This window comes from Enterococcus sp. AZ078 (genome assembly GCF_051714985.1).
Taxonomy (GTDB): domain Bacteria; phylum Bacillota; class Bacilli; order Lactobacillales; family Enterococcaceae; genus Enterococcus_B; species Enterococcus_B hirae.
Window position 1 is genome coordinate 1,940,247 of the sequence record NZ_JBIOSW010000001.1, and the last position, 114,389, is coordinate 2,054,635.

At 36.0% G+C, this 114,389-nt stretch carries 128 protein-coding genes and 3 pseudogenes (2 of these 131 cut by a window edge); 16 read left to right on the top strand and 115 right to left on the bottom strand.

The window, feature by feature from the left end; genetic code table 11:
• From IGJ18_RS08970 to IGJ18_RS09210, 49 genes and pseudogenes are all read right to left on the bottom strand, one after another.
• On the bottom strand, positions 1–428 hold the 5' portion of the coding sequence (locus IGJ18_RS08970) for a GNAT family N-acetyltransferase (RefSeq protein WP_438843220.1). Its footprint begins 52 nt before the window's first position; only the first 428 of its 480 coding nucleotides appear in the window; the start codon lies at positions 426–428; the stop codon falls past the left edge of the window.
• A gap of 123 nt (positions 429–551) precedes the next feature.
• Positions 552–1,814, bottom strand: coding sequence for a LysM peptidoglycan-binding domain-containing protein (locus tag IGJ18_RS08975; RefSeq protein WP_438843221.1), 1,263 nt, complete (start codon positions 1,812–1,814; stop codon positions 552–554).
• A 4-nt stretch (positions 1,815–1,818) separates the two neighbouring features.
• Positions 1,819–2,022, bottom strand: a complete 204-nt coding sequence (locus tag IGJ18_RS08980) for a phage holin (protein ID WP_010737854.1) — start codon at positions 2,020–2,022, stop codon at positions 1,819–1,821.
• On the bottom strand, positions 2,022–2,243 hold the full coding sequence (locus tag IGJ18_RS08985) for a hypothetical protein (protein ID WP_010718827.1): 222 nt from the start codon (positions 2,241–2,243) through the stop codon (positions 2,022–2,024). Before IGJ18_RS08985 ends, IGJ18_RS08980 begins: the two co-directional genes overlap by 1 nt.
• A 53-nt stretch (positions 2,244–2,296) precedes the next feature.
• The gene (locus IGJ18_RS08990) at positions 2,297–3,088 is read right to left on the bottom strand and encodes a glycerophosphodiester phosphodiesterase (RefSeq protein WP_438843457.1); all 792 of its coding nucleotides are present in this window, start codon (positions 3,086–3,088) and stop codon (positions 2,297–2,299) included.
• A gap of 80 nt (positions 3,089–3,168) precedes the next feature.
• On the bottom strand, positions 3,169–3,891 hold the full coding sequence (locus IGJ18_RS08995; RefSeq protein ID WP_086317045.1) for a glycerophosphodiester phosphodiesterase: 723 nt from the start codon (positions 3,889–3,891) through the stop codon (positions 3,169–3,171).
• A complete protein-coding gene (locus tag IGJ18_RS09000; RefSeq protein WP_438843222.1) occupies positions 3,891–5,870 on the bottom strand; it encodes a hypothetical protein in 1,980 nt (659 codons plus the stop codon). Before IGJ18_RS09000 ends, IGJ18_RS08995 begins: the two co-directional genes overlap by 1 nt.
• Position 5,871: 1 nt before the next feature.
• A complete protein-coding gene (locus tag IGJ18_RS09005; protein WP_251849170.1) occupies positions 5,872–6,048 on the bottom strand; it encodes a phosphoribosyl-ATP diphosphatase in 177 nt (58 codons plus the stop codon).
• Positions 6,048–8,117, bottom strand: a complete 2,070-nt coding sequence (locus IGJ18_RS09010) for a phage tail protein (RefSeq protein WP_438843223.1) — start codon at positions 8,115–8,117, stop codon at positions 6,048–6,050. The genes IGJ18_RS09005 and IGJ18_RS09010 overlap by 1 nt, the downstream gene beginning before the upstream one ends.
• Positions 8,118–8,129: 12 nt before the next feature.
• Complete coding sequence (locus IGJ18_RS09015; protein ID WP_438843225.1) at positions 8,130–9,032, bottom strand: distal tail protein Dit; 903 nt, start codon at positions 9,030–9,032, stop codon at positions 8,130–8,132.
• Positions 9,029–12,073 (bottom strand): hypothetical protein, encoded by a 3,045-nt coding sequence (locus IGJ18_RS09020; protein WP_438843226.1) that lies wholly within the window; start codon positions 12,071–12,073, stop codon positions 9,029–9,031. Before IGJ18_RS09020 ends, IGJ18_RS09015 begins: the two co-directional genes overlap by 4 nt.
• Positions 12,058–12,462 carry a DUF5361 domain-containing protein gene (locus IGJ18_RS09025; protein WP_438843227.1) on the bottom strand — a complete coding sequence of 135 codons (405 nt, stop codon included), beginning with the start codon at positions 12,460–12,462 and terminating at the stop codon, positions 12,058–12,060. Before IGJ18_RS09025 ends, IGJ18_RS09020 begins: the two co-directional genes overlap by 16 nt.
• A 14-nt stretch (positions 12,463–12,476) precedes the next feature.
• Positions 12,477–12,737: a hypothetical protein gene (locus tag IGJ18_RS09030; RefSeq protein WP_438843228.1), complete on the bottom strand. Its 261-nt coding sequence runs from the start codon at positions 12,735–12,737 to the stop codon at positions 12,477–12,479.
• Positions 12,738–12,739: 2 nt separating this feature from the next.
• The gene (locus IGJ18_RS09035) at positions 12,740–13,222 is read right to left on the bottom strand and encodes an immunoglobulin-like domain-containing protein (protein WP_438843229.1); all 483 of its coding nucleotides are present in this window, start codon (positions 13,220–13,222) and stop codon (positions 12,740–12,742) included.
• A gap of 52 nt (positions 13,223–13,274) precedes the next feature.
• Complete coding sequence (locus IGJ18_RS09040; protein ID WP_438843230.1) at positions 13,275–13,550, bottom strand: fibronectin type III domain-containing protein; 276 nt, start codon at positions 13,548–13,550, stop codon at positions 13,275–13,277.
• Positions 13,551–13,614: 64 nt separating this feature from the next.
• Positions 13,615–14,184, bottom strand: coding sequence for a hypothetical protein (locus IGJ18_RS09045; protein ID WP_016628294.1), 570 nt, complete (start codon positions 14,182–14,184; stop codon positions 13,615–13,617).
• A gap of 11 nt (positions 14,185–14,195) precedes the next feature.
• Positions 14,196–14,531 (bottom strand): hypothetical protein, encoded by a 336-nt coding sequence (locus tag IGJ18_RS09050; protein ID WP_251849179.1) that lies wholly within the window; start codon positions 14,529–14,531, stop codon positions 14,196–14,198.
• Positions 14,532–14,768: a hypothetical protein gene (locus IGJ18_RS09055; RefSeq protein WP_251849183.1), complete on the bottom strand. Its 237-nt coding sequence runs from the start codon at positions 14,766–14,768 to the stop codon at positions 14,532–14,534.
• Positions 14,761–15,099 (bottom strand): hypothetical protein, encoded by a 339-nt coding sequence (locus IGJ18_RS09060; protein WP_251849185.1) that lies wholly within the window; start codon positions 15,097–15,099, stop codon positions 14,761–14,763. The genes IGJ18_RS09055 and IGJ18_RS09060 overlap by 8 nt, the downstream gene beginning before the upstream one ends.
• Entirely contained in the window at positions 15,086–15,484 is a 399-nt protein-coding gene (locus IGJ18_RS09065; RefSeq protein WP_251849187.1) for a phage Gp19/Gp15/Gp42 family protein, read from the bottom strand. Before IGJ18_RS09065 ends, IGJ18_RS09060 begins: the two co-directional genes overlap by 14 nt.
• Before the next feature lie 4 nt (positions 15,485–15,488).
• Positions 15,489–15,824 (bottom strand): hypothetical protein, encoded by a 336-nt coding sequence (locus IGJ18_RS09070; protein ID WP_251849189.1) that lies wholly within the window; start codon positions 15,822–15,824, stop codon positions 15,489–15,491.
• Position 15,825: 1 nt separating this feature from the next.
• Positions 15,826–16,737: a phage major capsid protein gene (locus tag IGJ18_RS09075; RefSeq protein WP_240273426.1), complete on the bottom strand. Its 912-nt coding sequence runs from the start codon at positions 16,735–16,737 to the stop codon at positions 15,826–15,828.
• Positions 16,738–16,742: 5 nt separating this feature from the next.
• Positions 16,743–17,207 carry a capsid assembly scaffolding protein Gp46 family protein gene (locus IGJ18_RS09080; protein WP_438843231.1) on the bottom strand — a complete coding sequence of 155 codons (465 nt, stop codon included), beginning with the start codon at positions 17,205–17,207 and terminating at the stop codon, positions 16,743–16,745.
• Positions 17,208–17,288: 81 nt separating this feature from the next.
• A complete protein-coding gene (locus tag IGJ18_RS09085) occupies positions 17,289–18,698 on the bottom strand; it encodes a terminase (RefSeq protein ID WP_438843232.1) in 1,410 nt (469 codons plus the stop codon).
• A 185-nt stretch (positions 18,699–18,883) separates the two neighbouring features.
• Complete coding sequence (locus IGJ18_RS09090) at positions 18,884–19,069, bottom strand: hypothetical protein (RefSeq protein ID WP_104834888.1); 186 nt, start codon at positions 19,067–19,069, stop codon at positions 18,884–18,886.
• A gap of 2 nt (positions 19,070–19,071) precedes the next feature.
• A complete protein-coding gene (locus IGJ18_RS09095; RefSeq protein WP_438843233.1) occupies positions 19,072–19,833 on the bottom strand; it encodes a hypothetical protein in 762 nt (253 codons plus the stop codon).
• Positions 19,826–21,073: a hypothetical protein gene (locus tag IGJ18_RS09100; RefSeq protein ID WP_438843234.1), complete on the bottom strand. Its 1,248-nt coding sequence runs from the start codon at positions 21,071–21,073 to the stop codon at positions 19,826–19,828. The genes IGJ18_RS09095 and IGJ18_RS09100 overlap by 8 nt, the downstream gene beginning before the upstream one ends.
• A 150-nt stretch (positions 21,074–21,223) precedes the next feature.
• Positions 21,224–21,559, bottom strand: coding sequence for an HNH endonuclease signature motif containing protein (locus tag IGJ18_RS09105; RefSeq protein ID WP_438843458.1), 336 nt, complete (start codon positions 21,557–21,559; stop codon positions 21,224–21,226).
• 39 nt (positions 21,560–21,598) lie between these two features.
• Complete coding sequence (locus IGJ18_RS09110) at positions 21,599–21,859, bottom strand: DUF6275 family protein (protein ID WP_438843235.1); 261 nt, start codon at positions 21,857–21,859, stop codon at positions 21,599–21,601.
• 322 nt (positions 21,860–22,181) lie between these two features.
• Complete coding sequence (locus tag IGJ18_RS09115; protein ID WP_438843236.1) at positions 22,182–22,649, bottom strand: ArpU family phage packaging/lysis transcriptional regulator; 468 nt, start codon at positions 22,647–22,649, stop codon at positions 22,182–22,184.
• 317 nt (positions 22,650–22,966) lie between these two features.
• Positions 22,967–23,113 (bottom strand): annotated as a pseudogene (locus IGJ18_RS09120) (toxin PIN); the annotation flags it as partial.
• Complete coding sequence (locus tag IGJ18_RS09125) at positions 23,110–23,304, bottom strand: hypothetical protein (protein WP_308629436.1); 195 nt, start codon at positions 23,302–23,304, stop codon at positions 23,110–23,112. The pseudogene IGJ18_RS09120 and the gene IGJ18_RS09125, both read right to left, overlap by 4 nt.
• Positions 23,301–23,495, bottom strand: a complete 195-nt coding sequence (locus IGJ18_RS09130; protein WP_010718798.1) for a hypothetical protein — start codon at positions 23,493–23,495, stop codon at positions 23,301–23,303. Before IGJ18_RS09130 ends, IGJ18_RS09125 begins: the two co-directional genes overlap by 4 nt.
• A pseudogene (locus IGJ18_RS09135) lies at positions 23,492–23,809 on the bottom strand (DUF1140 family protein). The gene IGJ18_RS09130 and the pseudogene IGJ18_RS09135 overlap by 4 nt, the downstream one beginning before the upstream one ends.
• Positions 23,809–24,006 carry a hypothetical protein gene (locus IGJ18_RS09140; RefSeq protein ID WP_053766693.1) on the bottom strand — a complete coding sequence of 66 codons (198 nt, stop codon included), beginning with the start codon at positions 24,004–24,006 and terminating at the stop codon, positions 23,809–23,811. Before IGJ18_RS09140 ends, IGJ18_RS09135 begins: the two are co-directional and overlap by 1 nt.
• Positions 24,007–24,013: 7 nt before the next feature.
• A complete protein-coding gene (locus IGJ18_RS09145; RefSeq protein ID WP_002317594.1) occupies positions 24,014–24,202 on the bottom strand; it encodes a hypothetical protein in 189 nt (62 codons plus the stop codon).
• Positions 24,199–24,774 carry a hypothetical protein gene (locus tag IGJ18_RS09150; RefSeq protein ID WP_248255213.1) on the bottom strand — a complete coding sequence of 192 codons (576 nt, stop codon included), beginning with the start codon at positions 24,772–24,774 and terminating at the stop codon, positions 24,199–24,201. The genes IGJ18_RS09145 and IGJ18_RS09150 overlap by 4 nt, the downstream gene beginning before the upstream one ends.
• 129 nt (positions 24,775–24,903) lie before the next feature.
• Positions 24,904–25,359 (bottom strand): DUF1064 domain-containing protein, encoded by a 456-nt coding sequence (locus IGJ18_RS09155; protein ID WP_438843237.1) that lies wholly within the window; start codon positions 25,357–25,359, stop codon positions 24,904–24,906.
• Positions 25,360–25,500: 141 nt separating this feature from the next.
• Positions 25,501–25,743, bottom strand: coding sequence for a hypothetical protein (locus tag IGJ18_RS09160; protein ID WP_010718791.1), 243 nt, complete (start codon positions 25,741–25,743; stop codon positions 25,501–25,503).
• The gene (locus IGJ18_RS09165) at positions 25,740–26,588 is read right to left on the bottom strand and encodes an ATP-binding protein (RefSeq protein ID WP_207430744.1); all 849 of its coding nucleotides are present in this window, start codon (positions 26,586–26,588) and stop codon (positions 25,740–25,742) included. Before IGJ18_RS09165 ends, IGJ18_RS09160 begins: the two co-directional genes overlap by 4 nt.
• Positions 26,588–27,373 (bottom strand): hypothetical protein, encoded by a 786-nt coding sequence (locus IGJ18_RS09170; protein ID WP_438843238.1) that lies wholly within the window; start codon positions 27,371–27,373, stop codon positions 26,588–26,590. The genes IGJ18_RS09165 and IGJ18_RS09170 overlap by 1 nt, the downstream gene beginning before the upstream one ends.
• Positions 27,374–27,389: 16 nt before the next feature.
• Positions 27,390–28,205, bottom strand: coding sequence for a PD-(D/E)XK nuclease-like domain-containing protein (locus IGJ18_RS09175; RefSeq protein WP_181918594.1), 816 nt, complete (start codon positions 28,203–28,205; stop codon positions 27,390–27,392).
• A complete protein-coding gene (locus IGJ18_RS09180) occupies positions 28,168–29,199 on the bottom strand; it encodes a recombinase RecT (RefSeq protein WP_438843239.1) in 1,032 nt (343 codons plus the stop codon). Before IGJ18_RS09180 ends, IGJ18_RS09175 begins: the two co-directional genes overlap by 38 nt.
• 1 nt (position 29,200) lies before the next feature.
• The gene (locus tag IGJ18_RS09185) at positions 29,201–29,395 is read right to left on the bottom strand and encodes a hypothetical protein (RefSeq protein WP_086316994.1); all 195 of its coding nucleotides are present in this window, start codon (positions 29,393–29,395) and stop codon (positions 29,201–29,203) included.
• A gap of 9 nt (positions 29,396–29,404) precedes the next feature.
• Positions 29,405–29,629, bottom strand: coding sequence for a hypothetical protein (locus tag IGJ18_RS09190; protein ID WP_053766684.1), 225 nt, complete (start codon positions 29,627–29,629; stop codon positions 29,405–29,407).
• A gap of 51 nt (positions 29,630–29,680) precedes the next feature.
• Positions 29,681–29,857 (bottom strand): hypothetical protein, encoded by a 177-nt coding sequence (locus tag IGJ18_RS09195; RefSeq protein WP_251849221.1) that lies wholly within the window; start codon positions 29,855–29,857, stop codon positions 29,681–29,683.
• A 12-nt stretch (positions 29,858–29,869) separates the two neighbouring features.
• On the bottom strand, positions 29,870–30,196 hold the full coding sequence (locus IGJ18_RS09200; protein WP_438843240.1) for a DUF771 domain-containing protein: 327 nt from the start codon (positions 30,194–30,196) through the stop codon (positions 29,870–29,872).
• A gap of 22 nt (positions 30,197–30,218) precedes the next feature.
• Positions 30,219–30,974 (bottom strand): antA/AntB antirepressor family protein, encoded by a 756-nt coding sequence (locus IGJ18_RS09205; RefSeq protein ID WP_438843241.1) that lies wholly within the window; start codon positions 30,972–30,974, stop codon positions 30,219–30,221.
• 42 nt (positions 30,975–31,016) lie between these two features.
• Positions 31,017–31,265 carry a helix-turn-helix domain-containing protein gene (locus IGJ18_RS09210; protein WP_438843242.1) on the bottom strand — a complete coding sequence of 83 codons (249 nt, stop codon included), beginning with the start codon at positions 31,263–31,265 and terminating at the stop codon, positions 31,017–31,019.
• A 165-nt stretch (positions 31,266–31,430) separates the two neighbouring features.
• Here IGJ18_RS09210 and IGJ18_RS09215 point away from each other — a divergent pair, with 165 nt between their 5' ends.
• The 3 genes from IGJ18_RS09215 (at position 31,431) to IGJ18_RS09225 (ending at position 33,394) form a co-directional block, all read left to right on the top strand.
• Complete coding sequence (locus tag IGJ18_RS09215) at positions 31,431–32,270, top strand: LexA family transcriptional regulator (RefSeq protein ID WP_438843243.1); 840 nt, start codon at positions 31,431–31,433, stop codon at positions 32,268–32,270.
• Positions 32,271–32,290: 20 nt separating this feature from the next.
• On the top strand, positions 32,291–32,491 hold the full coding sequence (locus IGJ18_RS09220; RefSeq protein WP_438843244.1) for a hypothetical protein: 201 nt from the start codon (positions 32,291–32,293) through the stop codon (positions 32,489–32,491).
• Between the two features lie 99 nt (positions 32,492–32,590).
• Entirely contained in the window at positions 32,591–33,394 is an 804-nt protein-coding gene (locus IGJ18_RS09225; RefSeq protein ID WP_438843245.1) for a hypothetical protein, read from the top strand.
• On the opposite strand, the gene IGJ18_RS09230 is transcribed toward IGJ18_RS09225, so the two are convergent.
• Positions 33,378–33,542, bottom strand: a complete 165-nt coding sequence (locus IGJ18_RS09230) for a hypothetical protein (protein WP_438843246.1) — start codon at positions 33,540–33,542, stop codon at positions 33,378–33,380. The two genes, IGJ18_RS09225 and IGJ18_RS09230, sit on opposite strands and share 17 nt — an antisense overlap.
• A gap of 173 nt (positions 33,543–33,715) precedes the next feature.
• Between IGJ18_RS09230 and IGJ18_RS09235 the strand changes: the two genes are divergently transcribed.
• Positions 33,716–34,846, top strand: coding sequence for a tyrosine-type recombinase/integrase (locus IGJ18_RS09235; RefSeq protein ID WP_438843247.1), 1,131 nt, complete (start codon positions 33,716–33,718; stop codon positions 34,844–34,846).
• Positions 34,847–35,196: 350 nt separating this feature from the next.
• Here IGJ18_RS09235 and IGJ18_RS09240 read toward each other — a convergent pair whose 3' ends face one another.
• Together IGJ18_RS09240 and IGJ18_RS09245 are read right to left on the bottom strand one after the other, a co-directional pair.
• A complete protein-coding gene (locus tag IGJ18_RS09240; RefSeq protein WP_034700773.1) occupies positions 35,197–36,546 on the bottom strand; it encodes a DUF3329 domain-containing protein in 1,350 nt (449 codons plus the stop codon).
• An 847-nt stretch (positions 36,547–37,393) separates the two neighbouring features.
• Positions 37,394–37,615: a hypothetical protein gene (locus IGJ18_RS09245; protein WP_053766632.1), complete on the bottom strand. Its 222-nt coding sequence runs from the start codon at positions 37,613–37,615 to the stop codon at positions 37,394–37,396.
• Between the two features lie 615 nt (positions 37,616–38,230).
• Between IGJ18_RS09245 and IGJ18_RS09250 the strand changes: the two genes are divergently transcribed.
• Complete coding sequence (locus IGJ18_RS09250; RefSeq protein ID WP_010718422.1) at positions 38,231–38,710, top strand: hypothetical protein; 480 nt, start codon at positions 38,231–38,233, stop codon at positions 38,708–38,710.
• Positions 38,711–39,067: 357 nt separating this feature from the next.
• Here the strand turns inward: IGJ18_RS09250 and IGJ18_RS09255 are convergent, their stop codons facing one another.
• The 10 genes from IGJ18_RS09255 to IGJ18_RS09300 form a co-directional block, all read right to left on the bottom strand.
• The gene (locus tag IGJ18_RS09255; protein WP_438843248.1) at positions 39,068–40,984 is read right to left on the bottom strand and encodes a MucBP domain-containing protein; all 1,917 of its coding nucleotides are present in this window, start codon (positions 40,982–40,984) and stop codon (positions 39,068–39,070) included.
• A gap of 455 nt (positions 40,985–41,439) precedes the next feature.
• Complete coding sequence (locus IGJ18_RS09260; RefSeq protein WP_010718425.1) at positions 41,440–41,727, bottom strand: putative quinol monooxygenase; 288 nt, start codon at positions 41,725–41,727, stop codon at positions 41,440–41,442.
• A 15-nt stretch (positions 41,728–41,742) separates the two neighbouring features.
• Positions 41,743–42,381 (bottom strand): nitroreductase family protein, encoded by a 639-nt coding sequence (locus IGJ18_RS09265; RefSeq protein WP_010718426.1) that lies wholly within the window; start codon positions 42,379–42,381, stop codon positions 41,743–41,745.
• Between the two features lie 27 nt (positions 42,382–42,408).
• A complete protein-coding gene (locus IGJ18_RS09270; RefSeq protein WP_010737892.1) occupies positions 42,409–42,813 on the bottom strand; it encodes a MarR family winged helix-turn-helix transcriptional regulator in 405 nt (134 codons plus the stop codon).
• A 140-nt stretch (positions 42,814–42,953) separates the two neighbouring features.
• Positions 42,954–43,217: a hypothetical protein gene (locus tag IGJ18_RS09275; protein WP_010718428.1), complete on the bottom strand. Its 264-nt coding sequence runs from the start codon at positions 43,215–43,217 to the stop codon at positions 42,954–42,956.
• 158 nt (positions 43,218–43,375) lie between these two features.
• Entirely contained in the window at positions 43,376–43,861 is a 486-nt protein-coding gene (locus IGJ18_RS09280) for a GAF domain-containing protein (protein WP_438843459.1), read from the bottom strand.
• 162 nt (positions 43,862–44,023) lie between these two features.
• On the bottom strand, positions 44,024–44,734 hold the full coding sequence (gene budA, locus IGJ18_RS09285; protein ID WP_034700785.1) for an acetolactate decarboxylase: 711 nt from the start codon (positions 44,732–44,734) through the stop codon (positions 44,024–44,026).
• A 12-nt stretch (positions 44,735–44,746) separates the two neighbouring features.
• Positions 44,747–46,411 (bottom strand): acetolactate synthase AlsS, encoded by a 1,665-nt coding sequence (gene alsS, locus IGJ18_RS09290; protein ID WP_034700787.1) that lies wholly within the window; start codon positions 46,409–46,411, stop codon positions 44,747–44,749.
• Positions 46,412–46,582: 171 nt separating this feature from the next.
• Positions 46,583–47,077: a GNAT family N-acetyltransferase gene (locus IGJ18_RS09295; RefSeq protein ID WP_010718432.1), complete on the bottom strand. Its 495-nt coding sequence runs from the start codon at positions 47,075–47,077 to the stop codon at positions 46,583–46,585.
• A 116-nt stretch (positions 47,078–47,193) separates the two neighbouring features.
• Positions 47,194–47,307 (bottom strand): putative metal homeostasis protein, encoded by a 114-nt coding sequence (locus IGJ18_RS09300; protein ID WP_010718433.1) that lies wholly within the window; start codon positions 47,305–47,307, stop codon positions 47,194–47,196.
• Positions 47,308–47,511: 204 nt separating this feature from the next.
• On the opposite strand from IGJ18_RS09300, the gene IGJ18_RS09305 reads away from it, so the two are divergent.
• The gene (locus tag IGJ18_RS09305; RefSeq protein WP_010737898.1) at positions 47,512–48,177 is read left to right on the top strand and encodes a helix-turn-helix transcriptional regulator; all 666 of its coding nucleotides are present in this window, start codon (positions 47,512–47,514) and stop codon (positions 48,175–48,177) included.
• A gap of 255 nt (positions 48,178–48,432) precedes the next feature.
• Here the strand turns inward: IGJ18_RS09305 and IGJ18_RS09310 are convergent, their stop codons facing one another.
• Genes IGJ18_RS09310 through IGJ18_RS09320 form a run of 3 tightly spaced genes read right to left on the bottom strand, consistent with a single transcriptional unit; the run spans position 48,433 to position 51,565 of the window.
• Entirely contained in the window at positions 48,433–49,851 is a 1,419-nt protein-coding gene (locus IGJ18_RS09310; RefSeq protein ID WP_034700793.1) for a cation:dicarboxylate symporter family transporter, read from the bottom strand.
• Between the two features lie 14 nt (positions 49,852–49,865).
• Positions 49,866–51,194, bottom strand: a complete 1,329-nt coding sequence (locus IGJ18_RS09315; protein WP_438843249.1) for a CoA-disulfide reductase — start codon at positions 51,192–51,194, stop codon at positions 49,866–49,868.
• 17 nt (positions 51,195–51,211) lie between these two features.
• The gene (locus IGJ18_RS09320; protein ID WP_438843250.1) at positions 51,212–51,565 is read right to left on the bottom strand and encodes a Rid family detoxifying hydrolase; all 354 of its coding nucleotides are present in this window, start codon (positions 51,563–51,565) and stop codon (positions 51,212–51,214) included.
• A gap of 266 nt (positions 51,566–51,831) precedes the next feature.
• Between IGJ18_RS09320 and IGJ18_RS09325 the strand changes: the two genes are divergently transcribed.
• Complete coding sequence (locus IGJ18_RS09325; protein ID WP_034700797.1) at positions 51,832–52,971, top strand: trans-sulfuration enzyme family protein; 1,140 nt, start codon at positions 51,832–51,834, stop codon at positions 52,969–52,971.
• A gap of 237 nt (positions 52,972–53,208) precedes the next feature.
• Here the strand turns inward: IGJ18_RS09325 and IGJ18_RS09330 are convergent, their stop codons facing one another.
• From IGJ18_RS09330 to IGJ18_RS09340, 3 genes are all read right to left on the bottom strand, one after another.
• Positions 53,209–53,568, bottom strand: a complete 360-nt coding sequence (locus IGJ18_RS09330) for a MerR family transcriptional regulator (RefSeq protein WP_010718439.1) — start codon at positions 53,566–53,568, stop codon at positions 53,209–53,211.
• Positions 53,569–53,834: 266 nt separating this feature from the next.
• Complete coding sequence (locus IGJ18_RS09335; protein ID WP_438843251.1) at positions 53,835–55,241, bottom strand: M24 family metallopeptidase; 1,407 nt, start codon at positions 55,239–55,241, stop codon at positions 53,835–53,837.
• A 10-nt stretch (positions 55,242–55,251) separates the two neighbouring features.
• Positions 55,252–56,013, bottom strand: a complete 762-nt coding sequence (locus IGJ18_RS09340) for a DeoR/GlpR family DNA-binding transcription regulator (protein ID WP_438843252.1) — start codon at positions 56,011–56,013, stop codon at positions 55,252–55,254.
• Positions 56,014–56,273: 260 nt separating this feature from the next.
• Between IGJ18_RS09340 and IGJ18_RS09345 the strand changes: the two genes are divergently transcribed.
• Entirely contained in the window at positions 56,274–56,831 is a 558-nt protein-coding gene (locus tag IGJ18_RS09345; RefSeq protein WP_349699847.1) for a pentapeptide repeat-containing protein, read from the top strand.
• A gap of 176 nt (positions 56,832–57,007) precedes the next feature.
• Here the strand turns inward: IGJ18_RS09345 and IGJ18_RS09350 are convergent, their stop codons facing one another.
• The 11 genes from IGJ18_RS09350 to IGJ18_RS09400 all read right to left on the bottom strand — a co-directional run bounded on the left by IGJ18_RS09350 (position 57,008) and on the right by IGJ18_RS09400 (position 70,329).
• Complete coding sequence (locus IGJ18_RS09350) at positions 57,008–57,694, bottom strand: response regulator transcription factor (protein ID WP_010718443.1); 687 nt, start codon at positions 57,692–57,694, stop codon at positions 57,008–57,010.
• Between the two features lie 10 nt (positions 57,695–57,704).
• Positions 57,705–60,287 (bottom strand): sensor histidine kinase, encoded by a 2,583-nt coding sequence (locus IGJ18_RS09355; protein ID WP_274456562.1) that lies wholly within the window; start codon positions 60,285–60,287, stop codon positions 57,705–57,707.
• Positions 60,288–60,372: 85 nt separating this feature from the next.
• Positions 60,373–60,906, bottom strand: a complete 534-nt coding sequence (locus tag IGJ18_RS09360; protein ID WP_207427099.1) for a potassium-transporting ATPase subunit C — start codon at positions 60,904–60,906, stop codon at positions 60,373–60,375.
• A 12-nt stretch (positions 60,907–60,918) separates the two neighbouring features.
• Positions 60,919–62,949, bottom strand: a complete 2,031-nt coding sequence (kdpB, locus tag IGJ18_RS09365) for a potassium-transporting ATPase subunit KdpB (protein ID WP_438843253.1) — start codon at positions 62,947–62,949, stop codon at positions 60,919–60,921.
• 9 nt (positions 62,950–62,958) lie between these two features.
• Entirely contained in the window at positions 62,959–64,635 is a 1,677-nt protein-coding gene (gene kdpA, locus IGJ18_RS09370; RefSeq protein WP_438843254.1) for a potassium-transporting ATPase subunit KdpA, read from the bottom strand.
• Positions 64,636–64,932: 297 nt separating this feature from the next.
• The gene (gene lacD / locus IGJ18_RS09375) at positions 64,933–65,880 is read right to left on the bottom strand and encodes a tagatose-bisphosphate aldolase (protein ID WP_438843255.1); all 948 of its coding nucleotides are present in this window, start codon (positions 65,878–65,880) and stop codon (positions 64,933–64,935) included.
• Positions 65,881–65,914: 34 nt separating this feature from the next.
• Entirely contained in the window at positions 65,915–66,430 is a 516-nt protein-coding gene (gene lacB / locus IGJ18_RS09380; RefSeq protein WP_010718449.1) for a galactose-6-phosphate isomerase subunit LacB, read from the bottom strand.
• Positions 66,431–66,444: 14 nt separating this feature from the next.
• Positions 66,445–66,873 carry a galactose-6-phosphate isomerase subunit LacA gene (gene lacA / locus IGJ18_RS09385; protein ID WP_161637951.1) on the bottom strand — a complete coding sequence of 143 codons (429 nt, stop codon included), beginning with the start codon at positions 66,871–66,873 and terminating at the stop codon, positions 66,445–66,447.
• Positions 66,874–66,899: 26 nt separating this feature from the next.
• Positions 66,900–68,333, bottom strand: coding sequence for a 6-phospho-beta-galactosidase (gene lacG, locus IGJ18_RS09390; RefSeq protein ID WP_438843256.1), 1,434 nt, complete (start codon positions 68,331–68,333; stop codon positions 66,900–66,902).
• A 13-nt stretch (positions 68,334–68,346) separates the two neighbouring features.
• Positions 68,347–70,005: a PTS transporter subunit EIIC gene (locus IGJ18_RS09395; RefSeq protein WP_438843258.1), complete on the bottom strand. Its 1,659-nt coding sequence runs from the start codon at positions 70,003–70,005 to the stop codon at positions 68,347–68,349.
• A gap of 12 nt (positions 70,006–70,017) precedes the next feature.
• Positions 70,018–70,329 carry a PTS lactose/cellobiose transporter subunit IIA gene (locus IGJ18_RS09400; protein WP_034700819.1) on the bottom strand — a complete coding sequence of 104 codons (312 nt, stop codon included), beginning with the start codon at positions 70,327–70,329 and terminating at the stop codon, positions 70,018–70,020.
• A 220-nt stretch (positions 70,330–70,549) separates the two neighbouring features.
• Between IGJ18_RS09400 and IGJ18_RS09405 the strand changes: the two genes are divergently transcribed.
• Positions 70,550–71,308 carry a DeoR/GlpR family DNA-binding transcription regulator gene (locus tag IGJ18_RS09405; RefSeq protein WP_438843259.1) on the top strand — a complete coding sequence of 253 codons (759 nt, stop codon included), beginning with the start codon at positions 70,550–70,552 and terminating at the stop codon, positions 71,306–71,308.
• Between the two features lie 227 nt (positions 71,309–71,535).
• Here the strand turns inward: IGJ18_RS09405 and IGJ18_RS09410 are convergent, their stop codons facing one another.
• From IGJ18_RS09410 to IGJ18_RS09420, 3 genes are all read right to left on the bottom strand, one after another.
• On the bottom strand, positions 71,536–72,495 hold the full coding sequence (locus IGJ18_RS09410) for a transketolase family protein (protein ID WP_438843260.1): 960 nt from the start codon (positions 72,493–72,495) through the stop codon (positions 71,536–71,538).
• Positions 72,496–73,353 carry a hypothetical protein gene (locus tag IGJ18_RS09415; protein WP_034700825.1) on the bottom strand — a complete coding sequence of 286 codons (858 nt, stop codon included), beginning with the start codon at positions 73,351–73,353 and terminating at the stop codon, positions 72,496–72,498.
• A 1,694-nt stretch (positions 73,354–75,047) separates the two neighbouring features.
• Positions 75,048–76,466, bottom strand: a complete 1,419-nt coding sequence (locus tag IGJ18_RS09420; RefSeq protein WP_034700827.1) for a glycoside hydrolase family 1 protein — start codon at positions 76,464–76,466, stop codon at positions 75,048–75,050.
• 194 nt (positions 76,467–76,660) lie between these two features.
• On the opposite strand from IGJ18_RS09420, the gene IGJ18_RS09425 reads away from it, so the two are divergent.
• Positions 76,661–77,374 (top strand): GntR family transcriptional regulator, encoded by a 714-nt coding sequence (locus IGJ18_RS09425; protein ID WP_010718458.1) that lies wholly within the window; start codon positions 76,661–76,663, stop codon positions 77,372–77,374.
• Between the two features lie 148 nt (positions 77,375–77,522).
• Positions 77,523–78,869, top strand: a complete 1,347-nt coding sequence (locus tag IGJ18_RS09430) for a PTS sugar transporter subunit IIC (RefSeq protein ID WP_010737911.1) — start codon at positions 77,523–77,525, stop codon at positions 78,867–78,869.
• Between the two features lie 561 nt (positions 78,870–79,430).
• Here IGJ18_RS09430 and rplS read toward each other — a convergent pair.
• The 9 genes from rplS to IGJ18_RS09475 all read right to left on the bottom strand — a co-directional run bounded on the left by rplS (position 79,431) and on the right by IGJ18_RS09475 (position 84,782).
• Positions 79,431–79,778: a 50S ribosomal protein L19 gene (rplS, locus tag IGJ18_RS09435; protein ID WP_002286913.1), complete on the bottom strand. Its 348-nt coding sequence runs from the start codon at positions 79,776–79,778 to the stop codon at positions 79,431–79,433.
• A 137-nt stretch (positions 79,779–79,915) separates the two neighbouring features.
• Entirely contained in the window at positions 79,916–80,665 is a 750-nt protein-coding gene (trmD, locus tag IGJ18_RS09440; protein WP_025480115.1) for a tRNA (guanosine(37)-N1)-methyltransferase TrmD, read from the bottom strand.
• Entirely contained in the window at positions 80,655–81,179 is a 525-nt protein-coding gene (gene rimM / locus IGJ18_RS09445; protein WP_010718461.1) for a ribosome maturation factor RimM, read from the bottom strand. The genes trmD and rimM overlap by 11 nt, the downstream gene beginning before the upstream one ends.
• Before the next feature lie 150 nt (positions 81,180–81,329).
• Complete coding sequence (locus IGJ18_RS09450) at positions 81,330–82,172, bottom strand: hypothetical protein (protein ID WP_053766613.1); 843 nt, start codon at positions 82,170–82,172, stop codon at positions 81,330–81,332.
• A 107-nt stretch (positions 82,173–82,279) separates the two neighbouring features.
• Positions 82,280–82,528, bottom strand: coding sequence for a KH domain-containing protein (locus tag IGJ18_RS09455; protein ID WP_010718463.1), 249 nt, complete (start codon positions 82,526–82,528; stop codon positions 82,280–82,282).
• An 11-nt stretch (positions 82,529–82,539) separates the two neighbouring features.
• Positions 82,540–82,815: a 30S ribosomal protein S16 gene (rpsP, locus tag IGJ18_RS09460; RefSeq protein ID WP_010718464.1), complete on the bottom strand. Its 276-nt coding sequence runs from the start codon at positions 82,813–82,815 to the stop codon at positions 82,540–82,542.
• A 100-nt stretch (positions 82,816–82,915) separates the two neighbouring features.
• Complete coding sequence (locus IGJ18_RS09465; RefSeq protein ID WP_178285871.1) at positions 82,916–83,686, bottom strand: ABC transporter permease subunit; 771 nt, start codon at positions 83,684–83,686, stop codon at positions 82,916–82,918.
• Complete coding sequence (locus IGJ18_RS09470) at positions 83,683–84,582, bottom strand: ATP-binding cassette domain-containing protein (RefSeq protein WP_438843261.1); 900 nt, start codon at positions 84,580–84,582, stop codon at positions 83,683–83,685. Before IGJ18_RS09470 ends, IGJ18_RS09465 begins: the two co-directional genes overlap by 4 nt.
• The gene (locus IGJ18_RS09475) at positions 84,582–84,782 is read right to left on the bottom strand and encodes a PLDc N-terminal domain-containing protein (protein ID WP_010737914.1); all 201 of its coding nucleotides are present in this window, start codon (positions 84,780–84,782) and stop codon (positions 84,582–84,584) included. Before IGJ18_RS09475 ends, IGJ18_RS09470 begins: the two co-directional genes overlap by 1 nt.
• A gap of 338 nt (positions 84,783–85,120) precedes the next feature.
• Here IGJ18_RS09475 and IGJ18_RS09480 point away from each other — a divergent pair, with 338 nt between their 5' ends.
• Positions 85,121–85,675, top strand: coding sequence for an NADPH-dependent FMN reductase (locus IGJ18_RS09480; RefSeq protein WP_010718468.1), 555 nt, complete (start codon positions 85,121–85,123; stop codon positions 85,673–85,675).
• Between the two features lie 216 nt (positions 85,676–85,891).
• Here IGJ18_RS09480 and IGJ18_RS09485 read toward each other — a convergent pair whose 3' ends face one another.
• From IGJ18_RS09485 to IGJ18_RS09505, 5 genes are all read right to left on the bottom strand, one after another.
• Entirely contained in the window at positions 85,892–86,275 is a 384-nt protein-coding gene (locus tag IGJ18_RS09485; RefSeq protein ID WP_438843262.1) for a thioredoxin family protein, read from the bottom strand.
• Between the two features lie 333 nt (positions 86,276–86,608).
• Positions 86,609–88,048, bottom strand: coding sequence for a hypothetical protein (locus IGJ18_RS09490; RefSeq protein WP_438843263.1), 1,440 nt, complete (start codon positions 88,046–88,048; stop codon positions 86,609–86,611).
• Positions 88,023–88,796, bottom strand: coding sequence for an ABC transporter ATP-binding protein (locus tag IGJ18_RS09495; protein ID WP_010718471.1), 774 nt, complete (start codon positions 88,794–88,796; stop codon positions 88,023–88,025). The genes IGJ18_RS09490 and IGJ18_RS09495 overlap by 26 nt, the downstream gene beginning before the upstream one ends.
• Positions 88,797–88,937: 141 nt before the next feature.
• The gene (locus IGJ18_RS09500) at positions 88,938–89,150 is read right to left on the bottom strand and encodes a hypothetical protein (RefSeq protein ID WP_010718472.1); all 213 of its coding nucleotides are present in this window, start codon (positions 89,148–89,150) and stop codon (positions 88,938–88,940) included.
• A 42-nt stretch (positions 89,151–89,192) separates the two neighbouring features.
• A complete protein-coding gene (locus IGJ18_RS09505) occupies positions 89,193–90,092 on the bottom strand; it encodes a hypothetical protein (RefSeq protein WP_368020267.1) in 900 nt (299 codons plus the stop codon).
• Positions 90,093–90,265: 173 nt separating this feature from the next.
• On the opposite strand from IGJ18_RS09505, the gene IGJ18_RS09510 reads away from it, so the two are divergent.
• Positions 90,266–90,487 carry a helix-turn-helix domain-containing protein gene (locus IGJ18_RS09510; RefSeq protein ID WP_228196763.1) on the top strand — a complete coding sequence of 74 codons (222 nt, stop codon included), beginning with the start codon at positions 90,266–90,268 and terminating at the stop codon, positions 90,485–90,487.
• Positions 90,488–90,604: 117 nt separating this feature from the next.
• On the opposite strand, the gene IGJ18_RS09515 is transcribed toward IGJ18_RS09510, so the two are convergent.
• The 5 genes and pseudogenes from IGJ18_RS09515 to IGJ18_RS09535 all read right to left on the bottom strand — a co-directional run bounded on the left by IGJ18_RS09515 (position 90,605) and on the right by IGJ18_RS09535 (position 94,153).
• The gene (locus tag IGJ18_RS09515; RefSeq protein WP_438843460.1) at positions 90,605–91,135 is read right to left on the bottom strand and encodes a dihydrofolate reductase family protein; all 531 of its coding nucleotides are present in this window, start codon (positions 91,133–91,135) and stop codon (positions 90,605–90,607) included.
• Positions 91,127–91,699: pseudogene (locus tag IGJ18_RS09520) on the bottom strand (DNA-3-methyladenine glycosylase I); the annotation flags it as partial. The pseudogene IGJ18_RS09520 and the gene IGJ18_RS09515, both read right to left, overlap by 9 nt.
• Positions 91,700–91,915: 216 nt before the next feature.
• Positions 91,916–93,334, bottom strand: coding sequence for a signal recognition particle protein (gene ffh / locus IGJ18_RS09525; protein ID WP_010718476.1), 1,419 nt, complete (start codon positions 93,332–93,334; stop codon positions 91,916–91,918).
• 17 nt (positions 93,335–93,351) lie between these two features.
• Positions 93,352–93,690 carry a putative DNA-binding protein gene (locus IGJ18_RS09530; protein WP_010718477.1) on the bottom strand — a complete coding sequence of 113 codons (339 nt, stop codon included), beginning with the start codon at positions 93,688–93,690 and terminating at the stop codon, positions 93,352–93,354.
• Positions 93,650–94,153, bottom strand: coding sequence for a DUF523 domain-containing protein (locus IGJ18_RS09535; protein ID WP_438843264.1), 504 nt, complete (start codon positions 94,151–94,153; stop codon positions 93,650–93,652). Before IGJ18_RS09535 ends, IGJ18_RS09530 begins: the two co-directional genes overlap by 41 nt.
• 195 nt (positions 94,154–94,348) lie before the next feature.
• Here IGJ18_RS09535 and IGJ18_RS09540 point away from each other — a divergent pair, with 195 nt between their 5' ends.
• Together IGJ18_RS09540 and IGJ18_RS09545 are read left to right on the top strand one after the other, a co-directional pair.
• Positions 94,349–95,053 carry a response regulator transcription factor gene (locus IGJ18_RS09540; protein ID WP_010718479.1) on the top strand — a complete coding sequence of 235 codons (705 nt, stop codon included), beginning with the start codon at positions 94,349–94,351 and terminating at the stop codon, positions 95,051–95,053.
• Positions 95,050–96,783: an ATP-binding protein gene (locus IGJ18_RS09545; protein ID WP_438843265.1), complete on the top strand. Its 1,734-nt coding sequence runs from the start codon at positions 95,050–95,052 to the stop codon at positions 96,781–96,783. The genes IGJ18_RS09540 and IGJ18_RS09545 overlap by 4 nt, the downstream gene beginning before the upstream one ends.
• Positions 96,784–96,882: 99 nt before the next feature.
• Here IGJ18_RS09545 and IGJ18_RS09550 read toward each other — a convergent pair whose 3' ends face one another.
• The 5 genes from IGJ18_RS09550 to IGJ18_RS09570 all read right to left on the bottom strand — a co-directional run bounded on the left by IGJ18_RS09550 (position 96,883) and on the right by IGJ18_RS09570 (position 102,424).
• A complete protein-coding gene (locus IGJ18_RS09550) occupies positions 96,883–99,348 on the bottom strand; it encodes a cation-translocating P-type ATPase (protein WP_438843266.1) in 2,466 nt (821 codons plus the stop codon).
• A 183-nt stretch (positions 99,349–99,531) separates the two neighbouring features.
• The gene (locus IGJ18_RS09555) at positions 99,532–100,422 is read right to left on the bottom strand and encodes a phosphate ABC transporter substrate-binding protein PstS family protein (protein WP_034700844.1); all 891 of its coding nucleotides are present in this window, start codon (positions 100,420–100,422) and stop codon (positions 99,532–99,534) included.
• A gap of 515 nt (positions 100,423–100,937) precedes the next feature.
• Positions 100,938–101,150 (bottom strand): hypothetical protein, encoded by a 213-nt coding sequence (locus IGJ18_RS09560; protein WP_126343546.1) that lies wholly within the window; start codon positions 101,148–101,150, stop codon positions 100,938–100,940.
• A gap of 280 nt (positions 101,151–101,430) precedes the next feature.
• Positions 101,431–101,643 (bottom strand): hypothetical protein, encoded by a 213-nt coding sequence (locus tag IGJ18_RS09565; RefSeq protein WP_438843267.1) that lies wholly within the window; start codon positions 101,641–101,643, stop codon positions 101,431–101,433.
• A 304-nt stretch (positions 101,644–101,947) separates the two neighbouring features.
• A complete protein-coding gene (locus IGJ18_RS09570; RefSeq protein ID WP_010718484.1) occupies positions 101,948–102,424 on the bottom strand; it encodes a hypothetical protein in 477 nt (158 codons plus the stop codon).
• A 206-nt stretch (positions 102,425–102,630) separates the two neighbouring features.
• On the opposite strand from IGJ18_RS09570, the gene IGJ18_RS09575 reads away from it, so the two are divergent.
• Positions 102,631–102,975: a hypothetical protein gene (locus tag IGJ18_RS09575; protein ID WP_014834534.1), complete on the top strand. Its 345-nt coding sequence runs from the start codon at positions 102,631–102,633 to the stop codon at positions 102,973–102,975.
• A 150-nt stretch (positions 102,976–103,125) separates the two neighbouring features.
• Here the strand turns inward: IGJ18_RS09575 and IGJ18_RS09580 are convergent, their stop codons facing one another.
• The 9 genes from IGJ18_RS09580 to IGJ18_RS09620 form a co-directional block, all read right to left on the bottom strand.
• On the bottom strand, positions 103,126–103,704 hold the full coding sequence (locus IGJ18_RS09580; protein ID WP_063627365.1) for a hypothetical protein: 579 nt from the start codon (positions 103,702–103,704) through the stop codon (positions 103,126–103,128).
• Between the two features lie 59 nt (positions 103,705–103,763).
• A complete protein-coding gene (locus IGJ18_RS09585) occupies positions 103,764–105,056 on the bottom strand; it encodes a helix-turn-helix domain-containing protein (protein ID WP_010737923.1) in 1,293 nt (430 codons plus the stop codon).
• 457 nt (positions 105,057–105,513) lie between these two features.
• Positions 105,514–107,751, bottom strand: coding sequence for a copper/silver-translocating P-type ATPase CopB (gene copB / locus IGJ18_RS09590; RefSeq protein ID WP_081128003.1), 2,238 nt, complete (start codon positions 107,749–107,751; stop codon positions 105,514–105,516).
• Positions 107,752–107,779: 28 nt separating this feature from the next.
• Entirely contained in the window at positions 107,780–109,963 is a 2,184-nt protein-coding gene (gene copA, locus IGJ18_RS09595; RefSeq protein ID WP_438843268.1) for a copper-translocating P-type ATPase CopA, read from the bottom strand.
• Positions 109,963–110,172 (bottom strand): copper chaperone CopZ, encoded by a 210-nt coding sequence (copZ, locus tag IGJ18_RS09600; protein WP_438843269.1) that lies wholly within the window; start codon positions 110,170–110,172, stop codon positions 109,963–109,965. Before copZ ends, copA begins: the two co-directional genes overlap by 1 nt.
• Positions 110,173–110,188: 16 nt before the next feature.
• Positions 110,189–110,626, bottom strand: coding sequence for a CopY/TcrY family copper transport repressor (locus tag IGJ18_RS09605; RefSeq protein WP_010718491.1), 438 nt, complete (start codon positions 110,624–110,626; stop codon positions 110,189–110,191).
• A gap of 73 nt (positions 110,627–110,699) precedes the next feature.
• A complete protein-coding gene (locus IGJ18_RS09610; protein WP_438843270.1) occupies positions 110,700–111,239 on the bottom strand; it encodes a topology modulation protein in 540 nt (179 codons plus the stop codon).
• Between the two features lie 94 nt (positions 111,240–111,333).
• Positions 111,334–112,794 (bottom strand): APC family permease, encoded by a 1,461-nt coding sequence (locus tag IGJ18_RS09615; protein WP_010718493.1) that lies wholly within the window; start codon positions 112,792–112,794, stop codon positions 111,334–111,336.
• Positions 112,795–113,324: 530 nt separating this feature from the next.
• On the bottom strand, positions 113,325–114,389 hold the 3' portion of the coding sequence (locus IGJ18_RS09620) for a heavy metal translocating P-type ATPase (protein WP_438843271.1). 996 nt of this gene lie beyond the right edge of the window; 1,065 of the gene's 2,061 nt are visible here — the last part of the coding sequence; the start codon falls outside the window, past its right edge; it ends in the stop codon at positions 113,325–113,327.

A 114,389-nucleotide genomic window follows, 5' to 3' on the forward strand; every position in this document is an offset into this window, starting at 1 on the left:
TGTAGTTCATTTTTGTCCCCTATTACATTTTTAGTATCGCTTGTACTTGGCGCAACATCTAAAGCAACAATACCCATACCATAATTTTTAGTAAATTCTACTACTTTATTGATATAGTACGAAGCAATGCCCATTTTTCTATAATTTGCATTAGTTTTAATATAAAAAATATATACATGTTGTTCATTGATAATCGGTCCGCCACATGGATTTCTATCTCGACCCTGTTTTATTCCAAAGTCCATAGTAAAAACAGTATCGTGATTTTGAGGATTGTATAGGAAGAATTTTGCACTTGTCTTTTCGCAATGACATTTCCTTCCTATAACTGCTTCATCACCTAATTCATCGTCAAAAGAATAAACTAAATCCATTCCTTTCAAAGATTCTGGAAATCCAAAATTTTCGATTATTTCTTTTGTTAACATCAATCATTATCACCCATCTTATTTTGAATAAAGTACTAATTATCTTTATACATTATATATTATAATATCAAAACAAAAAAAGACCTACTTCTCACAAAGAAAAGTAGGTCTTTTACTTATTTCTTAATAGTTTAACGTTTGTCCTGGATAAATCAAGTTAGGATTAGCTAACCCGTTGTGTTGTGCTAACTCTTGATAAGTCGTGCCAAGCTTAGCTGAAATACTTGATAAATTATCACCATATTGAACAGTGTAAATATTACCTGTTACCGATCCATTGACTTTCAGAACTTGACCAGGATAAATCATGTTTGGATTACTTAATCCATTTAGTGATGCTAAAGCTTGATATGTGGTGCTATATCTTGTAGCGATTGAAGATAAAGTTTCGCCGTATTGAACGACATGAGTTTGAGCAACTGATGGTTGTTCTACAACTGTCGTAGAATCTGGCAAAAGTTCTACATTAGATTTGTCGATCCAAGAAAGAATATCAGCAAGCAAGATTTTATTCCCATTAACTTGTTGAACCTTGTAGCTTTCACCTTTTACCCATTGTGGGATTGTTTCACCAGTCGTCCATTGATTAGCTGAGAAGTTCACCTTAACCGTATCGCCAACCTTGATTTCTGATTTTGGTGTTTCGCTTGTTTCTTCTCCTGCATTGATTGCTGGCGTTTCTGTTTGTGGCTTATCTGAGTTAGTATAACCATTATCAGTGATTCCTGTTAAATCGACATTTCCATCCAATCCTCCTGCAATATAGTTCGAAGTAAATTGCCAAATTGCCACTCCATCCATTGTTGGGAAGTAGTTATAATTTGGAGTATTCGTCACAAAATTAGACGCATATGCCGCAATCCATAGAGAATTAGGGAATTCTTTTAGAATTCGTTGATAATCGACATATTGAAGCGTGAAAGGCTTATAAGAATAGTACATTGGTGTGTACCCAACTTCTTTTATTCTACGCATCCCATAAAGAATTGTATCAGTATTGACTTTCTTGTCATTGATCGCTCCATGTTCAAAATCTAAAGCTACAATCGAGCCTTTAGGTGTTTGAATCTTAGGCAAGAAATAATCCATTATCTGTTTAGCGATATCCATGTTTCCATAGGTGTCATACCAGATATAGGTATGTGCTCGTTTTCCTTGCGCAATAGCACTTGCTACTTGTGTTTTGTATGTGCGCTGCTCGTAAATGCCATTAGAGTTATACCCGCCAATTTGAGCAATAGCAAATTTATCATGAGCATAACCAAAACGCCCTTGATCTCCTTGATAAATCGCCCAATCCACACCCTGATCGCCTTTGGCGGCAAAAACATTTATAGGAAACAAAAAAAGAGCTACGAGAGCTCCTACTAAAATTTTCTTTTTCATTCGTTTACTCCTTATCTTTTAAGTTGTAAGCTGATACCCCTGTAATTACTCCTAAAAATGTTGCTATAGCATTGATAGTTAATACTGTCATATCAGTTTCATTCCATCCATATGCTTTGCCTAATGTGGCTACTAATACAGATAAAGCAGGCAATACCGTAAGTACTGTCCATTTAATAATTTGATAATATTTATCGGGTAAAATCATTACTTCTCGCCTCCTTTCATTTCCTGAATATCGTGTTCTGCTTCATTCATCCGTCCTTCTAATAGAAAAGTACGTTCAACAATATGGTTATGCTTCTCAACTTTTTTCTCCAATTGCTCAATTCGATAAATGGTCAGTTTATTTGAAAAAACAATGCCTGCAAACGTACCAACTAACGTTCCTGCAATACTTAAAGCAGAAATAATCGCATCAATACTCATAGTTCACCAACTTTCCAACAAAAAAAGCGCACTCTTTGGAGTGCACTTCTATACTAATTATTCTGTATTTTATTCGGATTGATTGTATCTGTCTCTACTATAGGTACCTCTAATGATTTTAACTTTTTAAACCTTTCAGCATCATTAACACCATAAATCTGATACATAATTCCAGATTTATTTAATTTTTCAATTACTTGGTTTGTTGCTAAGTTATTTGATACTGATAGCAAAGCTTTATTGTATTGCTTAACTTGTTGTATATCATCATCAATGTTATTTTTTGAATCATATAACCATGAAACCGTACAATCAGGATGATTCTTTACTACCTTATCTCTAATTTTTTTATTTGTAAGGACAAAAAAAGAACGATCATATACATTGTATTTTTTTAATGTATTTACAATTGATCTAACAAATTTATCGTCATTCCAATCTCCCTTTGATCCATCCACATTAACAATTAATTTGTCTTTACTTATTTCTTTAATTGCTTCGTCAAAAGTTGGTATATTAACTTTTTTATCTTTATATTTTGGATAATTTGAAGTATCTATCGACAATTCTTTAAGCTGTTTGATTGTAAACCTTTCTGGTTGTCCTTCTCCGTTTGTTGTCCTATCAAGAGTGTCATCGTGCATCAAGAAATTCACTCCATCTTTACTAGTTCTTACATCAACTTCTACTGCATTATAGCCAAGTGACTTTGCTTCTCTCATAGCTTCAACTGTATTCTCAGGAGCAACTATATGTGCACCTCTATGGGCTACTAGGTAAGTTTCTTTATGGTTCAATAAGCTACTGGATGAGTAAACACATCCAGTTAAAACAATGGAAAACATAATTAATATCTTTGATATTTTTCTCACTTTCGGAATCACCTCAAAAATAAGTATATCAAATTAAAAAGACACAAAAAAGACTAGGGTAATAATATATCGGTTTCTATCATAGGTGTTTTCTTTATAAGAAGGTGATCTAAATCTGTTTTAGTGTTCACATTATATATTTGATAATAAATATTTGTATTTCTCAGTTTTTCTAAAATATCATCTGTAACTATATTTAAAGGAATAGAGAGTAGTGCTTTATGGTAACTTTTTACTTCTGTTATAGCATTATCAATTCTGCTAGAATCCGTTAATAACCAAGATAAAGCAGCGTCTGGATAACTCTGATTAAACGCATATCTTTGGGATGTATTCGAAATAACAAAAAATGTATTTTGATACATTTCATATTTTTTTAGAATATTAATCATTTTCTTAGTAATTACTGTATTTGAAAAGTCTATCTTTGATCCATCCACATTCAGTATTACATTTCCTGTGGAAATTATTTTTACAGACTCTTCAAATGTAGGCACCCTTAATATCTTGTTTTTATATTCTGGATAATTTGAAGTGTCAATTTCCAATTGACGAATTTGTTCCGAATTCATATTAGCAATATATCCATTTCCATTTGTCGTTCTATCGACAGTATCATCATGCATAATAAATAATTCGCCGTCAGAACTCGCTCGTGGATCTAACTCAATTGCTCCATATTTTAAATCAATTGCTATTTTATATGCCTCTATAGTATTTTCAGGAGCAAAATTATGTGCACCTCTATGGGCTGACAGTCGTAAATTTTCAACCATCAGCCAGTCGGGAAAGGGTCATCAGTATACCACCGCCCCGACACATAATGGTTCCCCGATGAATTTCCACCCACTCTTAGTAAATTTGTTCCTTGCCGTTCAACAAACGCACCTGCTACATACGATGTTGGATTAGCTGCTTTTTGTATACTTAAAGGTACATTCCAAGAAGTATCATCAAAATCAGTACTTAATCTAAATCCTATAGGAAGTTCGTGAACATTAACAATGTCTGTAGCTCTTTTTAATTTAAATCTACCATAAAATTCTACAATATCTCCGATGCGCCTATATCTCCAACTTGCTTCACTAAGCTCCTCTTTGGCTGTCAAAGTAACGTCTTCAGTACCATAGCTAGCCACCGCAACTTTCGTTCTGTCTTGGTAATAAACATCCAATGATTTTGGTGTAACTAACTTGTTTAAATCTGTTCCAGCTATTACTTCTGCATCTGTAGCAATCCGTTTTGTAATCATTTGAGATGTTCTTTGCGGCGTCATAAATTTATTTGATACTTCACCCGTTTCTGCTTCTGTTTGAGTCGCAGTGCTAAAATTATCAACATTTCCAAGACCTATTATTTCTTTGGTCATTTCTGTTTTTTTAGCATAAGTTTCTTCTGCAGTTGTTTTATTTACAAAAGTTCCGTCTGCTACTTCAACAGAGTATGCACCAACTTGTTCAGCAGTGACATTATGAGGATTCGCTTTATTATTCGTATGAGCTGCTAAATCAGTCTCATTAGCTTTCAATGCTAAATCATCCTCATTAGCAAACCCTGATTTGTTTAAAACAGTTAATGGATTCAATGATACCATTAACTGCACTCCAATATAATCTGTATTGATATTAGAGGCGGTCACTCCATTCGAACTATCTGAGTAAGAAAGTACATGAATAAAACCATTAGAATCAATAAAATTACTATCATTGACCTCAGTAGTAAAGTCTGTAAAATTTGCAGCATCCCCCTGAATTTTTGTAGTGTATGAGTCAGTTGATTCAATAAATACCCCAACTTTCAAATTTTTATTGTTTGGGGAACTAGCTTTTGCTCGTGTCGTAACTGAAAAAGAAATAAAATTATCTTTAATAAATTTTACTTTTTCAGAGACACTCATCCCTTCAAAAATCCGGGGAGCTAGTTGTTCAATAGCTTTTACCGTATCGAACTTACTCAATTGTTGAGGAATTACACTCCCTTGGCTCGAACCGACTGAAACACCTTGGTCATCACGTCCTACTAACTTGTTATAGTTTTCTTGAGTGATTTCAGCCCAATTTGCCGTCGGTTTTTTTAAACTTGTAGCTGTATAATCCGTATAAACAGAATGTGGATTTACTTCAATATTACCTGCTACTTTTCCAGCTAAATCCATCATTTTTGGGACATTTACTGGTCCGCTAAATAATTGAATTGCATCTGCATTTGTTAACCGTGTATTAAAATCTGCGGTCAAACGATTTTGTAAAGTACTTTGTCTAATGCCTTGCGTATCAGTACGTGCTTGAACAATTTCCGGATTACTATCTCCAGCTTGTGCAACTAAATCATCAAACTCATTTCTGAGAGAATCAAATTCTTGTTTATTTTGGTTTGCTCTCCCAATTGCTTGATTAGAATTTTCTACTGCTGTTTTTGAGTCAGCAATCGCTTGATCTGCTTTTTTATTTGCTTCTGTTCCTGCCGATTCAGCAATTGATTTTGCTTCATTACCAGCATCTGTCGCTATTTTCTTAGCATCATTTGCAGCCGTAGAAGCAGTTTGCTTAGCTTCTGCTCCAGCTGTCCCCGCAATTGATTTTGCTTCATTACCAGCATCTGTTGCTATTTTTTTAGCATCTTTAATTCCTTGCGTTAGATCAATTTCAAATTGATCTACTTTGGAGGATGAGTTATTTGCTAAATCAATGGCTTCGTTAATCTTAATACGACCTTTATTAAGGGTATCTGTTTCTTGGATATGTTCAACAGCCATTTTAATCACCTGCTTCTTCGAAAATTGATTCAATTGCCACCTTTTGTTCAATTCTTTCACCTAATAGAATAAAAGAACTATCTAGATTATTAGTTAGTTCTTTATAAATATCAGAAATATTTTGATTCACTTCTGCGGTAAATTCTTCACCGTTAATTTTCTTTACTTTAATTACCATTAAAATTGACCTCCTAATTGTGATTGAATAAAGACACGACATGTAACTTGTGCTTCAATACGTGCTAATTTATTAGGTTTAATTTGTATCTTGTGACTTCCTCGTTGAATTTTTCCACTACTTGTTTTTTTCAAATAATCGACTAAGTTAAGTCTATTCTGACTTGTTTCATGGTGCGGAATCGTCTTACCGTCCACAATGATATCTACACTTGATGCCGAGTCATTTGCTTGGAAAATCCCCCATTCAAGCGGATGAGTATGCTCTGGAAGCACCACATTGTGTTTATGCGATGGAATTTTTACTGTATGTGTATGATTTGGAATATTAACACTATGTGTGTGATTGGGGATATTAACGTTATGAGCATGACTTGGTATAGAAACATTATGCGTGTGTGCCGGTACATTGATTGTAAAATTATGCGAATGATTTGGAATACTTACAGTATGAGTATGGTTGGTAGAAGCTTCTGCTGTATATATTTTTCCTGCTGATCCTTCCATTTGTAAAAGGCTACTACCATAAGCTTTATATCTTGTCGTTTGAATAGGTCCCGAGCCATTTACAGATTCAAACATCATGTGCCTGTGTGTACCATTAGCACTAGATGTTTGAGTCGACCCGCCACCTACACTTGTTGAAGAACCTTGATAAGAACCACCACCAGAACCAGAAGTAGTTACTCCGCCACCCCCTGCTGTAGTAGATTGAACTGAACCTCCACCTGCACTACTTGTTTGGCGACTACCACCACCTGCCGAACTTGTTTGTGTCGATTGTCCACCCGCTTCGCTAGTTATCGTTTTAGCGCCGCCGCCTTTTACCGCTTTTGTATAACCTCGGTAACGTTTTGTTTTGAAAGTTAATTCGACGGTATTCACATGAAAAACATCATCATCTAGATAGAACTCAATCTCTGCAGGATAAGAAGATTCGCAATTGTCCTGATATGAATAGTTCAAAATATTCGTTGCTCCTTGACTGTAGGTTTCATTTATTTGCTGCCTACGACTAAGATCGGACATGGTGGTGTTGATATCATCTTTCAAATTTCCTAGTTCCAATTGGATAGATTGTGGAGCACCAAAAACATCCGATTTACTTTCTTTTTTTATTCTCAAATTAAATGATCCATATTCATTTGTATTGATCATTACGACTGTGCCTTGTCGTAATTTATCGATTTCTAAAGGTGTATCTGTCAATTTAATTAAATCAGCAGCAGAAACTTTCCATGATACTTTGGGAATGGACCATTTTTTTAGCATGCTAATCGCATTGTCTTTCAATGCTTGAGCAATCGTAAAACGCTGATCTACCCAAACGTACTCAATCAACCCGTATTTTTTGATTGATTCAGCATCTTCAACGTAAGGAACATTATTATTGACTGATTTGATGTTTAATTGATTGACTCCTTCTCCGGCACCTAGTGGATATACTCGATTGACTAAATTGTTCGGATCGGTCTCAATTTCAAAACCTTCCATATTATAGCCTTCTTGTATGCGACAAACAGGATCTGTTGATGGCTTTACAAGAGATAACTCAAATGGATAAACTTGTGTGTTCCATGACCACATATAGTCCTCATCAAAGGCCTTTGGTATAGAAAACAATGCATCAGCCAATCCATTTTCATTTTCCCATGCATAGCTGAAATAACGAGTGAACTCACATTTTTTTAGAATCCAATGTTTTGTTTTCTGCTGATTCAGTACATAGTTAATCACATCAGTAGTTGTTCTGTTGACTAACTCATGGTAACCAAAAAGGACACTATCAAGTAGCGTCCCTATGACATGCATTGCAGTATATTTGATAGAATAATTAGTTGGATCTTTTTGGATAGTTGATGGCATAATACGATACAAACCAATGTATTCATTTTCGTTGTCTGTTAATTCTACATACTGCAATGCTTGTATCATAGAATTTTTTGTGTCATAAAGCGGCATTGTAAATTCAATTGATCCAATCTCATTTTCTATTTTTTCATAACTCACATCATGAGCATTCTCTAAGATTGCTGTATACTCACGACTAAGATTCATTGTCATTAACAAGTAATCAGCCTCCTATAAGTAACGGTTTGAATATTTGATAGTCAACTCGAAATCTCCATCTTTTCCAGAGACATATAATGGTTCATTGGGATAAATATAGAAGTCATTCATCGGCCGAATCATTGGTTTTCCATCTTTTACTATATTAAAAGTCTGTGTGTCAACTTCGATAATTGAATTATCAAAATCTCCCAAATCAATAGTATCTTTACGCGTTCTAATTTGAATTCCTCTTCCCATACCTTCAACTACAATGGTTGGTTTAACTTTCAACCCCTCCACTGTAGGATAGATCTCGTAAGGTTGAACATCCTTCCCATCATCCCCCATCAGATAGCCCTGGTGCTGCCATGTGATAATATCAGATCCCCAGTAAGCACCACCTTCAAAAACAATTGGCATCAAGACAGCACCCGATCCGGTATTTCCTAATAAATAATTTGATTGAAAAGTAATTGTTTTTGATCCCCACGTTACACTTGTAGCATCTGACTTCGTATATTTGTAAGGATCACCACATATAATGGTAAAACTACCAGTCGCCCAATAATAAGCAGAATCAACTTCATCAATACTTGCTTTGGTCCCTTTGAAAATCATTTCGGGTTCATCATTGAACCATATAGAAACCTCATTTTCAGTAAACAATGCTACGTTTAATTTATTGAACTTATCTCTGAACGAAGATGGATCTTCTGCTTTCAAATAATACTTAATCACTAGTTTTCTTGAAGGAATACGATTATAAATATGACGTTTGCCATCACGGATACCTAGTTGTGCATATTCATTGGTCGTTTCAAAAAGTTCTCGTCCTTCAACATCTAAAGTCTGATAACCTGGAATCAAGTCTTCCAAAAAAGAGCCATTGATATTCATGGCTCTTTTAGGAAGTTTTTTATTGTTGATTGTCATGCAAAGACACCTCTAATCCCTTTGCTGGTATTTTTCTTTTGCTGCAATTTGAATAGTTCTTCAGCAATTTTTTCAATATCAGATTCTTCTCGTACGTTGAAAATAGCTCCTTCGAAAAGTCCTCGATTATAAATAGATGTTTCTGTTTGAGGCGATGTTTCACTAGCCATTTTCTTCGTAGCAACATTTTGAGCGCTGACTATCGCTGTTGCATTGCTCAATTGTGGATTCCAAGAATCATCGGTGAGTAAACTTGCATCTATCCCATTTGAAATAATGTCTTGTATTTCGTCCGCCATTGATATGACTTGCTTTTTAACATTTGCAAATTGACTAGTCAATCCTTCATTTAAGCCATCCATAATAGCATTCCCGGCAGGAATCAATAATTTCTTATCATAACTAATAGGACCTTTATGCTCTTTAATCCATTCAGCTATTCCGCCAACGAAATTCTTCACACTTTCAAAACCAGATTTCAAGCCATCCAAGAAACCATCAATAATAGCACTACCAGCCTGCATCAAAGAATCCGGGACAAATACACCAATTATTGCGTCAAGTAGGTTTAATGCTGCATTCCGAATATCATCTTGCCTATTTCGGATATTGTCTGCAAATCCATTGATCATAGCAATAGCAGTATCCATCAATCTTCCTTGTGCTTGCACAACTCCACGTACCATTGCATCAACTAAATCCATCGCTGCATTCACAATATCTGGAATTCTATTGGCTATTCCTTCCAAAAATTTCACGATTAAATTAACAGCAGCGTTAATGATCTGACCTAAATTATTTGCGATTCCGTTAACAAAACTCACAATTAGTGTAGCGGCAGCACTGATGATATCTGGCATTTTAGAAGCTAACGTATTCGTAAAATTCACCATTAAATTAACGGCTGTATTCACAATTGTCGGCATATTTTGTGCGATCACTTGTGCAAAATTCAAAATGATATTTAATGCCTGTTGCGTGATTTGTCCTATATTATCGGCGATTCCCTGTAGAAATGTACTCAACAAATTAAATCCTGCTTGTAATATCATTGGTAAATACGCATTTAAGGAAGTTAACCATGTGGTGATTAGAACTGCCACATTACCAACGATCATCGGTAATTGCTGTGTGATCCCTTGTAGCAAAGCATTAATCAGACTAGCTCCTGCAACCACAATTTGAGGAAGAGCTATCGTCAATGCTCCTAAAAATGCTGTAATAATTGAAGTAGCGGATTGGACAATTGTTGGTATTAATAATAATAGTGAGCTAGTGAAAGCCCCTATCAATTGAGCTACGGCTAATGAAAGCTGTGGTAGGCCTTGCGCAATTCCTGTGATAAATCCACCAATTACCGCCAATCCACCAGAAATAATACCCGGCAAAGCTGCGCCTATGGCTGTTAAAATACCCTCTAAAGCTGTACCGAAATTCGAACCAAGTTGCGGACCATATGTTTTGATACCGTCAGCTAAACCAGAAAAAGAATCCATGATGGTGTCTATCCCTTTTCCAATATCACCGCCACCTAAAGTTTTAGCAATTAATTCAAAGGCTTTTATCACCAATCCAATTGGTCCTAACAGAGCTAAAATAACAGCTTTAATTGTTTTAAACGCTATACCAAACCAATCTATAGAACTTGCTGAATTTGTAGCGTTTTTCCCGATATTCCCGATAATAGAAGCAACTTTATCTCCAATACTTGAAATAAGTTTCAGTCCATCTGCAAAAAGTTTTGATACTGATTGCGATTTAACAAAGTTGCTAACCATTTCTTTTGCTTTGCCAATTAAATTATTTATGCTATTTCGGACATTTTCATTGGTTTTATATAGATATATCAAACCTGCTGCTAGAGCCCCAACTGCTGCTAAAACCAATCCAAATGGATTAGCAAGTAACGCAATTTTCATAGCAGTAAATGCTGTCTTCACACCCGTTATGGCTGTTTTTACAGAATTAAAAATACCTATTACTGCTTTAAAAGACATAAACCCTGCGATGGCTCCCAAAATTACTGAAGCAAATAGTTTGAATGCTTGAGCATTCTTGCTAATAAATTCAAATAATTCTCCAAGAATAGGAAAATTATCACTAATTGAAGACAAAAGTTCACCAAATGCCGCCTTCACTTGTGGAATTGCTGCTTTGACAAATGTGACGATCGCACCAGGCAAAGCTTTCAAAATATTACCTACCATCGGAATAAAGTTTCCAAAAAGAAAAGTTGAAGTAGTTTCTGCTAATTGATTTAGTGCTGGTTTTATATCTTGCCCAAGCGCCATTTTACCTAAAACATTAGAAAGAGAGGCTTTCATCGCTGCAAAAGATCCACTAAATGTTTCAGCAGCTTCTTTTGCCGTCGTACCAGTAATATCTAGATTTTCTTGAATAGCATGAATCGCATTGTAAACATCGCTTAGATTATTTATGTCATATTTAACGCCTGTGAGTTTTTCGGCATCAGATAACAGTCGTTGCATCTCTTCCTTTGTACCGCCATAACCTAGCTTCAAGTTGTCTAACATGGTGTAATTCTGCTTAGCAAATCCTTGATAAGCATTTTGAATATCGCTCATACTTGTACCCATTTTATTGGCGTTATCAGACATGTCAATCATGGCCATATTTGCGACATCAGCGGCTTTCTCAGTATCTCCACCAACCGATTGTAATAGGCTAGCACTAAAGCTAGTCACATTTTCCATATAGGCATTAGCAGACAAACCAGATGTTTTATAGGCTTCATCTGCATACTTCTTCACTTTATCTGCACTACCCTTAAACAGTGTTTCAATACCGCCAAGTGATTGCTGGAGATCAGCGCCTTCTGTAAGAGACATTGAGAAAACTTTGCCAATAGCGGCGGTGGCAATGACACCTTTCACAATGGATACAAACTTACTTCCTAACGTGCTACCAGCACTTATACCAGCTGATGATGCTTCGGGATCAAGTTGGCTTTTAATCGCTCCACTAATTCCTTTGGCTGATGGAATAATTTGTACATATGCTTGCCCTAGTTCTGTTGCCATTGCCCTTCACCTCCATATTCAATCTGTTTAATTAATTCTTTTCTCCTTTGTTCAAAATCCTCGCTAGAATTGAATAAAGATGTATCAGCTTGTTTTGTTTTTCTAGGGCTGAGATCCAATTCATCAGAAACTGCTTTCGGCATATTTTTGCCCTTCTCTGCATCTTTTGTTTTACTCCAGAGCAATAGGCTCAATCGATCATAGATACCCGCTAACAGCATGGTTTCAAAAGAAACTAGTTGATTACTCATTTTCAACTTGATTCTAGAATCCTCTTTTAAACCACAAGAAAAAACAGCCACCTTGCATACTGGTAGCTGTTTGTATTCATAAATTTGATAAGTCTCTGCTAAGTCACAAATCAAAGCTTCTTCATCGATTTTAATCATTCTGGCAAGGATAACTAGTTTTTTAATTTAGGGTTATTTAGTACTTCTGAAAATTCTTCAATCATTTTTTGTGTAGGGACGAATCCATCTTCTGTACGCAAATGTTCTTTTAATTTTTCTGTCTGTTTCTTACCAAACAACATTTGTAAAACTTTAGGTAGCTTTGTTGGGTTTTCATCTATTTCTCCAACCGCTTCGATAAATTCATAATTTTCAACTTGTTCTTTTTGAATTTGATAACTAAAACCAGATTTTGTTTTACCTGTAATAATCATTGTTATTCCTCCAATTTTTCATCTTGTTTAATTGGCACATCTGCTTGATCTAGTTTTTTATCGTCTGCAGTTGCTAGCCAAACTTTTACAGTATCGGTTGCTAGTATTCCTTTTCTGTAATATTTAAATTTTGGTCTCTCTTCTTGGGCCATTGGTACAGCATAAATCTTTTCACCATTGAAGTATATGCCAACTTTTTTTGCTAATGTCCCTTGATAAGTACCAGTAACCCATGTACTTGTTCCAGGAACATATTCATCCACAGTTAAGATTTTAGCTTCGATAATAGCCGTATACTCTTTTTCTGTGGTTTCTGACTCTCCATCACCATATATGGCGCTCAAACCATAAATATGTGTTACGCCATCTTCAATGTCACTAAAAGTCTTCGTAATTTTTCCGTCAACAATATAAGCTGCGCCAGAATCGACATGATCTTTGTATGCTTTTGCTGAAGTCGCCCCTGCCGGACAATCAGCCGACACAGTGACTTGTTTTTTATCTGTGTCATACTTGAATGCCAGGTTTTGGGGCGCATCAGGGAGTTTTTGTCAATATCACTGGCTCAGACCATGCAGATCCCAAAGCATGTTCGTTTAGATATGCTGCCTTTTCGATATCATTTGCCCCTGTACCTTTTTTATTGAACGTTTGAACATACAGATAAATTTTATCTGTAGAAACCAATGATGGAACATCCTTAGTTTCTAACGTCCATGAGGGTGTTTCTGAATACCCCATCATTGTGGCATCATGTGGATCTGATTCATTGGCATTGCCATAATGAATCACGTAAGCCTGTGCCCCATCCACAGCATTCCAAGATATACTAATTGATCCATCTTCATTTAGTGTACCTTGGACGCCTCCGGGAGCTTTAGGGCGCAGGTGTTGATTTAGGTTTTTGGATATATTCTTTATGAGTATCTCCATTTTCATCTGGCATAGCGGTTAAAGTAGTTTCGTAACCAATTGCGTCCTCATCGGCATAACTGATTTCGCCAATTTCTGAAACTGTCGCATTCGGGATAACAATACGTTTCAAAACACCCGCTTTCAACACCATATCTACAACTAAGCAATGCGCTTCTAATAACGTAGCGTTAGCTTTAATCGTGATCATTGTATCTAGACTACCAGATACATTATTCGGACCATATACTTCTTTCAATACTTCCACGTTTAACGCTTCAATCAACGTATAACCAAAAGTATCAGCTTTTTCACTTTGCACAACGTCGACTGTATCGCCGCCCCAAGCTTTGATTGTGTCTGTTTCGGGTGTATTGTTGTTTGTTAATCCATCTTCTGATATATAACCCAAACTTTTAAAAGCATCGTCTAATTCGGTTACTGCATCAGTCGGCAAAGTTGTTCCTAGTGGTGCCGAATAAATTGCACCACCAATCTTTGGTTTTGCTGTTGATACATTTTCTGTTTTTGACATCTGATTCCCTCCTAATAATGGTTGATATCAAAGACTGCTTGATATCGGTATTCTTTAGTTGTCGTATCGGTAAAATTGTAGTCACTGTTTAATTGAACATTGCTAATCTCATCAAGTTCAATCATATTTTCAACTACCTCTTTCAGTTCTTCATTTAGCTTCGCAGCATCGTACATCGATCCCGCATAACTTTGAAAAGCAAAGGTGGCCGATGAAAGATAATTACGTTTTGAGCTTCCTGTTTTTTCAAACAAAATATAACTATCTGGCATCTTCCCTGTTTGTTCTAAAAAAGACGATACAGATAAATGACTATCGAGATATTGCTTAATAATGATCTCAATCATTTAACGCACCGCCTTCAATAAGGTATTATTTTTCATATTGTCTCTTTTAGCTTTATAGGAGTCAGCATAGACCATCGCATTTGCACGAGTTTTCCCGACATAAACATCTTGTGCGTATCCTTCTCCCGCGCGATTCTTAATGGCTGTTGCCTTTTCAGTCAATACATCTTGCATTTCAGCCGATTTCAATAATTGTCCGACTCCGGAATAATTGAGCTTGAATTTATTTTTAGCCATAACGTTCCACCATCACTTTCTTATTCCAATCAAGCGGAATGAGTTCTTCAATCCCTTCGAGAGGAATTCCAAATACACGCCATCGTTGGCCAAAGAATTTGACCTCCTTATCTTCCCAATCATGTGTATCACTTTTAGGAATAGCCAACGTATATACGGCTTTTTTACCGGTCAGCGTCAATTGGTTCACAATATCATCAGACGATGTAGGGCTTATCAGAATATTTTCAATTTCGATTTCTTTATCTTCAAAAATAGGATTTCCGAATGGATCTTTTCCTGTTTGGATTTTATCGACAAGAATAACGGTAATTCCTTTAATCTTGGCCATAAAAATCAATCACCCCATAACGTTGACGACGTAGCCCTAGACGACTTAATTCAGTATTCTTGATAAACAAGCCACCACCAGGAACCAGGTATGATCCTGACCAGGAATAGCCCAATGCACTTTCTGTTGTTTGAGTCATTGGCTCCTGATCAGTTGACGTCATAAGTGTTCGCGCAACGATATCAACCGTCACTGACTTCACTACATTTGTGAAATAAGGTGGCTTTTCTTTGATCATCTTATCTAAGTCTTTACCCACTCGTCCGGCTTCTTCACGTAACGAGTCAGAAACAATAATAAGTAGTTGCTTAGCACGTTCTGTTTCATCAGGCTTTAATTTACGCCATAGCTTTTCCAAATCATCAATCGTTGCAAAAGGCTGCATCTGATCACTTCCCTTGCGCCATCATTAAGTCATACAACTCTTGTTTCTTAGCAGTGGCACTGTACTTGATACCAAAAGCATCTAGTTCTTGCTTGATTTGAGGAACAGTGATTGAGTCAAAAGCTGGATCGTCGGTTTTAGTTTCTTGATCAGGCTCTTCTTGTTCTGTATTTTGATTTTTTTCTTCTGCTATTTCTGAATTATCAATTTCTTCCGCTTTTTGCTCATCGTTCTCTCTTTCATTTAAATGATGCTTACTTTCGACAAGAGCCCAATTTCCACCGGAAATAGCGAAAGAGCTGTCAAAGACAGCTCCCGTAACTTTGTTCTTATAACGCATTTTATTCGCCACCCTCTGCTGCTTTTTCAACAATACGCGCGAATCTTTCAGGAGCTAAGATTCCCCAGCCAAGAAACGCTTCTGCTCGTACATAAATTTGGTTGTGTCCCTTCAAATCCATGCCAGAGTTGTCTGGATCACCGTATTCAATGATTTCCATTGGAATCTCCTTTGCATAACCCCATTTAAAACCTTCGGTAAAATCACCGATGATCGCGCGGTCGTTTTCGCTGGCATTCATATCTGAAACAGTTTTGTTAACATCTACTGACAATCCATTAATAGTCGACGGTGCATTACCCCAAGCCAAATCTGGGAACATTGGATTACCTTGCTTATCTTGTTGTTTTGCTAGAGCTGAACGAAATGAAGGATTAATTGCCATTCCATTAACTTCTCCTTCAGAACCAGTTACTAATTCAATTGCACTTTCTACAGCACCATTTGGATCTGCAAGCCCTGTTGCCATTTCTACTTTCTGCGTTACCTTAGCGTCAAAATGGTTGGTTCCGATCACAGTGGACGGTTGCCCCGTTCGCGGATTAACTCCATGAAAGCTCATTAAATCGATCCCACGAGCTACTTTTTTTGCAAAACCATCGTTAAAAGACTCAAGAATCTCAATTTGTTCTTCTTCTGAAGCGTACATAAATTCATCGGAAATACGTGCGCCATATTCGATTTTGATCGGCGCCATTTTTTGTGGCGTTAAGGTCATCCCGCCATGAGATTTAGCTCCGCTTTCTGCAACAATATCGATTTCTGAATCCATAGTAAAAGTGAACACTTTCTCACCGTTGAACGGAATAGGCTTCTGAGCGGATAGACGAGCCAACGAGCTTTTACCTGTTACTTTGCTAATCAAATCTGTTACTAATTTCGGGTCAAATAAAGTTCCTTTTTCTAATGTCATATTTTTTATTCTCCTTCTTTTTTAAGTCCATTTAATAGTTTTTTATAAGCAGTGTTTTTATCATCACCTAAAGATGGTTCTATATTTTTCAATGGTGGCGGTGTTTGTGGCTTCTTGCCGACAAAACCAGCTAAACGTTCTGCATCAGCTTTGATACTTTCCTCGTCATCTCCGACCAAGCGATCCGCTAAATCAACGGGCAATCCGTTTTGCAACGCGATTCTAGTTCGCAAGCTCGCTGTTTCATATTCAGCAATTTTTTTATTAAGATCAGCCACTGTTTGCTCATGAGACTTTGTAGCAGCGTTTGTTTCTTCGATGGTTGATTTCAAAGTACCGATTTCATTTTCTAATTCCGCATTGCGTTTCTTAATTGCATCGTAATCTGAAAATTTCTCTTTCTCCCGATTCAATCGCTCCTGGATAATTCGGTCCAGTTCCTCTTGTGTTTCAATTATTTTAAATGTCATGATAAAAATCCTTTCTCCTGCTTGCCCGGCAGTTCGGTAATTTTGTGTATTAAAAAAACGACTATCAAAATTGATAATCGTTTAATACCTAATTTGTTGTTTTTTCTTAGGTTTGCTGTTACTACAAACCCAATGTGCTAAAAGTGCACTATCCATAAGACTGATATCCATATCTTCAAATTGCGATTTATAACCAAACCCGCCATTTGAACCAATGTTTCTTTTCTCACTGTTCGTAACGACTTGTGTCAACGATGGTTGATCACAGTGGCAGATCCCTTTTTGAAAAATCCCCTGCTCCCAAAGTGAATTGGCAGTGATGATTTCTGATACTTTTGGTAAAATGGGCTCTTTTAGTTTGAAATCCTTCATTTCTTCAGCAAGGATATTTTGACTACCTGCTCCATCTATCACCACTTTTTCTACATTGGCTTTTTTAAGAAAATTGATGATCCATTGATTTCCATTTCTGACTGATTGACAGTCGATAGCTTCAACGAATATTTTTCCGGACAAAGTCCGAACAGCAATACTCATCGCAACATTCGCTCCATCGTTTCCGTATTTAATTCCAACATATAACGGACCTTTCAGTACAGGCAAAGCTTTTACTTTTAGTGCTTGCCAATCTGTTTCTGATATTGCAGATTTCTGATTGTATTTTGGCCAGTATCCGAGACGCTGAACATTGTGGTCCAATTCATCTTCACCAAGTTCGGCTTCGATTTTTCGTTCATTCAAATGATAACCCATCGATGGATTAGAATTGTACCAGGCTTCTACGTCATGAATATCTTTGATTTCATCAACCGACCATTCCGCCCAGCCTGAATACTTTGATTTCCCAAATAGCGTATTCTCACGATAATTAGTGAATACTGTACCACTAGAAACCGGCGTTGGCGGTGTTCCACACATGATCGTTAAAGGGTTATCGCTATCCGTAACAGTATATTTCAAAGCTGACTCTTGTTCGGTGGTATATTCTTGGGCTTCGTCAATAACCAGAAAATCAAAACCTTCACCAAGACCACCGCTAGATGTTCTAGTTCGAAATTGAATCACACCGCCTGTTTCATATAACTCTAGCCGTTCCTGTCCTTTAGCTTTAATTGAATTGAAATCTGTACCTTCAACATAACCACATTCTTCAAGATATTTTTTTAGTTTTTCAAATGAAGAGTGAGACGTACTGATTCGATGAGCCGTGTGTAAAACATTTAGTCCATTTTCCAATGCCCATATTTCGACATCGTAAACAATTTCCGTTTTACCATTCCGACGAGGTATAGAAAATCCAAATTTTTGATGAACCCATAATCCATCATCATCAACAGCCATGATCGCCTTTAGCATATTCACTTGCCATTCGTAGCATTTACGACCGGTACGCTGATAATAATCAATCGCTTCTTGATATAGAGATTTGTCATATGGCAATATTACCGATTGAGTAGGATGCTGATTACCAAGTCGTGCTTTAGTAGTCATAAATATCCCCCTTCAATCTCAATCATGCATGATGACCCTGTCGCTGGGATGATATTAAATAGCTATCTCATGCTTGAATAGGCAAAAGCATTTACCAAAGATATTTATTTGGAACCATGCCACTGCTTTTCGACTTCCATTTTCATCTTTATATTTTGTAATGTAATGATGCATGTTTACTTCTCCTATTTTTCTAATGCAAAACCCGAAATATTTACTTGATTAAACACAGCGCTTCTTTTTACTTGTGTTGAAACTCCAAAATAATCGAATTTCAATTCACTATCATTGTTTTCGAGATTTGTAACTTTTTCAAACTTCAATGTTTCACCCTTTAATAACCAAATAATTAAAGTTTTTTCTTTTTCCATTTTCACTTTTCCTTTCTCAAATTCAATGTTTTTCGTGCATTGATTTTCTCTTGTTTTTGGGCATCAGTCCAAGTTTTGGACCACACATCCTGTTTACGTCCATTACCTGGATTATAATCAACCATACATCGACATCTTTCATGTCTTTGATAGACTTCTTTAGGCGCTTCATAGTATCCATAAGTTCCCGCCAAACGTCTGCACCACTCACAACCATGCCCTGAAACTCTACGAGTAATTTGGGGTTGTAGACCTGCTTTTGCATGAAACTCCGCATTGGCTTTGATTCCATCATCTACAATACTTTGGCTAAAATTTATAATCGGATCATCTAAAAGCCATTTGATTGATTCAAAATCTTCTTCGCTTGAAATTCGATTGACTATCCCATCAATACGATCTTGATTAAATTCTGGAATTTGTCCTTTTAATCTTAGATTTGCAGTACGATTCAATTCTGTTTGTACATCTACAATAAAATTAGAAATCAAATCGTAATTTTTTTTCATTGTTGGATTTAAAATTCTATCAGCGATATTGAAGTACATTTTTCCATCTGGAAGAACTTCGGCAGTGATTTTGGTTCTTAATACATCAGATAAAATTCCGCCTATTTCTATTGCAAAATTGTTCGCATCCAAATAGGTAGCCTTTTTATTTTGCAGTAAGAGGAAAACTTTTTTTAATTTTTTACTGTTATATGTTCGCTTATCAAATTCATTTTGAATTTCTTCAAGTAAAGCTGGCACAATATCGTTATCCATTTGTTTCAGCTCCTTTAATACCCGTTAGGTCCCGCATAACTTCACTATTAACGTACCCAGGCATTGCTTGATTTAACTTAATAGCTCCGTCTCCAATCAATGATAAAGCACTTGCGTCAGCTTCAAACAGCGGTTCCCATTTCGGTATAGTTTTGTTGAACTGATAACGCTGGTATGGGTAATCATCTCGTAAACATGCAGCTGTATACGCCACATTCAATAAACCAGATCCAAGGGAACGTTGCGCTTTTCGTCCTGCGAGTCGCAAATTTTCATGACTTGCTTTAATTGCCTCAACACTGGACGGATTGTCAGAAGCAAAGCCCAAATCATCCATCGTTAGTCCCATTTCTCCAGCAAAGCCAGCAGCTGCTGTTTTCAGTTGTTCGGTGAAAGGTGTCATGCTTGATGTCGTGAATTGCCCAAGCGTTGGTTTTTCACCGCCTTCACCTTTTGTAAATTCAAGCATCGCCGAAACAGTGGCTTTCCAACTATCAAGCGGTTCAGAATCAGGATCTGTACCCACAACATATTTTTGTGGAAACGAATAAAATTCCGCAGTCACGTCAGCTCGTTCAAGTGTTCGTTTAGCATAGCGCTGATAATACATGCCTGATCGAGTAATACGAGAACGTCCGAATGGTCGTACCGGATCTGGTCGATGGATAATTGGTACTAACAATGGATGGGAAAAGCTGTGTGTTCGACGATCGTTTTCCTCATCAAATTCTTTACCTTCATAATAATAATCGGTATATCCAGGACTAAAATAGGCTTCAATGGTTGGCCTGTTGTACTTATCTCTTTCAAGAACTGCATAACCTTCTGTTAACAAACCAGTAATCGGATCGATGACACCAGTTGCATTGCTCGCCTCGATAACTTGTAAACGTGGCATATCACCCTCACCTTTTGAGACATAAACAAAAGTGCAGGATGCAATTAAAGCCGAAAGCACTGCGCTATCAAAAAATACGTCTGGATTGTTAGCTTTGAAAATTTCATTTACTTCAAAATCATCATGAGCAAACTCACGAAAAACTAAACGATCAGCGAGAGCATCCACGCCTTTTGAACACCAACCCAAAACTGATCGATATTTTGATCTAATTGCTGGTGGAATTGTTATTCCAATAGGCGGATCATAATGTTTCATCGCATATTGCTTATAACGCATATCCACACGACTTTTGTGCGTGTTTAACTTATTTCGCAAGTATTCAATACCTTGCAATTCCATTTAATCAACTCCTTTCAAAGTTCGCGCGAGAAAAAATGTACAGTGACTGCGTGAAGTACGGAGCTACCGTCGGGTGGGGAGGTATACCCCCTCTATTCTTTTGCTCACGGCTTTTGATTTTGTTTTTAATATTTTTATACCCAATTAGTTTCAACCTCTATATGAAGCCCAATTGAGGCTTTGAGGAAGATTTCTATTGCCAATCACTTTCGGTTCTTCTTTCTTAACATTGAATAACTTATCGGACTTCTGCCTGTTGCAAGTCCAGTGGGCAAGCTGCATGTTTTCGATTGCCGAAGGATGACCGCCTTTGCTTACAGGAATACGATGATCAATCACTGGACTTAGCGGGTCAGGTGCTTTCAAATTCTTATTGACAGGTTTCCCACAGATGCCACATATGTTCTCTGTCTTAAGTAATCTCTTCCTATTTTTATCGAAAGCAACACGGTGAGCGCCTTGTTTATCAGCTCTAAGAGCCATGATACCTTTCCTCCTTTATGTAAAGAAAAAGCCTAGCGTTTGCTAGACTTTAATACATTCATTTGTTTTTTTGAGATAAGTATCTACATAGATTTCACCTTTATCCCCGTTCAACGTAATTTCAAAATACGGTGCTCCTTTTAAGCTAGCGCTAACTAATGCTTTGCTATTCTGTAGTGTTTTACACGACCACACAACGAGTATATCAAACTGAGGCACTGCACCACTTGAGTCTGCAATCTCAATTTCAATTTTTTCGCGTACAATAGCCTTGCATTTTTCGATAAACTTCTCATGATTCATTACTTTTCCTCCTTAAAATAAAAAGACCACCGAAGTGATCTAATAGATAGACAGCAACCAGTTGATATAGATAAACATAGAAAGTAAAGGAGGTTTTCACTTCCTTTTTCGTATTTTTGTAATTAGTTGGTTGTTGTCTATCAAAGCATAATTTAAAACGACGAGGGAGACTACCTCCCTTCGTTTATTTTGTCGAAGTCCTGTTTCCTAATCTTTCGACACTATCATAATAAAACATTTACTAGGTAGTTGATTGGTATAAAAAAGGTATAAAAAGGAAAGCATTTAGGTAGAAAATGGGTATAAAAAGTGTAAAAACTGGCTACTTAAAAGCAACCAGTTCTAAGGAAGAAGCAAATTGAATGATGATTTTGTTTGATTCTGCTTTTACAGATTCCTCGCTCGTATTATTTCTTTGAGCAGTTACATAAATCGACATACCGTTGATATAACGATCATAGAATATCTTTTTCCGTCTTTCTGTTACATCAGGTTTATGCGGATGCTGAATTGCTGAATAGCCACGAATGAACAGTTTATGCAAATACTCAAATTCTTCTTGCGCTTCCTCTTTTTCGATCACCATTCGTTCTGCTTCAAATGTATTATTTGATGTAGAAGGCGGAACCAAGGAGTAAGATGCTGTTACCTTAGGCTCGCGTGGTTGCCCTACTCTACATCTAGCTGACAGATATGCTGAAAGGAAAACACTCACGTTGTATTTAGTGCGTTCCATATCAACGTCTTTTGTTTCTGGTGTCTCATACTTCTTTACATCGAAAAGTACCATCCTTCGATTCCCCCTATGGTATAATAAACTTGTCGAATGTATTATCCAGTCGGAGGAATCCGGCTTTTTTATTTGTATTTATCTAATTCATCAAAGAATGAAAACTCTGTTTTTGTAACATGTTTTTCATTAATTGGTTTTCTCGTTTCAAATGTTTTAGTTCTACTTGTTGGCTTACAGTACTTACTAGCAGAATTAAGATGGTTCCTGCTGAAATAATATTGGTAATCATTATTCTCTTCCTTTGCACCGTTAATATTCGATAATGTCGTTCCTATATTGCAGAATGCTTTTCCAATATTTTGGAAGATGATTCCTACCGTTTCTGCTATTGTTTTAACAAAAACATCTACTAATTCAATTGCTTCTTCTACAGAAACTCCATATTTACTCTCAAACTTTGCTTTTGCTGTATTTAGTTCTTGTTTCTTGAGTTTTGCTACTCTGCGGTGTCTGTTATTCATTCTGAGTCCTCCATTCTGAATAATTCACCTTCCCTTTTAAATAATCGCCCTGCGGCAGAATATTCATTCGGATTTCCAAAAACATCAACAATAACAAATGTGTTCTCGATATAATCAATAGCATCGATTTCAAACCATCTCGGATAACCGACAGAATCATCGTGCATATATACTTCAATTTTCGGTATCATTTTCCGACCTCTCTTTCCTCATGCCAATTGTCTGCAACCAACACTCTTGCTTTCGACTCAGTAGCAACAGGTAGCTTTTGATTGTATTGATCACAAAACTTATTTGCTGCCGATTTTGATTTATATAGCTTTCCATTTCCAACTGGAAACATGTATTGTCCACTAGTTATTGCTACAATGTAGACTTTCATTCGCTATCCTCCATGTATTCGTCTAATATTTCTTTATATTTCTCTACAAATTTGAAACGATCTTGATGAAGTTTCTGACTCCAACCTGTTTGTTTATCGAGCTCACGCATCTGCTCAAAGCTCTTTTGAATCTCTTTGTAATAAAATTCGATGTTTGCAGCAGCTTTCCAATGCCGAGCAGTCCGAACTCCTAATCCTGTTTCAGCCATTTTCAATTTAACTAATTCAGCTCGTTTTTTTGCTTTTTTATCTTTCTAAATTTTCACCATGATTTTCTTGAGAATGGTGTCACTGTATTGATTAATAAGATCTATTATTCGTTGCCTTTCTTTCGAATTAATAGCATTGGTTCTGGCATAATCTGATCATCTTTCAAAAATTCATTTGGATAATGCTTTCGTAACTTTTTATTATTGGTAAATGTTTTCAGCAACCACTGACTCGTTTCACTTTTGTTCTTGCCAACAAAATAAATTTTTCCAGTTTGTATTCCTGCAAGTTGAATCATCATCTTCACCTCAAATCAAATTTTTTTCTGCTAGATGGAGCAAAAGTAATCCGACATCAAGAATCTTTTGATCCATTATTTCAGCTACTTTGCTTGGCTTAACTCCTTGAGAAAAGAGCAAGCGTGCTTGCTCTATCTCTTCATGAGTCCAAATAAATTTGGCTTCCTCAAGGATAATTACTGGATCAGTTGCTCTCATTGTTCCTCTGGAAAAATGATGTCATCTTTATGTTTAGACCAGGTATCTGCATATGGAGCAAAGTATTGTCTAGCTAACTCGATTTGATCAATTAAAGCTGTTTCTGATAATTCATGATCTGCAGCAATTTCATTCATACTATCGCCTTCATCTAAACGGATAAGAACGTCTCGAACATTTACAGTTACGTTTTCTGGCAGTTGCAATGTTGTTGCTGTTTTAATAAAATCATCAACGGTTTCTTTTGATACAAGGAATTCAATATTCTCAACTTCTTCCACTCCATCGCCAATATCCAAAGAAGTTTGCTCTTCTTTTAACATTTCAATTGTGCCATCTGAATTCACAACATATTCAATATTTGGTTTCTTCGTTTGCTTGTTTACTGGCACTGTGTATTCGATTGTTTCTGGTTGAATTACTACAGTTACTGTTGAGCCAAGAAATTCAGTTAAATTTTCAGTACTACCTCTCAATGATCCGTTGCTAACAACTAATAATACTTCTGTATTCCCATTTGATTTTGATGTTACTTTCTTTAATTCTGGTCTGAAATTCACTTGTTTTGTCATTTATATTTCCCCTCCGAAATGTTTAGTCATTTTGGCAATCTTCGCAATAGCATGGATATCCAGGAGCTTCACCATCAATAAAACAGCCACAACCTTCACACACCAAGCCTTCTAAAATATCCTCAACCATCAATTTTCCTCCATCAATTTCTTTTTTCTTCGTTCCGCTTGTCTTTTTCGCTGCTGTCTTGCTGATTCAAAGCAGTCCATTTCAATAAACTTATTGATTTTTGAATCGAACTTAGCAAATATCACTGGAAAGCCGTATCGATGAGCAAACATCTTCATTTTCAGCATAGATATTGCATCTTGATAACCTTTGACATCAATCACTTTTTTCACTTGGCCATTCTCATAGATTACAAAATCAGCTCGGTAATAAATCGGCGCAATCTTACGATCGTTACATAAATATCCTTCTTGCAATAAAACATTCTCTTGCATTGCGCAATAGGTTTTAGATAAATGCATAAAGCTCATGCCATTTCGTTTTAGCTTCATGTAGTATCTAGCTTCTGCCTTTGAATCAAACATAATGCCGTCTACTTCATGTCTTTTATTTCCGTATTTGCTTTTTGTCACCATCTGCATACTTCCTTTTTAATTCTTTTAATCGCTCATCATGCTTTCGCCCATTTTTATTGCATACTGGGCAAGGTTCGCAAGTTGACCAGCCAAGCGACGTCTTATACCAAATTACAGTTTCATCATTACATCTTAAACAAGTCATTTTGCACCTCTCATCCATGCTTGATTACCCTTTGGAGTGCATTTCTCTTTCTTTGCTGGCTTAGTTTTAATTTTTGCAAATCGTCGGTCAGGCTTAAACGTTTTGAATATTTCACCACCGCACGTATTTGCAACTAATTCAGCTGCTTCATAGCTCTCATAATGATGTGCTTGTTCAGATGAAATAACGCCTTTTCCGTTTTTGTCTAAATAACACATTTTCTTAATTACAAAGGTCAAACTGGATTCCTCCTTTTATCTGTTGTTGATTTGAATACGGCAATGTTCCCTTTTGTTCCATTCATGACACGAGAGAACACTCGCTCGCCGTACGCGTGTTTTAATTGCTTTGATGATAAATTAGTCGTGAATATCGTAGCTTTGTTTAAACGGGCTTCTGTGAGCGATGTAAGAACATCGACATCGTATGGTGTTGCTTGATTGTTTTCTTCCATTCGACCTAGCTCCGCACCTAAATCATCAATTACCACAAAATCTGTCTTTTTTATTTCAGCCATCAACGATCCTGTCACAGCTTTTCTTGCTTCTGGATCATTCATTGCAAACTTCAACTGCTCTAATAATTCTCGATAGCTTATAAATGAACAGGCAATTTTATAATTAGATGCTCTCATCACTTCTTTGATCACTGCAGCACCTAGATGGGTTTTTCCGGCTCCCGTTCTACCAGTGATGACTGCATGAATCGGGCTACCATCTACAATTTTTTTTGCCCATTCTTGAGCCATCGCTTTTATTTGAGCTGTTTCCTGATCAACTACTTTGTATCCATCAAAATTGAAGGTCCATATGGCATCGTCCGTGATCATTGAACTGTTAATCATTCGATTGATGGCATCCCTTTTCATTGCTTCATTTGCTTTTTTGATAGCTTCTTTTTGATTTTTAGTTACCATTTCTCGATATCCGCAACTCTTATTGATACATGTAGGACCACATCGATCCGTACCATCTTTGTTTTTTGATTTCCACATGTACAATGGATCCCCGCATTTTGGGCAGGGATGATCAACAATCCTCAAACCGCCATAAGGTGCAGCCATTGCACTTAGTTTTTTATCCATTACCAATCCTCACCTGTTTCTGGTAACTCATCATTAGAAATATTTTGTTGCTTTCTTTTATTTTTTTGGATAGCCATCTTATCGAAATGCTTTCTTAAGCTAGTCGGTGATAAAATCACGCCAGACCAGAAATCATTACTAGTAGCCCAAACAATCATGTCTTGAACTTCTTTTCCTGTACGCTTATCCGCCTCAATTGTTAAACGAATTGTATTTGCCCATTTATCTAAATCAGGTTCTTTGATGTTTTGATTTTTTCGAATGAGTTTTAATAAAAGAATGGCCAATTTTTTATTTGGATCATCGTCTGCGTACTCTCGTTTTTTTCGAGAGGTACGAGGATTATTATTGTTTACATTGTTATTCATTGTTTTATCATTGTTGTTTGTGTGTTTCTGTGATGCTTCTGCGTCGTTTTGCTGTCGTTTCTGTGTCGTTTCTTTAGATTCGTAACGTTGATAAAAGTCATAATTGACAATGGTTATAACAGTTTTTTTACTGTCGCTTTTTCGAATCAACATTTGATCATCTTCCAACATTTTTAAAAACCGATTTACTTTGGTGTTTGACCAACCCCATCTTTCACATAGCTGTCTTACTGATGTAATAAATTCCCCACGATTTACCTCTATTAGTTGGCCGTCAAATAAAAATTTATTATTCTGGTGATTGGCATCCATCAGCAAATCTAGCCATGCTTCGTATTTAGAGAAAACTCTTTTTTCTTGATATACCCAGTGATCTCGGATATTTCGGTGAAGTGCTATCCAGCCTTTGTCTGCCATCTACTCACCCACCGTTCTATAAATCGTCCATGCTAGTGAATCCAGTAATTGAAAGGTTACCTCTGCAATATTCGCATGTACCGCAAGGCGTTGGCCTTTCTTCACCATTTTTCACTCTGGCAATTCGCTCAATTTTTTCTTTTAATAAGACAAGTTCGTAATTCATTTTGTCTTGTTCAATTGTTATAAGTCTTGCTTCACTTGGTGTTTGTTTAGAAACTGCTGCAATAATCGGTGTGAACGTCTTTCCGTATTGCTGTAAAAGTAACTCCTGATATATAGCCATTTGAAGTACATATCCAAAATTGACTAGGAATGTTTCTCTTGATCCATAATTGTCATTCCATTTACGTTCGTGCATGTCTTTCGTTGTTTTGATATCGACAAAGTATTCTTCTTCTAAATTCAAGCAGTCAATTTTACCTTTCCACTGAGTTCCAAATAATTCACCTATCACAATCGTTTCTTTCTCACCTTGATAAATGTTCATGAAAGCTTCTTCTTGTTTTAATCGATCAATCATCTGTTCAGCAATCTGGAAATCTTTCAATAATCCATACGGCTTGCGACTAGAAAACATTTTGGATTTATTTTCTTCTTTGAACGCTTCGTGTATCTCTTTCGATTCAAAATACGAATGTACATAATTCCCGACTAAAAGAGCTTTAGGATTAGATATCGGTTGCCAATCCCCTTTGAGTTTGGCCAAGGCGGCCGCTTCACATTTTAAAAAGGACTTATATTGTGACGTTGACATGTACTGCCAGTCAGCTTCATTTGAGTAATAATTCTCATCAGAAAGGGTACTCATCGTCTTCAAATTCTGAGACATCATCTGCACCTTCCTCACGTCCGAAATCTGGAATATCTAATAATTCTTCTTGAATCGGTTCGTTCAATGTTTCTTTTTCAATCGGATGAGCTTGTTCAACTTCTGGATGTCCTGGCATATCCGCAATACGAGTATTTTCTTCTTGAATATCGTTAGGAATCACAATCTCTTCTGCTTCTTTTTGAATTGGTTCGACAGTTTTATTTGAAAAAAGTTTTTCTTCAAGTGTGGCCACTTTTTCAATTTGAGGTGTAACGTCTTTGCGATTGTAATCATAGTCATTTTCGGTCGTTCGGTTGAACGCATCTGAAAAAAGTTCAGCATCATCACTAGTATTGATAAATGGTTTAGCAGCACGATTAATCACTGTACGCTTGGCCATTTCTTCTGGGAAATCATTTTGAACACTTTTTGTCTTAGCTTTTGACCATGATTTTTCGATTTGTTTTTTTGTCATAATCGTATAAACTTTGTTTCCGTCAGACTTAGTGATTGTTGCAAATGCTCCAATAATTTCTTTATCCATGTTTTCAAAACTAGGAACAAACTTTGTGACTACTGTCTCGTTATCAATCGAACCAATCTCAAAGACATCATCTTTTCGGATTACTTCTGCTTTGACATCATTAATTTCATCAAGTCGTTTTAATGCTGCTTGAGTACCAAAGTACGATCTCGACATTTGAAGTTTTGGACCATAAGCAATGAAATAGCATTGATTTTTTCCAGGGTTCAATCCTTGCTGAATCATGTCTAATAACGAATTAGCTATACTAGCTTTACCAACTGACGTATTTCCATATTTTTCCATGTATAGCCCACCACCTTCTCGTTGGCTTAAAGCTACCTCGTTAATTTTGAAAAATGCTTGTTTTAACGCATTCGCTGCATTGTAATTATTTGGTAATTTAACACCTTGGCTTTCCAGTTCAGTTATTTTTCCTAAAACAACATCAGTAATATCTTTTTGTAAAGTAGCCATTTCATTTGACATATTAAATTCCTCCTAGTTCAATCTTTGGAAAATATTGTTGTGCATATTCCAAAATATCCTCTTCTTGTACGTACCCATCTTCGGTTAAGTAGCAAGAATCACCTTCATAAATAGGATTGTCTTGCCAGTCAACTCCGACAGGACTAGCTTCATTTGGTAGTTGCTGTCTAGCACCTAAAGAATCAAAGTCTTTCATCATGGCCTCCTAAAATTCCCAAAATAATTTGATGGTGCCATCATCTTGCTTGATGTTTGAAATGCCTTCGCTTTCCAGTGATACTAGAAATGATGGTGTCAGACCTTTTGAATGAACAGTGCAACTCGTTTGCCCATAGCTTGCTGCGGTTAGAATTTTTTCTTGGATGTCTTGTTGCGCTTTGTTCATCATTACTTCGAATATTTCATCGCCTAATCCTTTTACTGAAATCATTTATTTCCTCCTGTGGTATAATGACTTAAAAGATTTTTCTTTTGGACACGATTATGCTTGCCGGCGGTCGTGTCTTTTTTTGTTTCTATACTCGGCTTCATCAAGACCTATGAAGATCCATACCATGTAAACAATCGTACCGATTAATGCTTGTTTGCTTCCCCAAAGACCTAAAGCGTAGATCATTAGTGGTGCGCTAAATACTAATGCTCTGTTGAATTTACCCATGTTTTTCCTCCTTCAAAGTGTTAAAAATAATTTCCAATGTTCATCAATAAATTGAGCCATTTTAGATGCTTGAAATTTCCATGGACTGCCAGTTTTTTTGGGATAAACCACAAATCCTCCATTTAATACATCCAGTTCCTTTCTATAGGGATAAAGCACTTTTTCTCTAATAACCCTTGCATCTACGTTGCCTAGTCGCTCTCTTAGATCATTCATAGTCCATGTTTTACCCGATAAATCATTTTCAACTAAACGCCCATATTCCTGTTTTGGTATTAAAACAATATTTTCTGGTGCAGACATTTCAAAACTGACATTTTCAAATTTCAATGTTTGCATTAGATACTCCTCCTATCGAATTTTATTTTTCTTTCCAAACTCCATACTTAATAGCGAAATCCTTAACCACAGATAGATAAATTTCTTTTAACCTTTTATCACTTTCGATTACATCTAACTTATTTGTCTTATCTCGCTTGGATTTTGAAATACCTTCGCCAGCCATACGGTTACGTAAATTCGTTAATCTAGTTTTGAGAGAGGAACCAGCTCTACGATCAACTTCTTCATATATCGCTGTTTGAATTTCTTGATAAGCACCGTATCCGCCTTGAGTTTCCACTATTTTATTTACGAGCTTTCGACATTCTCTACGCCAGTCAGTTGTATTCAACGCCACAATTTCAGTAATGTTCTCCATTTGTATTGCTAAACGTTTTGTCTCTAACTCTTGCTTAGCTACTGCGTTAAATATTCCTTGAAACATTTGGAGTTCTGGACTTAGTTTTGAAGTATCAAGGAACTGTTGTTTATATTCTTTTTCTACTTGAATAAAATATTGACGCGCTTGTTTTCCTTTTTCTGTTCGTTGAATCATTGAAATTTCTTTTGCCATGTCCAATTTCATTGCATGGTCAGTAATATTCTGAATTCCTCCAGGGGTCGGACATTTTTGGGTCACCCTTACGAAATCTATATTTTCAACAAAACCATATTCTGCCATACGGCTAAACCATTTTTTATATTCTGTAGCCACCTCCAAAAACTCATGCAATTCTCTGCCGTTTACTAACTGCTCATTCTCCTCATTTGTTGTCACTTTGATTAGTTCTTTCATTTTCCTTTCTCCTTAAAAATGAATAAATATGTTTTTTATAAGTTATTTTATTAAAAATGAATCGTTATGAAGTTTATATAGTATAAACTCGTTTTTGCTTCCAAAAAAAATATTTGCTATTGGGAAATGGTATATTTCTGGTATTAATTGCACATATTTTTGCTTCATTTTATTTGGATCTTGTTCCCAATTCGCTAAGGTTTGATGGTGAACATCAAAGAGTTTTGCTGCTTCTTTTAAAGAATATCCCATCATAATTCTAGCTGCTTCCAAAGTAATTTGTAATTCCATTTTTATTCCTCCTTTCGTTTATGTAAATCATTTTATACTAGTTTATACTACCAGTCAACGATTTTAGACGTTTTTTAAATTAAAAAACACCGTTATAAAACTACTTTATACTTGTTTATATCGATTTAATTCGATATTATTAATAAAAAAGGAGGAGAAAATAACATGCCAAGAAAACCATTATCAGAAGAAGATAAAAAAGCTCGCTCCATTATCGCTAACAATTTAAAAAAAATTACGCATGGCTACACAAGAGCGCAATTGTCAGATATGACAGGTATTCCTGTTACGACGCTATCTGGATATTTTACTGAAAAATCAACTATTAGTATGGAAAACGCTGAATTAATAGCTAAAGCTTTTAATGTGGATAAATCTGATATAGATCCAAGATATTCCAGAGAATACAATTATTATGATTTAAAGAAAGAAGTTTTAGATGAATTACAGGAAAACAATAAAAGTTTCGTCGCTGATAAATTTGTAGAGTTAGCAGAAAAAGCAAATGCAGCAGGAATGACTTTGAGCAGAACTAAAACTGATAGAGGAAACATTATGACAGTTCTATCAAGTGATATTCAAGAATATAACTTTTTTGACACTTCTGTTGCTGCCGGCATACCTTCTTCAGTCGAAGCTTTTGATCAAGACCACATTGAGCAAATTGCTATTCCTGATTATGCCATGGGAAAATATGCAGGATATCAAGATGTATTTTTTACTAAAATAAACGGAGATTCCATGAATAACGTTATTCCTGATGGATCATTAATTGCTGTAAAGAAAATAGAGAGCTGTGATGAGTTAAAAGATGGGGATATAGTAGTCTTTAGTAACGATAACGAATTTTCTGTAAAAAGATATATAAATGATCAACAAAATAATCGCATCATTTTTAGGCCTGATTCTTCTAACATTTCTTTCACTGATATTGTGGTTAATTATGATGATACTAAATACGTTCAAATTTATGGGAAAGTCGTTGTATATATTGTCCAACTATAATTAATTTGAGAGGCTAAAAAATGAAAATAGGTATGAGAAAACCAAGTATAAAAAAATCGATCAGTGCTAGAACTACCGGAAAGACAAAAAGAGCAGCGAAAAAAGCGGTGATTCCTGGTTATGGTAAAAAAGACTCTGGATGGCTAAAAGATCCAAAGAAAGCAACATATAACAAAGTATATAAGAAAACAACATTCAGTTTTTGGAATTTATTCAAATAAAAAAAGCCCGTGCTGGCACACGGACTAGAAACCTTATTTCTAAGATCAGCTAAATTAATTTTAACATAAGACTAACAATCATGATGGTAGGTGAATTTTTTGTCAATACAAATAATTTCTAACTGTACAATTTGTTCCAGCAATAACGAATTTGGATTTGCTATCGGCGAATATACAAATAATCATTTCCATGAGTTAACTTGCTCAAACAGGGGACACAAAATAAAATACTTTCATGCAGTACCAGATTACCCAATATTCTTTCAAAATGGTTTATATGCATATCATAAAAAAGAATATTTCGAAGCATTTACTTCGCTTTATCATAGCTATGAAATGTTTAGACTAACCTTTGTTCAACTTGTCATGATGGAGAAATTCAATTTTTCATACAAAGAATTGATTGATTATCTTAAACCGATTTCTAAAAGTTCAGTTCAAATTGACGGGGCCTTCAATACTCTATATGCAGCATTTTTTAATGAAATTGCTCCAGATATTCCCAATAAAATTAAAACATTAAGAAATACAGTCATTCACGGCTCTCATTATCCTGTTGAAAAAGATGTCTCTAAGTGTGCAAAGGCAATTTTAAGCTTTATCAACTCAATAGAACAAAAGCTACCACTAAGCGACAGCTATCCGCACACACTTTTTCAAAAACTGGGAGATCTTAGATTAGTGTATCTTCAAATCGAAAAAATTTTGAGAAGATCTGATTTGGAAAGTGGAGCTTCCACTTTGATGACTGATAATTCTAATGTCGTAGGTCGAACTCCAGTTAAAGGTTTGGAGGATTATAATAAACCCTTTTCTTTCGAAGAGGCACTTGCTCACTCAAAGGCTAGCTTAGAAATTTTTCAAGCTAACTCAAAAATTTTCGAATCTATTCACAATAAATAATTACCTCTTGTTCCCCTGTTTCAATATTGTTTTTGCTAATTCGTTCAATTGAAGTGTAATAACCTTCATCATTAACTGCTACAACTGTTTTTACAATGTAATTATCGGGGAATGATTCTAGAATGTCTATCAAAGCTCTTACATCCATTTCTCTCACCTCTTAATTGGATGACATATTTATAATCCAATTATACCATTAAAACGACAATAGCACATCCTTCCGCCGGCAAGCAAAAAGGATGTGCGAAAAAAATAATAAAACCCAGACAATAGGCTTATTCATGGTGCCTATTGTATCAGAGAAAGAGAGTTGATTCAATTATGGCAAGTTTTAAAAAATTAGCCAGTGGCTGGCAATATCGTGTCTCTTATAAAGATAAAGATGGAAAATACAGAACAAAAAGCGCTAATGGTTTCGATACAAAAAAAGAAGCACAATTAGCTGCTGCTGAAATAGAGTCTAGATATTCAAAAGGGTATTCTATTAAAGACGGAGATAAATTATTCAAAGATTATTTTAGAAATTGGTTCGAGGTGTATAGAAAAGGAAAACTATCCAAAGATAATGACGGCGATATTAGACGTGCGGTTGAATTCAGTGAAAGATACTTTCCTGACACTAAATTGAAAGAATTGACTAGAGAGGAATATCAAAAAGCTCTAAATGACTATGGTCAAGATCATGCGACTGCGTCTGTAAAAAAACACCACACTTACATGCGTGCCGCAATTAAAGATGCAATTGAAGAAGGAATTATTTTTCGAGATCCTACCTACCGTGTAACTGCAGTTGGTAAAAAAGCTCCAAAACATGAGGAACTAAAATACCTAAATTATGCGGACTCGATAAAACTTATTCATGCATTATTTGAAAATTTAAAACCAGAATATACATCTCGTTTTATCATTTTATTTGGTTTAGCTACTGGTTGTCGTTTTTCTGAAATTATAGGAATGACATGGAAAAATGTAGACTTTAAAGATAAAACAGTCAACATCAAACAAACTTGGGATTATAAATATACTGACGGATTTTCTAATACTAAAAACTATCAATCTAAACGTACAATTACTATTGATGATGATACTCTATCTTTATTGAAAAAATTACAATTACATCAAAAACAATACTATTTAAAATCTAGATTAAAAAACGAAAATGATTTGGTCTTTTTAAATGACAGTATGGAATTAGTTACAAATACCGCTGTAAATAAAGTTTTAAGAAAGTTTTGTAAGAAGGTTGGAGTAACAGAAATTACTTGCCACGGACTTAGACATACTCATGCTTCTATCTTGCTTTACCAAGGCATCAACATTAAATATGTTTCTCGTCGTTTAGGTCACAAAGATATTGTTACCACTTTACAAACTTACCAACACATATTGGATGAGATGGAGCAAAAGGAAAGTAATGTGGTAAATAATCTAATGAAACAAATGTATTCATAAAAAAATTTTGCATTCTTTTTGCATTGGATAGTAAAAATCCCTTGTAAATACAGTATTATCAATATGAGTATTATTGACGCCGTCTCCATTGTGAGATTTCGGTAGATTTCACTAAATGCCTAAATCCTTATTTTAAAAGGATTTAGGCATTTTTTATTTTCGGTAGTTTTCGTTAAATGAAATTTATTCAAGCTCATTTTCAAGCCCGAAAGATTCATCTCTCACGCTGATTTTTCATTGGGCTCAACTCAATTATTTTTTGATTCATACTAAAATTATATGGAAACAAAAAGACACGACCTAAATCGTGTCCGAACATTCATATATAAAAAGAAAAATACTTAAATCTACTATTCTGTTTTTTCTTCTAGTCGAATACTGTTTACTCCCCAATATGCAGCAACGCTTCTATTTCTCTCGTTATTCTTATCCATAGTAATATCACCATCATTGTGAACTGGATAAATTGTTTGTGTCTTATAATTTAATGGTGGAACAACTATATCCATTTCACCACTCTTCATTTGCTTTTTAATGGATTCAGTTTGGCGACTATAACTTACATAATTTTTATAGATGTCTGCAGTTCCATTGAAAAACAATAATAAAAAACTAACTAGTAAATAACTGAAAATCATAGAAAAAACAACTTTATTGCTTCTATCAAAATTTGTTAATAATTCAAAAAGACTAATTACTATAGATATGAAAAGAAAAATAACTCCTCCAAAATAAGATCTAGACCAAGATAATGCAGTTGGAGAAATTGCAAGCACTCCTATTGTCAATATACCTCCCACGAAAAATAACGAACTTAGAATATTACTAAGTGTAAAACTACTATTTAAGTATGATAAAACAAGCAAAGCTAATCCTATCGTTAGAGGGAACATGGCATTATCCTGTAACGCATGACTGATTGCAGGGATTGCATCAAGAATTTTCCAAGCAGTTGAAAGCGTACTTCTATGAAAATAAGTCGCTCTGATATCGTTCCCAGGTGCCATAACCATAAAAAGAAAACCTACAATATTTCCAACAATACCTGCGATCATCCATTTTTCAATTTTTTTCTTCTTATAAAAATAGGAAAGAACAGTATATGCTATAACAATGAACAACGTTCCTCCGGAGGTATTTTCGTTACACCAACCAGCTACTATACCTAAAAGAAGCATGCCTATTGTTTTAAAAAGACTATTATTTTGTTCTTCAGATTCTGCTATATATCGATGATAAACCAGAATAAAAGATAACATAATCACCATTGCAGTGAGATAATTTACAGAACCAGCCAACCATAAGTAAACATTATTGAAAGCTGGGGTAAATGTCCACATTAATGCAAAGATGATAAACGCTTTTAGATAAACATTCTTAGTAGTTCGCTCTTTTACTATGGAAGAAAACATAATAATTTGATAAACCAATAGGGAAAACATGCAAGAATTATACACATTAAAATATATTTTTGGAAGTTTAGTAAAAAAACGAAAAATAATATGGACTACCGATCTCCCAGTCCAAGTCATATATTGTTGATACTCATCAAACAAAATTGTTTTTATGCTTGAGGTCTTTACAAAATAGTAATAATCGTCGTGTACCAAAGGAGACATACTATTTAAAAGAAGCATAAAACCAAAAATACAAAATAAAACAATAAATAAATGTCTGTTGCTCTTAATTTTTTTAATCATACCACCCAATTAACTCCTCTTTATCTCGAAATATAACTTAGTATAACACAGATTTAATAGTGGTTGTGCCAAATTAAGAGATACAGAATTAATATCCTAACCAATCATTTAGCCTACTGCTCAAATCAAGTAGCGCTATCCTTCAAATGACTTTCAACAGCTAAATGTTCTGTTTCCCCGACTCTCTTCTCATTTTTACTACAGTGCATTTGATTGTCTCTACGTCGTTCATAACATTTATTGATTTGTCGATAATACCTTGATGCTTCTCCTGTACATTGTTCTGACTCATTACAAATCATCAGTCCGATGAACAGAACTACAAAATGCTTTGTTTAGAATTTGCAAATACAACATCCAATATATTTTCATTGCATACAATCCTTCATCGTTTTAAATAACACAATTCCTTAAATGGATATAGTAAAAACTATATCTGCTGCAAAAATTTTACTAGTCGTTTGATAAAGTAATAAACGACATGCTGCGAATGTCAATGCACTATCTCTTGTACCCTCTCAATAAAAAAACTTACTTCATCGATTAATGATTTAGCAAGGTTTTTTACTGTTCTAGAAAGTTGACCAGAATTCGAACTGTTGATAAAAGTTGACTCTATACTTTTGATGTTAGTAAGATTCACCGCTATCAAAACATATACACAACAATTTTTTATTCAATTACTTGAAAAATCTAGTCCTATTTTTTCCATAGCACAGAAAAAGATTACGTTACTGCTAGTCGTATAAAGATTGCTCTGGTGATTCACCTACACTTTTGAGGAATAGCTACTAATAGTATATCGTTGGTAATGCTAAAAATTTCACTGCATTTTATGATTATCTCATCAATCGTCAATTTCAAAAATATCATCATCTAATTGATTGAAAGACGTTTTGCTTCCCAAATCCAGTTCGTCTAGTACATCTTTAGCCACATTGAAGAAACAATAAGTTCCCAAAAAAAGTAGCAGAAAAAATGGAACAGTGACTTTGCGACTTTTAATTACGCCATACATCAAGAGTAAGAATGCGGAAATAAAAAAGATAAACATAAATATTAGAAACATACATACCCCTCCTCATTTGATAATTGATTATAAAAGATAGGAACTGGCCTACTACCAAAGAAAATCAGCGATATTAAAAATCAACTCCTCAATGCTAACCCACGACTTTCTAACTAAAAGATATTTTAAAACTTGTTTACGTCATTTCAATGCTCAGTACATCATTCAATACCTTTTTATTTTCCAATAGTTTACCCAAAAACATACAGATTTTTTTCCTTTTTTTATAATTATTTCTTTGAATAAATCATTTTTTTGTTTTCAGAAATTGAAATACGCTTTGCATTATCTTCTCAAGTTTGGTTTGGATTGGTCACTGAACAAGATCAATTCTATTTCTTCAATTTCTGATTGTCATGAAATCAGATAAGCTTTAAACTTAACTTAGAGATATTCACAACGAGAAACATGTTTCATCTTTGAATAGTTGCGTTATTTCTGATAAGAGAAGAATAATTTGATTCTGAACGAAAGGAGCCCACATTTTCAATTTTTATAAATTATCTAAAAAGCGGGAGATTATTTATCTAATTTAAGCACTCGCAACTCTTTATTTGCTTAGAGGGCAAGTCTTCTTCTCTTGAACACTAAAGAAAATAGAAAGGAGGAAAGCAAGTGAAAAAAAAGAGCGTTCGTTTATTGGTTTTATTCACATTGTTGTTACTTAGCGCATGTGGATGTCAAAGGAAAAAAGACGAGCAAGCAAATCGTTTAGTTAAGGATCTAAAAGCAAATGCATGGGTAATTGAAGGGACGGACTCTACTGATGATCCCAAAATGACCCTTACCTTTTCTAACCGTAAAGCTAGTTTTAACTTAGATTTTTCAAGTATCGATTACTCTGTAGACGATGAATCCAATAGTGTACATATGAAGAAATTTATCAAACAATTCAGTAAGCATATAAAAGAAGAGTTTCGTTATACGATTAAAGGAGATATAATGACTTGGAAGGAACTTTGGTCTAAAAGTGACATCATGTCTTACAAAGTCAGTAAGAAGAATGAAACGATTATTCTCACTCCTTTAAGCGAGGAAGAAACTACGGAGACAAAAAATCTCGTGCTTATCCCTTACAAAAAAAATACCAAGTAATGAAAGATAAAATTTTATTATCTAGTCTCATTATAAAATTGAATGATTCTGAACATTTTCCTATACTAACGATTGAATCTAAGCATTCCCTGCTGACTGATACATATAAAGCGCATAATTTGAACAATAAGCAACCTTGAATTAGTTAGATTTTGGTTATTTCTCAGTCATTATGACAAAGTTTACTCACATAGATCAATAAATAATTGACGGTTTTATCCGATCCCGAAAAAATGAGTATCCTGTCCGCTATCACTGCCAGTAAATAGGAAGCGAGAACAAAAACACAGGCCCCCGGAAGTATCTAGATACTTCTGGAGGTCTGTGTTTTTTTAGTTATTTTTCATTGAATGATTTTTAATCTTGTTTTATTCTATTTTTTCTCTTTAATATGTAACTGATCCCCATTACCGTTACTAAAAGTGCCATTCCTAAACTGCGCAATAAGCGATTTTGTTGCTCTCCTGTTTTTGGTAAAGTAGCTTTTCCAGATACGGTGGTTTTGGTCGTACCTGTAGAATTATTTTTTGTGGTGCTACCATTTTTTGAAGTTGACGTTTGATTTGATTCTTTCTTTTCGGTACTTTCTTTATTTTTATTCGTTTCAGTTGTGGTATCCACTTTACTTTGATCTTGTTTGTTGTCGTCATTCTCAGTTGGTTTATTTGTTTGATCCGTCTTTTCTTGGCGTGTAATTTCTGAGATGACTGATTTTTCTCCGGCTTCATTTTCTGTATAGTATTGAACTGTTTCCCCATTTGCTACAGCTTTAGATAAATAAATCGTCGTCGGTTCTTCTACTTTTACATCTACTAAACGAAAAGAATTGACCTTTTCTTGTTTGGCTTTTCCGATGATTTCCCCGTTCAAAACAACGTACATCGTTGTCCCTCCTGGAATAACCGCCGTCATTTGTTTTCCTTCTGTACCATAAATGAAAGCAACGTTTTCTGCTAACGCTACTGTTGTTTTGATTTTCTTATAGATAAACGTGATCGTGTTTGTTCCCTTTTCAATCATGACTTCTTGTATCGCTAACTTCGGATTAACTAGTTCATATCCTTTGATTAGCAACGCTTCTTCTTTGTGAAGCTTCCCAATCTCTAAATCAGTTATTACTTTTTTCTCCGCAATTGATTGACCTTGCTCATCGATATATCGGACAGTCAGATCGGCTTTTTCATTTTCTGACGGTGATGTTTCTTTGGTTTTATATATAAATGTAATGGTGTTGCCTTCACTTTGTACTTCTATCGTTTGGACTTTGGCACTCAGCAATTCGTATCCTTCGATAAGTAACGCTTCTTCCGTATATGTAGAGCCGACTTCTAAGTCTTGGATTATTTTATCATTAGCAATCGTTTGACCTTGCTCATCAATATATTTCACAGTCAAATCGGCTTTTTCATTTTCTGGCGGCGTTGTTTCCTTAGTTTCATATATAAATGTAATGATATTGCCTTCGCTTTGTATTTCTATCGTTTGGACTTTGGTACTCAGCAATTCGTATCCTTCGATAAGTAACGCTTCTTCTGTATGTGTAGAGCCGACTTCCAGGTCACTTATTATTTTATCTTCAGCAATCGATTCCCCCTTCTCATTAATATACTTAACAGTTACATCTGCTTTTTCTTTAGTCACTGGATTTTCATCATAACGGAAAGTAATGATATTGCTATTTGGATCCTCGGAAACATTGATTGTATAAGTTTCAGGCCCTACGATCGTGTAGCCATCAATCACCAGTGCATTTCCTATGTATTCTGTTCCAATCTCTAAATCATTAATTACCGTAGGTTCGGCAATCGGTTGACCAGTTTCATTATGTAAATACTGCACAGTGACTGATGAGAAGCTTTCTTCAGGACTATCTTCAATTTTTTTATAATAAAAATTGTGATACATCTCTGGCGTTTCCATATAAATAATCACTCTATCTGGAGAGATCAATTCATACCCTTCTACAATTTCAGCGAATAAGGTTACATTGTTTCCGACAAAACCGAATTCCTCTGAAAACCAAAGTGCTTTTTGTGTATCTACATCTACCCCAATGACAGATACCCGTCCTATTTCCGGTTCAGGCATGGATAGGTCCAATGTTCCTGAATCATGTGGTGGTTGCACCTCATCAATTATTTCGATTTCACTTACTGCGTTGGATGCTGCCAATACGTTAGGTGCTAGCAACCCCACTACAGTGGTCATCAGCAATGCTGAGTTCATAATTGTTTTCATTTTTTTTATTTTTTTATTTTGCTTTCTTTTCGTCATTTAATTTATCTGCTCCCCCAGTTATATTTGAAATTTCGCTAACCTAGCTTTTTCTTACTTTATTCTAAGGTTGGTTACTTTTATTTATGTACTTGAATCCGATTATCCTCCTCCTTAAAAAACGTTATTTAAAATAAACAATAGTAGTTTAACCTACATATTAATGTTACCTGTAACATATAAGATTCGCAAGATTATTTTATTATTAAAACAAGGTTTTCTGTGTGTTAAAATAAAAAAATATCTAGTTAAGAAATTAAAATTATGATTTTTACATTCTTAAAAAAATTCACAAACGTTATTTAAAATCCGATTCTGTTTATTTAGTAAAAATGATTGATTAACAAAAAAAGCCCGTCACGGTAAATGATTAATCATTTTACCATGACGAACTGGAAATTATTTAGATACATTTTAAAAAATAGATTTAACACATAACTTCTTTAATAAAAAAATTAGTTTACTGTTTGAGAAACATTTATTTCTGTCTTCTTACTACTATACTGACTCATATTTTTAAATAATTGTTGAAGTAACGGACTTTGATTGTGTCCTTCAATCGCTGCTTGATCACGCCAATTTTCAACCATGACAAATTCATTTTCAATATCGATTGATTCGTACAATTGATAGCTTAAGCACCCGTCTTCTTTTCTTGTACTTGCAACAAGTTCATTGACTTCCGCAAGAAATTCATTTCTTTTTTCTGGTTTGATTGAAAATTTTGCATTGATAACGATCATTTTTCCACACTCGCTTTATTTAAAAGTTGTAATTTTTTCTGGAGCCAATCGAACAGATTCATACCCTTCTTCTACTGCTTTCCCAACAGATAAGATCATCACTGGAACATAACGTTCTTTGTCGAGATCAAAAGCTTCAGCCAATTGGTCTGCTTCGAATCCCCCGATTGGATTTGTTTCATAGCCGTGACTACGAGCAACTAGCATGAATTGCATTGCAGCTAAACTAGCATCAATTTTCACAACGTCATTCATTTGTTCACGTGTAAAGTTTTGGTAATAAGGAAGGATCGCAGCAAGTTGTTGGTCTCGGACTTCTGCCGGCATTTTACCTTCTGCTACTGCTTGATCATAGATTTCTTCCCCATATTCGTAGCAGTTCATATCTCCAAAGATCATGACCATAGCTGATGAAGTATCATTTTGTCTCGTATTAAAACGGATCAATGGTTTCAATTTTGCTTTTGCTTCTTCACTTTCTGCCACCACAAAACGCCATGGTTGCATATTAACTGAAGATGGTGCTGTTGTTGTTTCTTGTATCATTTCTAACATTTCTTCATGAGAAATCTTAACCGTTTCATCATATACACGAACGGATTTTCTTCCAAATACAACACTTGAAAAATCATTGTTTACTAATTCTTTGCTCATTTCTCTCTCTTCTTTCTCCTAATGTAGTTAATAAAGTTTATTCAATAATTTTGTTAGTTCGGTGATTTCTTCATCGGTCAACGAAATGCACAAAGAGTCAGCGGACTGTTGATGATTATTTTCACACTTAGCCAGTTCTCGTTTGGCTGTATCCGTCAGTAGAACAAATACTTCACGATTATTCGCTGGATTGCGTTTTCGTGAAACATAGCCTTTTTCTTCCAATATCTTCAAATGTCTAGAGATAGCTGCATTGTCTATTTTTAGATCTGTTTGAATTTGATTTTGTAAACATTTGCCTTTTTCCCATAAAAACATCAGCATTTCATATCTCGTCAAACTGAATCCAGTTTCTTTCTCGAACAAAGCTGATCCTTCTTGACTGATAATTTTGATTTTATAGAGTAACTGACTGAGTTTTCTTAAATCCATCTCCATCCTCCTTCCGTTGACTTGTCAATTATTGACTTATCAATAATATAAATGTTTTAGTGAGACTTGTAAAGCATAAAATTTTGAATAACAAAAAAAAGAGAAAGCTATTCCTCTTTCTCTTTTAAACTATTTTTTATTTATGAGACAAGCGCTGGTTCATAAATTTTTGAAGAAGTTTCAAAAATGGCTTCTATAGTAGTTAAATCATATACATCCGTATATTTCGCAACCACTTTCCCACATTTTTCTAATATTTCTTCATGATCACTTTCTTGGTATTTTTCCACACATAACACGATACAATTTTCTAATTTATTAATGACTTCACCTACTACTACATGCTTTAAACCGATTGGCTTACACGCATATTTTTGTCCCAAAATGATTTCTTCGTTATTCATATCTCATCCACCTTTAATCGTTCTAACATTTTATAAAATGATAATAACATTAAAATTAGATTATGAAAACCAAAAACCATTATAATTTTAGAAAAAAATCAAAAGAACGACTATTTCGAGCGTTCTTTTGATTTCACTTGTTAAAGTTATTGAATTTTTTAAGAAATAACATCTAAAGGCACGATATCAATAAGCATTTCTACGTATTTCTCAAGATATTCTTGATCAATATGATCATACCCGCTTGTTACACCACAATCAATATCTAGAACGCCAATCAGATGTCCTTCTTTGATCATGGGCACAACGATTTCAGATTGAGCTGCAGAATCACAAGAAATATAGTTTTCATGTTTCTTGACGTCATCAACGATCAATGTAGTTTTTGTTTGTGCTGACTCACCACAAACCCCTTTTCCCATTGTGATCCTAGTACAAGAAACACGACCTTGAAATGGACCCAAAATCAATTCTTCGCCATTATATAGGTAATAACCTGCAAAAACTGTTTCTGGTAATGTCTCGTTCAACAAAGCAGAAGAATTCGCTAAATTTGCTAGCCAATGATCTTCTGCCTCTAATAATCCTTTTTGCTGTAATAATAAAATTTGATAGGCATCTTCTTTTTGCTTTTCTGTCCACAACATCTCAACCACTCCTTCTATGAAAAAATTATAGCTTAGAAATGATTTGCTGACTAGTCATTGAGAAAAAACTGACCTTACTAGACAGAAAGACGGGAAAAGAACATCCTTCAAATATAAAATACTTTCATTATTAATTTTTAGCACGGACTCATTAGAAAATTATTCTGCTTGCTGGATCTCTTGTTCCAAGTTTGCATAATCTATTGTCGTTCCAATAAACGTTGGATCATCGCTGGGAAAATGTTGAACAAGTGTTTCGATTTTACTGATTTCGACAGTGCCTTTTGTCAGCTCAAAATCAATGACATGCCCTCCGAATTGTTTAGCTTCATCGATATAGTGCAAATGAAATCCAGCAGCTGCTACTCCTTGAAACAGTTCTGGCGTATAAAATCCAACTAACGTTCCTTGACTATTTGTTTCATGAAATTCAGGTTGAGACTCTGATATTTTTGCTAATCTTCGGTAAGGCTTTTCTTGTTTTGGCATAATACGTGTGTGGACTGTTTTAAACAGCCCAGTAATTTTTATCGCTAAGAATAAGTTGTTTCCTGCTTGACTGGCTAAAATTGATTGTTTTAATTCTTCGCCTTTTGTTTGATTTTCGACTTCAAACCGTCCATCTGCAATGAATGGGGTGATTGCTGCATAAGGAGTGGTTTCTTTTCCTGTCAGCTTAACAACTACTCCATCGGAACGTCCTTGATAAGCTTCACCATCTAGGAAGATGACTTCCCCATCTAATCCATGTAGCGTTCCCAAACCTAAAGTCCCGTGTTTGAGTATCTGTTCAATCGTCTCAGTACCATCCATTAGTCCTGCCATCAATGCTCCTAGTGTTCCATGTTGAAAAAGTATTCTTTCACTCATCTTAGCATCTCCTTAATAGAATTGATCTGGTAAAATCGTTTCACCAAGTTTTTCATTGTCACGGTAATCGATTGGAATATCGATGATAACTGGACCTTGCGTTTTAAATCCTTCTTCTATTGCTTGTTCCAACTCAGCGACAGAGGTCACACGAAGCCCCTTAGCACCAAAAGCTTCCGCATATTTTACAAAATCAACCGGGCCAAAATCCACACCGGAAGCTCGTTGATATTTCATGATTTCTTGAAATTCTACCATATTGTAACGACCATCGTTCCAAATCAAATGAATGATCTTCAAATTTTTACGAACAGCTGTTTCTAGATCTTGAGCAGAAAATAAGAAACCACCATCACCAGATACCGAAATGATTTGTGTCTTAGGACGTACTAATGCAGCAGAGATTGCCCATGGTAAAGCAACGCCTAGTGTCTGCATCCCATTGCTAAATAATAGATGTCTTGCTTCATAACTTCTAAAATGACGTGCCATCCAAATGTAGTGACTGCCTACATCTACAGTAACAGTCATCTCATCTGTCACTTTATTTTGGAGTGTATTAATGACTTCTAGAGGATGTAAAATTCCTTCGCGGTCTTTTGTTGGCACAATATCACGCTCAGTTAATTTATTTTGCAAAAAGGCTAAGTATTCTTTCGCATCACGTGACACTTGATGCGGTGTTAAAGAATCCGTCAACAGATCCAATGTTTCAGAGATATCCCCGATTAATTCTCTTTCTGGTTGCATGTAAGAATCAATCTCAGCTGGTGTTTCATCAATAACGATTACTCGAGCATCTTTTTCAGCATTCCAGTTTCTTGCTTCATATTCGATTGGATCATACCCAATCGCAATCACTAGATCACTTCGTTTCAATAACATATCTCCTGGTTGATTTCTAAACAAACCGACTCTGCCAAAAAAATAGTTTTCTAATTTTCTAGAAATCACACCAGCGGCTTGGAAAGTTTCCACCACCGGCAAGCCTGTTTTTTCTACTAATCTACGGATCGCTGCTGTTTCTTTTTTACTTGAACCTCGCATCCCGATTAATAAAACAGGTAATTTCGCTTCTTGAATACGTTCCGCTAAATAATCGATATCGCCAGCAGAAGCAGAACCTAATTGTGGATCTTTTAGAGGTTTGATGACTTCATTTTTTACAGTCGCATCTACCACATCTTGTGGGATACTAATAAAGCTTGCTCCTTTTTTCGAACTTTTAGCCATTCGATAAGCATTGGCAATCACTTCTGAAATTGTTTCTGGATCTTGAATTTCTGCACTATATTTAGTGATTGGCTGAAATAAAGCAGCATTGTCCATACTTTGATGAGTTAATTTAAGTAGATCGCTTCGTTTGACTTGTCCTGCAATTGCAAGAACCGGATCACCTTCAGCCGTAGCGGTCACTAGCCCAGTTGCTAAATTACTAGCTCCAGGACCACTAGTAGCAATGACGACGCCTGGCTCGCCTGTGATCCGTCCAATTGCTTGAGCCATAAAAGCGGCATTTTGTTCATGTCTCGTAACGATTAATTCTGGTCCTTGATCTTCTAACTCATTAAACACCCCATCGATTTTTGCTCCTGGAATCCCAAAAACATATTCGACTTGGTGATTTGCTAAACTTTCTACTACAGCTCTAGAACCTTGTTTCATTTCATCATCCATTACAATATTACTCCCTTTTCATTAAACATTCTCTCGAAAAACGCTTTTTTATTAGTACAGTTTTACAAACTGTTTCACAAAAAGAGTGTAACACAAATTTTTTCATTTGTGTAGTAATATGAAAAATAAGCTGTAGTTTCAGAAAAATTCATGAAACTACAGCTCATTTGATTAGCGATACGATTTTCCCCAAATAGCTAACCCAAGCAATCTCTCATCGATTTGCGCAACTTCAGGCAGTAGCCCCCATAAACAATAACCATTTTTTTCAAATAAACGTTGACTCGCTTGATTACTATCAAAAATAAAAGCTAGCACTGTTTCAATGTTTAAGTGAGGGAGCTGTTTTTCTACAAAGTTCACAGCGTATTGCCCAATACCTCTATGTTGATAGACCTCATCAATATAAATACTGATTTCTACCGTTCGATCATAGGCAGGTCGTCCATAAAAATCGCTCAAACTGATCCAGCCAATGATTACTCCTGCTTCTTGCATGATCCATAGTGGGCGTTTCTTAGGATCATGGGCTTCAAACCATGCCAATTTATCCTCGATAGTTACGGGCGTTACATCGGCAGTTGATTGTTTCGTTAAAATCGATTGATTGTAAATCTCCACGATGCGAGGTAAATCTTCTTTAGCTGCTATAGAATAACGGATCATATAGTACACACCTTTTTTTGTTTAAAAACTATTATACCAGTTCAAATTTTTAAGACAAGAATCTACTGATAGGATCACTAATCAAAACAAACACGTTTTTTAGCAAATGATAGTTTTTACTTATTTTTATTACGCTTGTATTGATGGATGATTTTCAGTGCTCTTTTTTTCGTTTTGATGTTCGGACTCTTTAACCGACGATAGGCACTCGCTAAGTCTTGTTTTTCCATTGCTTTCTCCCTTTTTCAAGTCTATTTTTATCAAACAAACCGTTCACGAACTCAAATAGTAATGATTACGATTTACACAAACAATATAACTTCCCCAAAAAAAATTTGTCAATAAAAAATAAAATGAAATAACGATTATTTTATAATGTAAACAGCAAACAAAGATGGTATTATAAAGTAACAAAAAATTATCAAGGTGAGAAAATGAATAACACTCAATTAACGCTATATATATCCCTGGTCAAATTCCTCGGACAAGCTTTAGGGGAAAACTATGAAGTGGTTCTTCATCATCTGGAAGAAGGTCATTTTCATATCGCTGCCATTGAAAACAATCATATAAGTGGACGAGATATCCATTCTCCTGTTACTGGTTTCGCTTTAGAAATGGTGCGCTCAAAGAAATATCTTAAACAAGATTATTTAGTCAACTATGATGCACAAACAATCAACGGGAAAAAATTAAGAGGTGCCACTTTTTTTATACGCAATGATCAGCAGAAGATAGTCGGATTACTTTGCATTAATCAAGATATCAGCAAATATCAGTCACTCTCAAAGGAGATACTCGCATTAGCTGGCTTATCAACAGAAAAACAACCACTTGCAGTGTTTGATACGAATCACCTCCCCGAATCCGTTGAGATCTTGGAAGAAACCATTGAAGGGATTATCTACTCTATCGTCCCCTCCGATCTCTTGGACAAACAAACTCCTTTAAATAAAGAGTTGAAAATTAAAATCATTCGCCAATTAAATGAAAAAGGAATCTTCCAAATCAAAGGCGCTGTTTCACAAGTGGCTAAGATTCTCAACATATCAGATCCCAGCGTTTATCGTTACCTGAAGATTGCTGAAGGAGAAAAGTAAAGAGATTGCGAAAGCATCGGTTACCTCCAATGACAATAAGCAAGCATTTTTTTAACAGCTTCTCAGACATGATGGGCTTTGAAACTAAAGACGGCACTCCTCTTCACTAAGGCGTGCCGTCTTATTTCTTGGTTGTTTCACTTTTGAAACAGGCGAAAGCTATAGTAAAAACGATCTAATCAGCGAGTTGGTATCAACTCATTACCTAGATATCATTTGATCACTAATTGAACACATAACTTTTCCCATTGTCTATTACTCTTCTTCATTTTTTTTATTCAATGGTGCCAAAAACGCTTGTTTATCAAATGTTCCTTCCCACTTATCTACCATAATCGCAGAAACCATTGAGCCTGCGACGTTCAACATGGTACGTCCCATATCAACAATCGGATCGATACCAAATATCGCTCCAATACTTGTGATCGTGTGTCCAAACCCTAAGCCATTAAGAGTAACTGTCGCAGCAACGGTCGCCGTACCAGGTACACCAGCAATTCCGATGGATCCTACCGTAACGACAACGACCACCAAGAAATAAAAGGATAGATCCATTTCTGCGCCAACAGCTGATCCCATTAAAACACCAAGCATAGCAGGGAATACACCAGCACATCCATTCATACCAATCGAAGTTCCTAAAGTAGCAACAAAATTTGCCGTTTCTTGAGACACACCTAGATCTTCTTCCAGATTTTTCAAAGTATAAGGTAAAGTTCCTACACTTGAACGGGAAGAAAAAGCAAACAATAGTGTCGTAAATGCTTTTTTGTAAAAAACAATTGGATTCACACCCATGAATAGTAATAAAATGACATAAACGATCAACATCAAAAGAACACCAGTATATAGAGCTGCAATAAATCCGATCATTCCCATAATTGCTTGAATCCCTCTAGAAATAATTGTATTACTTACTAAAGCAACAACCCCATACGGCATCAACTTGATCACGTTAGTTAAAACGGAAATGACGGTTACTTTTAACGAGTCCAACAACGTAACAAAAGGTGCCACTTGATCCGGTTTTTTGACTTGTAAGAAGCGAATAGCTCCAGCAAACATAGCCGCTATGATCACAACCGATACAATACTCCCATTATCCCCCATCACACTAACTATATTGTTAGGTATCAGTTTCAAGAAAAATTCCGGGAAACTTTGCGAAGCAATATTACTAATACTTTCTGCTTTGTCTGCTGCCAAGTCTCCAGCAAACTCTGCACCGTTAAGCCGATAGAGTTTGACAACCGCAATCCCCAATGCCGCAGAGATAGCTGTAGTCCCTAGTAATGTTGCAAAAGTTTTTCCCGTCAAATATTTTAACCGTTCTCCTTTGACATCAATCACTACTTTGATAATCGATAAGAACACGACAGGAATAGCTAGCAACTGGATCATCTTCAAGAATCCTGAACCAACTAAGGCATACCAGGCATTGATTTCCGTTCGAGCAAATTCGGTATAAATTTCGCTATCGGAACCAATCAAATCAATGACAACCCCTAAAAGCAAACCAAGAATAAGAGCATAAATCATTCGTTTTGAGAAATTAATCCGTTTGTCTTTGAGGTACTTCATTACCCCAAGGGAGAGAATCAGCAAAGCGATTCCTCCCGCAGTATAATAATTACTTACTTTCAGAAATTGAGTAAAAAAAGGTGCATCGATCAATTTATTCATCCCCTTTATTTTGCAGTATTTGCTACAACATTTAGTGCTTCCCACGTAGAAGAAAAAGGTGGTGCATAAGCAAAATCAACAAATCCTAATTCTTCAGTCGTCATTTGAGCGTGTATCGCAACAGCTAAGCCAGTCGCACGAAGAACTGTTTCATTTTTCCCGAATAGTTGGGCACCATACAACACTTTTGTTTGTCGGTCATAAACCAGTTTGATCATGATTTTTTCTTGAGTTCCATAATAATTTGAGTGATTCATTGTCTCAATACATGTCGTTTTGATATCTAATCCTTTTTCTCTTGCCATTTTTTCAGTGATACCAGTCGCTGCTGCCTCATACCCTCCTACTTTGATCGCACTGCTGCCTAATGTCCCTGAATATTCCTGCATCTGTACACCGCTAAGATTAATCCCAACAATCCGTCCCATTTTATTCGCTGTAGTCGCTAAAGGAAGGTAAATATCCCCTAAGATTCGATGGGGAATCGAAGCACAGTCACCTGCCGCAAATACATCTTTTTGAGACGTTCTCCCATATGTATCGATTTTAATTGCACCATTTCCTAACAATTCCAATTGATCATTCAAAAAGCTGGTATTAGGAACAAATCCAGCAGCAACGATCACCGCATCCGCCTGATAACTTTCTCTATTCGTTTTGACAGCTACCACTTGTTCATGATTTTTTTCGATCTCTAGAACAGACTCCTCCAAGGAAACCCTTACATTTTCTTCTTCAATAGCTTCTTTAATTTTAGTAGAAAATTCCGGATCAAATGAACGATTCATCAAGTGAGGAGCCATCTCGATCAAATGAATATTTTTTCCTGCTTTCGTTAACTGATCAGCTACTTCAATGCCAATAAATCCACCACCCAGGATGACAATATTTTGATAATTTGATAATTTTTGCTGTAGTCGTTTGACTTCATTAAGTTTCGTAATCGTATACACATCACTAGAATCAATACCAGCAATGTTAGGAACAAACGGCTTTGCACCGACAGCCAGCATCAGACGATCATAAGTTTCATGACTTACTTCATTTGTACTTAAATTTTTTACAGCTAACGTTTTAGTGGCAAATCCGATTGATTCTACTCGATGGCGCAACAATAATTTAATTCCTAAACGTTCGATTTGTTCAGGCGTTCGAGCAAACATCTCTTGTTCATCATTAAATTCTTCACCTAAATAATAAGGAAGCCCACAAGCGCCGAAAGAGATATAATCCTCTTGTTCAATCACGATGATTTCTGCATCTGGATTGACTCTCTTTGCTTTGGCCGCCGCACTCATTCCTGCAGCAATTCCACCAATGATTATTATTTTCATTCTTTCTTCCTCTTTTCTTATGCTTTAGATAAAATCCATTCGATTTCTATTAAAGCATCTTTTGGTAAGGCAACGACTTGAAAAGCTGATCGTGCTGGGAAACGTTCACCAAAGTGTTCTGCGTACACTTGATTAAATGCTTCAAAATGATTCATATCAGTTAGAAAACAAGTCGTTTTAACCACTTGATTCATGGTCAAGTCTAGCTCCTCCAACACTTGTGATATATTGATCATGATTTGGTTCGTTTGTGCTTTAATCTCTTCAGAAACGATTTCACCAGTGGTTGGATCGATTGGTAACTGTCCAGAAACAAAGATCAAGTCTCCCGCCACGCGGTATTTTTCATACGGTAATTTGTTGCTACTCATTCTTTTCCTCCTTTAATAATTTTTTATCATGGAATACAATTACACTAAAAAATTATCATATATTTTTAAGGCAGTCAACCACTTTCGGAGTTTTTAAAAACCGCAAAAATTCTTTTATTTAAAATAAAATCATAAAAACTAATGTTATTTAAAATCTAACGCAAGCAATTAATTTCATTGATAATTTTTTATCAAGAAAGCGTTGACATAACGGAAATGAATGTGTTATTTTTGAGATACATGAAGTAGGTTTGGAGGAAACCCATATGAATATCAATACAAAAATTCTACACGATTACCCAGTCATCGACCCAGTTACAGGCGCATCGTCGATACCTAAATATCAAACTTCCACGTTTCATCAAAAAAATGTCTTCACTCACACAGGTTTTAGTTACACTCGTTTTGGTAACCCTACTGTCGAAGCGGCGGAAAAATGTATTGCTTCATTAGAAAACGCGCAGTTCGGTTTAGCCTTTTCATCAGGAATGGCTGCTATTAACGCTGTCCTGTTCCTTTTATCCAAAGGAGATCATTTAGTACTAGGTAAAAATATTTATGGTGGAACCTTCCAAAGCATCCATCTTTTCTTAGCTCGTTTCGGGATCGATTGCACTTTTGTTGATGAAACGGATATTGATTCTTGGCAAAAAGCGATTAAAAAAGAAACAAAAATGTTTTACATTGAAACTCCTTCCAATCCATTATTAACAATCACTGATATAAAGAAAGTGACTGAATTGGCTAACGAGTATCAGATCTTAACAGTTGCAGATAATACATTTATGACACCCATTTCACAACATCCTTTAGATTTAGGTGTTGATATCGTGATACATAGTGCAACAAAGTTTATCAATGGACATAGTGACGTTGTTGCAGGTTTGGTCGCTACAAATAACGAGGAGCTGTATCAGCAATTAAAGGAACATCAAAAAGCACTGGGCGGGATTTTAGGTCCTGAAGATGCTTGGCTACTATTGCGCGGCGTTAAAACGCTGGGGTTAAGAATGGAAAAATCAGTTCGAAACGCTAGTGAATTAGCTAACTTTCTCGTCAATCATCCGAAAGTAACAAACGTTTATTATCCTGGTCTTGAACAGCATGCTGGACATTCGATCCATCAAAAACAATGCGAAGACTGTGGGGCTATTTTGTCATTTGAAGTAGATTCAGTTAAGCAAATTGAAACCTTATTCACACACTGTCGTGTACCAATCGTAGCTGTCAGTCTCGGAGGTGTGGAATCCATCCTTTCTTATCCTTGGGCGATGTCTCATGCCAGTATGCCTGAAAAGGATCGATTAGCGATGGGTGTCACTGAAACTTTAGTTCGGCTTTCATGCGGGATCGAAGATGTAGAAGATTTGATCGCTGATCTTGATGATGCGTTAAATGCTATGTAGTTTCACTCACTATCTGATATTCATGGTGAGTTCTATCATCGAAAATAAGCCGGATAATCCCAAAATAGTTCCTCCTATTTGGGATTATCCGGCTTATTTCTTAGAGTTAGACACTTCCGACACGCCTTCTTTTTCATCAAAATTTTTTTATTTCATCATTGGTAAAAATTTCAGAACTGTTGTATTTGGGCTATAAAAGTTCTCTTAACCAACTGTTGGCTAACATGGACTAATATCTTATTGTTCTAATAAATACCGATCGTAATTCTCGATTTTCTTATGTAATCGTGTTAAACACTCTTGCATCTCATCGATCTTTTGAATCAAATGCTGTCTTTCTGTCATCAATAATTGCTTCCTAGCAGCAATTGTCTGGTCTCCTTGCTTACACAATTTATTGTATTCGATCAACGACTCAATGGATAAACCAGCATTTCTCATACAAATTGTAAAATCTACCCAGTTGAGGTCTTCTTCTGTATAATCACGGATTCCGCCTTTCGTGCGATGTACAGGCGGAATGAGACCAATTTTCTCATAATAACGCAATGTATCGGGCGAGATCCCTTTCGCTTCGCTCACTTGTTTGATGTTCATAGTTGATATCCCCTTTTTTCTGCTCCATCTCGTTCATAATTGACTAGCCTAACATTTATCTGCTTGGCCAAAACCAATAAACGAATGGAGATTTATGCATGATCATCGTCGCATTTGAAACAACGTACAAAAAATGATCTAGTCTTTCGGCTCTCACTATAAGGGATTTTTCTCAAAAAAGCTAGCAGACCTAAAAAATTCGAGAAGTAACGAACCATACAGCTCCTGTTACTCCTACGAATTTTCTCTTATCATTCACTCGTACATCAAGATGTGGATTTTATTCTTTGTACACGAAATGCTTGATTCTTTGCTAAATAAAAAGGGCGTAAGTATGCAACCGTATTGGAAAGCGGTAAAATGTCTTTACTTAAATCAATGTTTAGCACTTCTTTCAAATACGTTTGACGAATCATAATGCGTTGCCATAATTCTGGATACTTTTCTTTGATTTTTCCTTGCAATGCCTCATCAGCTAATACCACACATTCTTCCGCACTAACACCTGTATAACCCGGAACTGAAGGAATGATATCTAGTTGAAAAATCATCCCACTTTCAAGTATTTCTTGCGACTCTTGATAAATAGGTGAAGCTAACCACTCTTCATCTGCTGTCAAGTGACCAGGATTTAAATGCCAATGGAACTGTTTTTTTGGTAAAACAGTCTCAACTAGTTGATAAACTTCTTCGCCTCTCATCCCCACTTTGATTGTTTCTAACCAATGAACAATTGCTTGAAAATAAGGTTTAGCCACTTTTTCTAAATAATCCGCTTGCTCTGATGGAAGTTGTTTTTCATGTTCGATGACAAACCCGGTTCTGCTAGATAGACCACCTTTAAACCCAGTAGTTAAAGACAACGCATCCCCAAGTTTAATTGTTTTATCGGTTGGGTAAAGATTAGCATATTCGAAACGTTGCCCTGTCGCAGCAATTGTCACTACCGTGTTCGGTTGTCCTTTTCCATTTAACAATGCTCCAATTTCAGACTCTTTTACACCTACTTCAATCTTGTTTAGTGCTTGTAACATGCAACTAGAAGCTAGATTGGCACCAAATTCATAATGAGCGATCTCATTGGCGTTATTTGTTCTCCGTATTCCTTTTTCCCCGATCAACAGCGAACTAGCATTTAGTAGTTCAGTCGTTTCACCTTTTGCTTTTTCGATTGCTTCAATAATAAAGTGAGGAACATCGAATAGCTTGTTCGCTTCTTTCTTCCGTGTAGTAAACATTTTCCAACCAACTACCCCGATTTTTTTCTTTTCAACGAACCCTAACGAGGTAAATAATTGTTCTAAAGGTTGTTCGTGATCCATTGGTTGATTCGGCAATGAAAAAGGTGGATAATGAACCAATTCTGATTGGATTCGTGCATGTTTACATAGTTTCAGATTTTCATTTCCCAAAATCAAGGTACTTTTTCCACTATCTTCCATAACAAATAATCCTTCTTCAAACCGTGGGATAAATCCCGTAAAATATTCAAAATTGCTACCATGCTCACGATCTGCATAAATGATTAGTGTGTCAATCGTTTCTTCTCTCATCCTTTGTATCATTCGTTTTTTTCTCATCTCAATCGTTTCATCTGTTAAGAAAACCGGTGAGACATCTGCAAATGTTTCCGGCTCAGTCAACACATCTAAAATTATATTTTTCTTTTCCATACTTACTCCTTTATTGATCTAATATAAGACATTCCACCTGATTATTTATCAAAGCTTGTTGCAACTGCTTGCTGGGAGGTTGATCTGTTACTAGAAAATCAATCTCTTTTAAATCACAAACCTTAAAAAAACCGGTTTTATCCATTTTTGTATGATCTGCTAAAGCAACCACCGTTTTTGCCTGTTTGACCATTTGGCGTTTGACAAGTCCTTCTTCTTCCGTATGGATGAATATCCCCTCAGACGATAAAGCAAAAACACCTAAAAATGTATAGTCTACACTGTATTGTTTTAATTTCTCAATAGTATCTGCGCCATGTAAAAAAAGTTGTGTGTTGTGCAATTTTCCCGGCAATAGCGTAATCGTAGTTGCTGACCTTTTTGCCAACAGCATCGCATGAGTCAAAGAATTAGTGATAGCTGTCAAAGGTTTCATCCCTATTTGATTGATCACACTTTCTACAGTAGTGGAGGAATCGAAAATAACCGATGAATTGTCTTTAATGATAGCTGCAGCGGTTTTTCCTAACTGAAGTTTCACTCCATTTAATTTAGTTGAACGTTGCTCATAATCAAAAATAGTTGCTTCTCTTTCTAATAAAATCGCTCCGCCGTGTGTTCTGCGAACTATATTTTTTTCTTCTAACTTCATTAAATCACGTCTGATCGTGTCTTTAGATACTTCCAGCTGTTCTGCTAAGTCATCAATCGCAGCATTTTGTTTTTCTTTCATGATTTTGATTATTTTTTTCAAACGAATTTCCCTCAGCATGAAACCGCCTCCCTTAAGTCACTTTACTACAGTTTGCAACTCTTTGCAATATTTTGCAATATATCGCATTTTGTCGCAAAAAAATTGCCAAATGTAATCAAATGATTTGTGCTATAATAAGCAGACAGCGATGATTCCGTTACTGATATGGAAAAATCTTATATAGGAAAGTAGATGAATCTATGAAAATCGTTCCTCCAAAAATTTCTCCCACATTACCACTTAAGCCCTTTTCTACAATCTATTCCGAAGAGGAACCAATGCTTGAAATGTGCAAAGTAGCCAATGACGAAGCAATCGAAGCATTTTTCGATCGTCCCCGTTTTTACAATATGGAATTTGATCACTGTCAATTTACAAATAGCGATTTTAGTCAGGTCGAGTTCGTAGATGTTCGCTTTAAAAATTGTGATCTTTCCAACGTCAATATGACAAAAGCCTCTATCCACCGAGTAGAATTTATCAATTGCAAACTACTTGGGACAACCTTTCAAGAATCAACGATTAAAAACGTTACTTTTAAAGATTGTCTAATCAATCTAGCTGCTTTTGGCTATGCTAAAATGGAGAATAATCAATTTTGCCATTGTTCATTGGAAAACGCCGATCTTTATCATTGTCACTTCAAAGGAATCATTTTTGACAATTGTGAATTGAACGAAGCGAATTTTCAGCAAACCTCTTTAAAAGGCGTTGATTTAAGCTCCTCTAATTTTGAAACATTAGGCATTACGATCAATGAATTAAAAGGTTGCCAGGTCTCAACCTACCAGGCCTTAAAATTCTCTACATTGTTAGGTCTAATTATAAAAGAGTAAGTGAATAACCTAGGTTTAATTCCCTAGAAGTAATACGATGAACACCATAAAAAGGTCATGAAAGATACAGTAAGCTCTGGTTTGTTCGGAGCTATTTGTTTCTTTCATGACCTTTTTGAACTATCTTTCTTGGATCTAATACTTATTAAACAGACTTCACTGTTTCATCTTTATGTTTACGAGCGGTAATCACGTAAGCGATAACCAACACCAATTTCAGTAATGATATATTCAGGCTTTAACGTATTTGTTTCAATTTTTTTGCGGATATTCGACATATTGACTCGCAAAATTTGGGAATCTTCGCTGTATGGTCCCCATACTTGGGTCATTAATGTTTGGTAAGTGACTACTTTACCAATCTGCTCAAATAAACATTTAAGTAATCGATATTCGTTTTTTGTTAAATGGATTTCTTGGTCATTTTTATAAACCAACTGCTTATCAAAATCGATTTTCAATGCATTATTTACTACGATCAACGTCTGTTCTTCTTTGGTTTTCTTATGGCGTAAAGCTGTTCTTATACGAGCTAGAAGTTCGTTAGTCCCGAAAGGTTTGGTGACGTAATCATCTGCTCCTAAATCAAGGGCGGCTACTTTTTCATTTTCGTCCTTTCGTGCAGAGATCACCACGATAGGAAGATCCATCCGTTTCCTCAATATTTTCAAGAGATCCATTCCATCAATATCAGGTAAACCTAGATCAAGTAAAATGACATCAAATGTTTCTGCCTGTAAAGCAGTTAAAGCTTCCATCCCATTTGCTGCTACCGTTAATCTATATTGTTCTCGCTCAAAAACCACTTCCATGAAGTCGGTAATATTGGGATCATCTTCGATCAATAAGATCATCTTATTCATAAAAAACTCCTTACTTTAAATAGATTCGGACAATCGTTTCCCCATTATCGGCAATCATCTCCATTTGTCCGTTATGAGCACGAATGATCGTGTTGACAATACTTAAACCAATTCCCAATCCGTTTTTAGAATCAACAGGCACCTCATTTGGTTGAGTCAGATTATTTTGGATTTTTTGAAATTGTTCAATAGGAATCTCACCCTTATTTCTAATCTCAATCCTCGTTTCTTCTCCATTTTGGCTCACAGTCAATCGTACAGGTTGCTGTTTTTCACCGTGTCTCAAAGCATTCTCAATCAAATTGAACAAAGCTTGTTCAATTAAAATAGGATCTGCTTGGATGAATAGCATGTTTTCTGGTAATACGACATCTAATTGGCTATCTGGATACACTTTTTTCAAATGACTATACACAGCTTCGATAATTTCTTCAATCGGTTCCGCTGATTTATTCACTTTCATTGTATTCATGTTGATCCGTGTAATCGATAATAAATTTTCCACCATTCGAATCAACCATTGGGACTCATCTTGAATATCTTGCAATAATTTTTGTTGGGTTTCTTTCGACACACTTTTTTCATTGTTTAACGTCTCCGCAATCCCTGAAATTGCCGTTAATGGTGTCCGCAAATCATGCGAGACCGCTCGGAGCAAATTGCTGCGGACTCTTTCTCGTTCATTCTCAAGTTCGATTTGCTCTTTCTCATTTTTCAATTGATTTTGTTCCAGAATCGTTGCCAGTTGTGTAATGAGCAACTTTAAATAGTTTAGTTGATCGTTTTGTAGGTCGTGGGAATGACTTCGTTCCATTCCTAAAACAGCTACGACTTTTCCATTAGTAAGGATCGGCAAATAGAATCCTTTTGCTCCTCCGAGGGTATCGGTTCCATTTCCTGCTTCCTGTTGATTTTTTGCTGTCCAAACAGCTACTGCAATTTCTTCACTGATGTTAAGTCTTGATTTTTTCCGATCGACACGATGCACACTTTTCACTTGTCCTTCAGAATCAAAGAGAACCACTTCCCGATCTAACAAACGTGAAAGATACGTCGCAGTAATATCAAAAATTTGTTGTTGATCTTGTGCCAACACATATTGTTTATTCAATTCATAAAGAATTTCCATTTGATGCTCTTTTTCCATAGAATAAACTGCTTGTTTTTTTAACCGCACCATTAAGTTACTAATCATCAGAGCAACTAAAAACATGATCAAAAGAGTGAACGGATAGCCTTGTTTATAGACTGTCAATGAATAAAGCGGTTCAACAAAAAACCAATTGAACGATAGTACACTAAGGATTGATGCTAAAGCGCTCCAAAAATAACCGGAAGTCATCCGAGCGACTAATAAGACGAAAAAGAGATAGATCAACATCAGATTTTGATCACCGACGTTCAAATACTGCATCAACTCAGTAATTAAAGTGGCACAAAAAACAGCACCTAATGCATACCCTAGATCTTTCCCGCCGCCTTCAATGATTTTTCTTGTATGAAATAAAAAAGACGGTCTAGTTTCTTGAAATGGGATCAAATGGATCTCTGTATCATTCAATCGCTTCAGCAATCGGTTTTCAAACGATTCTAAAAATAATCGTTCATACCATGGTTGTCGTAGATTCTTTCCCATGATAATATCTGTAATACCAGTCATTTTAGCGTATTCAACGATCGTTTCAAAGCTTCCTTCTTCTTCCATACTGATCACTTCTCCACCAAGTTTGTCGGCAAGAGGTAAATTTGTTGGCGTGTCTTCATGTGAACGAATCTGAATCACGACCCATTGCGCACCTAAGCCTTGCGCCAATCTTGCAGTCCAACGAATACACTTTTCTGCCATTTTAGGAAAATCGTCATTAACAATAGTCAACAACTTGCTTTGGATTCGATTGGTTTGACTACTGACTTGATTGATATGATCGGAAGCTCTTTGGATCGCTAAACCTCTCAGATGGTTCAACTTTTGTGGGGTAAAAAAATTTTTTAAGGCTCGTTTTGCATTTTCGTTGGTATAGATCTTTCCTTCTTCTAACCGTAAGATCAATTCTTCCGGCTCAACATCGATCACTTTCAAAGATGCTTGTTGAAAGAAAGTGTCTGGCACGGTTTCTTTTACTTCCACACCTGTTACATTAACAACAACATCATTCAAACTTTCGATATGTTGCACATTAATCGTTGTAAAAACGTTGATTCCAGCATTCAGTAACTCTGCCACGTCTTGGTAACGTTTCTTATTTCTTGAACCATGCGCATTGGTGTGTGCTAATTCATCGATCAAAACTACTTCGGGCTTTCGCTTGATCAAGCGATCAATATCAGGTTCAAATAAAGTGATTGATTTGTAATTGATTTCTTTGGGTGGGATCTGAGGCATACCTTCGAGTAGTTGATTCGTTTCTGGTCGATCATGAGGCTCAATATAGCCAATCACGACATCTTTACCTAAGGCAAATAATTCTCTAGCTTCTAAGAGCATCGCATACGTTTTACCGACACCAGCCGCAAAACCAAAGAATACTCTTAGTTTGCCCTTCTTCCCTTGCTGTCTTTGCATAAAATCTTCTGATACACTCGATAACGACATCCTTTCCCCCTCCAACTTATCCTTTATGTAAGTCTGAGCCATTTTCCGATTGGCTAAAACCAATCAAGAAAATGGCTAGAACCGATTATGAATCAGACATCTGATCTAACGAAAGATTCAATTGTAATACATTAACGTATTTGCGATCTGAAAACCAATCCTTATGGCTGTTTTTTTCTATTATAGCATAGATATCCGCTTCTTTAAGACCTCGCTCTTGAGCGATTTTTGACACTTGAAAATTGGCTGCTTCCACACTGATATCCGGGTCTACACCACTTGCCGAAGCAGTCACTAGATCCACCGGAACTTCTTTTTGCGCTGGGTTTTCTTGAAGTTGTTTTTTCGTTCTCTGTTCCACACGTGAAGCTTGTTCCTTGGATACCGGTGACAGTTGGCTAACTTTTTCATTCCGTCCAGAAAAATAGCGAGTTGATTCAAAAGGTTGCCCAATCAACTTCGAACCTATGACTTTCCCATCATTGGTAACTTGGCTACCATTAGCTTGTTCATTGAAAAATAGTTGACCGACCCCGGTAACTAGCAATGTATACCCCCCTCCGAAAACAAGTAAACTTAACAATAAAAAACGAATACTTCCTATAACTGTTTTTCGCATCACTTTTCTCCTTTACAAAATCACGAATGATAAAATGACATCAATCAGTTTGATAAAAATAAATGGTGCAATGACACCTCCTAATCCATAGACAAGTAGATTATGTCGCAGGATTTGACTAGCTGGTTTTTCCTGGTAAGCAACACCTTTCAACGCTAACGGGATCAATGCCACAATCACCACCGCATTATAAATGACCGCAGATAAGATAGCTGTTAAAGGCGTACTAAGTCCCATGATGTTCAATTGATCTAATTGTGGATAGATGCTATAGAACAAGACTGGGATCACCGCAAAATATTTAGCAACATCATTGGCAATACTAAAGGTCGTTAACGCTCCACGAGTCATCAATAGTTGTTTGCCGATTTGAACTACTTGCAGGAGCTTCGTAGGGCTTGAATCTAAGTCGATCATGTTCCCTGCTTCTTTGGCAGCCTGGGTTCCTGTATTCATTGCCATCGCTACATCAGCTTGTGCTAATGCCGGAGCATCATTCGTTCCATCACCCGTCATTGCTACAAGGTGACCTTTTTCTTGGTACTCACGGATTAATTCCATTTTGTTTTCTGGTGTTGCTTCTGCCAAAAAGTCATCAACGCCCGCTTCTGCTGCAATCGCTGCCGCCGTCAAAGGATTATCCCCTGTGATCATGATCGTTTTGATCCCCATTTTCCGCATATCTGCAAATTTTTCTTTCACACCATTTTTTACAATGTCTTTGAGATAAACGACACCTAAAACTTGGTAATTTTTGACAACTACTAATGGCGTTCCTCCTGCACGTGCGATTTGAGCCACTAATTGATCACATTCTTCAGGATAGGTATGTCCATTTGCTTCCACATATTTTTTCATAGTGTCAGCCGCGCCTTTACGAATTTCGTCCCCGCGATAATCGATCCCGCTCATTCTTGTTTTGGCACTAAAATCAATAAATTTCACCTCAGATTGCTGAAATTCACGTTCCCGTAGATTGAATCGTTCTTTGGCTAAAATCACAATGCTTCTGCCTTCTGCTGTTTCATCTACCAAAGAGGAAAGTTGGGCAGCATCCGCCAGTTCTCGTTCACTCACTTGATGAACTGGTAAAAATTCACTTGCACGTCGATTGCCCAGCGTAATCGTTCCTGTTTTATCCAATAATAAGACATCGACGTCTCCTGCCGCTTCGATTGCCCGACCACTCATGGCAATGACATTTTCTTTTGTCAATCGACTCATACCAGCAATACCGATCGAAGAGATCAACGCACCAATTGTCGTGGGTGCTAAACAAATCAATAACGCAATCACAATGATTAACGAAAGCGGGCCACCTTTTCCTGCCAGCAGACTACTAAAGTGAGTAAACGGGATCAGCGTAATCGAAACTGTTAAGAAAATGATCGTCAAAGTGATCAAAAAGATTTGCAGCCCGATTTCATTCGGTGTTTTTTTTCGTTGGGTGCCTTCCACCATCGCAATCATTTTATCTAAAAATGATTGCCCGTTTTCGGAAGTGACCCGTATCACTAAATAATCAGAGACGACTGTCGTTCCTCCTGTCACAGCGCTTCGATCCCCTCCGGATTCCCGAATGACTGGTGCTGATTCTCCAGTAATGGCACTTTCATCGACGGAGGCAGCCCCTTCGATGACGTCCCCGTCTGCTGGGATTTGTTCACCTGCCTGGACATAAACCAGATCGTCTTTTTTCAAATCAGAAGAACGGATCTCAATAAAGTTTTTTTCTTGCACATCTTCTAAACGGGTGATCTTATAGGTCATTACTTCTTTCTTCGCTTGCTTCAAACTATCCGCTTGTGCCTTCCCACGACCTTCAGCAACGGCTTCAGCAAAATTGGCAAATAATAGAGTCAACCATAAGAAAACCGTAATCGCAAGACTAAACCATAACGGTACATCCATCGGGTAAAAACACAAAATGGTTGTCAAAATCGCGTCTAAATAGACAACAAACATGACTGGGTTTCTTAATTGCTGTCGTGGGTCCAACTTCTTGAACGATTGACCCACAGCCCATAAATAGATTTTTTTCATTTTTCTCACTCACTTTACTGTAAAATACTCAGCAATTGGTCCTAAGGCTAATGCTGGTAAGAAACTCAAGGCGCCGATCACTAAAATGACGATAATCAACATCGTAACAAACGTTGGACTGACGGTTGATAATGTCCCTGGACTCAACGCTGCTTTTTTCTTATTCCCCATGTTTTCTGCTAGGAATAAAATCGCAACGATCGGTAGATATCTGGAAAGCAGCATCAAGAAACTGCCTAAATAGTTAATAAACGGCGTATCTGCTAATAGACCGCCAAATGAACTCCCATTATTATTCGCTAAGGAAGTTGCACCATATAATAATTCACTAAATCCATGAGGACCTTCATTAGTTAACCAAGTGAAGACTTCACTGTGGCTGATCAAGGCCATAGCTCCAAAGAGGGTCAACATTAAAGGAGTCAAAATAACTAAACTAGCCATCTTGATGTCAAACGCTTCAATTTTTTTCCCTAAATATTCGGGCGTACGACCAACTAATAAACCAGCAATAAAAACGGCTAACAAAAGAAAAGCAAGCATGCCGTATAGTCCACTACCAATCCCACCAAAAATAATCTCTCCTAATTGCATCAAAAAGAGTGGGATCGCTCCACCTAAGGGCGTAAAACTATCTAGCATCGCATTGACCGAACCATTAGAAGCAGCAGTCGTGCTGACAGCCCATAAACTTGACCATCCCACACCGAAACGAACTTCTTTTCCTTCCATGTTGGCCGAACCTAACACTTGAGTAAAGTTTGGTCCATAATATTCACTAACTGCTACCCCGATAAACGCTAATAGAACAAAGGTGGTTGCAACGATTAATATCGTCCGCCCTTGTTTCCATTCTTTTACCCAAAAACCTAGTGTAAAAATCAATGCAGCAGGAATGAGTAAAATGGCAATATTTTCCAAAAAATTCGCTAAAATCGTTGGATTCTCAAAAGGATAAGCTGAATTTGCTCCAAAAAAACCACCACCATTTGTTCCTAACTGCTTGATAGCTACTTGGCTTGCTACTGGTCCTAGATACAACCACAAATCTTTTCCTTCTAATCCTTGATAAGCTAACCCTGATTGAAACGTTTGGATCGTTCCTTGAGAGATTAATAAGATGGCTAAAACGATGGAAAGCGGCAATAAGATATAGACTAGACCTCTGGTTAAATCTTGCCAAAAATTCCCTAGCCGTTTATTTTTCACTTGAGTCAAACCTCTTAATAAGGCAATCAAAACTGCTAAACCAACACCTGCAGATACAAAATTTTGAACTGTTAAGCCAAACATTTGCGAAAAATTCGATAAGGTAGTTTCCCCAGCATAGGCTTGCCAATTAGTATTCGTTACAAAGCTAACTGCCGTATTGAGGGCTAATGGGAAAGAAAGATTTTTAACTGTATTCCCTCCCGGCAACCATTCTTGTGTCATTAACAGACCAATCAGTAAAATGAGCGAAAAAAGGCTTAATGACAATACACTAAAAATGTAGCGTTTCGCCGTCATTTCTTTCTGACTTACTGGTCCGATTATTTTATAAAATAGTTTTTCAACGGGTTGCAAAAATCGTACGCCTTTAGGTATGTTATTTTGCATGATTTGTTTAATATACCACCCAAGAGGTAACGCTAGAATTAGTAACACAAATAAAAAAAACAATCCTTGATAAATGATACTACTCATAACTCTTCCCCCTTAAATAAAAACCAGAAAAGATAAATCATTAATAAAGCACTAATCAAACCAAATATAATCATCATTTTTCCTCTCTCCTTTATGATTTGATCATACAAAAAAAGATATAAAGATAGTGTGAAACTTTAAATCGTTTCTTTACACTATCTTTATATCTCTTGATTATTTATTCTTGTCTATTTTTCTCCATTATAAAAAATAGAAGAAGCGTTTCAAAAAATGTTCATTCAGTAAAGTTGCCCGCTATGTTTATACCCTCCGAACAAATGGTATTCATAGCCTTTTTTATAACGCTACTGGTGTTGCAGTTTCTTTCAGTACTTGGTTGAGTTGTTGGATTTTTTTACTTCCTTCTTCGTTCATCCACGTCATTGCCGCTTCTTTTCCGTGTTTAACAAAAGTTTCTACCCCAGCACTCCACGTTGCCCGACCACAAAGAACCCCATTGAAGGTCGATCCTGCTGCCTTGGCAAAACGTAGTGTTTCATAAAATAATTCTGCTTCGACACCGGCACTTAAAAAGATATAAGGCAAATGGGTAGCAGCAGCTTGTTCTTGGAAAAATTTCGCTGCTTCTTCTTTCGTATGTACGAAATCCGTTTGACCATATCCTTCTACATAGTGCATGTTGACAGGAACTTCCACTTTCAAGACATCGACATTGAATCGCTCTTCAGAAAATTTCTCCATCATTTTTATGACTTTACCAGGTTTTTTCATCGCATATTCTTTTGATTGACTATCAGAAATGTTTTGATCATATGAAACTAATTCTAAAAAGAATGGTAAATTTTCTGCCTGACATTCTGAGCCGATCCGTTCGATAAATACCTGTTTTCGCTCATTGATTTCGTCACTTTCATCAACATCATAATAAAGTAAGAATTTACAAGCATCTGCACCTGCCTCTTTTAGATTCTTAACTGAACAAGTAGGTAAAAGATCAGGAAGTCTTCCAGGCACGGTACTATCATATCCCGTTTTTTCATAGGCAAGAAGTAAGCCAGCTTCTTTCGCTTTCGCTGCAGGCAAGCCATACTCCGGGTCTAACAAAATCGCTGACGCATCTTTTGTTAGTTGCGAAGACACGATCATCTTAAATTCTTCCAGCTCTTTAGCACATGCTTCTTCTCCTTTTGCTTTGGTAAGCATTTTACGTAATGCACCTCGTTGATCAATTGCTAAAGCGGCAAAGATTTGTTCTTTATTCCAGAGTTTTTTTAAATGTTTCATTTTTCCATCCATTGCTTCTATGTCACGCTCCTTTTTAGTCTTCGTATTCGCCCATTTCCCATTTTTTAAGAAATTTTGCAAAAAATTCCGGCTTCTCTTGCGAAGCATTTGTGCTTTCACACTGGTTGATTTTTTCGATCAACTGTTTGTTTTTATCTGTTTCTTGATATTCTGCCTGAATAAAGGCTTCGATGACATCACAAATCAAAAATTCTCCTGTGATTCTGGCACCAAAACCAATGACGTTCGCATTTAGTTGCTCTTTTGCATAGATGGCACTGGTCATGTCACGAACCAACGCACCTCTTACTCCAGGTACTTTATTGACTGCATTGGTAATCCCGACACCTGTTCCACATAAACATACGCCTAAATCAACTTCTTTTTTAACTACTGCTTCTCCAATTTTTTTCCCATATATCGGGTAATGTGTGCGGGTAAAATCATAGGTCCCTACATCCAATACTTCATGCCCTTTTGATTTCAAAAAATCCGCAACTGCTATTTTTGTATCTGTTACGATGTGGTCACATCCAATTGCTATTCTCATTATCTGCTCCTTTCTTAACCCATTTCATTTAACATATCTACACGAATCTGATGACGACCACCACTATAAGATGCGGTCAAAAATCCCTTAACGATATTTAACGCAAGCTCTTTACCAACAATCGCTGCGCCTAAGGTAATCATTCGGGCATCATTATGGTCTCTAGTCATATAAGCACTTCTTTCATCCGACACTTCAGCTGCCACGATTCCTTTTATTTTTGTTGCGACCATAAAGCTACCTACACCATAACCATCAATAGCAATCCCTAGACTTTCCGGGTGTTCTTTTAAATCTGTTGTGATAGCTAATGTAGATGCAATAAAATCTTCTGCTGGTTGAATACTTTTATCTTCTACTTCAAATCCCTCTTGCACGAGCTTATCTTTTAACCATTCTTTTAATTCCATTCCGTCGCTATCCGCACCAATGACTACTCGCATACTCATTTTTCCTCCTGTTTAGTTTCTCATTTCTCGCTAGTTTCATTTTTAATCGGTTGATCCAATACTTTTTCTTTGCTGATTTTTTGGTACCAATAAGCACTCTTTTTAGGAAATCGTTGCTGCGTATCAAAATCTACGTAAAATAATCCATAACGTTTATTGTAACCATTCGTCCAAGAAAACATATCCATCAACGACCAAATAAAGTATCCCTCAATTCTCACACCTTGGTCGATCGACCGTAAAATAGCGGCTAGATGAAGACGAACATAATCGATCCGCTCCTCATCATTGATTTGTCCCGCTTCAAAATGATCCTTACTCCCTAAACCATTTTCTGTTACATAGATTTTTCCATAGTTCGGATAATTCTGTTTGATCAAGAGAAGCATATCTTCCAACCCTTGTGGATAGATCGGCCAATCCCAGTCAGTCGTTGGGATTACAGGATTTGTTACCCTTTCTCCTACACCTTGCAAGGCAAAGATACTACTTCCTTTTTCACCAGTTCCGTTATGTTGGATTTTTGATGTTCCTGTATAGCCTTTTAAAAAATGACTCGCATAATAATTGACTCCTAAAAAATCAATCATTTTTGCTGCTTCTTTTAGATGATCAAAATCTTCTATTTTGAGTTCAAGCTGCGCCCCATTTGCAGATAAGATCTCATTGATCACACGCATCGTTTCTGCTGAGTATTCCCCTTTAAACGTCGCATCCAATAGAAATTGATTCGCCAAGATATGTTCTTTCTTCGCTGACAGGCTATCTTCTCTCTGATCAGTTATCCCGTACTTTGATTCTAAAATATGAACGATCCCGATCTCACCTTGGTAATTAGCTTCCTTGTATTTTTTGACTACGCGAGCGTGGGCAACCATCATGTTGTGCATCGATTGGATCGCTTTACCCAGCTCATATTGATTGTTTGGCGGAAAATGACCGATGATGTATTGACCGGCAACCACTGACCAAGGTTCATTGATCGTGATCCAATGTTTCACTTTGTCCCCGTATTCTTCGAAACAAAATTGCGCAAAGTCAACATAATCATCCACCATATTTGCAGACAACCAATCACCATCTTTAAATTGCTTCTCTGGTGTATCAAAATGGTGCAAAGTCACAAACGGCGTGACTCCATTTTTGATACAAGAATCGATCAAACGATGATAAAATTGGACACCGATCGGATCGACCTTCTCCCTCCCACTAGGAAAGATCCTAGACCAGGCAATCGAAATCCGAATGCCATTGATGCCAAACTGATGACATGCTTGTAAGTCTTCTGCATAACGATTATAGAAATCACTTGCTTGACTAGGGTCAAACGTCCCTGTCTTTTTAAGGTAATCATCCCAATAATTTTTCCCACGGTTTCCTATTGAAAGGGCACCCTCAGCTTGATAAGCGGCCGTTGCCGCTCCAAAAATAAAATGTTCTGGAAATTTATTCATCGCATCCTCCACATCATGTTAGATTTTCAAAAACAAAGTTGACCGCATCAGTAGGTGCTTTTGCAAGTTTGACGTACTCGATTCCCGTAGTAGAAACAGTTTGTGTTTTATGGTCCTTCGCACTTTCTCTCAGTTCCTCAAGCATCGAAGCCATTTGCGGAGCTAAGATAATCAAGTCAAACTCGCCAATCTGATCTTTATGTTGCCCATAAGCCATTGCCGTCGCATCCACACCGATACTCAATTCCTTCGCACCCTTTTTAATTGCATTGGCTAACATCGAACTAGTTGCTCCATTGGCACAAAGTACAAGAACATTAGTCTGATCATTCTTTTGTTTAGCAAATGCCGGTGAAACGACTGCTGGTTTGACAGTTGTACTTTCCAACTGATCCCCGTGCCCTATTTCTTTTTCTTTCACTAATAATTCATTGTCATAGGCTTTGAAAAATGGATAGTAAATCGCAAAATCAACTGTTAATAAAACAATCATCAAAACGATCGATAGTCCAGCAAAACCTGTCCCTAAGATCAACCCTACTGGTCCAGGAGTTGTCCATGGCAGATTGTAGATGAATCCATTCATATCTAACACCTCAACAAAAAATTTAAAGATCCAGACATTGAGGATCGGTGCAAGAATAAAAGGAATAAAAAAGATAGGATTCAATACAATTGGTGCACCAAACAGCATGGGTTCATTCACACCAAACAAAACGGGAATCGCTGAGGCACGTCCCATTGTTTTTAACTGCTTTGACTTTGCTAGAAAAGCAAACATCAACGTAATGACCAATGTCGCACCCGTCCCACCTAGTGTGGCAACAAAGTATTGTAAGCCTTGAGATAAAATTTTCGGTGCATGTTCCCCACTTTGATACAGTTGAAAATTCATCTCTACATTTGTTATGTAGATGGCAGCAACAGCTGGCTCAACAATAGAGGGACCGTGGATACCGACAAACCAGAAAAACGCCATTGCCCCAAAAATGAGTGCTAACCCAAAATAGCCATCGGCCGCTGAGAAAATTGGTTGGAACAGCTCAATCAATTTTTCTGAAAACCCACTACCGACAAGGTTACGAAAACCCAAATCAAATCCCCAAAAAAAGACGGTCGACAGTGTAATCGGGATCAAATCCTTAAATGTCTGTGAGATATTACCAGGAACTTCCTCTGGCATTTTCACTGTCAAATTCTTGCTAACACAGAATCGATAGATATTAGGAACAATAAAACCAACAATGAACGCTGTCATCAATCCTTTGGTCCCCATGTAATCAGAAGCAAATCCACCTTCTAACGAATCAACCCCAACAATCAAGAAACCAATAAAAGCAGCGATCATGGTTGAAGTACTATTGATTTGATTCGTTTTTGGCAATTTAGTATTAAAGTTCTCTGTCAAACTCTTGGTCACTGTAGCAGCCATTAAGATCCCTAATATCCCCCTGGACCCGTTATACGCTTTCATTAGAATGGACTCTATTTCTTCTCCCCAATGAAAATTGAATGCGTTGGGAACATATGCTACCAATAAAAAAAAGCTTGAAAAAAGAATGACAGGGATAAGACTGATAAAACCATCCCTAATTGCTCTTAAATAAGAATTATTAGAAATTTTCTCAAAAAACGGTTTCATTTTTTCGATACGTTTGATCATTGCATTCATACCCAGGCTCCTCTATGATTTTTTATAAATATTAAAGAGATGTTGAATGACATCTTTCAATAGCAACGTGGTCATTAGATGATCTTGGGCGTGAACCATAATAAACCCTACTTCAATTGTTTCACCACTCGCTTCAGCAGCTAACATTTTAGTTTGAGAATTGTGCGCTTCAACCAAACTCTGATTTGCTTCTTCAACTAATCCATTGGCTTCTTCAAATTCCCCCTTCTCTGCTTTAGCTAACGCTTCGATCAATTTCGATCTTGCTTCACCAGCAAAAGCTACCACTTCAAATCCAATCATTGCTACTGTTTCTTTATCCATTTTTCTTCCTCCATTCTCTTACAAGAACATTATATTTGTTCCAGTTTATGTTTGTTTGTGTTCGTTTTTGTCCTTTACAAACAAATAGTAACCGAATGTTTTTAACATGTCAATCTATTTTCTTATACAAACCTTTAATATTTGACAACCTCCTTTGAATGTTTTATGTTTATTTCAAACAAAAAAAATAAGAACCACGAAATATCAGGGAGTTTATATCATGTTAAAAGAAGAACGACAAAAATACTTATTAGCACAACTAGAGAAGAACGGCATCGTGAAAGTGGCCGATATTGTTCAAGAATTGAAAGTAGCTGATATGACTGTTCGTAGAGATTTGCAGGAATTGGAGGATAAGGGGTTAATCATTCGCATTCATGGTGGTGCCAAACTATTAAATCCTAAAACTTCCGTGATCGAACTAAGTCATCGGGAAAAAAAGGATCTTCATTTGTCAGAAAAAATAGAAATTGCCACAATCATTGCGAATCATATCCACGAAGGCGATACTGTCTTTTTAGGACCTGGAACAACGATTGAATTAGCTTATGATTTTTTGACGATTAACCATGCTAAAATCATTACCAATTCGATCCATGTGTTTAACAAATTCAAAAGTGATCCTCGATTTGAGATCATCCTGATCGGCGGCTCCTATCGAAATAAGACCGGCGCTTTCGTTGGGACGATCGCCAATGATTTTATTGCAAATATCCATGTAAAAAAAAGTTTCATCGGGGTAAATGGATTAGATAAAACATCCGTTTTCACTTCAAATGAAGATGAAGGATTGACTCAACGTTACGCATTGAACAGCGCTGAAATACGATATATCGTAGCAGATCATCATAAACTTGATAAAAAAGATTTCTATGGCTTTTATCCACTCCAAGAAGTCGACTATTTGATTACCGATTCTGCTATATCCGATAGTCAAAAAGAAACTTTTGGCAAACATGTTCAATTATTAATTGATTAAAACTCTTTTAAGTAGTTAAAGAAACGAAAAATTAAAGGAAGACAGCGCCCAAATGGCCCTTTCATCGGGCCAATCCAAACGCTGCCTTTTTCGTTTTCTTCATTTCCTTGATCAATCAAGGATCTTTATGTATTTCGATTAGAATCAATATTTCATAGGCTTTCTTTGATACACTAATTTTTTTCAAGAAATTTTATCCTTTATCATGATCCAGCTCAATTTTTCCGTTATCGATCTAGCTCATTCGCTAATATTGTTTCAACAATCAACTGAACCACTAAGTCAAAACCTTCTGTCTGGATTGGCACATCCGTTTGTTGCCTAAGCTTCACAATCTCTATCTTTCTCAACGGAACAGCTGCTTTATTTTCTGTAAGAGCTCTGTTCACCGCACTGCTCAAGCCACCAATAACTGCATAATTTTCGATAGTGACCACTTGTGTTTTCCCTTTCAACTCGTTAAGGATCAACTGTTTATCGATTGGTTTGATCGTGAACATATCAATGACTTCGCAACTAATTTGACAGGACTTTAACCGCTTAGCAACATTGAGAGCTTCGTAAACTAATCTGCCAGCGACAATAATTAAAATATCTGTTCCATACCATACAATGTTTCCTTTGCCTAATTGAAAAGTCGTTTCTTTTTTATAGATATTAGGTACCCTTTTATTTTCTCCGCGTACATAGTGAATACCGCTCAATTGGCTAAATTCTTTGATGATCCATGCCATTTGCACCTCATCTGTTGCTTCACAAATAATTGAATTTGGGATCATTGTCATCAACGCTAAATCTTCCCCTAGTTCATTGACGCGTTCCTTTCCATTTCGATTAGAAGCGAAATATTCCCCAAAAATATTGATGGTATTTCCACCGTATCCTTCGGAAATGAATAATTGATCAAAAATTTTTCGAATCGCATGAGAATCAAAAAGATGGATAAAAGGTTGGTAGCCAGCTAAACTTAACCCCGCTGCAATACCTACCATGTTCTCTTCATCCACAGGCATGTTGAGATATCTCTTTGGGTGTTCATTTTTTAAATCAACCCAATTACTAAATGATTCAAACTTATTTTCTAACGCAACGATATTGTGGTTTTTTGTCATTAATTCATTTAATGTATCAACTATGCAAGTACGAAGTTCTTTCCTTACAGATAACGAGTTACTTAACTGAACCATTTAGCTCATCCTTTCAAGCTTTTCTTGTAATTTCAAAATCGTTTTTTCTATCTCTTGATGGAATGTTTTAGGAATTTTTTTACTTGAATCCTCATGATCGTCCATTGTTAAGTCTGATAGCACTCGCTCTGGATAACTTTCTAAAACAATACAGAAGGCTTGTGTCGTCCTCATTTTATACTCTTCAATCGCCTCATTGATTGCTTTGATATTTGTCCCATCAACGAGTAACGTATAAAACCCAGCCTTCTCTGCTTTTCTTTTCAATAGATAAGATTTCTCATACCTTTTGCTTAACTGTTCTCGTTTTCTATAACCACTATCAATAATTACCAAGCAATGATCTAATTTAAAATGAGCAATACACTGAAATACTTGCCAGCAACGTTCATCTTTTAATTCGTCTTCATCCATCACTAAATAAACATCATTTTCCTTATTTGCTATTTTTAATCCCATCGCAAGACCTGCAGCTATTGCAACACCGTTATTTAAGTCCCCGATTGTCACATCGATTCCAGGAGTCTTTGAACGATCTAACTTTTTAGGGAGTCTGTCCCCTTGATGACTCATCGTCCATAGCCACTTCTTATCAAAATACCCTAGATTAGATAAAGTACTATATAATTCCAATACCGCATGACTTTTAGCTAAAACTAATTGATCACGATTTCCCCAATCTGGTTTTTTCGGGTCAATCTTCATCTGTTTACCGTATAAAACAGCTAACAATTTGATCATAGAAAAAGAACAATCCATTGATTCTTCTCCTCTTTGTTTAACACTTATCAAAATATCTAGTTGAATGTTTAATGCTAATTTTTCCAATTGAGTCACTTGTTTATGATCAATAGCCATAACGATTCCTCCTATAAATGAATTAGAGAATAATTCATGATGCCATACAGATTTTTCACATGATATGTATACTTTCTCTTTTATGATCTGATCAAAATAAGATGATACTCCTTAATCTACAACCTCACTGGACACTTCCCTCCTTTTGAACTGAGTGTAAAGCCATTTTATGTCATCTTATGTCCCCTTTTCCTTCCCTACCCCTTCATATATAACATAAGTACACATCTCATAATATATTCAGTATATTCATTTATAAAATAAAAAAATATAAAATATTTAATAAGATAAATTTGTTATAATAAAAACAAAAAGTCTGTTATCATAAAAAAATATTACAACAAAAAATTACATTATCAACATTAAGAATAAAGATACATATAATAAACGAGATACACCTTCCTATTAAAAATGTTATTTTAAAATAACGATAAAAAATTTTTCTCTTATTCCATTACCAAACTACCTCACTGAAACCGGAGTAAATTGTTTTGTTAAAAATGAAAATGACTCACCCTATAAAAACTCTTTCGGTATTTCCCATCTGAATATTCCGATCCCTCTTCAATCTCACTGCTCCTAATTATTTTAGGCTTTTTGATTTCCGGCTGTACTAGGACATACTGGTGCGTTGGTTTACTCATTGAATCTTCTATTTTCAAAATAATTTGCAGTTGTTCGTATAGCTAAATGAAATTTCTTGCTAATGTTCATTCAATCGTTGCTTGAACAATTAGTAAAAACATAGAAAAACAATCAGGTATCTAATTGACATTCCGTCGTTTTCATTTACGTGGAAAACAGGATCCATTAATTAAGCACCTTCGCACTCATGGTACTTAATTGAAGAAAATTCGTGAAAGATTGTGCCTAGAACAGAAAAAATAAGCCTGACTTTGACGTAATGAATCAAAATCAGGCTTACTTTCTTTTTAGGTTAATGATTGTTTCAGACCTTTCATTTTACAAAAGAATACGCTACGCTCTCAACTACTATCCCAGTTACTAATCAATGTGTGATAGTTAAACAATTCGTGCACAATACTGAAAATGGCTTCTGTTTTTTTGAACAAAGCGATGAGCTATTTATAGCCAGTAGATCTATGGGAACAAATAAACGAACACCAAGCGTTTTTTGTGTTTCTCTTGAGGTCGTGAAAAGAGTGTCTTGACCTGAGCGCTCACCAAGTAAAAACTGCGATGAGTAATCGCAGGAGCATTAAGGATGAAAATCTCGAAACAGCTCCCCATGTTTTGAGATTTTTTGACTTATCGCCGAAGGTCAGCTCTTTGAACACCGTGAATCAGAGGTCGTGAAAACATCGGGTAGCTCTGATGACAATAAGAAAGAATTTTTTGAAACAGCTTCTCATGTTTTGAAAAATTCAGGCTTATTTCAAGGAGCTGATGTTTGAACACCGTTTAGCAAGAGGTCGTGAAAGAAGCGTTTAGCTCCGAGCGAATAAGAGAGGATTTTTTAAAATAGCTCCTCATATTTTAGAAAATCATCGCTTATTGTTGAGGAGTTGCTTCTTGAACACCGTTTATCCGTTTTTAGAGATACTAGAAGATACTGAGAGAACTTTTGTCCCAGTCCCGATGCTTATTTGAACAATCCCATTGAATGAATAACTCTAAGATTTCTAGATAAAAGATTTTCAAACAAAAATACAAGTTTTTCCACTCATTTTTTGCTATACCAATCGATCAATATCATACTCAAACCCATTTTGATTGCTTAACTGTTTGTAGAACTCACCACTTTTCTTGATCGTCCGTTTTTGGGTTGGCAGATCAAGAGAAATTAGTCCATAACGGTTCTTATATGCATTGATCCAGGACCAGCAGTCAATAAAGGTCCAAAGATGATACCCTTTGATATTACAGCCGTCATTGATTGCTTTCCAAAGATAGGCGAGGTGATCTTGGATATATTCGATCCGGTAATCATCAATCACTTGCCCACTTTCATCCATAAAGCGTTCCTCATCTGCTACGCCCATCCCATTTTCAGAGATAAAGGATTCGATATTCCCATAGTTTTCTTTGATATCCATGCATAAATCATGGATACCTTTTTCATAAATTTCCCAACCACGATATTCATTCATCCGTCGTCCCGGCATCACATGATTCTCAAAAAACCAATCCGGTAAGAACGGACCCTCTTGATTGATTGCAGTTAAACGAGCCTTCACACGACGTGGTTCATAATAGTTCAATCCTAAGATTTGTGCCGTGTTCTCTTTGATACAACGCAGGTCTTCCTCGGTATAATCCGTTGGCAATTGATCATATTCACGTAAAAGGTTAATTAATTTTTCTGGATAAACACCCTTGACCATTGGATCTAAAAAACTGCGAACATAAAAAAGATCCGCAATTTCAGCTGCCTTCACATCAGCGGGGGTTTGACTCCTTGGAAATGTCGGGCTTAAATTCAAGATAACACCTATTTTACTGTTCAAATTCAACTCTTTGTGTGCTGCAATTGCTTTCGCGTGAGCCAAAATAGTAAAGTGAGCCGCTTGCGCTCCTCGTTTGAAATCAATCAAATTTGGGTAATGGAAGTCTTCCAAATATGACCCTAAGATCGGCCCCAACGGTTCATTGAAAGTGAACCAGTGGTAGACGAGATCGCCAAACTCCTTGAAACAAGTAACTGCAAATTGCACATATGCATCGACAACTTCCCGTGATTCCCAACCGCCTTTATCCTGTTGGGCTGCTGGCATATCAAAATGATAAAGATTGGCGAATACTTTAATACCATTGTTATTCATCTCAGTAAATAAATCCCGATAAAATTCAACCGCTTTTGGATTTACCTCCCCTACTCCATCATTTGGGAACATCCGCGCCCAAGAGATCGAGACCCGAAAGGAATTATGTCCGGTTTGCTTCATCAGTTGAACGTCTTCTTTATAACGATGAATGTGATCTGTCGTAATTTCTGAACTAATCCTTTGATAAAAACGGTATGGTTGTTCTTTGTACCAACGTTCCCAAACCGTTTCGGCTTTTCCAGTTTCACCACGACCTTCTGCTTGCTCAGCTGACCAAGCAGAACCCCACCAAAAGTTTTCTGGAAATGTTAATTGTTGTTTGTTCATTGTATCCTCCTAAAATGACATTCTCTTGAGTACTACTCCATCATAACACCGCTTCCAATAAATTGGAATATTTTTTTATTAAAAAATATATACTTTTTATAAATGTTAATTGTTTTACTCTTTAAAGATTGCTAAAATTAAAGAAAGGTATATAATTATTTATATCTTTACGCGGTAACTATAGGAGGGAAAAAATGAAGAAGAATGCGAAATATATGGAAGTTTATTCTGATGTAAAAAAGAAAATTGAAAACGGTACTTACGCAATCGGTGAAAAATTACCAACTGGTTCCGAATTGGCAAAACAATATCATACGAGTAAATTGACAGTAAAAAAAGGATTAGACATGTTAGTTTCTGAAGGAGTTTTACATAGTCGAAGTGGATTTGGAACCGAAGTTTTGCGCAAACCGATCCATAATTCGAAAGTTTTCGGTCCAAGCGAAGGTTTTATGAGCGTAGTTGGCGAAGAACATGTAGACTCTGAAATTCATATGTTTTCAATTGAATTACCGTCAAAAAAAATAGCAGAGCGATTACAGATTAACGACAAGGAATACATTTATAATATTGTTCGCAGTCGTTTTGTCGATCAACAACCCTATTCATTGGAACAAACTTTTATGCCGCTATCAATTATTCCTGGTTTGGAACCTAAACACTTGAAAAAATCGGTTTATTCCTATATTCGCAATGAACTGCAGTTAGAGATCAATGCTTCTCACGTTTGGATGAAGGGCGTACTGGCAACCGAGTTTGATGCAAATATATTAGGAATTGATGCCGGAGACTTTATGATCGAAGTTGAAAAAAGTGTTTCTTTGGCAAACGGGACTCCTTTTGAATACTCCATTACAAGGCATTTGTATCAAGATTTTGTTTTTGAAGCCGTTTTTGTTGAAAAATGATTGAAAGAGCTGAGGAAATCAGCTCTTTTTTTTGCCCTTTTTTATTAAAGTATATAATTTTAAAAAAAGTTATTTACTTTTATCAAATTCCGTTCTATTATTGAACTACGGTAAGTGCTTACAAATAAAAAAACAAGGAGAATATACCATGAAGAAAACAAATAAGAAGGAACAGGTGTTTGAACGATTTGGTATGATCGCATCGAAGCTAGGAAATCAAATTCATATGCGTACATTACGCGATGCATTTGCAACATTCATGCCATTTATGATGTTAGCTGGATTCGTGACTTTGATTAATTACGTTATCTTAGAACCAACTGGTTTTATGGGTAAAATTGTTAAACCCGAAACATTAATGAAAGTTCAAGAAATTGGCATGTCGATCGCCAATGGAACATTGAGTATTACGACGCTATTAGTTGTAGCTGCAGTTTCTTATCATATGTGTGTTAGCAGAAATTATACAAATCATATCGCAGCGGTTTTAGTTTCGATCTCAACTTTCATCGTTTTAACACCAATGAAAATGATGTTCACTCCGGAAAATGCAAAAAAAGCGATTGAAGTAACCGGAGTTATTCCAGGTTCCCATACAGGTGCATCAGGAATGTTTGTCGGAATCTTTGTTGGATTAGTAGCTACTGAGCTATTCATTAAATTATCTACAAATGAAAAATTGCAAATCAAACTATCTGGAAATATCCCGCCCGCAGTGTTGAAGTCATTCAATGTATTGATCCCGATCATGATTACTGTTACTGGTTTTGCGATTCTATCTTTCGCTGTCAATCAGTTATTCAACATGGACGTAAATGGCGTGATCACTAAAGCGATCACGGGACCTTTAAGTCACATCACAACTGGTTTACCTGGCTTTATCTTAATCACATCAATCGCCAATTTATTCTTTGGTTTTGGAATTCATCAAGCTGTAATTTCAGGTTCTTTACTTGATCCGTTCTTATTACAAAACATGCAAGAAAATATGGCAGCTTATGCAAACCATGAACACATCCCACATATTATCAACATGGCTTTCAAGGATACTTTTGCTGTTATGGGTGGTTCAGGAAATACGATCGCCTTATTGATTGCGATTTTCATCTTCAGTCGTCGAAAAGATTATAAAGACTTTGCTAAACTATCGGTAACACCAGCGATGTTTAATATCAGCGAGCCGATCATCTTTGGATTACCGATCGTATTTAACTTGAGTCTAATTATTCCGTTTGTGTTAGCACCAATCTTCTCATTAGTAACTGCCTACTTTGCGACTGCAGCCGGCTTAATCAATCATGTGGTAGTTCAGATACCGTGGACCACACCACCAGTTATTTCAGGATTCCTTGCGACAGGTGGGGATTGGCGAGCAGCAGTACTGCAAGTTCTAATCATTGCGGTTAGCGTATTTATCTATCTACCATTCCTACGAATTGATGAACACGTAACGGCAAAAATGGCTCAAAAGGAAGCTGAAATCACTAATCAATAATTGACACCTCCGCTCCTAAAAAAGTGGACTTTCTCGTTTAGTAAATATGTAAAAAAAGTCCTCAATTCTCTTAACAACCGACCTTTGGGATCATCGTTGCATTTTGAATAAGTCGAAATTATGAGACTGATGAATCAGAACAGATTCTTCAGTCTCATTTTCAGTTAACTTGCCAATGACAAAACGATTGTTAGTAAAAACATTCAAAAAAAGTTCTTAGTATTCAAGGACTGTCGCACTTTATATTTTTAGACACTCTCTAGCAGGATTTTTTTCTGATCTCTTTAATACGCATAGCGTTTGCGTGTAGTACATATAAACTTGATAAGCTGATTACGTTCACCTACCAGATCTGTCGCCCCTTTGGTATGAATAGGACTGTCATCGTGTCATCTGATTGACGTATATTTAAGATATACCAAAGTGACTCGACTTTTTGCTCCTTGTTTGCCACTCTTGCAAATCTATAATGTCAAACAATCTAGACTTACTGCTTATAAAAATAATCAAAAAAAGAACCCTTGAAATTCAAGGGTTCTTCCACTATCAGATAACGATAGATTAACGACGGATTTCTTTGATACGAGCAGCTTTTCCGTGTAATGCACGTAAGTAGTACAATTTTGCACGACGTACTTTACCGTAGCGAACGACTTCGATCTTTGCAACACGTGGTGTATGCAATGGGAATGTACGTTCAACACCTACTCCGTTAGAAACTTTACGTACTGTATAAGTTTCGCTGATTCCAGCTCCGCGGCGTTTGATTACAACACCTTCAAATAACTGGATACGTTCACGTGTACCTTCGACAACTTTCGCATGAACACGTACAGTGTCACCAGGGCGGAAAGCTGGGATGTCAGAACGTAATTGTTCTTTTGTTAATTCTTCGATTAATGGATTCATTGATCTTTTCTCCTTATTCCAAACATTCTTATGAGTTTTCCCTCACAGCGGAACATCGTAATAGTTAAGTGCTTTTGCACTCACCATAAAATATTATCACACTATCAATTTAGTGTAAAGAGTCATATTGATATTTCTTATTCTATTTCGTCTGATTCTTCTTTTTTGACTTCTTCTAACAATTTCAGCATTTGTGGAGTCATTGATAATTGTTCCAATAAGTCAGGTCGGCGTTGATATGTTCTTCTTAAGGATTCTTTCAGTTGCCATTCTTCAATCAATTTATGGTTTCCATTTGTTAAAACTTCTGGGACTTTCATCCCGTTAAATTCTGCTGGCCGTGTATATTGAGGATGTTCCAATAATCCCGTTGAATAAGAATCTGTTTGAGCGGATGTTTGATTTCCTAAAACGTCCGGTAATAAGCGCACCGTTGCATCGATCATCACCATTGCGCCGAGTTCGCCACCAGTCAAGACATAATCACCTAAAGAGACTTCATCCGTAACTAGCGAACGGATTCGTTCATCATAGCCTTCGTAATGTCCACAAATAAATACTAAATGTTCTTCATTCGAAAATTCTTCCGCCATCGCTTGATCAAATCGTTTACCAGCTGGATCCAATAAAATCACACGTTTTTTTGTTTCAGGATTTGCTTGTTCAATTGCTTTGATATTGTCATAGATAGGTTGGACTTTTAACAACATCCCTGCCCCGCCACCATATGGATAATCATCGACCGTTTGATGTTTATTATCGGAATAGTCTCTAAAATTAGAAACATTGATCTCTAACAATCCTTTATTGACCGCTTTACCGATGATCGATTCACCCATTGGTCCTTCAAACATTCGTGGGAAGAGTGTTAAGACATCAATTTTCATCATCGATCAATCCTTCTGGAATCTCGACGTAAATGACCCCATTTTCTAAATCAACTGTTTTAACCACTGAGTCAATATAAGGAAGCAAAACATCCTTTTTCTTTGGTCGTTGGACTACCCAAACATCGTTAGCACCTGGTGAAAGAATTTCTTTGATTTTACCTAATTCATTTCCATTTTCCTCAACGACCTTTGCTCCAATGATCTCATGATAATAAAATTCATTTTCTGGCAACTCGATCGTTTCTTCTTTTGAAACTTTTAAAATACCGTCTCGATATTTTTCAACATCATTGATTGAAGGATGCCCTTCAAAACTTAACAAGTCAAAATTTTTATGTTTACGATGACTTTTGACGGTTAATTCAATTGGCGCTTTCTTCTCTTGAAACAAGGTAAGTACAGCACCTTTTTTATATCGTTCTTCTGGAAAATCTGTGGTAGAAATGACGCGCACTTCTCCTTTGATCCCTTGAGTATTTACGATTTTTCCAACATTTAAATATTCAGTCAACTTGTATCCCCTTTTCCTTTTCACACATGTTTCAACCAAACAATGGTTTTTAAATGGCTGAACGTGTTTTTGACGTATCTGCCTTATTTTAGCATGTGTGCATATGCAATTCTACTTTCTTTTCGCTTTTCTATATCATTTTCCAATCATTTATTGGTTCATAGAAACAGCCATTTTCAATGCGGAAAGAGTATCTTTGTGGGTAACAGTATAAACATTTTTAGGCTCTTGCCAGCTTACTTGTGTAGCTTGTTGGGAAGAATCATTCATTTCAACCGTAATTTTCCCGTACTTCTCAGGCGCAGGCAAACTTGCTTTTTCTAAGTAAGCAACGATTTCTTTGGCTAACGGTACAGGATCTTGTCCTTCAATATTACTTGCCCGGACACGAATACTCCAATTTCCTTCTTGCCATTCTAGAATACTAGATCCCGCCGCTCCTTGTTGATAGCCAGTGATATTGTAGCCCAAATCGACTTGTCGGCCATTTGTATCAACTGTAACTGGTCTCAAGGCATCAATTGCTTCTTGACTAGAAGCAAAACCATATTGGTAAAGATAAGAAGCCATCGGGGTTTCTTGGTTTAACTCTTTGGCATTTAAGACATAGGCTTTCGGTAGATCATAGTATAAGATCGAAAAGCCCTGTTTGGTTTCGGCAGCAGCGATGTTTAATTTCCCTGTTGTAATCGGAATCTCTTGTGGCATCGGTGTCGTTGGGTATTTTTCTTTCAGTTCTTCAAATGCGGTTTGTGCTTGTTTATTCTGTGTAGATGTTTCTGTTTTTGTAGTCGCCGTTTCCGTTGTATTTCCAGACATCTCAGAGCTTTCACTCTTTTTGGTTGTTGATTGAGTATCTGTTTCTTTGGAAGTACTATGACTCGTTGAATGAGTCGCTGGTGTCACCGTATCAGTTGTTTCAGTAGAATTATTTGTCCCTTGACAGGCACTTAAAAGTAAAAGAGCTGGTATCAATAATGCAACTTTTTTCATAGGTATCTACTCCTTTCTATACTTTAAGGATACGCTTTCTATACTCATTTGCCAAGTAGTCCCCTCAAAAAGAAAAAAGCTGTCTCGTCAAGACGAAACAGCTTTTTTTATTCCTTATGATCGATGATATTTAAACGCACTTTTTTCGGTGCATTTGTTCGTACCCCGTAAACGATCGTACGAATTGCTTTCGCAACACGCCCTTGTTTACCGATGATACGACCAATATCTTCAGGAGCCACAGTTAGGTTATATTCATAGAAGTCTTTTGACTCAGTGACTTCTAACTGGACTTGTTCAGGATAAGTGACTAACGGACGAACGATTGTTAAGACTAATTCGCTTAAATCTTTCATATCCGATCACCTTATTTCTTTGAGAATTTAGCTTCGTGGTGTTTTTGCATAACGCCTTCTCTTGAAAGGATGTTACGTACAGTATCAGAAGGTTGCGCACCTTTAGATAACCAGTTAAGAACTAAATCTTCTTTTAAAACTACTTCTGCAGGGTCTTTCAAAGGATTGTAAGTACCTACAGTTTCGATGAAACGTCCATCACGAGGAGAACGTGAATCAGCTACGACGATACGGTAAAAAGGACTCTTTTTAGAACCCATACGTTTTAAACGGATTTTAACTGCCATTATATATTTCCACCTCCATTGTTTTATTCACAAGTTGTAGTGTAACAGTTTTTTTTTACCCTGTAAAGCTTTTTTTCTTTACAGCTAATAAAAAATTTTTTCAACTCTCTTTTTTATTGAAAAAAAGAATTCCTGTCACTAAAAAGGCAGCAATCATCAAACCTGTTACCATTAAAGAAAAAGTATAGTTACTCGAATCAATCCTTTCCCCTAATGCGTTCGAAGCTGTCGTTAAATAAAAAGGAGAATACTCAGCAACTTTTGTAAACATAGATAACAAATAACAGCCAGCCACACAAATCCCTCCACAAGCTAGCACAAAATAGCCAGAAGAAATAAAGGAGGACAACCATAGAAATAAAGTATATAACCACACACCCCATAAATAATAATAAAAACTTCTTGTCCCTAATTGAACAACCAGCTCATTATCCCAATAAATAGCAGTATAAAAGTAAGTAATGAAGGAACAACCCCAAAAACCAACTGCCCAAAAAAACTGTCCCATGATCCATTTAGTAAAATAAATTTTCCAGCGAACCATCCCTTTGGTTAAAAGATTAATCAATGTTCCTTTTTGATATTCATTCGTCAAGGTCGAGCTAAACAATAACAAAAACAATAAAAGAAACATAGGCATGTTTTTATAAAATTGTCCCCAAGAAGTCAGCGCATCTACATTGACTTCCCCGATTTTCATACCAGATGCTGCTAAATTTTCTGACATCGATTGAACGATGTAGGGTGTTAATTTGGCTATCAGTGGATTCATGATCCCAAAAATGATCGTTAATGAAAGCAACAGTAATAATCTACCTGTACGCCAATTTTCCTTCCATTCTTTTTTTGAAAACGCGAGTAATTGCTTCATTTGTCCACCACTTCCATAAAAATTTGTTCTAAGGAAGGTTCTAAACGACGAATCGATTGAATCGGTAATTTGTGATCAACAATTAAAGATAGTGCACGAAGCAAGTCTTCGTTAGTTCTGCCAGGATAAATAAGGGTTTCATTTTTCATGATTGCTCCTGGTAAAAGCGATAAAAATTCTTGAGAATGTTTCACAGTTGGAAATTGGATTTCAAATCCTTCATTTTTAGGATGGGTTTTCAATTCTGCTACTGTGCCCGATAAAACGATTTCTCCTTCATTTAAGAAAGCCACTTCATCACAAATTTGTTCCACGTCTGATAGAATATGTGTGGAAAAAAGGATCGTTGTTTGCTCTTTGACACGTAATAAGATATCCAAAATTTCTTTACGCCCCAATGGATCCAACGCCGAAGTCGGCTCATCACAAATAAACAGTTTTGGTTCGTTCAGTAACCCCTGGGCAATCCCCAAACGTTGCTTCATCCCTCTTGAAAAAGTCCTAATCCTTTTTTTCTCGTGAGCCAATCCAACTAACGCTAATAACTCTTGCGTTTTTTGTTGGATTTTATGTTTAGGCATCTCGGTGATTTCCCCGCATAATTGCAAATACTCTTCGGCGGTAAGGTAGTCATAAAACATCGGAATATCTGGCAAATAGCCGATCCAGCGATTCGTTTTTGTTTGACCATAGTGAACCGTTTCATCATTAACCTTGATTGTTCCAGCATCTTTTTTTAGCAACCCCAAAATCAATTTCATCGTTGTCGTTTTCCCTGCACCATTTTTTCCAATAAACCCAAAGATCGTCTTTTCCTTGACGGTAAGGGAAAGATGGTTCAACACTTTTTTTTCACCAAAAGATTTTGATACATCGATTAGTTCAAGGATCGCCATTATGCCTCCTCCTTACCGAACACGAAATACAAGATTGGACCAACAAATTGAAATCCTATGAGAATTACTATGATCCAGAGTGTTCGACTGCCAAATCGATAATGCGTATGAGTCAAAATATGATAAAGGGCATAAAAAAATAACCCAAGTTGTATGATCACTAACGGGATCAAAAATGGTAAAAACTCGTTAATATGCATTTGTTCCACCTACCAATTTCATCTTTTTATTTGATGCTGCGTTACCCCAAGTCATGCGATGATGTGTACCGATGTTTCAATGAGAAACATTCTTTATCAAAAGTTCATGTACTACACTCTTTTCTAAAAAAATCACACAAACTCTTTCAGACAAGACTTCTATTCACTAATTATAGAAGATCCATGTCAAGTGAAGCAAATATATATACGTAATAACTACTATAAGTAGTCGAAAAAAGTAGTTAAGTTAGTCGCTATGTTCCTCAAGTGTTTTTATTTGCTGAGTTTACTTATTTTTTGTAAGATAAATATAGAAAGTTTGAAGGAGGAATTGTTTTATGACTAAAAAAATTGGATTTTTTGTAGGTAGTTTGCGTAAGGATTCGTACAATAGAAAAGTAGCAGAGGCTTTCGCTAACTTGCTACCTGAAGGATATGAAGGTGTTTTTGTAAAGATCGATGATCTGCCTTTTTATAACGAAGATCTTGAAACTCCAGAGAATGCTCCTGCTGAATGGAGTCGTTTCCGTGATGAGGTCAAGGAATTAGCAGGTGTTGTTTTTGTTTCTCCAGAATACAATCGTTCGGTTCCTGCTGTACTTAAAAATGCACTAGATGTAGGCTCTCGCCCTTACGGTCAAAGCGCATGGGACGGCAAACCTGGGTTAGTTGTCACTGCTTCCCCTGGCGGTATCGGTGGATTTGGCGCGAACCATCACCTACGTCAATCACTTGTATTCTTAAATGTTCCTACCTTACAACAACCTGAAGCTTATATTGGCAATATTGCAAATTTAGTTGATGAAGAAGGTCATATTGTGGAAGGAACACTCAGCTTCTTCCAAACGATTCTAGATGCTTATCTTGATTTTTTAAATAAATTAACTAAGTAAAAATTAGCTTTGATAAGCGATGGGTCGAATCAAATAGATCATATATGAAGGAAACAATCGAAAAAAGGTTGTAACCTGTCTAGCTCTGAAAAACAAGCCGAAGAATCCGAAAATAGCTTCTCCTATTTTTGGAATTCTTCGGCTTGTTTTCCTATTTATGGTCAAAGTACTATCACTACTAGAATCTGTCATACTAGCATAGCCCCCGCGATCTAATTATTTACTTATTTGTTCAGTTTTGAGCTGAGTAAATTGTTTCATTCTATTTTCTATCTCATTATAGGCCTTATTTCCATGAAGTACTTTGACAATTTTACCACCTTCCATAAAGATGACTGCTGGCACGCTAACCACACCAAGTTCATTATAAAACTTTTTAAAATTAGATACTTCTTCTTCATTTCCAGTAGTATTCAGGTAATTGATTCTCAGACCTTCTTTACTTAAAAATGAACTTAATTTTGGCTTAAAAATGATACATTCTGGACAATTGTCTCTTCCCACATAAATAACTGTATCTTCATTACTTTTAATTAATTCCTTGATTTCATTTATAGATGTTTCCTTAAACGGTTCTTTATTTAATACAATACTATTCATTAAGAGAACTTGTAGCAAAATGGCAAACAATGAAATTATTAAATATATCATTTTCTTATAGCGTTTTGTATATGTAATTCCTAATATTACAAAAGTGAAACAAAAATAAAATAATAGAATTTGTATCCCAAAATTCTGATTAAAATTAAATTCAATTGCGTTTCCTAAATCATTCGTATTCCCTATGACAGTAAATAAATTATAAGGTGCGTGAAAATTTGTTCCATAAAAAAAAACTGATCAAGCAAATCGGGATAATTGACATGATTAACATCAAAAATGTAATAAAAAATGATATACCGCTACATTTTAAAAGATCAACGAATATTTTTCTCATAGACTTTCCTTCTCCCATCTAAAATTAATAATAGAAATAGTTACTAATATACCGATTAATAATAATAGTACTATCAGAAAGAGTTGCATGGAAAATGAAAAAACGCTAAATTTATTTATCAAATAAGAGATTGGAAATAATCCCACAGTTCCTAAAAAAATTAGACTTATTTGTGAAGATGGATTATTTTTATTATATGGAAATGCTATTCCTAAAATGAAGCAACAGATAGTAGATACAGTAAAAATACTTAATGAAATAAATAATTCTTTCCAACTATCTAAAGACGCTACTACACATGTAGTAAGGAATAGAATTACACCAATAAAATAGGCACTTAATAGTTTGGATAAAATATAAGTGTATTTTCCAATCCCTAAAAATTTATAGAAAGTTAACATTTTATTATCTATACCGTAACAAGGAAAAGGAAGAGTAGCGATTAATAATGCGTTAAATTTTAATGATAAAAATGGTGGTATAGAAGTTTCAGAAATAAAAATAAAAATATTCAATCCATACAAAATAAATAAAAGCAGACTAGTGTTTTCTGAACGTAATAATAATTTAACATCTTTGAAAAAAAGACTTAAATATCTATTCATTGGACTTTGCAAACTCCATAATATTTTCGAGTGATATTCATTGTTTCTTTCAACTCCTGAAAGTAATGTAAAACTGAAAATACATATAATAATACTTATAATTTGACTTGAAATTATCAATATATTGTTCACTATAAAGCTATCCCCTATAAATAATTTACCTACCAAACCACCATTCCAAATCAAAAGATGATTTGGAAATAGATCGTAGTTTACTAGAAACATATGCATATTTGTAATCGTATTGAATCCTACTCTAGCCATAATAACTGTTTGAATTAACAAAACAAAACTTTTTATATAAGGTATTTTAATTCTACTCCCCATAAAATAAAGGCAATTATAACTGATGTGTGATATGGTAGTAATGAATAACGACTGGGAAAAAAATAGCGCTGATATAATGATAGGTATATGAATTGATACATCATGCTGTATTAAATGAGGAACTATAATAATAGAAAACATTAAAAAAGGAATTACTATTTCTATTATTAATTGAAAAGAATAATAACCTATATACTTGATATGGGGTTTCAAGTCCAAACTGTCTAAAACTTTTAATATTTTAGAATTATTTGGATCAATAAATTTTAAAATGACAAATAAAAAGAACGTAATAACAGATAGAGAAATTAAATATGTTAAAACTGCTGAATATAGTATTTTTGAATCTCCATTTAAAAATAGTACAATCACATCTTTAGTTAAAACATTAGCCAAAAAAGTTGATATACCGATCATACTCAAAACAAAAATATAAGAAAAAATTTTTTTGGCAGTCGTATCTATTAACTGTTTTAATTTATTTCTGTATACTGTTATAATCATTAAAAAAATTATTAAGAATTTTTTCAAGTCTGTCACCTCGTTCCTTCAAAAAAGCTACTTCTAAGAAAATATCCTCTATTTTTTCTTTCCTATAATTTAATTTCAACATATCAGGCATACCGCTTTCTAGTATTTTTCCATTACTAATTATTGATATACTGTCACAAATTTCTTCTACAAAAAGTAAATCATGACTAGTAATTAAAATTATTTTCCCTTGTCTTTTTAATTCATAAATGATTCTTTTTATTATATATATAGCTTCTACATCTAGTCCTCTACACGGCTCATCTAAAATTAGAACCTGAAAATCTCTCATAATTGTTGATATGATTTGTAACTTTTTTTTCATTCCATGCGAATATGAACTTATTAAATCATGAATATCTTCCTTCAAATCAAAAATTTCTAGTAATTGTGCAATTCTTTTATCTGTTACACCTATTGACAATTTTTTTATAAATAAGAGATATTCAATACCAGTTAATTCTTCAATCAATATAATCTCATCTGATACATAAGCTATTTCTTTATTTATTCTGTAGTTTTCTAAAGGTTGATTGCATAATGAAATGTTACCACTATCCTTTTTTACAATACCTAGGATAGTGTTTATCAAGGTGGTTTTTCCAGATCCATTAGGTCCAGCTAAGCAAAGAATCTCTCCATGTTTAATTTCAAATGAAGCCCACTTTAGACCTTTTTGAGACTTCTTGTATATCTTTCTCAGTCCTTCAATTTTTAACATATACCCTCCCAAAAATAATTATTAATTAACGCAAATAAAAACAAAAAGGAGTGATATATAATATACAGCTGTATATAGTTCCTCCTTTTTGAAAATGTATGTCCCAAGATATGAATAATGTTTTTAACTTGATTTAATTAATTATTTACATCCTAACCTAACTGAGCCGTTACCATTTACATATGACCACGATCCTGTAAAGTTTTTACCTTTAGTCAAACAGTACAAGACTGCTGCTCCAACAATAGTAATAGCAAGTAAAAGTAAAATTGCTATTGCTACTACATACCAAACTACTTTATCTTCTGTTAATGATATATTTTGTTCCACTATTTTTGGTGTTGAATAATTCATTTAACACTCACCTTTCTTTTTGCTATTATAAGAACATTAAGTCTAATGACTTAACAACTCTTTTACTATTTCATAACCATCACCAAATATCGGTAACAAATTGATTATGTGAAATAAGAATATAACTGCGGGAATCCTTACCCACAACTCTTTGGATAACAAATAAAGTATAATTCCCAGTAAAACAGTAAATACTGCTCCAGAAGCTCGAACTTTTATACTTAAACTTTTCCTTAATTTGCCTCTAATTATAGAAAAAGTGAATCTTCTTAATACTAAATAACCTGAAAAATTTTTCATAATTGATCTATACACGATTAAATGTACTGTTTCATGTATAACTAAACTAATTAACAAATTTAAATATATATATAACGGTAGTAACAATAATAAAAAATTAGCATTCCAAATTTTAATATAATTTTTAAGTAAATATACAACAATCAACTCCGCTATAATTATGAATGCTATCGGAAAAATGTTTTCTTTAAACACATATTTAAAAATCTCACAAAAATTCCCAAATTTATTTTTCCCCTGAATATCATAGCGGATTCTTGTATCATTTTTTAAATTTTGATATTTCCATAATAGGATACCTATAAATGATGCCCTCTCGATTGGAAAAAAATTTAATATTCCTTTTTGATTCATTGAAATTAAAAATAACTTAATATCGGTATATAATGTATCTAATGACGTGGTGGGAAATATACTTTTCATCCATTGAATTAAATCTGAAAAAAAGATATTTTTACTATTAATCAATTTATTACAAATAATTTTCCCAATATTATCTAGCTCAATCCTTAACTCAGGTATTTTATCATCAGATAAATAATTTCCTTCTATTGTTATTGAAGATGGTATTTCAATTTTAAAATCATCAAATCTAGTTAAATTATTTTTGTAAAAGGTTTTTCTAAAAAAATACTTATCCAATCAAATCTCCTTAATTTATCATTTTATAGAAAGTAAAGTAATCGTTTACTTTTATATATGTAAATCGTATACCCTTGTATTATTTTAGTAAAGGGGAAAATTTCCCCACACAACACCTTTTAAATACAATATGTTACCTATATAATTCAAGGTGAAGCGCTTTATATTAAGGGGTGATTTGTATTTTCTATGCAAGGTGGTTAAAACGAAAAAGATTAAAGGCAAATTATACTCAAACATTTGTTGCAAATTATCTCAATGTAAGTCGAGAAACCGTTTCTTGTTGGGAAAGAGGAAAAGGAAGACCTAATTACGAATGTTTGCGCAATATTTTTAATCTTTATCGTTGTAGTGATAAAGAAATCGCTCAATTTATTAACATGAGAGACGATTAAGACTTAAGTTAGTTATAATATACATCATACTAACTTAAGTCTTAATCGCCTTCTCTCTTGATTTAATCAAACTATTTTTAAACAGTAATACTTGCCATCACAACATAATCTTTCCCATCATATTCCACGATTACTTACATAATGCAATTCAATGAACTCTCCAAAATAATTAGTATCAACTAGTTTCAATCGTTCTTCGTATGCGCCTTCTTGAAACAATCGAATACCTTCTCCTAAAAGCACAGGTGCGATTTGGATCCACCATTCATCAATTAAATGATTTTCGATCAAAGGTTTCAACAAATTCCCACCACCAACGACCCAGACTGTTTGGTTAGAATGTTCTTTTATGTTTTTCACTAATGAAACGGGATCTTCATGAACAACTGTTGCATCATTTAATACCAGCTCTTTATTAGAAGAAAATACAAAATTCTTTTTTTCAGGATACAGATGCTCAGTTGCTAACAATTTTTTGGCTTCCTGATAAGTTTTTCTTCCCATAATCGTTTGATCAATTGTTTGATAAAAAGCCTCGTAAGTTGTTTTTTCTCCAGTTGGTGTGTCAAATAACCACTGTAAACTATCCTCTTTTGTTGCTAAGTAGCCATCTAAACTAATGGCACCATAAAAGACGATTTTTCCCATCTGGCTGACTTCTTGTTTGCGAAAGCAATGATCTAAATGATCATTGACAATTCCCACAGCTTCTAAAAAAGCATATATGGTTGTGCTTCCGATGAATTTAAAACCGCGTTGTTTTAGATCTTTGGCGATTTGATCAGATAACGGGCTCGTTGTTGGTACCTCATTTTGTTCTTTATACGAGTGATTGATCACTTGATGATCCGAAAATGACCACAAATAATCCGCAAAACTACCAAATTCATGTTGGATTTTTTGGACACCCTGAGCATTGGCTACCGCTGCTTCAATTTTACGACGGTTACGAATGATCCCTTTATTTTCCATCAACTCATTGATTTTTGCGTCTGTATATTCGGCTACTTTACCGATCGAAAAAAAGTCATAAGCTTCATCAAAGGAGGCACTTTTATTCAAAATCGTTTGCCAGCTTAATCCCGCTTGATTGATATCTAACATCAATTTACGAAAAAGTAATTGATCATCATATTCTGGAACACCCCAAACTGTGTCATGATAATGTTTCATACTTGCTGTTTGCTCACCCCAAGGACATCTTCCCTTCATTCTCTTCACCTCTTAGCTTTATTGTACCATTCCTTTGTTTCTCTATCTAAAAAGAGGAACGCTATGGCAGGTAGTTTTTGAATTGGGTTTATCTATTATGCAAAAAAAAGAATCGCAAAGCCAACAGAAGCTAACTCAACGATTCTTTCGATGAATGAAACGGTAAACAAAATTCTACTATTATAATAGAAGTACGATAGACGTACGATAGAAGCTTTATTTCCGTTTTTTCTTTTTCTTTTTGTTTTTCTTGATCATGCGATTCATCGCCATTTTTCCAAGTTTTCCTTTGACACCTGTGCCAAACATTTGGTCCATTCCAGGAATATTCATATCTCCCTTAGACATTTGTTGCATCATTTTGCGTGATTCTTTAAATTGCTTAATCATGCGGTTAACTTCAACCACACTGTTACCAGAACCTGCGGCAATCCTTCTGCGACGACTTGGATTCAATAAATCAGGGTTTTCTCTTTCTGCAGGTGTCATTGAGTAAACCATTGCTTTTTTACGTTCGACATCTTTAGGATCTACTTTGACATTTTCAATCCCTGGTACTTGGTTCATCCCAGGAATCATTTTGATCAGATCCTCTAACGGTCCCATCCCCATCACTTGATCCAACTGTTCAATGAAATCATTGAAATCAAATGAATTTTCCCGCATTTTTTTCGCTAATTCTTCTGCTTTTTTCTCATCATAGTCTTGTTGCGCTTTTTCGATCAACGTCAACATATCGCCCATACCAAGAATACGACTTGCCATACGGTCTGGGTGGAAAACTTCAAGATCTGTTAATTTTTCCCCTGACCCGATGAATTTGATTGGTGCGCCAGTCACAGAACGGATCGAAAGTGCTGCACCACCACGTGTATCACCATCTAATTTAGTAATAACTACCCCAGTGATCCCTAGTTGTTGGTTAAAACTATCTGCCACATTGACAGCATCTTGACCGGTCATCGCATCGACAACCAACAAGATTTCATTTGGTTGTGTTAATTCTTTGATTTGTTTCAATTCATCCATCAGGGTTTCATCGATATGCAGACGCCCCGCCGTATCGATCAGAACATAATCATTTTTCTTTTCTTTTGCTAATTCCATCCCTTGACGAACGATCTCAACTGGGCTAACATCTGTCCCCATATCAAAAACAGGGACATCTAATTGTTGCCCTAGAACTTTCAATTGATCGATCGCAGCTGGACGATACACGTCACCTGCGATTAGTAAAGGACGTGCATTTTCATTTTTCTTTAAATAGTTGGCTAGTTTACCAGTAAACGTCGTCTTACCTGCCCCTTGCAAACCTGCCATCATGATGACTGTTGGAATTTTTGGTGATTTATTCAATTCAACAGTTTCTGCTCCTAAAGTGATCGTCAATTCTTCATCAACGATCTTAACGATTTGTTGTGCAGGTGTTAAACTTTCTAATACTTCTACACCAATCGCCCGTTCTCGAACACGCTTCGTAAAGTCTTTTACTACTTGTAAGTTTACATCGGCTTCTAGTAATGCAAGGCGGATCTCCCGCATCATTTCTTTGACGTCAGCTTCTGAAACTTTCCCTTTTTTTCTTAACTTGCTCATTGCCTGTTGAAGGCGCTCAGTTAAATTTTCAAATGCCATGATATTTCTTCATTCCTTTATTCTTCAATTTCTTGGATCTGTTTCACATAATCAAGGAGAACTTCATCTTTAGGATAAGTTTCCTTTACATAAGTTTTCATTTTTTCTAATAACTGTTCCCGAACAATATAATTAGAGAAAAGATGGAGTTTCTTTTCATAATCTTCTAAAATCTTACTGGTTCGTTTGATATTATCGTATACTGCTTGGCGACTTACTTCATACTCTTCTGCTATTTCTCCTAATGAAAAATCGTCTGCATAATACAACTCCATATAATTCATCTGTTTTTCGGTTAAAAGCGTAGAATAAAATTCAAAAAGTGCGTTCATTCGGTTCGTTTTCTCGATTTCCATTATGTTCACCTCGCAATTTCAACCATTCTTCATCAGAGAGTACGGTCATCTTTTGTTGGATAAAATAAGCAGTTGCTACACCAGTTCCAGACTTCAAGGTTCCTGAAAAACTCCCATCATAAATAAGAGAGGAACCACAAGAAGGACTTTTCGCTTTTAATATCACTAAATCTATTTCTTGCTCTTTTAATTTTTGATAAGCATGGATTGCCCCTTCTTGGTAGGCTTTTGTGACGTCTTCACCATTTGTAGTGATCACTTTTGCCTGACCATTCCAAACGTCAAATCCATCGCCACCAACGATTTCTGCTGGGGCTCTAGGAGTTGAAAGCCCGCCCATTACTTCAGGACAAACCATGATCGCTTTACCTTCAGCGACCAGTTTCTTTAATTCCGGCACAGCTTTTTCTTGTCCATCATACCGACATAAGACACCGCCTAAACAAGCGCTAATTCCGATCAATTGCCACTCACTCCTTTATCCAACAAAGTGCCTTCCTATTATACCATTTATTTAGTTGGTAAAATAGTCCTTCTACTGGATTCTATGCTAAAATAAGAAATGTCTATTCATGACACTTAATTAAAAAAACCAGGCATTAGTTGATAGCTGTTTTTAAATAAACAAAAAGAATGAACGCAAGAAAAGGGAGAAGTTATGAAAAAAGTATTAGTGGTAGATGATGAACCTTCAATCGTCACATTGTTGACATTCAATCTGGAAAAAGAAGGGTATCAAGTAACAAGTGCTTTAGACGGACAAAAAGGACTGGAATTAGCACTGGAAGAACCTTTTGATTTTATGATTTTAGATGTGATGTTGCCTTCTATAGATGGTATGGCAATCACCCAAAAGTTGAGACAAGAAAAAATTGATACTCCAATTTTAATGCTTACAGCCAAAGATGACCAGGTCGATCGGATCATCGGTTTGGAAATTGGTGCTGATGATTATTTAACAAAGCCTTTCAGCCCTAGAGAAGTACTTGCTCGAATGAAAGCTATTTTTCGCCGCATCGAACCACGCCATGTCCAACAAGAAGAAGCAGAACCTGCTTACCTAACGATTGGACAGATCAAAGCAGATTTAACGAATTTCCAAGTAACCGTAGAGGAACGACCGATCGAATTAACGCCAAAAGAATTTGAACTGCTCGTTTATTTTATGAAACGAAAAGATCGTGTAATTGATCGTGATACGCTGCTAAATCGCATCTGGAATTTTGATTTTGCAGGTCAAAGTCGAATCGTTGATGTCCATGTCAGTCACTTAAGAGAAAAAATCGAAAGAGACCCTAAACATCCAAAATATTTAGTGACAGTTCGCGGTTTTGGCTATAAATTTCAGGAACCAAAACGATGAATTGGAAAAAAATTTCTGAGCGTGTCTTCTTTTTCATTCTCTTAGTGGGACTCTTTTTCGGTGGCTGGCAAATGATTTCTCAATATTTCAAACAACAAATCATCGAGCAACAAGAAAGCTATCTTTCAAAAAAAGGGCAATTGCTGATCCAGCAATTGACTATTGATGATTTATCTTCGAAGCATAATCAATCAGTTTTAACAGACTTTGTTCATCAATCAAATGAACGACTAACCTTATTAGCTCCAAATGGTACAATCCTATTCGATACGACCGATCACTCACTACGAGGGCAGCGAAATACTCGTCCAGAAATCAAAGCAGTCCTTGATGGCGGCTCACTAGGTACTTCTTTAAGAATGAGCAGTACGTTAAAGGAAGAACTATTATATGTAGCACTACCGATCAAGAAGAATGGGCAGTTGGAAGCCATTATTCGAATCGCAGAACCAACAAATGGCTTTTTGCCAAGAACAGAAAATTTTCGTCGTTGGGTCTTTTTCTTCTTTTTGGTTTTCTTCGTTGTTTTGTCCAGTATGAGCTATTATTTGGTTTATCAACGTAATCGTCCCTTGAAAACCGTCCTGCCCGTCTTAAAGAAAATGGTCAAAAACCCTGATAAAACCGAGACCATCATGCAAACTTCTGATCAATGGGAAGAACTTTACCAAACGATCAATGCTTTGAGTGAACAAATGAGTAAAGTCTATCGTGCCTATACGACCACTGAAGAACAATTGTATACTCTATTGAATGAATTAATGATTGGTGTCTTTTTGATCGATTCAGAGTCACATCTGCGGCTATTGAATCCAAAAATGCAGGCACATTTAGGGGTACATGATTATCAGCCTAATCAACGGTATACTGAGATCATTCAAGAGCCAAAATTAATCCAATTGATTCACCAAGTTACGCCAAATGAACCATTGATCCATCAAGAAATTACTATTTCAGAGGGACAACAAACATTAGACATCAGCTTACGTTACTTCAATAGTTCTGAAGAGACTGGGCAGATTCTAGGCGTGGCTTATGATCTCACAAAAGTAAGACGATTAGAAAAACTGCAAAAAGACTTCGTAGGAAATGTTTCTCATGAACTTAAAACACCGGTTACTTCATTGATCGGATTTACTGAAACACTGCTGGATGGAGCCAAAGATGACCCAAAAATATTGAATGAGTTCCTATTGATCATGCAAAAAGATGCGATTCGTTTAGATAAGCTGATCCGAGAAATCATTCAGTTATCAAAAGATGAAGAAACGGCACACGAAACGCAAACCATCCAATTAGCAACTTACTTTGAACAAATCATTCAAAGTTACCAACCAATGATCGAAAAGAAACACTTAACCCTGGAAATGCAACAGAAAGAACAATCATTTACAACTCAAACTGAACTCTTATACCCGATCATCAAAAATCTGATCGAAAATGCAATCCAATATTCTAAAGAATCAGAGAAAATAATCATCCGTTACGAGGTTGACAACCAATTGACATTCTCTGTCCAAGACTTTGGTATTGGGATTGATCGTGAAGATCAAGAAAGGATCTTTGAGCGCTTCTATCGAGTGGATAAAGCACGTAGTCGACACTCAGGTGGTACTGGTCTAGGTCTGGCTATTGTGAAAGATTACGTCAATCTCTTGGGTGGTACGATCAAAGTGGAAAGTCATCCAGGAATGGGGTCGACTTTTACCGTCACCATCCCTCCAGCATGATCACCTTTAAATCTTCAAAAAATGAATGAACAAGTGAAATAGCGGAACAGAAAAAAATAGGCGGTTGGCATAACCGCCTATTTTTGTTTTGTCTATCTGTTAATCGTGTTTATTGTCTACTGAAAACAGCACTTTGAGCCAGAACCAAATAGACCGTTTTTTCTTTCCATCCTTCAACTGGCTGTAATTTTCAATCATTCGCGAATATTGCCGGAAAATCGAGTCCGCCGCAAAAAATAGAATCAAAAGCAACAGAATCGAAACGGGTGAAATAGCGGAGATAGAAAATAATTTATGCAGAAAGACGACTGAAAATAAGATACCTGCTGCACAAAATAAAATGATCCGCCCTCTGAATTGGTTCAATGGGTGACAAATTTTATAGAGTACGAGAAAACCAACCGCTGTCAGTAGCATCGTTGAAGCCGTGGAAACATCTGTCTTATTCAAATGCAAGATGACACCGCCTACCACTAAAGTCCCCACGACAGTCATATCTGTTAGCCCACCAGGAATGGCTTTTTCTAAGACATTCACAATAAACTTTCCTTCAATTCGATTTTTGTTTTCTTCAAGAGCAAGTAAAAACGATGGCAAACCAATCGTAAACAGACTAATCAATGTAATTTGAGAAGGCTCCAACGGATAAGTCAGTGCGAACAAGACAGAAAAGACGGAAAGTAAGAAAGAAAAAATATTTTTTACTAAAAACAAACTAGCAGATCGTTCAATATTATTAACAACTCGCCGACCTTCTGCTACGATCTCAGGCATTCTAGAAAAATCAGAATCTAATAAAGCAACTTGCGCAGCTTGGATCGTTGCTTCGTTGCCAGAAGCCATAGCGATACTACAATCAGCTTCTTTCATTGCTAAAATGTCATTGACACCATCACCAGTCATCGCAACTGTATTTTTTTGTTTAAGAAGCTGAACGAACTGCATTTTTTGTTCAGGCTTAACCCGTCCAAATACGGTGTATTTTTCCACTGCTGAGAGATAATCTTCCTCAGCAAGTTGAGAAACATCAATATATTGGTCTGCATTAGCAATGCCCGCCTGTAATGCGACAGTTGAAACGGTCTGCGGATTATCCCCTGAAATCACTTTGATTGCTACCCCTTGTTCCTTAAAATAAGCAAATGTGTCAGGGGCTTCTTTTCGAATTGGGTTGGCAATCAAAAGATAAGCAAGCGGAATCACTTCTGCTTCTAAAAGTGCTTCGCTCAATATTCCTTGGTAACTACCGAAAACCAACACACGATAGCCCTGATCAGCATATTGACTAAATTCATTTTTAACTGTTTCGAAACGTTCACGTAAAACCATTTCTGGCGCTCCTAATACATAGACCCCATCCGCAAATGTTACGCTACTGAATTTTTGTACCGACGAAAAAGGCAAGATAGATAAAGGTTCTTGATCTGTAGGGTTATTAAAGTACGTTTTGATTGCTTGCATCGTCGCATTGTCATTTGCCATAGCTTTAGCATAATCTGAAATGAGTTCTTGAATCCTAGTTGCCTGTTGCTCCGCTTGCTCATTTTTAGCAATCACTAGTTTTTGTACAGACATCTGATTTTCAGTAATAGTTCCCGTTTTATCTACACATAGTACATTAACCCTTGCTAAAGTCTCTATGCTTTTCATATCATGTAATAATACTCGTTGCTTAGCTAAACGAGCGGCACTCATTGCTAGAGCGATCGTTGTCAATAGATACAAGCCTTCTGGTATCATCCCGATTAAAGCTGCTTCCATGGCTACCACACTTTCTTTGATCGTGTTGCCATTAAAAAAGTAACTTTGTGAAAACAAGGTGATACCGATGGGAATAATAATGATCCCGATCCATTTGATTAATTTATTCAGCGAAGCAATCATTTCTGATTGTTCGCCTCCTCCCATTTTTTTTGCTTTTGCTGTTAATTGGGAGATGTAAGAGTCATAGCCAACCTTGTCTAATCGTACATAAGCCTTACCAGAAACGACAAAGCTCCCTGACATCAAATAATCATCTACTTCTTTCACGATCTCATCTGCTTCACCTGTCAAAAGTGCTTCATTGACTTGTAATTTACCGTCTAAGACATAACCGTCTGCAGGAATCTGTTGACCCGTTTCGAGCAAGATGACATCATCTAAAACTAATTCCTCCATATCGATCTTATTGGCTACGCCGTTTCTTACGACTGTGACTTTTGCTGCATTCAGTACACTCAAATTATCTAATATCTTTTTTGAGCGAATCTCTTGATAGATAGCAATTCCCGTGTTTGCAAGAATCACTGGCAAAAAAGTCAAATTTTTATAGGAACTAACTAGACATAATAAAACTGCTAAGACGATAAAAATCAAATTAAAATAAGTAAATATATTTTGCAAAACGATTTGTTTGTTCGTTTTAAATGATGGGTCGATCGTTTCATTTGTTGCTTGAGCATGCACTCGTTCTGCAACTTGCTCATCTGTTAGCCCCTCTCGATAATCGGGAGCATATCTTGTAATATTTTTAACTGAAGTTTGATCTTTTTCAACTTCCGTTTGATGACTAAATATTCTCATTTACCGTTTACCTCGATTATTAGTATTATATTTACCTTAATACATTTGTAAAAAAAAAGCCTATGAAATGACTAATAAATATCTTTCATTACTGTCATATTCATTTGCAGGAAATAGCTAAAAAAAAAAGCATGCCCGTTAAAGGCACACTTTTAGGGGTAGCAGATTTGAGTACATGATTGCTTATTTTAAGTTTCCTTCAGCATCACGTTCTACTTTCATCGCAGTAATTGGTAAGTAACCGAGTTCTTTCACCGGTCCTTGTTGGATTTCGTCTGTCATCATATAATCTAAAAATTTTTGAACTTCCGGGGAAGGCTCACCATTTGTATACATGTGTTCATAAGACCAAATTTTCCAACTGTTGTCAGCAACATTTTCTTCTTTTGGTTCTACACCATCAATACTTAAAGCCTGTGTTTTATCATCCAAATAAGAAAAAGCAAGGTAGCTGATTGCGCCAGGAGTTTGGCTAACAATTTGTCGAACAGTTCCTGATGAATCCTGTTCTTGTGATTGTACTGGAGTAGCACCATCTAATCCCCACTTTTCAAAAGTAGCTCGTGTACCACTACCATTTGCCCGATTGATGACATTGATTTTTTCATCTTTCCCACCTAGTTCTTGCCAATTGGTAATTTTTCCAGTGAATATATCAATTAATTCCTGTTTTGTAATATTTTTGACGTTCGTGTCTTTATTGACGATTGGCGCCATACCTACCACCGCAACTTTATGATCCTTTATTTTACTTGCATCTACGCCTTCTTTTTCCTCAGCAAAGACATCGGAGTTTCCGATCGTCACTGCCCCAGACTCGACCTGACTTAACCCAGTACCACTTCCGCCACCTTGGACAGAGATTTGATAGTTGGGATTTTTTTGGACAAAACTTTCTTGTGCTGCATCGACTAGAGGTTGGAGCGCAGTAGATCCGACAGCCACGATTTTGACTTGATCGCCAGAAGTTGCAGAATTATTTTGTGCTGCGGAGCCATCCGTGCTACCAGAACCGGAACCACAGCCAGCTAACATAAGACCTAAAACACCTAAAGAAAATAATACTTTTTTCATTGATATACCCCTTTCTTATTTACAAGTAAATTGTAGCAATCCACTGTAAATCCTGCATATTGAAGGTGTAAATATCAAGTTAATTTATGTAAAGTTATCGTAAATCGAAGCCAAATAAAAAGGCTTCGTACTTTTTGATGTTGGTGAAATTCACCGACAAATTTTTTATGATGTAAAAATAGAGAGAAGAGCCCCCCTGAAATCCTTTAAACCATGATCCGTCACGTAAAACTATTTTAACCAAAAAAAAACACAGAAAGAAGTTTTCTTCTTTCTGTCCAAATGATTCTAGACTTTCTCTTTACCAACGTCATTTGACAAAAAGCCCAAAAATAAAGGTTAATTTATATCAAAACTAACCTTGAATCCTTTTCTTTCTTCTCTATCTACGATATACTATAATTAAATAAAGGAGCTATGCGCTAACATAGCCCTTAATGTGTAGTCCGTTCAAAGCGGATGGCATTTTTTAACAAGTTTAGAGCCTGTCTACTCTGCCAAAAGTTGAGACGGCTCTATTTTTTTTGTTCTTTTTTGAACTTTAACCATGCTAAAATCGAATCACTAGCTTTCGCTATTGCAGTAATTATTACTGCTGCTGTTCCGATAATAGCAATGATTTGATCCAATGAGAACAAATCAGGCATTTCCTTTCTAAAGAGTACGTCCAACAAGCTAATAAGCCCATAGGCATCACGCCCCCTCAATTGGATTTGCCAAACCGCCACAAACTTTCTACAATCATCATTTGACAAAAAGCCCTATTCAAGTAATAGAATAGCAATTGGGATTAATGATTCTACTATGATTGAAGAAGTAGCAATATGCTATATTTAATGTCATGCAGAACAACACTTCGCAAACAAAGTTACTTTTCAAATTTAGATAAATGGGTTATAATAAAAATGAAAGGGCATGCTGTAACATGCCCAGTGTAGTCCGTTCAAAGCGGATGGCATATATACAAAGCTTTAGAGCCTGTCTACTCTGCCAAAAGTTGAGACGGCTCTATTTTTTTTGTTCTTTTTTGAACTTTAACCATGCTAAAATCGAATCACTAGCTTTCGCTATTGCAGTAATTATTACTGCTGCTGCTCCGATAATAGCAATGATTTGATCCAATGAGAACAAATCAGGCATTTCCTTTCTAAAGAGTACGTCCGATAAGCTAATAAGCCCATAGGCACCACGCTCCTTCAATTGGATTTGCCAAACCGCCACAAACTTTCTACAATAATATTATATCATAGAATGAAGATCTTTAGCTTGCTTAAAAAAGGTTGATTATTACATGAAAAGAAATATTTCATTTGCAGAATATTAGTGCATTCAGTTATTTATTCTTTTATATTTGATTTTCTTCAGGCAACCTTGCTTCTTCCATCCTTTCAGGTATTTTTGTACAGTGTTTTCAAAACGTCGAATCCTGCCAACGCCTGTTTTGGGATCAAAAATCTTTGACAAAGAGCAAAAAAAACACTGTTCGCTACTATCATTTGCTCACAATGTTTCCTCTTTATTGAACCTATTTATTAACTTCGCCGGACAGTTTTTCTTCTATTCTTAATTTTGCTATAGAATAAAAAATGACTGCTAATAAAAACGAAAGAATCGCTAGATAAAAACTTGGTTTAATGGTCAAAAAGTACATCGAAGTTTCCCCTGTATCTTTCAATCCACTTTCACTTAAGCCATTCGGTCCAACAATGATTCGTGGCAGAATAGAAAAAAAGGAAGTAAAAACCAACATACAAGAAAAATGAATCAAATGCCAATTATAACTATTCATAAATTTATTTGTCAAAATCAAGCTCATACTCACTAAAAAATAGAATAGTGTTAAAATTGGAAAATTTTTCGATACTACAATCCCAGTACCATGAATTAGCCCCAAAATTTCTGCTCCCTGAACAACGGCATTCACCCAAGTAAACGGCAACAGCAGAATTGGAAAAAACCAAAAAAATAAATACAATTGTTCAAGTTTTATTTTCTTTTTCATCACTTTACTCCTACGCGATTTTTTCTTTCACCTACTATAAGCGTTTTCTCTAAAAAAATTAGGGGGAAAATCTTTTTTTTTAGAGATAAGGCTATGAGAGTTTATTCATTTAATCTACAAATTTCAAAAAAGTGTTTGATTATTAGCTGGTTGATTTTAGAATGAAAGTAGAAGAAATCGGATTCACCTGATTGGGGGAACACACCATGAAAAATCATGGAAAAAAATTAATTTTGCTCTTACTTTTCATTCCGTATGTGTACTTCTCTTTACTACTAGATTATCGGTATCATTCTGTTTTTGGCTTGATTTTTTTGATTTTTCTGTCTTTTTACGCTGGCTTTAGCTTCCAGAAAAAGCAACAGTTACTCTTTCTCTTCTTTATTAATATTAGTTCAACATTCATTTCTTATTTGATTTGTCACTATTACTCTGATTGGCATTTCTTTTACCAGCCATTCAAACCAACCCAACTGATTTTACTGCTTTCGGTTTTGTATTTAATCCCTCAAATTCTTGGGGCTTTTTGGGCAAGAATTTTCACTCGTTAAATCAGTGAATCGAAAAAATATGACTAGCAAAGGATCAGTAACTACCCAATTTTTATAGAAAATCAGCTATGATTTCTCATTAATCCTTGTAAAAAAGTCTGAAAAATCATAGCACCGAAAGAAGCAAAAAATAAAAATTTACGCTATTCATTAAAGTTCATGCAGATAAATTTTTTTTATAATAATTTTATCAAATAATTGTGATTGACTGTCTTGTTCACCAATAATCTCAGCAATTACTGTACGACTGTTTGGTTTTCTACGTAACTGATAATTGATCTTTCCAGTTGCGGTCAATTCGTTTAACATATCGACCACTCCTCCAAAGCCCGTCTTTTTCGTAATGAAACCTAGTGTAACCATTCGTTCATCTAAATTTTTAGCAGAAATCGTTACACCAGTAATCAAATAACGTTTCAGTGTTTGTACCAACTCATCTAGACCATCAGAAGTCGAAACGACAGCAGCTGTTTGGTCAGTGTAGTTTCCAAGTAGTTCATTACTTTCTATAGGTGCCTGTACTTCTTCATTTGCCTTCTGACGTAAATCTGCTAATTCTTGTAACAGTGTTTCATATTGCTCTTGTGTCAACATCACTCCTGCAACTTTTTCACGATTAAATATATATACACCGGTTTCAGCTTTTCTTGCCTGATCAAATACATCCATCGGTGATCGTTTTACTTCAGTGATTGAAGATGTAGGAACTTCTAATTTCTTTAAATCCAAAAGACATCCTCCTTTACTCATCTTCTTTATTATAACACACCCTTTTCATATGATAAAAATCAATTTTTCGTATCAATCCAATAATCAATATCTGATAGTAGACGATCTACCCCAAAAGAAGGTTGGTAGAAATAAGTCTTTTGATGTTTACTATTATTTAATGGAAAAAAATGGTCCGTAATAATCAATTGTGCATAACTTGGAGGGATTGATCGAGTACAAACATGTATGGAGGTCCGTTTTCGATGTCGCAAGGTCTTATCCAGAACAGAAGCTAGGCGGCGCGCTTCCTCATGATCGTAACGAAAAAAAAAGACGATTTTTACTTCTGGTGGATAGATTTCCAGGTATCCTCTTTCTTGCAAAACTTTAAGTAAAAGTAGGCCCCATTCATACGATGGATATGTAAGTGCTTGTTGTAAAGCCATCCGGTATTGATAAAGTTTTTCATTAACATTCGGCACCAAACGCAAGCTTTCCTGATACTCATGAAATTCCTCTTTGACTACTCTTTCGTGTAGTCCAATTGAGTAACGGAGCCACTCTTGATAGATAACTCGCGTAATCGTTGTTTTATTCGTACTTTCAAATTCACTAGCCAACCAAAACAACGAATCCAATTTCTCTGTTAAGGTCATTAATTTTCGGTAGATTTTCGTTTCTTCAATTTTTTTCCAGTATTTTTCGATAATGATGTTGCAACTTAAACGAACGATACAGCGGTAATTTTTTTCGCGGACAGATAAACGTTGTTCGTGTCGGAATAACAACTCTGGAAAAAGTTCAAAAAAAAGCGTGCGATGTTCGTCTAATATTTTGATTTCGGCATTTTGGGCACGTGTCTCCAACAAATGGATAAATAATTCGGAAAAAGACTGTTCTGTATCCCCAATAAAAAAGAGGGGAAAATCTTTAAGAAAACAGAAAAAAAGATAGCGTATCTTTCTTTCAGAACCATAAAGTTGTTGTTTTCGATAAGAAAAAGACAAATGATATTCCCCCAGCCATTTTCTTAGACGCTCTTGTGAGGAGCGATCATACTCTTGTTGATACTCCGTGTTCAAAATCAAATCCTTCAATAAGCAAAAGGATGAGGAGTGGATCAGAAAATCAAACAATAAATAGGGCTCACTGTAGCCTTTATTATAAATCAGCTTTACGCTTTTTTTATGTTGAATCAGTTGGATCGGAAAATCTCCTTCTTCTAATCTTTTTAAATATCGATCGATCGTTTTTACATCAACTAATAGTTTTTCTGCTAGATCCGTTTTTTTCCACGATAAATCTTTCATTTGATGGATCAATATAAATAGATTTTGTACATTTTTTGACAATAATCTTTGCCACTTCATTGGCGTTCCCTCACTTATTTTTTACTGTGTGTTTCAGGAGTACGATCAACTATAGATTAATACATCTCCCTATATATAAATTACGAAAAAAAACATTTTTTCTTCTTTAATTCAAACGAAATTCATTAAATTCTAATTTAACAGATCGAAAAAGTTAACTACTGCTATTTTTTTCTTACCGTCACACATTGAACTGTGCAAAATTTCGTACAATGGGAACAACTATGGTTACTGATTATTTCTGGAATCCCTCTCTCAACCCTTCTCCTGCCATTTTTTCTTTTCATTTTGTCTACATAAATAAAAAAGACAATCTTTAACGACCTTTGCTAAAATTGATTCGCTGAAAAATAGCTGCTTGCCAGTTTTCATTTGAATAAATTTGCTTGTGTTTGTCCTTAAAGATTGTCTTTTTTCTATTCTTACACTCACTCGTTAATCAAGTAACGTTAACAACTTATTTTAAAGTTAGGGCGTTGAGTGCAACGACCACTGTACTTAGTGACATCAAGACTGCTCCCACTGCTGGGCTTAAAATAAGTCCGATCGGTGCTAAGATTCCTGCTGCTAAAGGAATAGCAATAATATTATAACCAGCGCCCCACCAAAGATTTTGGATCATTTTTCTTCTTGTTTCTTTTGCTAATTCTAAGAAATGCAAGATATCTTTGGGGTCACTGTTCGTTAAGACAACATCTGCAGAATCAATCGCAATATCAGTTCCTGCTCCGATTGCCATACCTATCGTTGCCCGTGCTAAGCTTGGCGCATCATTGATGCCGTCACCAACCATGATCACTTTTTTTCCTTGATCAAGATATCTTTGAACGATCGCCTCTTTGTCATCTGGCAGTAGACCACCGTAATATTCATTGATTCCAAGATATTCCGCTACTGCTTGGGCTGCTTTGGGGTTATCCCCAGTCAACATGACTGGGATAATATTTTTTTCTTTGATCGCTTGGATAAACTCTTTTGCTTCTGGTTTAATGACATCTCCTAGAGCAATCACAGCCACTAATTTATCCGAAACTACTAAAAAGCTGACAGTGTTTCCTTGAGCTTCATAGTTTTTTAATCGTTCAGGGTCTATTTTTAGTCCTAAACGTTTTGCTTCTTTTTCATTAATAATTTTAACATCTTTGTCTTCCACAGTTGCTTCTAAACCAACACCTGCTAAATTTTTTTGTTCCTGTGCTTGATAAGGAGTAATCTTTTTTTCTTTTAAATAATTCATTATCCCAATCGCTAAAGGATGATTTGCATGTGCTTCTAAAGCACCAATATATTTCAAGATTTCTTCTTCTTGATAAGCTTCATCTAAAATCTCAATACCAGTTACAGTAAATTTTCCTTGGGTCAACGTGCCTGTTTTATCTAACATGATCACATCTAGATCATTGGCTTGTTCCATCGCATTCCGATTTTTCAAAAGCAACCCATTTTTAGCTGCGATCGAAGTCGAACGAGCAACGACTAATGGAATCGCAAGTCCCAGTGCATGCGGACAAGCAATGATGAACACGGTGACCATTCGTTCTAGTGCATCTGGTAGATTTGCTAGGAAGAGCCAAGCAATAAAGGCGATGATCCCAACTACTAAAGCCACATAAAATAACCATTTTGCTACTTTATCTGATAGAAACTCTAATTTAGATTTTTCTCCTTGGGCTTTTCGTACCATCTCCATTACTTTTGCAAGGTAACCATTTTCGCCAGTACCTGTTACAGTAATTTCAATTGTTCCGTCGCCATTAATTGATCCACCAATGACCGAATCGCCCACTTGCTTTTTAACCCCTTTGGATTCACCCGTAACAGCAGATTCATCAACAATGGTATGTCCTTTGTCGATCGTCCCATCCGTTGGCATCTTGTCTCCAGCACGAACAATTAGACGATCACCTTCATGGACTTCTTTTAAAGAGACGGTTTCTTCAGTCCCGTCTTTTTTCAATCGTTTTACCGATTCAGGTAATAATTCTGCTAATTTTTGTAAAGCATCGCTGGCATTAGAGACTGCATTCATTTCGATCCAATGTCCCAATAACATGATTACGATTAACGTTGCTAATTCCCAGAAAAAATCCATGACATGTGTATGGGGGTTGATGAGGTTGGCTATAAAAGAATACACACTATAAACATATGCGACGGTAATCCCCATAGCAATCAGTGTCATCATTGCTGGACTTTTTTGTTTCAATTCCATTTTAGCTCCGCTTAAGAATGGTTGTCCGCCATAAATAAATAAAATCGTTGCCAGAACCAACACCACCCAATTAGAGCCAGGAAACGTCACTTGAAAAGGAAAGGACATCCCCATCATCGGTGAAAAAAGAATAATCGGAATCGCTAAAATCAGAGAAAGCCAAAATTTTTGCTTAAAGTTCCCCATGTGCATAGAATGATCCATTCCACCCATATTTTCATGACCCATGTGGCTATGATTCATTCCACTCATATCTTCATGATCCATATGGCTATGATCCATTCCGCTCATGTGTCCATGGTCCATCTGTTGGTGCCGTTCCATGTGTCCATGCGTATGGTGTTGATCCATATTTTCCATTTTTCCATGTTCCTGTAAATTATTCTTGGTATTCGTTTGTTCTACAGTTATTTTTTCCTCAGGATTCTTTCCAATAGCGCCCTTTTTATTTGTTTCATTCTCAGGATCTATTCCATTATTCATCTTTTTCCTTCCTTTCCTCTGAAACGATTTATTTGATCGTTTTTCGATTTAAGCTTAAAGAATTCAATAATACACTGATTGAACTAAAGGCCATTGCGCCACCAGCAATGATTGGGTTTAAAAAACCAAAGACAGCAAAAGGAATCCCGATCGTATTATAAATGAATGCCCAAAACAAATTTTGTTTGATTTTTTTTAATGTGGCAGCTGATAAAGAAATCATTTGATTGATAGAAGTTAAATGACTATTCATTAATGTCACATCGGCTGTTTCCATCGCAATATCGGTTCCACTTCCCATTGCAATCCCAACATCTGCTAAAGCTAGCGCTGGGGCATCATTGATTCCATCACCGACCATGCCAACTTTCTTTCCAGCTTTCTGTAGTTTTTCTACATAGTTGGCTTTTTCTTCAGGTAAAACTTCTGCAAAGATATGGTCAGAATCGATTCCTACTTGTTTGCCGATTGCTTGAGCGGCTCGTTGATTATCTCCCGTAACCATAAACACATCTACACCTTTTTGTTGTAGTTGCTCGATTGCTTGTTTTGCATCTTCTTTGATTTGATCAGCAACGGCAATCATTCCAAGAACCTGTTCTTCGTTGGCTAAAAACATCACTGTTTTCCCTACCTGTTCTAATTCTAACGCCTGTTCTTGAAATTCATCAAATGAAAGGTTCATTTCAGCTAGTCTCTTTCTAGTCCCAGCAAAATAATGAACACCGTTGATCGTTCCACTGATTCCTGCACCAGGATGAGCAACAAAATCAGTGATTGGCTGAGTTTTTGCACCGACTTTTGCACCATAAGCAACAATAGCTTTTCCTAAAGGATGTTCAGAAGCATGTTCAAGGGAATAGAAAAGGGAAATGATCTCTTTGGGACCGATGACATCTGTTACTTCTGGTCGGCCTTGTGTAATCGTTCCAGTTTTATCCAAAATAATACTATTTAGATGAGCGGCTCCTTCTAACGCTTCGCCACCTTTGATCAATATCCCATTATGAGCACCGACTCCTGTTCCTACCATGATGGCGGTTGGTGTTGCTAAACCAAGCGCACATGGGCAAGCAATGACTAAAACGGACACACTATGAAGCAATGCTAACTGCCAATCCTTCGTGAGCCATCCTGTAACTAATAGTGTCACCAATGCTAAAAACAAAACGATCGGTACGAAAATCCCTGAAATCTTGTCAGCAATTTGTTGGATCGGTGCTTTACTTCCTTGAGCATCTTCCACCATTTGGATGATTTGTGCCAACACCGTATCTTTTCCTATCTGAGAAACTTTTATTTGGATCAATCCATTGGTATTGATCGTTCCACCAAAAACCATATCTTTTTCTTTTTTCTCAACAGGTACACTTTCTCCTGTCAACATGCTTTCATCCAATGCACTAGCGCCAGCAATGATCCGTCCATCTGTAGGTACTTGTTCACCAGGACGAATCACTAAGATGTCATCGATCATGACCTCATCAATTGCAATCGTCTCTTCTTTGCCATCTCTTAAAACTTGTGCTGTTTTTGTCTGAAGGGACATCAACTGTTTGATGGCATCGCCTGTTTTACTTTTTGCTGTATGTTCTAAATACTTTCCAAGTAAAATCAAGGTAATGATCATACTGCTACTTTCAAAATAAAGATCATGGGAATGGCTAGGGAAAAAACCATTATAAATGCTTAATGCGAAGGCTGCAGATGTTCCAATCGCAACTAAGACATCCATATTCGGCGCCTTAGTTTTTAATGCATGATAGGCTCCTTTATAAAAGCGCCAACCTACATAAAATTGCACAGGCAAAGCAAAGAGCAACTGCACAAGAGGCAGATGGAAGAACGACACAATTGGTCCATGACTTCCAAGCATCATGGCAATCATTGCTAACATCAAGGGTAAAGTCAAGATCGCACTAAAGATAAGATCAAACTTCATTTTTCTTAAATAGGTTTGTTTCTCCTCAGCAATTTTTTGTTTATGCGCTTCGTCATATAAAATTGCCCCATAGCCGATATTTTCGACACTTTTGATCAATCTTTCTGTAGTAGTGTCGGTATATTTCACACTTGCCTTTTCAGTGGCTAAATTGACAGTAGCGGACATGACACCAGGTTGTTCATTTAGTTCTTTTTCGATTCGAGCAGAACAATTCGCACATGTCATTCCAGTAATGACAAATGTTTCCATTTTAGTATTCGTTGCCATCAAATCACCTCTGCTTGATAGCCTAATTCATTGATTGCTTGACAAATCTCTGTTGCTTGAACATTTGTTTCATCAAATTTCACAACGGCTTTTTCTTTTTTCAGCTGAACTTTTACTTTTTTGACACCACTGATTCTTCCGACCGCTTCTTCAATCCGAGCCACACAATGGTTGCAACTCATCCCTTTAACTGAAAATTCTTGTTTCATTCTTGTTTCCTCCTTATTACTGTTTCTTACATTCACATTGACCAGGTATACAATTACATTCAATCGTTTCGACTGGCTCTTTTTTATTGAGTTGTTTCATGATCTGCTGAATATCTTCTTGGGTCAATGTCGCTTCTTCAACCAAATCAGCAATTGTCGCACCGACTCTTTTTGCACAAATATGTGAAAAGAGATTTTCAGTAGCACTTCGAACGGTTTCCATCTCGGAAACAGCTGGATGATAAATAAATTTCTTTCCCTCTTGTTCAGTCCAAAGCGCTTCTTTTTTCACCAAACGCCCTAGAAGGGTTTTAACAGTTGCTACTTTCCAATCCATCGAATCAGCTAATATCTGAGTGATTTGTTGGGCATTTGCTTGACCTAAAGTCCAGATAACTCGCATGACTTCCCATTCGGAATCACTGATTTTAATTAATACTCTCTTTTCTTCCATTGGTTTTCCACCTCCATCGATTACATTTGTAAACTTAACTTCGATAATAGATTACGACTGTAATCGAAAATTGTCAACCAATGGGCTTATTTTTTTTCAACTGGTCAATATACTTTTGTCGATCACGTTTATTATCTAAAATGAGTAATTTATTTTTCACTTGCAATGTATCGATCAGTTGGAAGATTCGAGATTCATTCTTTCGCTTAAAACGCCAAACAAAACACAAAAAATCCAAGTATTCTTTATCCAACTTTTCAGTAAAGTCATTAGGCATGTCTGGTCTGGTCGCACGATCTCGCTTTCTTTTTAAAGTTCGTTTGATGACACGAGCCATTGCAAGATACGTTGGCACTCGTAATAAGATGATTTGATCTGCTTCTTGCAGTCTCTTCCTAGCAGTAGCAAGATAGTTTCCTTCGATGATCCAGTTCTCATGTTTAGCCATAAAGTTTTCTTGCTCTAGTTGAAACCAAACTTGTGCCTTTTCACTATAATCTGTACCATGCCATAAAAAATCTAAGGGTAAAAGAGGAATCTTTGCCGTTTCTTGAATAGTTCTTGCCAGTGTCGATTTTCCAGAGCCACTTTGTCCTAAAATTACTATCTTCATCTTATTCCTCCTCCACTCAAAACTTTTTCTTTTTTTATTTATGATAACATGAGGCACAAAAAAAGAGAGAAACGATCGTTTCTCTCTCAACTCATTATGTTTCAATCAATGTTTCTTTTACATTTTTATTTTTATCACGACGGGCAATCGCTGGTAAGATCATTCCCAACATGATCAAAATAATTGGTGTAACGACATTTGAGATCAACTGGAACCACCAAGCTTTAGGATCAGCCGCATACTCGACTTTGGGAACCATTCCCAGAATACAAGCAAAAGCGGTAAAGGCAAAACACCAAGCACCGAAAATAAAACCAACCTTTGGATTCTTCACGAATTTATACTCAGAAGTAAATTTCTTGTAAGCTTTATTCAACATCATATACGCTAAGAATACCCATAAATAACGCATAGGCATTACTACTGAATTTAGATTAGTCAACCATTTCACTAATTCGTTCATGTCTTTGATTCCAAAAATGGGTAGTAAAATGATGATGCTAACTAAAATCCCAGTCAATAAATAGCCATTGACGAGTGTTCCTTTATTGCTTCGTTTACGTAACCATGAAGGAACAAATTCTGGATCTGCATCTGCTAATAAAATTTTCAGTGGTGCATCGATTGAGAAGGCTAATGCGGAAATTTGACCAACCATATTTGTCAAAGCATAGATGATCATCAACGAATTACCAATGCCATAATAGTTGCCTAGGATTTGGAAAGCACTGTAAGCACCATTTGCCATTAAGTCTTTCGGAATATTGTCACTCGCAAATAACATTCCCATCGCTACAGAACCTAAAACCGCACAAACACCAACCATTGCAGCCAAGAAAATCATTCCTTTTGGAAATTCTTTGGCTGGATTTCTTGTGGAATTAACATAAGGAGAGATTTTTTCTGCCCCACCTACTGCAAATACAAGCATCGAAACGGTCGTAAAATAGCTAAAGTCAAATGTCGGGATGTATGTTTTGACCTGATTCATTCCTGTAGTAGCAAATTCCATATCAGTAGTAATAAATGGAGCTGTTACTGCCATCAAAATAAATAAAAGTGACATGACAAACATCGCAGTTCCTGCTAATCCACCAATGACCTTCAATGTGGATAATCCTTTTGTAGAAAGATACAAGAAGGCTAAGAAAATTACTAAGGAAATCACTGCTACCATTTGAACAGTCATTGTGTTAACAATATTTCCATTTCCTTGAACTGCCCATCCAGCAGCAATCAAAATTGCCTGAGGTTTTTGTGCAAGATAAGGAATGTGGACGACCCAATAAGTCCATGCAGCATAGTATGCCAACCGTTTATTTGATGTCGTATTTTCGACCCAAGAGCTGACGCCACCTTTACTGTCTTTAAATGCGGAACCAAGTTGCCCTACGATCAAGGCATAAGGGATAAAATAAATAGCAAGAATCAATAGCCAAGAAGTAACAACTGAGATTCCTTGTTGCGCATAGTTGTTTACTACATTCCCCATGCCCCAAACCATGTTGAAAGCAATGAGTGCTACGGTAAACCAACGTAGTTGTTTATCGTTCATCTGTTTTCTCCTTTTAAATTTTTTTAAATAAAATATTTATCTATTCACAATCATAAACAAATTCTTATCTATTTACAATAGTTCGTTATTTTATGTGTGTATATTTTTAATTTTCCCACACTGTTTTTCCATCTTTTTATCATTTAACACAAGATAACACCTTGTATAAATTAGTTAATCCCTTTCAAACTGAACGATGTAAAAGAATTTTCTAAAAATTAGATCAAATAGTTATTTTAATATGCTTACTTTCTAATCAAAAAACAACAATAGGTAGTACAATTCAAAAATCGTCGCTTTTACATAAAAAAAGAAATTCCCCTTTCATCCGAACAGTCATCAAGCTGACGAATAAAGGAAAATTTCTTTTCTATTGATCAATAACAAACAAAATACACCTATAGAACTTCATTTTAAACACGCATATAAATAGTTTGGTTAAAGATTTTCACTTATTTTCTGATAATCCTACTCCGTAGGCAAGAAAAGTTCACTTTAACGATGCTTGTGTTTAGATCAACAGTCGATCTTTAGAGTTTTAAACATCTCATAGCGTTTAAGACTGCTAGTACAGTGACACCTACATCAGCAAATACGGCATCTCCCATTGTGGCAATCCCGAATGCGCCTAAAATTAAGACAACACTTTTGATCCCGATCGCAAAGATAATATTTTGTTTAACGATTTTCAACGTTTTTCTTGATAAGCGAATAGCATCTGCGATTTTTCCAGGTTCATCATTCATGATCACTACATCAGCCGCTTCGATTGCTGCATCACTTCCAAGACCTCCCATCGCTATTCCGACATCAGCTCTAGCTAGCACAGGTGCATCATTGATTCCGTCACCAACAAACGCAGTCTTTTGCGATGCGTTCGTAAGGATTTGTTCTAATTTAGCCACTTTGTCTTGCGGTAAGAGCTCGCTATAGACCGTGTCGATTCCTAATTCATTTCCAATATGTGTCGCAATTGCTTGTGCGTCCCCGGTAAGCATCACAGTTTGTTTAACTCCAAGTTTTTTTAGTTTTTGTAAAGCTGCTTTTGCATCTTCTTTGATGGAATCTGCAATCACTATGCTTCCAACATACTGTTGATCAATTGCCACATATACTAAGGTACCAACTGCTTGATTTACTGGAAAGGCTATATTGTATCGAGTGAAAAGTTTATGATTTCCTACTAAGACTACTTTCCCATCCACAACTGCCTTGATTCCTTCGCCTAAAACTTCTTCCATTTGATCCGTGGGTAATAATGCTCCTTCATAATCAGCTAAAATCGCTTGTGCAATCGGATGTGTCGAATATTGTTCTACACTTGCAACATATTGCATGAATAAAGGTTCAACCATAGTAGTTTCAATTGATTGAACAGAAAAATCACCTTTTGTCAGAGTTCCTGTTTTGTCAAAAACCATGGTGTCTGTATGAGCTAATAATTCAAGGTAATTACTACCCTTCACTAATACACCCATTTTACTAGCTCCACCAATCCCTCCAAAAAAGCTTAAAGGTACCGAAATTACTAAAGCACAAGGACACGAAATCACTAAGAACGTCAAAGCTCGGTAAATCCATTCATCAAATCCTGT

What these genes read in the sequence shown, in the direction of transcription:
- IGJ18_RS08975 (WP_438843221.1), bottom strand. Translation starts at nt 1,814, where the DNA reads ATGAAAAAGAAAATTTTAGTAGGAGCTCTCGTAGCTCTTTTTTTGTTT.
- IGJ18_RS08980 (WP_010737854.1), bottom strand. Translation starts at nt 2,022, where the DNA reads ATGATTTTACCCGATAAATATTATCAAATTATTAAATGGACAGTACTT.
- IGJ18_RS08985 (WP_010718827.1), bottom strand. Translation starts at nt 2,243, where the DNA reads ATGAGTATTGATGCGATTATTTCTGCTTTAAGTATTGCAGGAACGTTA.
- IGJ18_RS08990 (WP_438843457.1), bottom strand. Translation starts at nt 3,088, where the DNA reads ATGTTTTCCATTGTTTTAACTGGATGTGTTTACTCATCCAGTAGCTTA.
- IGJ18_RS08995 (WP_086317045.1), bottom strand. Translation starts at nt 3,891, where the DNA reads ATGGTTGAAAATTTACGACTGTCAGCCCATAGAGGTGCACATAATTTT.
- IGJ18_RS09000 (WP_438843222.1), bottom strand. Translation starts at nt 5,870, where the DNA reads ATGGCTGTTGAACATATCCAAGAAACAGATACCCTTAATAAAGGTCGT.
- IGJ18_RS09005 (WP_251849170.1), bottom strand. Translation starts at nt 6,048, where the DNA reads ATGGTAATTAAAGTAAAGAAAATTAACGGTGAAGAATTTACCGCAGAA.
- IGJ18_RS09015 (WP_438843225.1), bottom strand. Translation starts at nt 9,032, where the DNA reads ATGACAATCAACAATAAAAAACTTCCTAAAAGAGCCATGAATATCAAT.
- IGJ18_RS09020 (WP_438843226.1), bottom strand. Translation starts at nt 12,073, where the DNA reads ATGGCAACAGAACTAGGGCAAGCATATGTACAAATTATTCCATCAGCC.
- IGJ18_RS09025 (WP_438843227.1), bottom strand. Translation starts at nt 12,462, where the DNA reads ATGATTAAAATCGATGAAGAAGCTTTGATTTGTGACTTAGCAGAGACT.
- IGJ18_RS09030 (WP_438843228.1), bottom strand. Translation starts at nt 12,737, where the DNA reads ATGATTATTACAGGTAAAACAAAATCTGGTTTTAGTTATCAAATTCAA.
- IGJ18_RS09045 (WP_016628294.1), bottom strand. Translation starts at nt 14,184, where the DNA reads ATGTCAAAAACAGAAAATGTATCAACAGCAAAACCAAAGATTGGTGGT.
- IGJ18_RS09050 (WP_251849179.1), bottom strand. Translation starts at nt 14,531, where the DNA reads ATGATTGAGATCATTATTAAGCAATATCTCGATAGTCATTTATCTGTA.
- IGJ18_RS09055 (WP_251849183.1), bottom strand. Translation starts at nt 14,768, where the DNA reads ATGGCTAAAAATAAATTCAAGCTCAATTATTCCGGAGTCGGACAATTA.
- IGJ18_RS09060 (WP_251849185.1), bottom strand. Translation starts at nt 15,099, where the DNA reads ATGGCCAAGATTAAAGGAATTACCGTTATTCTTGTCGATAAAATCCAA.
- IGJ18_RS09065 (WP_251849187.1), bottom strand. Translation starts at nt 15,484, where the DNA reads ATGCAGCCTTTTGCAACGATTGATGATTTGGAAAAGCTATGGCGTAAA.
- IGJ18_RS09070 (WP_251849189.1), bottom strand. Translation starts at nt 15,824, where the DNA reads ATGCGTTATAAGAACAAAGTTACGGGAGCTGTCTTTGACAGCTCTTTC.
- IGJ18_RS09075 (WP_240273426.1), bottom strand. Translation starts at nt 16,737, where the DNA reads ATGACATTAGAAAAAGGAACTTTATTTGACCCGAAATTAGTAACAGAT.
- IGJ18_RS09080 (WP_438843231.1), bottom strand. Translation starts at nt 17,207, where the DNA reads ATGACATTTAAAATAATTGAAACACAAGAGGAACTGGACCGAATTATC.
- IGJ18_RS09085 (WP_438843232.1), bottom strand. Translation starts at nt 18,698, where the DNA reads ATGACTACTAAAGCACGACTTGGTAATCAGCATCCTACTCAATCGGTA.
- IGJ18_RS09090 (WP_104834888.1), bottom strand. Translation starts at nt 19,069, where the DNA reads ATGGAAAAAGAAAAAACTTTAATTATTTGGTTATTAAAGGGTGAAACA.
- IGJ18_RS09095 (WP_438843233.1), bottom strand. Translation starts at nt 19,833, where the DNA reads ATGGATAACGATATTGTGCCAGCTTTACTTGAAGAAATTCAAAATGAA.
- IGJ18_RS09100 (WP_438843234.1), bottom strand. Translation starts at nt 21,073, where the DNA reads ATGGAATTGCAAGGTATTGAATACTTGCGAAATAAGTTAAACACGCAC.
- IGJ18_RS09110 (WP_438843235.1), bottom strand. Translation starts at nt 21,859, where the DNA reads ATGAATCATGAGAAGTTTATCGAAAAATGCAAGGCTATTGTACGCGAA.
- IGJ18_RS09115 (WP_438843236.1), bottom strand. Translation starts at nt 22,649, where the DNA reads ATGGTACTTTTCGATGTAAAGAAGTATGAGACACCAGAAACAAAAGAC.
- IGJ18_RS09125 (WP_308629436.1), bottom strand. Translation starts at nt 23,304, where the DNA reads ATGATACCGAAAATTGAAGTATATATGCACGATGATTCTGTCGGTTAT.
- IGJ18_RS09130 (WP_010718798.1), bottom strand. Translation starts at nt 23,495, where the DNA reads ATGAAAGTCTACATTGTAGCAATAACTAGTGGACAATACATGTTTCCA.
- IGJ18_RS09140 (WP_053766693.1), bottom strand. Translation starts at nt 24,006, where the DNA reads ATGATGATTCAACTTGCAGGAATACAAACTGGAAAAATTTATTTTGTT.
- IGJ18_RS09145 (WP_002317594.1), bottom strand. Translation starts at nt 24,202, where the DNA reads ATGAGAGCAACTGATCCAGTAATTATCCTTGAGGAAGCCAAATTTATT.
- IGJ18_RS09150 (WP_248255213.1), bottom strand. Translation starts at nt 24,774, where the DNA reads ATGACAAAACAAGTGAATTTCAGACCAGAATTAAAGAAAGTAACATCA.
- IGJ18_RS09155 (WP_438843237.1), bottom strand. Translation starts at nt 25,359, where the DNA reads ATGGTGACAAAAAGCAAATACGGAAATAAAAGACATGAAGTAGACGGC.
- IGJ18_RS09165 (WP_207430744.1), bottom strand. Translation starts at nt 26,588, where the DNA reads ATGGATAAAAAACTAAGTGCAATGGCTGCACCTTATGGCGGTTTGAGG.
- IGJ18_RS09170 (WP_438843238.1), bottom strand. Translation starts at nt 27,373, where the DNA reads ATGGCAGACAAAGGCTGGATAGCACTTCACCGAAATATCCGAGATCAC.
- IGJ18_RS09175 (WP_181918594.1), bottom strand. Translation starts at nt 28,205, where the DNA reads ATGTCTCAGAATTTGAAGACGATGAGTACCCTTTCTGATGAGAATTAT.
- IGJ18_RS09180 (WP_438843239.1), bottom strand. Translation starts at nt 29,199, where the DNA reads ATGTCAAATGAAATGGCTACTTTACAAAAAGATATTACTGATGTTGTT.
- IGJ18_RS09185 (WP_086316994.1), bottom strand. Translation starts at nt 29,395, where the DNA reads ATGAAAGACTTTGATTCTTTAGGTGCTAGACAGCAACTACCAAATGAA.
- IGJ18_RS09190 (WP_053766684.1), bottom strand. Translation starts at nt 29,629, where the DNA reads ATGATTTCAGTAAAAGGATTAGGCGATGAAATATTCGAAGTAATGATG.
- IGJ18_RS09195 (WP_251849221.1), bottom strand. Translation starts at nt 29,857, where the DNA reads ATGGGTAAATTCAACAGAGCATTAGTATTTAGCGCACCACTAATGATC.
- IGJ18_RS09200 (WP_438843240.1), bottom strand. Translation starts at nt 30,196, where the DNA reads ATGCAAACATTGAAATTTGAAAATGTCAGTTTTGAAATGTCTGCACCA.
- IGJ18_RS09205 (WP_438843241.1), bottom strand. Translation starts at nt 30,974, where the DNA reads ATGAAAGAACTAATCAAAGTGACAACAAATGAGGAGAATGAGCAGTTA.
- IGJ18_RS09210 (WP_438843242.1), bottom strand. Translation starts at nt 31,265, where the DNA reads ATGGAATTACAAATTACTTTGGAAGCAGCTAGAATTATGATGGGATAT.
- IGJ18_RS09215 (WP_438843243.1), top strand. Translation starts at nt 31,431, where the DNA reads ATGCCAAGAAAACCATTATCAGAAGAAGATAAAAAAGCTCGCTCCATT.
- IGJ18_RS09220 (WP_438843244.1), top strand. Translation starts at nt 32,291, where the DNA reads ATGAAAATAGGTATGAGAAAACCAAGTATAAAAAAATCGATCAGTGCT.
- IGJ18_RS09230 (WP_438843246.1), bottom strand. Translation starts at nt 33,542, where the DNA reads ATGGATGTAAGAGCTTTGATAGACATTCTAGAATCATTCCCCGATAAT.
- IGJ18_RS09235 (WP_438843247.1), top strand. Translation starts at nt 33,716, where the DNA reads ATGGCAAGTTTTAAAAAATTAGCCAGTGGCTGGCAATATCGTGTCTCT.
- IGJ18_RS09240 (WP_034700773.1), bottom strand. Translation starts at nt 36,546, where the DNA reads ATGATTAAAAAAATTAAGAGCAACAGACATTTATTTATTGTTTTATTT.
- IGJ18_RS09245 (WP_053766632.1), bottom strand. Translation starts at nt 37,615, where the DNA reads ATGTTTCTAATATTTATGTTTATCTTTTTTATTTCCGCATTCTTACTC.
- IGJ18_RS09255 (WP_438843248.1), bottom strand. Translation starts at nt 40,984, where the DNA reads ATGACGAAAAGAAAGCAAAATAAAAAAATAAAAAAAATGAAAACAATT.
- IGJ18_RS09260 (WP_010718425.1), bottom strand. Translation starts at nt 41,727, where the DNA reads ATGATCGTTATCAATGCAAAATTTTCAATCAAACCAGAAAAAAGAAAT.
- IGJ18_RS09265 (WP_010718426.1), bottom strand. Translation starts at nt 42,381, where the DNA reads ATGAGCAAAGAATTAGTAAACAATGATTTTTCAAGTGTTGTATTTGGA.
- IGJ18_RS09270 (WP_010737892.1), bottom strand. Translation starts at nt 42,813, where the DNA reads ATGGATTTAAGAAAACTCAGTCAGTTACTCTATAAAATCAAAATTATC.
- IGJ18_RS09275 (WP_010718428.1), bottom strand. Translation starts at nt 43,217, where the DNA reads ATGAATAACGAAGAAATCATTTTGGGACAAAAATATGCGTGTAAGCCA.
- budA (WP_034700785.1), bottom strand. Translation starts at nt 44,734, where the DNA reads ATGAGTGAAAGAATACTTTTTCAACATGGAACACTAGGAGCATTGATG.
- alsS (WP_034700787.1), bottom strand. Translation starts at nt 46,411, where the DNA reads ATGGATGATGAAATGAAACAAGGTTCTAGAGCTGTAGTAGAAAGTTTA.
- IGJ18_RS09295 (WP_010718432.1), bottom strand. Translation starts at nt 47,077, where the DNA reads ATGATCCGTTATTCTATAGCAGCTAAAGAAGATTTACCTCGCATCGTG.
- IGJ18_RS09300 (WP_010718433.1), bottom strand. Translation starts at nt 47,307, where the DNA reads ATGGAAAAACAAGACTTAGCGAGTGCCTATCGTCGGTTAAAGAGTCCG.
- IGJ18_RS09305 (WP_010737898.1), top strand. Translation starts at nt 47,512, where the DNA reads ATGAATAACACTCAATTAACGCTATATATATCCCTGGTCAAATTCCTC.
- IGJ18_RS09315 (WP_438843249.1), bottom strand. Translation starts at nt 51,194, where the DNA reads ATGAAAATAATAATCATTGGTGGAATTGCTGCAGGAATGAGTGCGGCG.
- IGJ18_RS09320 (WP_438843250.1), bottom strand. Translation starts at nt 51,565, where the DNA reads ATGAGTAGCAACAAATTACCGTATGAAAAATACCGCGTGGCGGGAGAC.
- IGJ18_RS09325 (WP_034700797.1), top strand. Translation starts at nt 51,832, where the DNA reads ATGAATATCAATACAAAAATTCTACACGATTACCCAGTCATCGACCCA.
- IGJ18_RS09330 (WP_010718439.1), bottom strand. Translation starts at nt 53,568, where the DNA reads ATGAACATCAAACAAGTGAGCGAAGCGAAAGGGATCTCGCCCGATACA.
- IGJ18_RS09335 (WP_438843251.1), bottom strand. Translation starts at nt 55,241, where the DNA reads ATGGAAAAGAAAAATATAATTTTAGATGTGTTGACTGAGCCGGAAACA.
- IGJ18_RS09340 (WP_438843252.1), bottom strand. Translation starts at nt 56,013, where the DNA reads ATGCTGAGGGAAATTCGTTTGAAAAAAATAATCAAAATCATGAAAGAA.
- IGJ18_RS09345 (WP_349699847.1), top strand. Translation starts at nt 56,274, where the DNA reads ATGCTTGAAATGTGCAAAGTAGCCAATGACGAAGCAATCGAAGCATTT.
- IGJ18_RS09350 (WP_010718443.1), bottom strand. Translation starts at nt 57,694, where the DNA reads ATGAATAAGATGATCTTATTGATCGAAGATGATCCCAATATTACCGAC.
- IGJ18_RS09355 (WP_274456562.1), bottom strand. Translation starts at nt 60,287, where the DNA reads ATGTCGTTATCGAGTGTATCAGAAGATTTTATGCAAAGACAGCAAGGG.
- IGJ18_RS09360 (WP_207427099.1), bottom strand. Translation starts at nt 60,906, where the DNA reads ATGCGAAAAACAGTTATAGGAAGTATTCGTTTTTTATTGTTAAGTTTA.
- kdpB (WP_438843253.1), bottom strand. Translation starts at nt 62,949, where the DNA reads ATGAAAAAAATCTATTTATGGGCTGTGGGTCAATCGTTCAAGAAGTTG.
- kdpA (WP_438843254.1), bottom strand. Translation starts at nt 64,635, where the DNA reads ATGAGTAGTATCATTTATCAAGGATTGTTTTTTTTATTTGTGTTACTA.
- lacD (WP_438843255.1), bottom strand. Translation starts at nt 65,880, where the DNA reads ATGAAACATTTAAAAAAACTCTGGAATAAAGAACAAATCTTTGCCGCT.
- lacB (WP_010718449.1), bottom strand. Translation starts at nt 66,430, where the DNA reads ATGAGAATAGCAATTGGATGTGACCACATCGTAACAGATACAAAAATA.
- lacA (WP_161637951.1), bottom strand. Translation starts at nt 66,873, where the DNA reads ATGCGAGTAGTCATTGGTGCGGATAGCGACGGAATGGAATTAAAAGAA.
- lacG (WP_438843256.1), bottom strand. Translation starts at nt 68,333, where the DNA reads ATGAATAAATTTCCAGAACATTTTATTTTTGGAGCGGCAACGGCCGCT.
- IGJ18_RS09395 (WP_438843258.1), bottom strand. Translation starts at nt 70,005, where the DNA reads ATGAATGCAATGATCAAACGTATCGAAAAAATGAAACCGTTTTTTGAG.
- IGJ18_RS09400 (WP_034700819.1), bottom strand. Translation starts at nt 70,329, where the DNA reads ATGGATAAAGAAACAGTAGCAATGATTGGATTTGAAGTGGTAGCTTTT.
- IGJ18_RS09405 (WP_438843259.1), top strand. Translation starts at nt 70,550, where the DNA reads ATGTTAAAAGAAGAACGACAAAAATACTTATTAGCACAACTAGAGAAG.
- IGJ18_RS09410 (WP_438843260.1), bottom strand. Translation starts at nt 72,495, where the DNA reads ATGGTTCAGTTAAGTAACTCGTTATCTGTAAGGAAAGAACTTCGTACT.
- IGJ18_RS09415 (WP_034700825.1), bottom strand. Translation starts at nt 73,353, where the DNA reads ATGGCTATTGATCATAAACAAGTGACTCAATTGGAAAAATTAGCATTA.
- IGJ18_RS09420 (WP_034700827.1), bottom strand. Translation starts at nt 76,466, where the DNA reads ATGAACAAACAACAATTAACATTTCCAGAAAACTTTTGGTGGGGTTCT.
- IGJ18_RS09425 (WP_010718458.1), top strand. Translation starts at nt 76,661, where the DNA reads ATGAAGAAGAATGCGAAATATATGGAAGTTTATTCTGATGTAAAAAAG.
- IGJ18_RS09430 (WP_010737911.1), top strand. Translation starts at nt 77,523, where the DNA reads ATGAAGAAAACAAATAAGAAGGAACAGGTGTTTGAACGATTTGGTATG.
- rplS (WP_002286913.1), bottom strand. Translation starts at nt 79,778, where the DNA reads ATGAATCCATTAATCGAAGAATTAACAAAAGAACAATTACGTTCTGAC.
- trmD (WP_025480115.1), bottom strand. Translation starts at nt 80,665, where the DNA reads ATGAAAATTGATGTCTTAACACTCTTCCCACGAATGTTTGAAGGACCA.
- IGJ18_RS09450 (WP_053766613.1), bottom strand. Translation starts at nt 82,172, where the DNA reads ATGAAAAAAGTTGCATTATTGATACCAGCTCTTTTACTTTTAAGTGCC.
- IGJ18_RS09455 (WP_010718463.1), bottom strand. Translation starts at nt 82,528, where the DNA reads ATGAAAGATTTAAGCGAATTAGTCTTAACAATCGTTCGTCCGTTAGTC.
- rpsP (WP_010718464.1), bottom strand. Translation starts at nt 82,815, where the DNA reads ATGGCAGTTAAAATCCGTTTAAAACGTATGGGTTCTAAAAAGAGTCCT.
- IGJ18_RS09465 (WP_178285871.1), bottom strand. Translation starts at nt 83,686, where the DNA reads ATGAAGCAATTACTCGCGTTTTCAAAAAAAGAATGGAAGGAAAATTGG.
- IGJ18_RS09470 (WP_438843261.1), bottom strand. Translation starts at nt 84,582, where the DNA reads ATGGCGATCCTTGAACTAATCGATGTATCAAAATCTTTTGGTGAAAAA.
- IGJ18_RS09475 (WP_010737914.1), bottom strand. Translation starts at nt 84,782, where the DNA reads ATGCATATTAACGAGTTTTTACCATTTTTGATCCCGTTAGTGATCATA.
- IGJ18_RS09480 (WP_010718468.1), top strand. Translation starts at nt 85,121, where the DNA reads ATGACTAAAAAAATTGGATTTTTTGTAGGTAGTTTGCGTAAGGATTCG.
- IGJ18_RS09485 (WP_438843262.1), bottom strand. Translation starts at nt 86,275, where the DNA reads ATGAATAGTATTGTATTAAATAAAGAACCGTTTAAGGAAACATCTATA.
- IGJ18_RS09490 (WP_438843263.1), bottom strand. Translation starts at nt 88,048, where the DNA reads ATGATTATAACAGTATACAGAAATAAATTAAAACAGTTAATAGATACG.
- IGJ18_RS09495 (WP_010718471.1), bottom strand. Translation starts at nt 88,796, where the DNA reads ATGTTAAAAATTGAAGGACTGAGAAAGATATACAAGAAGTCTCAAAAA.
- IGJ18_RS09500 (WP_010718472.1), bottom strand. Translation starts at nt 89,150, where the DNA reads ATGAATTATTCAACACCAAAAATAGTGGAACAAAATATATCATTAACA.
- IGJ18_RS09515 (WP_438843460.1), bottom strand. Translation starts at nt 91,135, where the DNA reads ATGGGAAAAATCGTCTTTTATGGTGCCATTAGTTTAGATGGCTACTTA.
- ffh (WP_010718476.1), bottom strand. Translation starts at nt 93,334, where the DNA reads ATGGCATTTGAAAATTTAACTGAGCGCCTTCAACAGGCAATGAGCAAG.
- IGJ18_RS09530 (WP_010718477.1), bottom strand. Translation starts at nt 93,690, where the DNA reads ATGGAAATCGAGAAAACGAACCGAATGAACGCACTTTTTGAATTTTAT.
- IGJ18_RS09540 (WP_010718479.1), top strand. Translation starts at nt 94,349, where the DNA reads ATGAAAAAAGTATTAGTGGTAGATGATGAACCTTCAATCGTCACATTG.
- IGJ18_RS09545 (WP_438843265.1), top strand. Translation starts at nt 95,050, where the DNA reads ATGAATTGGAAAAAAATTTCTGAGCGTGTCTTCTTTTTCATTCTCTTA.
- IGJ18_RS09550 (WP_438843266.1), bottom strand. Translation starts at nt 99,348, where the DNA reads ATGAGAATATTTAGTCATCAAACGGAAGTTGAAAAAGATCAAACTTCA.
- IGJ18_RS09555 (WP_034700844.1), bottom strand. Translation starts at nt 100,422, where the DNA reads ATGAAAAAAGTATTATTTTCTTTAGGTGTTTTAGGTCTTATGTTAGCT.
- IGJ18_RS09570 (WP_010718484.1), bottom strand. Translation starts at nt 102,424, where the DNA reads ATGAAAAAGAAAATAAAACTTGAACAATTGTATTTATTTTTTTGGTTT.
- IGJ18_RS09575 (WP_014834534.1), top strand. Translation starts at nt 102,631, where the DNA reads ATGAAAAATCATGGAAAAAAATTAATTTTGCTCTTACTTTTCATTCCG.
- IGJ18_RS09585 (WP_010737923.1), bottom strand. Translation starts at nt 105,056, where the DNA reads ATGAAGTGGCAAAGATTATTGTCAAAAAATGTACAAAATCTATTTATA.
- copB (WP_081128003.1), bottom strand. Translation starts at nt 107,751, where the DNA reads ATGAATAATGGAATAGATCCTGAGAATGAAACAAATAAAAAGGGCGCT.
- copA (WP_438843268.1), bottom strand. Translation starts at nt 109,963, where the DNA reads ATGGCAACGAATACTAAAATGGAAACATTTGTCATTACTGGAATGACA.
- copZ (WP_438843269.1), bottom strand. Translation starts at nt 110,172, where the DNA reads ATGAAACAAGAATTTTCAGTTAAAGGGATGAGTTGCAACCATTGTGTG.
- IGJ18_RS09605 (WP_010718491.1), bottom strand. Translation starts at nt 110,626, where the DNA reads ATGGAAGAAAAGAGAGTATTAATTAAAATCAGTGATTCCGAATGGGAA.
- IGJ18_RS09610 (WP_438843270.1), bottom strand. Translation starts at nt 111,239, where the DNA reads ATGAAGATAGTAATTTTAGGACAAAGTGGCTCTGGAAAATCGACACTG.
- IGJ18_RS09615 (WP_010718493.1), bottom strand. Translation starts at nt 112,794, where the DNA reads ATGAACGATAAACAACTACGTTGGTTTACCGTAGCACTCATTGCTTTC.